Origin of the sequence: Serratia sp. T13T92 (genome assembly GCF_047530105.1) — a bacterium.
Lineage (GTDB): Bacteria > Pseudomonadota > Gammaproteobacteria > Enterobacterales > Enterobacteriaceae > Chania > Chania fonticola.
The window spans coordinates 1-115,343 of the sequence record NZ_JBLJAK010000014.1; the positions used below are offsets into that span (position 1 = coordinate 1).

The window sequence follows — 115,343 nt, forward strand, 5'->3', positions numbered from 1 at the left end:
CAAAATCAATGGCGGCATCGATTTTACGGACCAGATGGTCTTCGGGAACCAGTTCATCAAGGGTAATGGTTTCAAACTGGTACTGATGGGGAGAAGGTTCTTTGAGCATGGCAGTCAGTCCGTTTTTGCACTGACCTTATTAGATCAAAGTCCTGGCCTCACGGCCAGGACTTTGTCATCAATCTGAGGGCGCTTAGAAGCGCCCTGTTGACGAGATTAATGCTCGCGAGTTTTGCGGAACACCACTTCTGGGTAGCGTTCTTGCGTCAGATTGAGGTTAACCATGGTTGGTGCGATATACGACAGGTTGTTGCCGCCGTCCAGCGCCAGGTTCAGCTCGCTCTTACGCTTGAACTCTTCGAATTTCTTCACGTCGTCGCACTCTACCCAACGGGCAGTGGAGACGTTCACCGATTCATACAGCGCTTCCACGTTGTATTCGCTCTTCAGACGGGCAACCACTACGTCAAACTGCAGCACGCCCACCGCACCGACGATCAGATCGTTGTTGGCGATTGGGCGGAACACCTGCACCGCCCCCTCTTCCGACAGCTGGACCAGCCCCTTCAGCAGCTGTTTCTGCTTGAGCGGATCGCGCAGGCGAATACGGCGGAACAGTTCTGGCGCAAAGTTCGGAATACCGGTGAACTTCATATCCTCACCCTGGGTGAAGGTATCGCCGATCTGAATGGTACCGTGGTTATGCAAGCCAATGATGTCGCCCGGGTAGGCTTCTTCAACGTGCGAGCGGTCACCGGCCATAAAGGTCAGCGCATCGGAGATCACCACGTCTTTGCCGGTACGAACCTGGCGCAGTTTCATGCCTTTCTCATAGCGGCCAGACACCACGCGCATAAACGCCACACGGTCGCGGTGTTTAGGATCCATGTTCGCCTGGATCTTGAACACGAAGCCGGTGAATTTCTCTTCGGCGGCGACCACTTCACGGGTATCGGTTTTACGCGGCATTGGCGCAGGCGCCCAGGCCACCAGCCCATCAAGCATATGATCGACACCGAAGTTACCCAAAGCGGTACCGAAGAACACCGGAGTCAGCTCGCCTGCCAGGAAGGCTTCCTGCTCAAACTCATGGGAAGCTCCTTGCACCAGTTCCAGCTCATCACGTAACTGGGCGGCCAGATCTTCGCCTACGGCAGCATCGAGCTCCGGGTTGTTCAACCCTTTAACGATGCGCACTTCCTGAATGGTGTGGCCTTTACCGGTCTGGTACAGATAGGTTTCATCTTTATAGAGATGGTAAACCCCTTTGAACAGCTTGCCACAGCCGATCGGCCAGGTGATCGGCGAGCAGGCGATTTTCAGTTCGCGCTCAACTTCATCCATCACTTCCATCGGATCGCGGATGTCACGGTCAAGTTTGTTCATGAAGGTCAGGATCGGCGTATCACGCAGGCGGGTAACTTCCATCAGCTTGCGGGTACGATCTTCAACGCCTTTTGCGGCGTCGATTACCATTAGGCAGCAGTCCACCGCCGTCAGGGTACGGTAGGTATCTTCGGAGAAGTCTTCGTGCCCCGGGGTATCGAGCAGGTTAACCAGGCAGTCACGGTACGGGAACTGCATCACAGAGGTGGTGATCGAGATACCACGTTGTTTTTCCATCTCCATCCAGTCGGATTTGGCGTGCTGGCTCGAGCCACGGCCCTTTACCGTACCGGCGGTCTGGATAGCGTGTCCGAATAACAGCACCTTTTCGGTGATGGTGGTTTTACCCGCATCGGGGTGCGAGATAATGGCGAAAGTTCTTCTTTTCGCAACTTCGCGGGCGAATTCACTAGGAGACATGTTTTTCACGTTTCTATGGTTAGTCCGCCCTGCTCATCATCACAACGCGCCAATCGCGGCGCCAGGCAAAGCGGTAATAAAAAGATAGTAGCCGAGTATTTTCGCTGATTTACCAACCGGTGACAATCAATGGTTTCTTCGGCATAAGATAATGGCAGGCCAAATCGGCTGCACAAGGGAACTATAAGTCGCTACCCCAGCGGCAGCGCCATAACGATCGCGTCTTCGCGGCCACTGGCTGCGGGGTAATAATTGCGACGCACCGTGACTTCATTGAAGCCAAGGTCTTCGTAGAGTGCTATCGCACCGCTGTTGGAGGCTCGAACCTCCAGCCACAGAGTGACCACACCACGTGCTTCTAATTGCTCGATCACGGCAGTCAGCAAAGTGCGGCCAAAGCCTCGGCGCTGCCAGCTTGGATGGATGGCAATATTAAACAGCGTGGCTTCGTCCAGCACGATTTGGGTAATGGCAAAACCCGCCATTTGCCCTTCAGCTTCCAGTTTCAGGTTAAGGTAACGTTCGCCCTGATTGCTGGCTAGTGTCGCCTCGGTCCAGGGAAACGCATGGCTGGCTTGTTCAATCTTGAAGGCTGTGGCCAGATCGGCCGCTGTCAGGGTAGAAATGCTGTTCATGATGACAAATCTGCTGCCAGAGTGCGCGTTTCGCACTCGCATCTTGAGAAAGCTCGGCCAGCGCCGGGCTATGTAGCTGCGCGCCGGCCACCGCTAACGGTTCCGTGACGCCCAACCGCCAACTGTTGCACTCGGTATCTTGTGGCAGCATCGCTACCTGATCCGGTGTCAGGCCATAGGTTTGTGCCGCTGTCAGCCCCAGGCTGCGCAGAACGTCACAAAACAGCGGGTCGTTCTGGTCTGGCAATGCCTGCGCCACCACCAACAGGCGCACATTTGGGGGCACGCTTACCGCCACCTCCCCCTGCAACACTCCAGGGCGGCGTAATGTCCACTGCGTAATCCCCAGCTGTTGTAACAACCAGTCGCGTTTTGATGCCATGCCGATCCCCGTGTGTGACGCACCCTACCTGCCCTATGCCGCGCTATGCTAACAAACCCGCGCAGCCTGCGCTATTAACCGTTAACTATTCAAATTATCACCGCGGCCTATCCCCAATAGATTTCAAGCTGGCCGCTCTAAGTGCATCCATGCACTCTCGGCATTTGTACATCCCTGTACAGCACAGCCCGTCGACAAGCGCCCTTATCCCCAGGAGCTTAGATTAACTAAGTGACTGGGGTAAGGGCGCGCAGGTAACAACGCTGCAGCTTGAAAGATGAAGGGGATAAAACCCGTCGAACATCTGGCCACAAACCTCTATAATCCCCAGCTAAATCTTGAGGAGCCGAAAACTGATGTCTGCATTAACCCCCGCCAGTGAAGTCATGCTGCGCCACAGTGATGAATTTATGGAACGCCGCGTGCTGTTTGCTGGCGATCTGCAGGATACCCTGCCGGCCCAATTCGAGGCCGCGGATGTGCGTGTCCACACCCAGCAATACCATCACTGGCAGTTACTGAACCGGACGATGGGAGAGCATGCACAGTTCGGCCTGACGGTCGATCCTGCCTTCGTCGCCGAGTGCGATACGCTGGTGTATTACTGGCCAAAGAGCAAGCAGGAAGCACAGTTCCAACTGTGCAATATCCTGGCCCTGCTGCCGGTTGGCGCAGAAATTTTTGTGGTCGGTGAAAACCGCAGCGGCGTGCGCAGCGCGGAACAAACCCTGGAAGGCCACGCCACGCTTGCCAAAATCGACAGCGCTCGCCGCTGTGGGTTGTATCATGGCCGCATTGATGTGCAGACCCAGTTTGATCTGGCTGACTGGTGGGAAAGCTATCAACTGCACGATCTGGAAGTGAAGACGCTGCCAGGCGTGTTCAGCCGTGACGGCCTGGACGTTGGCAGTTCACTGCTGCTCTCCACGCTGGAAAAACACATGAAAGGCAAAGTGCTGGACGTGGGTTGTGGCGCTGGCGTAATGGCTTCGGTGCTGTCTAAACTGTCGCCGAAAATGAAGCTGACCCTCAGCGACGTCAACGCCGCTGCCGTAGAATCCAGCCGAGCAACACTGGCTGCCAACGGTATCGAAGGGGAAGTGATCGTCAGTAACGTCTACTCCGACATTACCGGCCGCTTTGACCTGATCATCTCCAACCCACCGTTCCATGACGGCCTGGCCACCAGCCTGACCGCCGCAGAAACGCTGATCCGCGGGGCGTTAAAACATCTGCCAATCGGGGGCCAACTGCGCATCGTCGCCAACGCCTTCCTGCCTTACCCGGATATTCTGGATGCCACCTTCGGTAGCCATGAAGTGTTGGCGCAGAATGGCCGCTTCAAAGTGTACAAAGCCACCGTGGCCCGCCAGCCACGCGAAGCAAAGAAGAAAAGGTAACAAGCCCCTCACCCTAACCCTCTCCCACAGGGAGAGGGGATCGATCGTGCCACCATTTGACTACAGCACCCTACCTATACAGCAATGCTACTGAATAACGTCTGTACCTGAACACAGCTCCGTACCCGCCCCCTCTCCCTCGCACAAGTGTTCCTGACACCTCCGATTTGTTCATCGGGAGAGGGTTGGGGTGAGGGGATATTGCTCGCCTTGACTGACAAACATTTCTCCCAAAGGTATGCCATCAGCCGTTAATCAACTCCATACCCACCGTTGTATAGCGTGCACCTGCCACGCCTGTCTGTGGGAATACCGCCTCGATCGCCGCCAGTTCCTGCTCGCTTAGCGTGATCTCCGCTGCCGCTACGTTTTCTTCCAGATAGCGCCGACGTTTGGTGCCAGGGATTGGGACAATGTTTTCCCCCTGCGCCATCACCCAGGCCAACGCCAGTTGCGACGGGGTCACGCCTTTCTGCCTGGCCAGTTCACTGACCTTGGTGACCAGCTCCAGATTGCGAGCAAAGTTTTCCCCCTGAAAACGTGGATTGTCGCGGCGGAAATCGTCTGCTGCCAAGTCCTCGATACTCTGGATCGCCCCGGTCAGGAAACCACGCCCAAGCGGGCTATAGGCGACAAAGCCAATGCCCAAACGTTGGCAAGCGGCCAGTTGCCCCTGCTCGGCATCCCTGCTCCACAAGGAATATTCAGTCTGCAACGCGGTGATCGGATGCACCTGGTGAGCGCGTTCCAACGTGGCAACCGAGGCTTCACTCAGCCCAATATGACGGATCTTACCTTCTTTGATCAGATCCGCCAGGGTGCCAACCACCTCTTCGATCGGTACCGTCGGGTCGACCCGATGCTGGTAGTAAAGATCGATGGTTTCTACCCCCAGCCGCTGCAAACTGCCTTCTACCGAGCGGCGGATATAGTCCGGTTTGCTGCTCACGCCCCGCGCAGTGGGATCGGCCGGATCGCGCACAATACCGAACTTGGTGGCCAGAAATACCTGGTCGCGTTTGCCTTTGATCGCCTTGCCTATCAGTTGTTCATTGGTGTGCGGGCCGTACATATCTGCGGTGTCCAGCAGAGTCACCCCCAGTTCCAGGGCCCGATGCAGCGTGGCGATCGCTTCCTGCTCGTCATAACCGGTGGAGTAGAAATCGCTCATCCCCATGCAACCTAAACCCAGGGCTGAGACGAGGGGGCCATTAGTACCTAATTTGCGCTGTTGCATTGTGTGGTCCTTGTTGAACATGGATGTCGGAGCAAAGTCTGGTTGTTTATGCCACAAAGATAAATAATGCAGATTGCACATCACTGTTCATAAATCACCAACAATGCGGGCGGCAAAATGGATCAGGTTCAGGCTATGCGCATCTTTACCCGGATCGTGGAACTAGGCAGCTTCAGCCGCGCGGCCGAACGGTTGCAGCTGCCGCGAGCCACGGTAAGCAACGTACTCAAACGCCTGGAACAGCGGCTTGGCGTCAGATTATTGGTGCGTACAACGCGCCAGGTACAGGTCACCGCCGAGGGGACGCTGTACTACCATCGTTGTCTGCACCTACTGGACGCCCTGGAAGAAGCAGATACCCTGTTCAGCCACCATAAGCTGCAACCCACCGGCAAGGTACGGATCGATATGCCCCATTCGCTGGCGCGGGAAATCGTCATCCCGGCGCTGGATGAGTTCTATCAACGCTATCCAGAGATAGAAATTGCTCTGGGGGCCAACGACACCCACGTCGATCTGCTGCGCGAAGGGGTAGATTGCGTGCTGCGGGCTTGGGAGACCGAAGACGATACGCTGGTTGCCCGGCGGATTGCCCAACTGCCACAGCTCACCTGCGCCTCCCCCGATTATCTAAAAGCGTTTGGTACCCCACAATCGATCGACGAGCTGCAACATCATCGGGCGGTGGGCTATTTCTCTTTGGTGAATAACCGCAACTACCCGCTGGAATTTTGCCGTGATGGCCGCCTTGAGCTGCGCGAATTGCCAAGCCGATTGAGCGTTAGCGGGGCCGATGCCTATACCAGTGCCTGTCGTTCCGGGTTGGGGCTGATCCAGGCGGCGCGTTATATCATCTCCCCCTGGTTGCAAAGTGGTGAACTGGTGGAAGTGCTGGCCGATACGCCACCACCGCCGATGCCGATCTACATCATGTATCCGCCTGGCCGTTTCCTCGCGCCGCGTGTCAGGGTATTGATTGATTGGCTGATTACGTTGTTCGAAGGCCATAAAAACCACTGATATGCCGTTTTTTACAGCAAACGCCGCTAATCCAGGAAATAACTATTGACGTACCCGCCAAAATCTCTAGAATTCGCCTCCGTGGTAGCGTTACTCCGGTAGCGTATCTGGTATGCGAAGGTGGCGGAATTGGTAGACGCGCTAGCTTCAGGTGTTAGTGTCCTTACGGACGTGAGGGTTCAAGTCCCTCTCTTCGCACCAAATAACCACATGATTTATATTGCACAGCATCGAATGCGAAGGTGGCGGAATTGGTAGACGCGCTAGCTTCAGGTGTTAGTGTTCTTACGGACGTGAGGGTTCAAGTCCCTCTCTTCGCACCAAGCTGGTGATATAAATCGACATCAAAGCAACACATCAGACTGTGCGAAGGTGGCGGAATTGGTAGACGCGCTAGCTTCAGGTGTTAGTGTTCTTACGGACGTGAGGGTTCAAGTCCCTCTCTTCGCACCACTTGATGGGTTCTCTTCTAGCTGTTCCTGCATTAAAACTCACTCAAAAAAAACCAACACGCTCAAGCGTGGTTTTGTCGTTTCAGTCAAAGCTGAAATGCAGGCTGATTGCGGCCAGCCCACCGGCTAAAGCCATGCAGGAAGGGAGCAGCAGGTAATGACGCCAGCGGCTGTTAAACAGCATCACCAGCGTGGCCAGCATGGCAACCACGATCAGAGTGCGCAGTTGCATCATATCCAGATCAATCAGCGCCAGAAATGGCATCAGGGCACAGGGCAGTAACACGCCCCAGGCGCTGGCAAGCCGATTCCCCAGGCACCAACTGATGCCCCACAATCCACAAGCGGTAACCATGGCAGCTAACATGATAACCCTACCTTTCAAGTGATAATGATAACCAATATCATATAACACTTTTTTTGGACCCGCACTCTTTTCAAGATCCAGCTGAACGCGGATGACAGCCTGCGCGAAAAATGTTAGTTTCATATAAGAAAATTCTTAACATTTATAGTCTGTTAATAATAACAAATTGGAATTATTCAGCAGGCATTGTCTAACATTTTTCCTTCGACCGGCCCCATTGGTAAAGAGTGATCCCCGTATGAACTCGCGTTCTTATCAGCAACTGCAAACCAGCAAACAGCGCTTATCCCTGTTTCTTTTCTTGTTGATGAATGCAGCCTCTGCCATTTTTACTTTATTCGTGCCCTTTAAAGAGACCCCGGCCTTAACGCTGCCGCTAATCTGCATTCCGGCGATTTGCCTGACGGCCATGCTATTTACGCTGTATTCGCCCCGCCACTACGTCCAAAGGCTCAACCTGCTCGCCATTATCCTTGGGCTGCTATGGGCGGCGCACATCTATTGTAAGAGCCAGCTTACCGCCAGTGACAACCACAGCTTCTTGCTGATCAGCCTATTCAGTATTTTCTTTATCAGCGCGATCTCGCTGACAGATAACCTGCTGGCCTTCTGCCTGCACGCCGTTCCCTCGGCGCTGATAATCCTGTGGCTGGACGGCATGCATAACACCATGCGTATTCTGTTCACCACTCTGCTGCCGATCGTCGCCTTCTCGGTGCATCATTTGCTGTTGAAGCGCAGCGAAATGTTTACCCAACATCTGGTGGCCAACCTGTATCACGAACGAGATAAGTTCAGCGATCTGAGCATGATCGATCCGCTAACCGGCCTGTATAACCGCCGTGGGCTGGAGAGCAAACTGGATCAGTTGCTCTCGCCAACCTCGGGCAACCACTTTGTGCTGCTACTCGATATCGACCACTTCAAGGTCTACAACGATCGCTACGGCCATACCCTGGGCGATCAAGCACTGGTCCAAGTGGCAACGGCCATCCGCGATGCGGTGCGCTCAAGGGATATCGTGGTACGTTACGGCGGAGAAGAGTTTTTGGTACTGCTGACCAACGTCGGTGAAGACTATGCGGCCTATCTGGCAGAAAAGGTGCGCCAATGTGTGCAGGAATTGACCATCACCCATCGTTTCCAAGCGCAGGAGACGACCAAGGTAACGTTAAGCGCCGGGATTTCTGCGCTGGATAAGCTGGATATCGACTCTGCGATCTGTGCCGCCGATGCCGCGCTGTACCGGGCCAAAAACAGTGGCCGCAATAATATTCAGCTAGCCCCCCACCCGCAGCCAGTCGCCTGATCCTTTCTCCTTCGCCGGAAGGGGAAAGGTGAAAAACTTTTACCTGTCGCCACTTTTACCACATGCCAATCGCTCCGTAGCGCATTACACTAGCGGACAACTTACGCCTTCCCTGCCACATTTTTATATGGAACACGACCGTTGAAGACCTCACTCTCCACGTTATTGCTGGCGCTTGGCCTGTGTGCCACGCCCTTGGCCAGCCAGGCGACCGACGCGCAGCTCACCTCACAGATTGTCGATCAGTATGCTGAACATATCTTCTACAACAGCGGCGCAACCGGCATGGCGCTAGTAGTTATCGATAATAATCAGGTGGTTAACCGCAGTTTTGGCGATACCAAACCGGGCAACGATCTGCGTCCACGGCCAGATTCCCTGATCCGCATCGCCTCCATCACCAAGCTGATGACCAGCGAAGTGATGGTCAAAATGGCGGCGGAAGGTAAGGTCAAACTCACCGATCCGCTGCGCAAATATGCACCCAAAGGGGCCGTCGTCCCTGCCTACAATTCACGCCAGCCGATTACCTTGCTGAACCTGGCAACGCACACCAGCGCCCTGCCGCGTGAGCAACCCGGCAAGAAACCGCCAAAAACGCCGGTGTTTACCTGGCCCACCAAGGCACAGCGCTGGCAGTGGTTGTCTCATGCCACCATTACCGTGCCACCGGGCGTGCGAGCGGCCTACTCCAACCTGGCCTACGATCTCTTGGCCGATGCGCTGTCACGCGCCGCTGGCAAGCCTTATAACGCCTTGTTGCGCGAGAAAGTCACTGGTCCACTGGGGATGGTTGATACCACACTGACGCCAAGCGCAGAGCAGTGCTCACGCCTGATGGTGGCAGCCTCTGGGCCAAGCGCCTGTCGCGATACTACAGCCGCCAGTGGCAGCGGTGGTGTTTACTCGACGCCGCGCGATATGCAGCGCTGGATGCAGCAGTTCCTCTCCTCCAACGTAAGCGGTTCGCGCAAGCCAACGGCCTTAACTGAACAAACCATGTATTTCCAGCGCAAAGATCTAACGTCACTGAAAGGCATGGATGTACCGGGTGAAGCCTCTGCTTTAGGGCTGGGCTGGGTCTATATGGCACCGAAAGATGGCCTACCAGGGATCATCCAGAAAACCGGCGGTGGCGGCGGCTTCATCACCTATATGGCGATGGTGCCGCAGCAAAATATCGGCGTGTTTGTGGTCGTTACCCGCTCGGAGTTGACCAAGTTCACCAATATGAGCGATCCGGTCAACCGGCTGGTCGCGGATTTGGTGGCCAACAAAGGCTGACCCGCTCCTGGTTACGATAGAACGTGTTGCGTTGCGCGATAGGCGGAAGGCGAACAGCCTTCCAGCCGATTGAAGAAGCGTGCGAAGTAGGCGGGATCTTTGAACCCCAGGCTGTAAGCCGTTTCATGCACCGTGCAGGCGCTGAACAGCAGCAGCCGTTTGGCTTCACGCAGCAGGCGATCGAAGATCAGCCGCTTAGGTGGCCGATTGGCAAAACGGCGGCACAAGTCGTTGAGGCGTGATTCCGTCACCCCCAGCGACTGGGCATATTCCGGCACCGACAGGTGATCGCGAAAACGCTCGTCCACCATCTTGTTAAAACGCTGGAACAGCTTCAGTTCGCCACGCACGCCGCTGGCGGCCTTGTCATCCAATGAGGTATTGCGCAGCATCAGCGTGAATACCGCCTGGGCCAGCAATGCCAACGTCTGCTCCCGCCCGGCCATCTTTTGGCTAAATTCGCGGGCGATCAGTTCCCAATAATGCCCAAGCGCCGCCAACTCCTGCGGCACTGCGGCCAGCGAAAGGCAAATCCCCGGCATATCCAGCGCCAGATTGCTGCCCGGATACAGGCGTTCCAGTAACGGCCAGATCAGTTCCTGGCGCACCGTTAACACGTGGCCGTCGCTGTCTGGTTCAGTGAAAAAGGCGTGTGGCACCGAAGGGGGCGTGAGGATAAACAGCGGGGCCTGCACCGAATAGTGCTGATCGTCCAGCTGCAGCTCTATCCTGCCGGTGGCCAGATAATGCAGTTGGAAGAAACGGTCGTGCCAGTGCACCTGCATATCCCGGCCAAAAAACGCTGCCAGCCCGGCAAAGGTTTCGTAGTGCACCTCATCAGCGGCGTAACGCGCGTCATACTCTTTGCCAATATCGATATTGGCGATAAAGCCGGTACTTTTCTGCACGTTGTCCTCCGGTGAAAATAAATTCCGATCCCCTACACCTAATTGTAGGGGCGCCGCATGCTGCGCCCGTTTAGCCGCATGCGGAACCCATCGCCAAGATTGTTTAAGGTGTGGCCCGTGGCCGCGAGTCCTTCATCGGGATACGCCATACCAGCACGGCCCCGATAATCAACAACGCCGAGACAAAATAGAGCCCGGAGTTAAAGCTGCCGGTCACGTCCTTGAACCAGCCGATCAGCAACGGACTGACCGCCGAGCCGATGTTACCGGTGGCATTGATCACCGCGATCCCCACCGCTCGAGCTTCGAAGCTGATTGACTGATCCGGCGTGGTCCAGAAGATCGCCATCGCGGTAAACGAGCCGACCGACGCCATCACGATCCCCAACAGTTGAACCATGCTGTGGTTGGTCGCCGAAGCCAACAACCAACCCGCCGCGGCAAACAGATAAGGCAGCGCGGTATGGAACTTACGCTCCTGCAGGCGATCCGAACGTTTACTCCACCAGATCATACCGGCGATGGTACAGATTTGTGGGATCGCCGCCAGAAAACCGATCATGATGTTACTGCTGCTCTGGTTGAAGCTCTGCAAGATTTGCGGCGTCCAGATATTGATGGCGCTCAGGGTATTGGTGAGGCAGAAATAGGCCAGCGTATACATCAGCACCACCGGCGTCAGCACTTCACGCCACAGGCTGCGCTGTTGCAACGCCCGGTGGCTGCTTGGCCCTTCCGGCTGCACCAGTTGCAGCTTATCGGCTTCCATCATCGCCTTCAGGCTGGCCTTCTCTTCTCTGGTCAGCCACTTGGCCTTGGCTGGCGTGTCGTCCAGATAGAACCACACCACCACGCCTAGGATCACCGAAGGGATCCCTTCCAGCATGAACAGCCATTGCCAGCCTTTCAGGTTCATCATGCCGTCCAGCGCCAGAATATAGCCGGACACCAACGAACCCACCGCCATCGTGACGGGCATGGCGATCATAAACAAAGCGTTGGCCCGGGCGCGGTAGAACGCCGGGAACCAGTAGGTGAGATACACCAGGATCCCTGGCAGGAAGCCCGCCTCGGTAATACCGACGATCATTCGCAGCACGTACAGGCTGGTTGGCCCAGTGGCGAACATGGTGCAGGTAGAGGCAATGCCCCATAGCACCATAATGGTAGCGATCCAACGCCGTGCTCCCACCCTGCTCAGCATCATGTTGCTGGGGATACCGAAGATCACATAGGTGACGTAAAACAGCGTTGCGGCCAGGCCGAACATGGTGGAGCTAAGACCAAGGTCCTGCTTCATGGTCAAACCGGCAAACCCGATGTTGATGCGGTCAAGGAACGAGAAAACAAACAACACAAATAAGAAAATAATCAGGCGCCGAAATAACTTTTTAATCACCGACTGCTCGGTGGCGGTTAACGCTTTATGTTGCTCTGCCGGGTTCAGCGGCTTGAGCGAATCGACGTTGCTCATGATGACTCCGATTAGTAAACGCCCTGGGATGATTGCTCCGCCGGTTTATCCTGTTTGAAACTGCTGAGCAGGGAGTCTGCCGCCCGCACCAGCAGGGTGGTATCCACGCCAACGGCAACAAACAACGCACCAGATGCCAGATAGTGCTGTGCCAGTTCCTGCTGTGCCATCAGGATGCCCGGTGCCTTGCCTGCGGCACGGATGCGGGCAATGGCATCGTCGATAGTGCGCTGCACTTCGGGATGCTGTGGATTACCGGCAAAGCCCATGTCGGCGCTCAGATCCGCCGGGCCGATAAAGACGCCGTCCACACCTTCCACTTCCAGAATGGCGTCCAGATTTTTCACCGCCTCGCGGGTTTCTATCTGCACCAGCACGCACATCTGGCTGTCGGCAAGCTGCAGGTAATTCGGCACCCGGTTCCAGCGCGAGGCACGGGCGAGCGCGCTGCCAACCCCGCGAATACCGTTTGGTGGATAACGGGTAGCCCGCACCGCTTCCTGCGCCTGCTCGGCGTTTTGGATCATCGGGATCAACAGGGTTTGCGCACCGACGTCCAGCAGCTGTTTGATCAGCACCGGATCGTTCCAGGCCGGGCGCACCACCGGATGGCTGGCATAAGGTGCGACTGCCTGCAACTGCCCCAATACCGTTTGCACATTGTTGGGCGCGTGTTCGCCGTCGATCAGCAGCCAGTCGAACCCGGCCCCGGCCAGCAGTTCCGCGCTGTAACTGCTGCACAGACCCAGCCACAGACCGATCTGCGGGCGTTTTTCCTGCAGGGCCTGTTTGAAATGATTAGTTAGCATGGTGTTTCTCCTTAGACAAACCGGCAACTGATGCAGCCCATCGGGCCATAATCGGCATGGAAGGTATCTCCGCGCCGTGCTGCCACCGGGCGGGTAAAGGAACCGCCAAGAATGATCTGCCCAGCCTCCAGCTCCACGTCATACGGGGAAAGCTTGTTAGCCAACCAGGCCACGCCGTTGGCCGGGTGATTGAGCACCGCCGCCGCCACGCCAGACTCTTCAATCACGCCATTGCGATACAGCAAGGCACTGATCCAGCGCAGATCCAGCGCGTCCGGCTTGATCGGTCTGCCGCCCATCACCACACCGGCGTTGGCCGCGTTATCGGAAATCGTGTCGAACACCTTACGTGGCCGCTGGGTTTGCGGATCGACGTTATGGCTGCGAGCGTCGATGATCTCCAGCGCCGGGATCACATAGTCGGTAGCGTTATAGACATCAAACAGGGTGCAGTTCGGCCCACGCAGCGGTTTCGCCAGCACAAACGCCAGCTCCACTTCGACGCGCGGCACGATAAAGCGATCGATCGGAATGTCGCTGCCATCGTTAAAGAACATGTCATCCAGCAGCGCACCGTAGTCCGGCTCGGTGATCTGCGAGCTGACCTGCATGGCGCGCGAGGTCAGCCCGATCTTATGCCCCTTCAGCGTGCGCCCTTCGGCGATCTTCAGCTCAACCCACTGGCGCTGGATAGCATAGGCATCTTCAATAGTGATCTCCGGATGATCCAGCGATAGCGCGCGGATCTGTTCCCGGCTCTGCTCGGCCTGATGCAGGCGCTGCACGGCTCGGCTCAGTACGTCTTTATCCAGCATTTACCACTCCTTGTTCAGTCCTTGCTAAACAGCGCATGGACATTGTTCTGCTTATAGTTGAGCACCGGATCCAGCTCTTCCATGGTGAAAGAGAGGGCCAGATAGCGCTTGGCCATCAGCGCGGCAAAGTGATCCTTAATCAGGATGAATAACATTTCGCCCACCTGTTGGCGGCTTTCCAGGCTGCGGCCGTGGCCAATCTTCAGCGTCATATGCACAAAGGCATAGTTCTGCTTGCCGTCGGCCATTTGCCAGGTATCCAACCAGATAGCGCGACTACGGATGCCCGCCAGCGGGAAGATGCCGGTTTCCGCCAGCGCGTGATTAACCTTGTCGAACAACCCGGGTAAATCCGCCTCCCGGCGGATGTTGTCGGTACATTCAGCGTAAAAATGGGGCATTGGGTATCCTCAGGCTTGAGCAGGAAGCGGGAATATGCCGTTGACCTGGCCGGTCCCGGAACTGGCAAACAGCGGGGTAACGAACTCCACCTTGCCCTGATACTTGTCCCAGCCCAACAGGCCCAGCAACATCACGGTGTCGTGCATATTGCCTTCGCCATAGCAGTAGTCAGCGTACTCCGGCAGCATTTCGCAGAACTCGCGGAAGCGCCCTTCTTCCCACAGTTTCACTACCCTTTCGTCCATCTGCTGGTCGAACTGGCGGGTGTAGCTGTTCATGCCCTGCTCGGCACGTTGATCGTCGATAAAGCGGTGTGACAGCGAGCCGCTGGCCAATACCGCCACGGTGCCGTCGTATTTCTCAATCGCGGTTTTGATCGCTTCACCCAGGCGGCGGCTATCGGCAAAATCATGCACGGTGCAGAAGGCAGAAATGGAGATCACCTTGAAGTGGCGGTCGCTGTTCATGTAGCGCATTGGCACCAGCGTGCCGTATTCCAGCTCCAGGCTTGGGATCTCGTGAGCCTTGGCACGTACGCCAAGCTTGCGAGCTTCCTCGGCAATCATCTGGCCCAACTCCGGGTTACCGTCATATTCATAAGTCATGTCACGAATGAAGTGCGGTAGCTCGTTGCTGGTATAAAGCCCTTTGAAATGCGAGTTGCAGTTGATGTGGTAGGCGCTGTTCACCAGCCAGTGGGTATCAAACACGATAATGGTGTCGACGCCCATTTCGCGACAGCGGGCACTGATTTCTTTGTGACCATCAATGGCGGCCTGACGGCAGCCGTGATGTTCACCGGGTAATTCAGACAGGTACATCGAAGGAACGTGTGTAATCTTTGCGGCTAATGCTAATTTACCCATATGTCCTCCTATTCCCTTTATCTTTCAGCCTGCGGCACAGCTGGCCGCAGGCTGATGTCTATCGGGTCTAGTCCTTGGTTGTTGTTTTAAAGGGCACGGAGCTATCTCACACTCCCCAACGTGGGATCGGATGATCCCCCATGGAGATACAAACGTTTTTCATCTCGGCAAACACTTCGAAGCTGTACTCACCGCCTTCACGGCCGGTGCCAGAGGATTTCACCCCGCCAAACGGCTGGCGCAGATCGCGTACGTTCTGGGTGTTGACGAAAACCATACCCGCTTCAATATTGCGGGCCAGACGCAGTACTTTGCTGACATCCTGCGTCCAGATGTACGACGCCAGGCCGTACTCCACATCGTTGGCCATGCGCAGGCCGTCTTCTTCTGATTTGAACGGCAGGAGGCAGGCCACCGGCCCGAAGATCTCTTCCTGCGCGACACGCATATTGTTGTTAACATCGGCCAGCACCGTTGGGCGCAGGAAGTTGCCGTGGGTCAAACCGGCCGGTTTATCCGGGCCGCCAGCCAGCAGGGTTGCCCCCTCTTCGATACCCAGGCGGATATAGCCAGAGACTTTTTCCCAGTGCTGCGGGCTGATTAAAGCGCCGACCTGGGTATTGGGATCCATCGGATCGCCTACGCGCAGACGGTTGGCACGCTCGGCAAAGCGTTTAACGAATTCCGGATAAATGCTTTCTTGAATGAAGATGCGTGAACCCGCAGTGCAACGTTCACCGTTGATCGAGAAGATGGTGAACAGCGCCGCATCCAGCGCCCGCTCGATATCAGCATCCTCAAAGATCAGCACCGGTGATTTGCCGCCCAGTTCCATCGAGAATTTCTTCAGCCCGGCGCTTTCAATAATGCGGCGGCCAGTTGAAGTACCGCCGGTGAAGGACACCGCACGCACGTCTTTATGACGTACCAGAGCATCACCCGCCGTCGCGCCATAACCTTGCACTACGTTCAGCACCCCGGCAGGAATACCGGCTTCCAGCGCCAGTTCACCCAGGCGATCCGCCGTCAGTGGCGAAAGCTCGGACATTTTCAGCACCGCAGTGTTACCCAGTGCCAGGCAAGGCGCGGTTTTCCAGGTGGCGGTCATAAACGGCACGTTCCACGGCGACACCAGCGCACAGACACCCACCGGCTGGATCAGCGTGTAGTTGAGCATCTTGTCGTCTACCGGGTAGGTGCGGCCATTCATCTGCTGGCAGATCTCGGCAAAGAACTCAAAGTTGTGCGAGGCGCGTGGGATCAGCACGTTTTTGGTCTGATGGATCGGTAACCCGGTGTCGGCGGTTTCCATCTCAGCAATCTGCGGCACGTTCTGGTCGATCAGCTCACCCAGGCGACGCATCAGGCGCGCCCGCTCCTTCATCGGCGTATTGGCCCATTTCGGGAAGGCTTCTTTGGCTGCCGCTACCGCCTGATCGATTTCGAGCTGGCCACCGGACGCCACTTCCGCCAGCACCTCGCCGTTAGCCGGGTTAGTAGTGGTGAAATACTCTTTGCTGGCGACGTTCTTGCCGTTGATCCAATGGTTGATGGTTTTCATCCCTTGCTCTCCTCATAATCTTTTTCACTGATGATGTGGTTAACCAAACGGCCAATGCCTTCGATCTCCACCACAATTTCATCCCCAGGCTGCACGTCGGCCAGCCCTTTCGGCGTGCCGGTGGCGATCATGTCGCCAGGCTGCAACGTCATAAATTCACTCAGGTATTCGATCAGGTACGGGATGTCGAAAATCATGTCGGCAGTAGTGCCGCGCTGGCGCAGTTCACCGTTAACGTAGGTACTGAGCGTCAGGTTATGCGGATCCGCGACATCGTCACGATCGACAATGTAGGGGCCGATAGGCGTCAAGGTGTCGCGGCTTTTCACCCGCAAGTTGGGGCGGTAGTAGTTTTCCAGGTAGTCGCGGATGGCGTAGTCGTTGCACAAGGTGTAACCGGCCACGTAATCCATCGCCTGCTCGCGGCTGACGTTACGCGCGGTTTTACCGATCACCGCCACCAGCTCGGCTTCGTAGTGCATGTATTCCACCTGCGCCGGTCGCACGGAAACCTGACGGTGGCCGGTCAGGCTGTTTGGCCCCTTGAGGAACACCAAAGGCTCTTCCGGTGCTTTAAACTCCAGCTCGCTGGCGTGATCGGCATAGTTCAGGCCGAGGGCAAATATCGTGCCCTGCGCCGGTGGCAGCCATTCCACATCGAACTCATCGAGTTTGCTGCCATCGGGCAGGGTAACGCTTAACTGGTCGTCTACGGTGACGTTAACAATCTGGCCATGATGGCGGATACGAGCGTGTCTCATGGTTATTCTCCTGCCTGCGTCACGTGGTTGGTAAGGGTTGGCAAACCAGAGGCCCGCACCGTCACTTGGTCACCCGGCTTGATCTCAACCCGCTGGTGTGGCGTGCCAATCAGCACCGCATCCCCCGGTTGCAGGGTAATAAAGTCGCTGATGGCGGCGATCAGTTCCGGCACCGAACGCACCAGATCGGCCGTTGACCAACGTTCCTGTTCCACGCCATTGATTTCGGTGATGATTTCCAGGTTGCTGGTGCTAGCCAGTGGAGCAACCTCTCCCAGCGGGCAGAAACCGTCGCGGCATTTGGCTTTGATCGCCGGACGATAGAAGCTGGTTTCCGGCAGGCTAACGTCATTTGCCAAGGCGTAACCGGCCACATAATCAGCCACCTTATCCGCTGCCACCTTGCGGGCGATGCTACCAATCACTACTGCCAGCGTTGCGCCACTTTGCACGGTTTCACCGGCCGGGAACGGAATGCTGCCACCGTTGGCAAGATAGGTATTGCGCGGTTTGATGAACCACACCGGCGTCTTGGGCGGCGTTTGATAAGGGGCGGCGCGAAACGCCTGATCCCAGGCATCAAGCTGGCTGCGGTGGTTAAGTGCTACGGAAAATACGGTGCCTTTCATGCAGACTCCTTCTACGGATCGCCAATCATTAATATGTTAATGAATACTTTTATACGCTGTTCAGCATTTACGCAACGTTGTTAATTTAATTTGTGATCGTGATAACGAAATATTCACAAATTATGTACATTAGCGTTATTAATCAGCAAATTAACCTTTTTTGCAGGATTTTTACGTGACGGATCGCGTTTTGCCGTTCTCCGCCGGTCAAAAATTGGCTACTATTAAGTTGTTAATAAAATTAAGCCAAGGCCATCGACATGCATGAATCGTTAACCATCGCCCTGTTGCAGGCGCGTGAAACCGCCATGGGGTTCTTCCGCCCGATCCTGAAAAGCCACAACCTGACGGAACAGCAATGGCGCATCATTCGCGTATTGGCCGATAGCCGTTCCATTGAGTTTCACGAGTTGGCCGCAGAGACCTGCATCCTGCGCCCCAGCCTGACCGGCATCCTGTCGCGCATGGAGCGGGATAAGCTGATCTTTCGCCTCAAGCCGGTTAACGATCAGCGTAAGCTGTACGTGTCCCTGACGCAGCAGGGCCAGGAGTTGTATGAACTGGCACGCCACCAGGTGGAACAGGGTTATGGGGAGATTGAAGCGGCATTCTCGAAGCAGAAGATGGACCAGTTGATGACGTTGCTCGATGAGCTCATCCGCTTAGGGGATCAACAGGCTAACAACGTGGTTGCTCATAAATAGGGGCGCTGCTCGCAGCCCCCATCTGCACCTCGAGGGTTCCTCAGTTAATGACAGGTTGGGCTTCCGGCAATAGCGCACCTCCATCCACCACCAGCGTCTGGCCGGTGATATAACTCGCAGCCGGTGAGGCCAAAAAGACCATTGCGGCAGCGATATCCTCCGGCTCCCCCAACCTGCCCAGCGGCACCGCAGCGGCTATCGCCTGATTCAGCGATTCCCCACCCAGATTAACCATCGCTGGCGTACGGATCATCCCCGGCTCCACGCCGTTCACCGTGATCCCGTCACAGGCCAGTTCCAATGCGGCGGCACGAATAAAGCCGTTAACCCCCGCCTTGGAAGCCGCATAGTGCGCCAACCCTGGGTAGGCAACCCTTGGCCCTGTGACCGACGAGGTCACCAGAATACGTCCGCCCCCCTGGCGCTTCATCCACGGCAACGCCGCCTGCGCCAAAAAGAAAGGGGCCATCAAATTGACGCTCAAGGTGCGTTGCAGCAGCTCGGCATCAATCTGGTTAAACGGCCTCAGCGGAAAATAAGCGGCGTTGTGGATCACCACGTCCAGCCGTTGATGTTGCTGCGTAGTCTGTTCTACCAGCTCGGCGATCTGCCCTGCATCGGCCATATCACAGACTGCGGCCTGCACTTGCCAACCCTGCTGGCACAGGCTTTCAGCCGCCTCCTGCGCCTTTTGCAGTTGTAGATCGGCCATCACCACCTTGGCCCCTAAACGAGCAAAGGCGCTGACGATCGCCAGCCCAATGCCCTGCGCACCGCCGGTCACCAGCACCACCTGCCCGGCAAACGCATCACTGGCATAAATCGCCATCATCGGCTCAGGCCTTAGGATAATGCGTGGTGTTAAGGATCTGCGCGTGAGCGCCCACGGCAAAATTGCTCAGGCTGCTGAAATCACTGCCCTGATAGCCGAGGATCTTGCCATCGGTGCGCATCTCTTGCAGATCGATCATCACTACACCTAACGTCGGAATGATCTTTTCGCGCCAGACGAACAGGTACAGCTTCTCCGCCACTTTGACATAATGGCAGCAATCAACATCCGCCAGCCCTTTCTCGACCCCGTCCAAACACTGCCAGGCGTAGAAATTATTGTTCAGATAAATATGCTCATAGCGCTCCGTCGGGCTGTAGGTATACATATTACGCATCCCAATCAGTTCGTCGGTAAACTGCGGCAACGGTGCATCGCTGTTATCCAGGCGGCCAAAGCGGAATTCGGCATTCACCGCCGTGAGCGGCAAACCCTGCTCCACCCGGCTAAAGGCGTCCAGCCGCGTCTGTGACTCATCCGGCAACTGACCATAAACGGCGGTAAAGTTGCCTTGCTGACGCTCGCACACCAGCGTAATGCTGCCGTTGGCCCGCTGCGGATCGAGGAAATCGATAAACAGGATCCCCGGGCGGATGCTGGTGGCCCGGTAATCAACTCGTTGATCTCCCCACTGCAGGGTTTGATCGTCGTTAAAGTGGCACTGCACCGTTTCCCCTTCTGCAAAATGGAACGCCAGCGTAGTACCGGCCAAATCCTGCTGCTCCAGCGTATGGCTGTGAGGAGCGAAACCTTCCGCCAGTGCGCCAACCTGAATAAATACCGCTTCTGAACTCATGACAATCTCCTTACAGGGAAGTGAAAGCTAAAGTCGGCACATCGACAATGGTGGAGCCGCCATCGGCCACCAGCGTCGCGCCGGTAATAATTGACGCCTGCGTTGAGCAGAGGAAACGACACACCTGGGCGATCTCCTGCGCACTGGCTGGGCGGCGCAGTGGCACATCGCGACAGACATGTTGATAGGCCTGCTCGAGCGTTAAGTTATGCGCCGCCATCAACGGCTGCATTTCTTCATCGGCCATTGGCGTAGTCACCCAGCCGGGACAAACAGCGTTGGCACGTACGCCCTGTGGGCCATAGTCGCGGGCGATGGAACGCATCAGACCGATCAGCGCATGTTTGGCGGTGACATAACCACACACCTCAGGCCCAGCGGCCAACGAGGCAATCGATGCGACAAACAGCAGATTGCCACCGCTTTTCACCAGTTCCGGCAAACAGGCCCGGGCGCTGGCAAACGCGCTATTGAGGTTACTGTCCAGCGCCTGCTGCCACTGGGCATCGGTGACTTCGGTGATACGGCCCAATCCCATTCCACCAGCGCTAGCGATCAGGCAGTCGATACGTCCGGCCTGCTGTAAAATCGCTGGCAGAATGTCGGTTTGCCAACTGGCTCCGCTGGCGGCGTCCCCAACTACGGCATGTGCCCCAATCTCTGAAGCCAAGGCGTTCAAGGGTTCGCGGCGACGGCCAACAATAAATACCCGGTCGCCCTCCTGCGTCAGCAAACGCGCGCAAGCAGCGCCAATGCCGGTGCCGCCGCCGGTGATCACCACCACTCTACTCATCACATTTCTCCATCAACTGGCTGACCATCAGGAAACTGCTCAGCAGCAAACGCCGCTGCTCGGCTTCCAACCGCAGATAGCGGCGGCTGGCAGGCAAGCGGCTGACCACTTCGGAAGCGGCAAAATGCTCAATATCCAACTGCCAGCGGCCTTCTGTTATCGTGAGCGTGGCGTGGCGGAAATCGAGCTTGGCCAACGTATCGCCGATTTGCGGGTATTGCTGCAACGTGGCGATCAACTGCCGAGCGCCCTCATGTTTGGCCTTGGTGCGATAAATCACGCCCTTACGGCGCAGCCAACCACCGGTGATGATGTTGAGCTCCAGCGGCTCGGTAAAACGTGCGTTGCCCTGCAAACGAAAACGATGGGTGACGATGTGCGCCAAAAACAGCGACTGCACCTGTTCGGCCACCTCTATCACTGGCCCTTGCGGCAACGTGAGCCGTAACTGATTAACGGCAACGTGTTCACAGGCGTAAGGCTGCAAGTTCGCCGTCAACCGGTTGAGCGTGGTCCCCACTTGATAACCGGGAGGGTCACGCCGCCAATAACGATTAAGTGAGGGAAGTAAGCCGATCAAATTCCACCTCCGCAGCTTCTGCCTTGTTGAAGGCGCTCTCCAGCACCTCTTCTACCGGTACCGGTTTAAACGGATTGACCTTCTGCACGCACAGGGTCCAGAACAACGCATAGGCGGAGGTCAGGCCGATCATGATGCCAAACGGGATGTAGACATCGCGTGGGTTCATGCCTGGTGGTGTGATGTAGAAAATCGCCAGCACGATACCGATACTGGAGAAAATCTGCGGCAGCGGGAACCAAGGCGATTTATAGGCGCGTGGCAGATCCGGGCGGCGGATACGCAGGATCACCACAGAACAGGTGACTAGCAGATAAGCCACACCCCAGGCACAGACGGCGGCCAACACCATCGGCATGATGCGGTCCAGATTGCCCTGAATGGCGAAAGCATGAACGCAGGGGATCAGCACCGCAGCGGCAATCGCGACTACCGGTGTTTTAAAGCGAGGATGCAGATAAGCGAAGATGCGTGGCATAGCACCATCCAGCACCATGCCGTAAATAATACGTGGTACCGCCGCCATCAGGGTGTTAATGGTAGCCGCCCCGGCTAACAGCAGCCCGACGCCTAGCCAGTATTTACCGAAGTTACCCATGATCTGGCCAGCAAATGCCGGGATTGCCATCGGCGTATCCAGCAGATGCACGTTATTGGCCGCGTCCACCACCACGTTTTCCACCTGGTGACTCAATGCCGCACCGTATAACGCCATGCACAGCGCCACACCGCATAATCCCAGGGACATAGCGCGCGGTATCACACGATGAGAACGCTTAATCTCCGGGGCCATCGGCGTCACCAACTCGCAGCCGACGAACATAAACATCGCCATACCCACCAGGCTGAACACCGCAAGGGGATCGCCGACATCCAGCGTGGTGCCAAACCAGCCTTCTAGCGGTACAGCATGCGGTAACAGCAACCCGGCGATCGAAAAGATCATCAAGGTGCTCCACATGCAGAACGTCAGCACGACCTCAGCCTTACCGAAGGCTTCGATGCCAAACGCATTCAGAATGCCGAAAATGATCACCAAGCCCACGCCGATCATCCACGAGCTGTTGTTGCTCTCCATCAGGGTGTTGAGATGTTCAAAGTTCACCAGCGCCATGATGCCGGAAAGAATGGTTTCGGCGGTGCCAGCAAAGATATGCACGATCAGGTAGGCAGACAGGGTGCCGGTAATGGCAAAAAAACGCCCCATGCCACAGGAGATATAGTCATACACCGAGCCGGTGGTGGGCAGGATCGCCGCCGCTTCGGAGAAGGTGGTGAGCTGGGCTTGCATCATGATAAAGGCGATCAGCATCGCCAGCGCGAAGGTGTCACCGCCGATACCAAAACCGCTGGTAACGGTGAGGATCACCGGGCTGGCCATGATCACCCCAACCGAACTGGCTAACGTGGTGGGGAACCCGACCTTGCCCCGTTCTAGCTGGGCACTGAGCCGCGACGACAGGTTCATGGTTATTTCCTCTTATAGTGGTTTTTACCCGGTGTTGTAGCCGCCAAGGGCGGTAATCTCACTATAGGAAGGAAAGCAAAAGGCTGGCTATCGTCCTTAAGGACGAGGTTGATTAACTTGCGGCAGAAATCACGCTGGAACGCCACATCATCGCCCCTTGCGAAGTTCTGGCAAAACTACGCAACGGTGCCAACACCTCAGAAAAAAAGCGAAGTATCCGGCACATAGCCGGTTGTAGCGGTCTTTTCCGATATGTGCCGGACAGCAGCCCTGGCACATGCTTTTCACACTACAACTCTGGCATTCGCGCCGCAGGCTCTTGGTTTTACCAAATCCATCCCGATGGCGGCATCGACGTAGCCGGCAAACTCAATGCCGTTATCAAAGCGGCCCAAACGATGCTTGGCATCGATCATGTCATAGCAGGCATATAGACTGCCGTCCGGCTCCATCACCAGATTGCCGCCGCAGCAGGCGGAGTGAACACAGTTGGGATTAACGTGGGTGAAATACTGGGCGTAGACATGCTCAATATTCATGAAAAAAGCCTGGCCAAGATGGCCCTGGCTGCGCCAACAGCGATAGATCGCTACCATAAAACGCCTCCAGTTGGCGGCACTCAAGCCATAACCTGCCGCAGGAGCATCGCCTCCCATCATCAGAGGCTGAAACTGTAGATAACATACGCCCAACGCGACAAAATGGTCGTCGCTTGATCCCGTTGAAGGTAATAACAGTAGTTGCAGGCCAGATTACAACCTGTACCGATCGGCTTGAATCAGCATATGAAAGTGTACGCTGCCGCGCGGCACAGTATTCATCGGGATCTGCGGAACAGTAGTTGTCCGAATATAACTGTGAGCGACCGCATGAATCACTGAACAATCTGCCACCGTGAGGAATACCAACTGAAATACCAGTTAGCCAGGCTTTCAAAAAGTGTGTGAAACCAAAATCGGTCTATTTATAATAGTGATTGTCGCTCCAATAAATTAATATTAAATAAATAATTCACCAAGGTAATTAAGTGTTATTTCTAAGTTATTGCTTAGAAATCTCATGTTTTCATCCTGTTTTTCAGTGTTCATGTAAAGAATTAGTGGGTCAATTGTTTTATTTAGGGTATTTATATAGACGCGGAACTCAACAAGCGAAATGATTTGTCGAATCCTGATTGATAATATAGTACTCACATCTGTTTCCTATCTATTTACATGAAATAATAGGAGTATTCATGAGTAACAAAAATGTGATTATTTGCTTTCCGTATGCCGGTGGTGGGAAATCATCATTCGATATACTTAAGAAACATTTGTCATGTGGGGCAAAAGTGCTTTCATTGACGTACTCTGGCAGAGAGAGCGAAAGCGATTCAGCGAAATCAGCCTCATGCTTTAACCGCATGCTGGAAGAACTGAAATCACAGCTTAGCCACATTGACGCACCTATTACTTTTTTTGGACACAGTATGGGAGCCATAGTCGCTTATGAGTTGACTGTGATACTCAGCAACCAACTCAACATCAGAAAGCTAGTTGTATCAGCCTGCAAGCCCCCGAAGCTTTTTGTTAACTCTAGGGTTTTCAGTGAGCACTCTGATGATGGGTTCAGGAAGATAGTGGATCTGGGGGGCATACCGCAGATTATTGCTGGAAATCCGACACGACTCAAAGAAGCGAAATCCAGGCTAGCAAACGATCTCCGACTGCTGGCTAACTACAAAAGACAAAACTACCCCAAAATACACTGCGCTATTCATGCGCTTGCTGCAACAGATGACTCACTTGCATCTGAAAATGAAATGCTGAGCTGGAAAAATTATACGCTTAATGAGTTTAAATCGACGACCTTTAAAGGTGATCACTTTTACTTCAGAAATAAATCAAAAGAAGTGGCTCATTTAATTTCGCAATTGATATAAAAGGACACTTAATCATGACAGTATTCACAGATGCTGACGCATATCTGGGGTCATCTGATTCTCGTTTTTTCAGTTCGGGATATAAAAAAGTAAGCTATGAATTAGCGGATGAAGCAGTCCTAAATAACAGTTATTCTGCAAACCTGAGACTAACTTATCCGGAGGACTGGTCTGTAAAAAAGAAAAATAGACTTCCTCCGCATCTGAGCAGCATTGACGTTATGCTTATGTCGGCAAGGTCCTGCGGTGAGATATTGGCATCGAGAAATAAAGAAAAATTTGAAATTTCTCAGATGACGATACGGGCCTCCAGAAAACCGCTAGAAGATCTCAATAGCGTTTGTGTTATTTTCGACGTCATGTCTGAAAGTGAGCTTACAGTAATGTTTGTCGGAAAGGTTGGGAACATGAATGTAGTTCTAGAAGTAACCAATAGAGAAAGTAACGATCTGCAATTATCCTCTAATTTCAGCATGGAAGGGTTCAAAAATTCAAAACAGTCCATTGAAAACATCAAGCTAAAGAATATATTAGAAAGCGAAGCGATAGTAATTAAAACCGTAAATGGCGAAAGATGTGAGCACATTGATTACATCGACGCTTTTGTTTCTGGCCTCCAGTTAGGTCAAATACTTCTATATGAGCTTGATGATGTAACCCGTGAAGAATCCAATAATCTTTGGATGAGAAATATTGATTTGAAATTATCCCAAAAGGAAAAAACACATCTAAATAACAACCTGGAGGTAGCTCTGGAAAATATATCCCTGATAAAAAAAGACGATACTGAATGGCGATGCGCAGACATCGTTGCTAAATTAAATAATATTCAGCTCAGATGTTCTATTACTCATCAATTGAATCGTTGAGGTCTTTATGGGCGTAAAAATAATCGGACTTGGTGCATCTATTCCTCTGAAATTAGTGACAAACGAAGAATTATCAAAGGTACTCGATACGAGCGATGAATGGATCACTACGAGAACAGGAATAAAAAGAAGGCACCATTCATCCTTGAATGAAACAACCAGCTATCTCTCGTACAAAGCCGGCATTGCGGCATTAAAGAGCGTCACCCAAGCCGATGATAGTGATATCGACACGCTGATTGTTGCCACGTCTACGCCTGACAGAAGGTGTCCCGCCACCGCACCAAAAGTTGCAACGATGTTGGGACTTGGGAAAATCCGAGCGTTCGATATTAATGCGGTATGCACAGGTTTTGTCTACGCCTTAGAGTTGGCCGATGCTTTGATCCGGTCAGGAAAATCCAGAAGGCTAATGCTACTTGGAGCAGATGTTTTTACTTCCATACTGGATAAGCAGGACAGAACGACATATCCATTATTTGGTGATGCTGCTGGTGCAATGATTTTAACCAACAGCGACGATGACAATATCCTTTCAACTTACACAGGCAGTGATGGTGAATATGAACATCTGATCACCATTCCCGATGGAGGCACTGAATCCGCACTCCGCCTGGATGGTGTCAGTAAAAATATATTCTTCAAAATGGCAGGTAAAGAAGTTTTCCTGAAAGCTATTTCGCATATGAAAGAATCTGTAAGTGAAGTATTGAACTTAAGTGGTCTGACTAAAGAAGACGTGGATTATCTTGTTCCCCATCAGGCCAATAAAAGAATCATTGACACCCTCACCCAGTTTCTTGATTTGAACGAAGACCAGGCACTGATGAGCCTTGAAGAATATGGAAATACTTCGGCAGCTTCAATTCCCATTACTCTAGCCAGGCATGTTAAAGCAGGCACGATAAATTCTGGAAACAAGATCGTGGTGACTGCGTTTGGAGGAGGGATTACTTGGGGAGCAGCTTTACTCCGGTGGCCCGATGAGAAAATAAATGCTGATTTAATCTAAAAATAGAGGTGAAATAATGGAAGAGAAAATTTTCAACCGTATTAAAGAACTTCTTGTGGATAAATATTATGTAACCGCAGAAAAAGTAACAGGTAGTGTGGTATATGACGATCTTGAGCTGGATTCTCTGGTGTTACTGGAGATTTCAGTCACTCTTGAAAAAGAGTTTGGTCTTAAAATATCGGACGGGCTTGTTTCATCCGAAATGACCATTGAGCACTCAGTGAAAACCATCCTTGAAAATAACGCGGATGCTGTATGATTTATCTGATGAGGCATGGCGATACGTTATTTAACGTAGAAGGTCGACTCTTAGGTCAGACAGATATTCCGTTATGCCCAATAGGGGTTGAGAATGTTAAGCTGACAGCCAGTTCCTTGAAAAAGATAAATATAGATTGTATTTTCAGCTCATCTTATCTGCGTGCGCTTCAAACTGCTGAAATCCTTGCATCTGCGACTGGCTCTGCAGTGAACGTAAATAAGGACTTCAGGGAGAGAAACCTTGGCGTCATGGACGGGCAGTTTAAAGATAGTTCGAAATGGTCCGATTTAGTCGCCCGATTAGGGGAAAAGGAATTTATTCCCCCTGAAGGCGAATCCGTGGATGCATGCACAGACCGATTTTCTCGTGCGCTTGAGTTTGTGACGAAGGGCGTATCGGGTAATGTCCTGATCGTTTCCCATGCCGGAGTTATCTCACTCTACATGAGATACGTACTAAAGGTTAAATCAAAACAATCATTCTTGGGTAACTGTGCTTTTCACACGCTTGCTGTTGGCGCAGATGAGCAATTATGTGTTGAACAGTTAAACACATCATTTTTGAGAGGTAATACATGAGCCTGAATATCGTAGTTTTCATTAAGCCTGAAGCGAGTTTTTTCAAAGAATTTGGTCTAAATCTCGCGACTCTGAAAGAACTAACTGTAAAAGAAAGTGGTTGTGACATCTGTGATTTTTACATTTTCGAAAATAAATTTGTCTTGATTGAGCGCTGGACCAATCAGGTAGCAATTGATGCGCATATGGAAGAAACGTACACAATAGAATTCATCAACCAGACGAAAGCACATATTGAAAGAACAGAAGTTTTCAGATTAGAAAACATTCAGTAATTAGATTAAGAGGTCAGTATGACGGAAACCCGGTTCAACAGAATGGAAATGCATGTTTTGCTAACAGTATGTCTGTCTATGTTCATTATTCCATTGACTATTACATCTTCGAGCATCCTGAATATTTCAATAATGAACAATTACTCGTTGAGCTATCAGGAGGCTCAATGGTTTATCAATATATTCATGGTCATGTACGCCGCATTCCTGCCAGTGACCGGCTCTTTATCTGACTATATTGGTAAAAAGAATGTGTTACTGTTCGGCCTCGCACTTTTCGCTATGGGGTTCATGCTAGGCGGGTTAGCTGATAACTATATGCTTCTACTGGCGTTCCGCGCCGTCAGCGGCATAGCTGCGGCGGCAGTAACCACGTCGGCAACGTCCCTTCTGGCATCGCACGTTGATGAAACGAAGCGAGCGCGGGCATTCTCAGTCTTCGGTGTATTTCTCGGTATTGGGATGATTAGCGGTCCGCTTCTCGCCTCGGGGCTAAACTATATTGAACACGGGTGGGTAATCTTCAGTGTAGGCATGGCCATTTTTTTGGTTATCCTATTAATTTCACTGACTTCAATTTCTGAAAAAACGCATCGAGCCAGCTATCCTTTTGACTGGCTCGGCGGGGCGTTACTAACTGTGTTTCTGCTTTCTTCCGTTACGATGGTCTCGTTCCTGCCGGTCTGGACATTCAACAATCCCCGGACGCTGGGTCTGCTGCTGGCATCAGTTCTTATCGGGTTTCTGCTTTATCGTGTTGAAAGAAAATCAGAATATCCGTTGATTGACATTCATATTTTCAGAAATCGTGACTTTTCAGCGATGAGCATCACGTCTTTACTCCTTGGGTTTGGATATATAAGCGTATTTTTTTATTTTCCATTCTATCTAAGTAAAGTAACGGGATTCTCAGCCTTACAGATTGGTTCAATTATGACGATTGCGACATTACCATCACTTTTTTTTCCGCCAATCATTGCGAGGTTCAGAAAAAAACTCAGTGATGCATTTTTGCTGAAGGCCACACTTTTTCCTCTGATTGCTTCTCCTCTTTTTTTATTAAAAGTCACAGGCAGTGAAAGCATTTTATTACATGAGATAGCGATGTTTCTACTTGGGATTTCTTTTGGTATATCGCTATCTTATATTGACGGACTGGCTGTTAACTCCATTTCTGCTCATCAGACAGGGTTGGCTGCTGGCACATTTAACACCTTCAGGATTGGCGGGGAAGCTATATTTATTCCTCTGACCTCTTCGGTGACTACATTATTAAATCCCACTCTAGGTGGCAGGTTTGCGGACGTATTCATTAGTAATATTCAATTCATTGATGATGCGCATAAAATTTTTATTGCATCTACATCACTACTGCTCATAGCGGTATCAGCTTTGTGCTTTATTTTTTCAGTAGTGATTCTGCATCTTTATCATGCCATTAAAAATCGGGGTCAAGTTCATGATATTTCCTGAAAAAGAAAACAGCGTCTTAATCGTTGGTGGTGGCCCTGTGGGTATGCTAGCCGCACTGGAGTTATCTCTGTTTGGTATAAAAGCAAGAATTATTTCCAAGCATAATCGCTACTCCCCGCATTCAAAAGCGACGATCATTTGGCCTAGGGTTCTGGAGCTGTTATCTCGCACTGGTGTCTCTGAGGGCATAATCCAATCCGGTCATTACTTTGATCAGATGAATTATTACTCAAATAAGAAAATGATCGGCAATATTTGCTTTGATCGTCTGAAGTACACCAACTACCGCTATGGTATTACGATCCCGCAGTGGAAAACGGAAAAGGTTTTGGAAGACCGGCTTAATGAAGAAGACATTCAGGTTGAGTATGGCTGCGAGTTCATTGACGGCCATAATGAACATGACCGGGTTAACGTAATCCTGCGCAATCAGGATGGGACAATGATTCACGAATCCTTTGCGTGGGTCATTGGCGCTGACGGCTATTCCAGTAAAGTCAGGGAGTGTTTGGGGTTCACTTTTGATGGCTTCCAGATGGCGACCAGACTTGCGATTACCGATGCAGAGCTGGTCGGTGAGTGTACCAGTCGTGAGGTGGGCTACTACTTGCACCGCAAAGGGAATATGGTTCTGGCCCCGATAGGGGATGGGCTCTTCCGTATCGGCGCAAGTGTGCGTACTGACTACGAGGGTGAAATCAACCGCGAGTTTTTCGAAACGATTTTAGGAGACCGTGTTCCGGGTAAAAAATCACTGGGGCATATGAACTTTTGCGGAATTTTTAACACCCATGTACGTTCAGCATCGTCCTACAGAAATGAAAATGTCTTTCTTGTGGGTGATGCGGCTCATGCAATGAGCCCTTCCGGTGCGCAGGGAATGAACAGTGGGTTCCAGGATGCGGTGAATCTCGCATGGAAACTGGCCGGTGTCATACGGGGGGAGTACAGACCATCGGTTCTCAACTCTTATTCAGAGGAGAGACTCAATGGTATTAAACGCACATCTAAACTTTCAACGTTTCTAGCTAATGTTAGTCTGTACAAAAACCGGCAGGCAATTTTTGCCAGAGATGTAGTATTCAGAATGGCATCTCGAACCGGACTGGTGGATAAATTCCTTTCGCCCCGCATTGCTCAAATAGATATTCCGCACGGTGAACTTCCTGAAGGAAAGAATTTACTGGAATCAGGGAGACGTATTCCTCTCGAATGGCGCAGTAGTTTTTTGTCTCCGCATCTCAGCTTGACAAAACACACTGTTCTCTTCTGGCCGGGTAACAGCTACATCTATTCGGACTGGTTAGCCTATTTCGAGAAAGCTTCAGGAGCCGTGAAAGGTGCTAGCCTTGTTAACTTGAGCGGTAAAGTCCTCGGGCTGTTAAAGGATCTTTTGCCCAACCAATCCGTATGCATTGTTATTCGTCCAGACGGATTTATCAGCGACTTAATCGATATCAACGGAAATTATTCTGACGAAGTCTTTGACATTCTTAACAATAAAATTAATCAACAACCTACATGAGGATAAATTATGAGTAAGCCACTTGTTCAACTGAAAGACGTTAAGGATTTTACTCCGGAGCAGCTCAGTATTTATGAGAAATTCCCATCAAACCTGACCCGCAGCCTGCTTCTGACAAAATGCTCAGCAGGCCCTCATCTGGCCTTAGGGGGCGCAATTACTAAGGGCTATCTCAATGATTATGAGCGTGAAATCATTGTGATGCGCGTGGCAAAACTCGTAGGCAGCGAATTCGAACGCCTGATCCACTATCCATTAGCGATTAAAGCTGGGTTATCGAAACAAGAGATCAGCGATATCGAAAACGGCAATTACTACGCTATGCCCCCCCGCCGTCAGGCAATGGTTCACTACATCACCGAATGTATTGACGATGGCAAAGCCTCGCCTGCTGCGTTCCGCAAGCTTAACGAATTCTATTCCCAAGGTGAGATTGCAGATGCAACACATCTGGCCGGACATTGCTGGATGACCGCAATGTACCTTTCAAGTCTCGATATCCCCCTGGATGAACAGGAAACTTCTTGGGTACGCCTTACCGAGTTAAACAATTAAGGAGGTTACGCTTGATCTATTCTCACCTTGGTAAATCTGGCCTGATCGTTTCGCGAATAACGCTCGGATGCATGTCATTTGGAGAATCATCCAGAGGGGCTCATCCTTGGACTCTCGACTTTACGAGCAGTGAAAAAATCATTGTTAAATCGTTAGGTTTGGGCATTAATTTTTTCGACACCGCAAATATCTATTCACTGGGATCGAGTGAAGAGATCATGGGAGAATGTCTGAAAAGGCATGCAAAGCGTGATGATGTCGTGATCGCAACCAAGGTCTATGAAAAGATGACTGACTCACCACAGTCAGGCGGGTTGTCACGTAAGGAAATATTTTCCCAGGTTGAAAAAAGCTTAAAGCGATTGCAAACAGACTATATTGACTTATATATTATTCATCGATGGGATCCGAATACGCCAATAGAAGAGACAATGTCAGCACTTAATGATTTGGTCCGCTCTGGTAAGGTTCGCTATATAGGCGCTTCCTCGATGAGAACCTGGCAATTTATTAAGGCGCAAAACGTTGCGCATAATAATGGCTGGACGCCGTTCATTAGCATGCAAAACCATTACAATCTCATTAACAGAGAAGAGGAGCGTGAAATGCTTCCTTACTGCTTCTCTGAAGGGGTTGGCGTCACGCCCTGGAGCCCGCTCGCGCGGGGCAGACTTGCCAAAAACGTGGAAACAATACGAACGCAGTCGGACAAGGTACAGTCATGGTTGTATGAGTCAGCCAAGGCTAGCGATGCAAAAGTCATTACCGTGGTCAACGAGATTGCCAGAAACAAAGGGTGCAAACCTGCGCACATAGCGCTCGCATGGCTGCTGTCCCGTCCCGGTGTGACATCTCCCATCATCGGGGTGACTTCGGTTGAACAACTCACCGATAACATCAGGAGCGTTGAAATCGCACTGGAAGAACATGAGATTTCTGCTCTGGAAGAGTTTTACACCCCTCACTCCACGGCTGAATTAGAGTAAAATCAGGAGGATAATATGACAGTTCAAAAACCGGTCAAGTCAAGATTTAATGCGTCTTCAACAGCATCTGATGTGCTCAGGGGTCTGGACCTGACGGGAAAAACTGCCTTTATAACGGGCGGGCACTCTGGTCTGGGGCTTGAGGCAACAAAAGCTCTCTCTACTGCGGGAGTACATGTTGTTGTAGGAGCAAGAGATGTGGAATCAGCTGCCCGCAACCTCAGTGAGCTGGATAATATCACTATCTTCCCGATGGATCTTTCTGACATTGCTTCAATCAGCAGCGTGGCCGCGCTTGTTTCTGCCAACCGTTATCAGTTCGATTACGTGCTGTGCAATGCCGGTATCATGGCATGCCCTGAGCGTAGAGTAGGATCGGGCTGGGAATCTCAGTTTGCAACCAACCACATAGGGCATTATGTGCTGGTAAACTTAATCTGGAATAACATTCGTTCCGGTGGAAGGGTGGTCTGCGTCTCATCAGCAGGACACCATAACTCGCCTATCCGGTGGGATGATATCCAGTTCAGCACCGGATATGACAAATGGCTTGCATACGGCCAGTCCAAAACTGCAAACGTTTTGTTTGCGCTTCAGTTGGACAACTACGGCAAAGACCGCGATATTCGTGCGTTCTCATTGCATCCGGGAAAAATTTTCACTCCGTTGCAGCGCCACCTGACGAATGAAGAGATGGCTGGCGAAGGATGGATAGACAAAGAGGGAAATCCAATCGACCCGACCTTCAAATCTACGGCTCAGGGAGCTGCAACCGAAGTTTGGGCGGCTACCAACCCTAAACTGAACGGCCTTGGCGGGCTCTATTGTGAGGATTGTGATGTAGCAGCACTTGCATCTGAGTATTCTGAGCCCTTCATTGGGGTCTGCGAATATGCCGTTGACCCGGCAGAAGCATTAAAGCTGTGGAAGTTCACGGCCAATCTTACCGGGATCAATGCATTTTCTGATAGGTAACCTTGAAATAATTACGGGTAACTATAGTTGCCCGTTCTCAAATTTATTAATTTGCAGATGAACCAATCACGATCCTCTCTTCATCAGGTGTGTCACGCCAAGTTTTGCAGTGAAGGAAGTAATCGAAAAATTTGGCTATCGTCCTTAAGAACTAACCCGAAGGAGAGATAAAACGTCAAGGACGTAGCGCGGAGCAGAAGAGGGAGAAACGAGAAATCACTTTAAATTCAGCAGCAACCACCAATATCATTCATTAATGTATTAATGAAATTACGACCCCACGCTGAAAAAATGCCCACTCAATCAGCATGGGGATGTTGTTATTAATGTATTTTATTGCAATCCGGCTCACGTTGTTAATATGTTTTCATTGTGTTGCATATTTGCTACGACTATGCTTGTATCGTTCACATATTGTCCAGATACCTTTGCAGGTGTCCTTCAGGGGACTGAGCGATCAACGGAGGAAAATGCATTTTGACAACCACATCATCCTTCATGCGTAACGACGCTTTTATCTCGAGCTGTCTGAATACCATTGCGCACCTGATCCCAGTTTCAGCCGGGGTTTTTTATCTGGTGGACCCGGACCTGCGGCCAGATCACTACATTCTTCATGGCATTAGCGATGATACCCATCAGCAATATCTGGATCATTTTCAACAGTTGGACCCGTTAAAACCGGCCAACTTCCACCAACAAGACATCCAGATGGTGAACATGACACCAGCGGCGATCGCCAATAACCGCCACTATTATCACGACTTTATGCTGCCCAATCGCATGCGTGACATGACGGAGATTTTTATCCGCCAGCGTAAGCGGATTATTGCCGGGGTTTCTCTGATCCGCGATACGCCGTTCACCGAATTGGAGCGCAGCCGCTTACGTGCGGTGCTGCCGTTGATCGAGTTGGCCACCCGCGATCTGCTGCCAGACAGTGAAGCCCAGTTGCTCACCGCCAAAGAGCAGGAGATCGTCAATATGGTGCGTGAAGGGGCCAGTAATAAGCGTATCGCCTTGAAGCTCGGTATCTCTCTATCGACGGTGAAAACCCATATGCGCAACATCTTTGCCAAAACCGCCGTGGTCAACCGCACCGAACTGGTCTCCAGCGGTTTTATTGCCTACGGCTGATCCTGACTAAAGCAGCAACAATCAACCATCCGCCAATGCTGACGCGGCCTCCCCATGCTTAAAAAGCGTGGAGGGTAACGATTGACGAAACTCAAGGATAACGACGATGTCCAGTGATGCAGTTTCTGTGCCTTCTGCCGGGGCCTTGCTCCCCTGCCCACCCAGGCTGTTAACGGCGATTATCGTGTTTGCCGCCATCGCGCCAGGGATCCTGATGACCGCTCCCGCCGTCGCTGCCCAGTTAGCTAGCCAGTGGCACCTCACGCCTGGCCAGATCGGCCATCTGTTTTCCACCGAACTGGGAGCCATGAGCATCGCCACGCTGCCAGCCTGGTGGTGGATCAGCCGGATCAACTGGCGCAAGATCGCCACGCTGGCGGCAGTGGTCTTCCTGATCGGCAATCTGACCTCTGCCATGGCTACTGATTTCAGCCTGCTATTGGTCTTGCGATTTATCGCTTCACTGGCCGGAGGCACACTGATGATCCTCTGCATCTCCTGCGCGGCGGGAACCGCCAACCCCAGCCGGGTCTATGCCTTTTGGGTACTGGGCCAACTGCTGCTAGGCGTGTTCGGCTTGCTGGCATTGCCCCCGCTGTTTGCTCATTTCGGCCTGATGGCGGTTTACCTGATCCTGGCGGCGATCATGCTGTGTTGCCTGCCGTTGCTGAGCGCGTTCCCCAGCGGTTTTTGCCATAGCTACAGCGCGGCCAGTCAGATGCCTCCAAGCCCCCCCATCTACAAACTGTTTGCCGTGCTGGCGGTATTGGCCTTTTACATCAGCCTGAGTGCGGTCTGGACTTTTATCGGCACTATCGCCGAAGCCGCGGGCCTTTCACCGGTGCACAGCGGGCAGGTGCTGGCCGCCGCCACCCTGTTTGGCATCATCGGGGCTGGCGGGGCGGCACTGGTTGGCGCAAGACGCAGCCACAAGCCGTTGTTGTGGATCGGCTACGGCCTGCTGATTGCCAGCGTCCTGCTGCTGAGCCGCAACCCGCTACTCATTCGCTTCACCCTCGCCGCTGTGATGTTCAAGTTCACCTGGACCTTTGTGCTGCCATTTATTCTGGCGCGCGTTTCGGTGCTGGATAACAACGGCAAGCTGATGAACAGCATCAATCTGGTTATTGGCGGCGGCATGGCCATTGGCCCTACGTTGGCGGGTTACCTGATCGAATCTTCCGGCGGGATCAACGCATTGCTGATCGGCGCATTGAGCTGTGCGCTGCTGTCACTGCTGCTGATCTCGCTGGCTTCACCGCGCGCGCCGCGCCGTTTAACAGGAGTCATAAGGTGAAAAGAACAACCGGCTTTTTCTTCGATGAACGCTGTTTCTGGCATAGCACCGGCTTACATGCCACCACGCTGCCGGTGGGCGGCTGGGTGCAACCGCCATCTGGAGCCGGGCATGCCGAGTCACCGGAAACCAAGCGGCGGATGAAAAACCTGATGGACGTCTCGGGCCTGTCGCGCCAGCTCAAGCTGCTGAGCGCCGAGCTGGCCGATGAGGAAGATCTGCTGCGTATCCATCCGGCACATTACCTGCAGCGTTTCAAACAATTGAGTGATAACGGCGGCGGTATGTTGGGGGAAGAGGCTCCTTTGGGGCCAGGCAGCTATGAGATTGCCAAACTTTCCGCAGGGCTGGCCTGCGCTGCTGTCGAGGCGGTATTAAAGGGCGAACTGGACAACGCCTATTCCCTGTCACGCCCGCCGGGCCATCACTGCCTGCCGGATCAATCGATGGGGTTCTGCTTCCTGGCTAATATTCCCATTGCCATCGAACGGGCCAAAGACCGCTTCGGGCTTGGCAAGGTGGCGGTGATCGACTGGGATGTGCATCACGGCAACGGTACCCAGCATATTTATTGGCAGCGTGATGACGTGCTGACCATCTCGTTGCATCAAGACGGCTGTTTCCCGGCGGGCTACGCTGGCGAACAAGATCGCGGTGAAAGGGCCGGGGCGGGTTACAACATCAATATTCCGCTGCTGGCCGGGGCCGGTGACGACGGTTATCAATACGCCATGCAACAGATCGTCATTCCGGCACTGGAGCAGTTCGAGCCAGAGATGATTATTATCGCCTGTGGTTACGATGCTAACGCCATCGATCCGCTGGCACGGATGCAGTTACACAGCGACAGCTTCCGCGCGATGACCGCCCAGGTGCAAAGCGCTGCGGACAGGCTCTGTGGTGGCAAGCTGGTGATGGTGCATGAAGGGGGTTATGCCGAAGCCTATGTGCCGTTCTGCGGCCTGGCGGTAATGGAAGAGTTGAGCGGCATACGCACCGAGGTGCAGGACCCGATGCTGGAATTTATTCAGCAACAGCAACCCCGCGAGGCCTTCAACCAGTTCCAGCGTGCCGCTATCGACCAACTGGCACGCCAATTCGATTTATAGCTGTGTTCAGAGGCGTGGCAACCCACGCCTCTGACCTGTACTTATCGGATAAAACGGAAGGTTTTCGACTGGCAAGGAGCCAAGGTAGTGAAATCCCCTTTTGCTATGCCTTGCTGTGGCAACGGTTGTTCATCCATCCCGGTTTCCAGCCATTCCTGCGCTGGAGCCGCCAACGTTAGTGCCCCACCGATCGACACCTGCTCTGAGGGGTTATACACGCGGATAATCAAAGCATCGGCATCCTCAGCCTTCTTCAACACGCTCAGCACCGGGCCTGACTCAGGCATCGAAAGCAGGCTAAAGTGCAGCGGCGTGCGGAAGGCTGCCAGATTGAGCTTCATCGCATCAAACGGGATTTTGTTGTAACAGCGCACCGGTGTGACGTACGCCCGCGCCTGCTGCATCACGCCCGCCTGATGTGGATCTCCTGCAAAACCGAACAGGCTGAACCGGCAATGCAATTTGCCACGCATCTGGGAATCTGGCGTTGGCAGCTTGATACCGGATGGGCGACCCGGCCGCAACAGCAATTCTTCTTTACCCAGCACGCCTACCGAACGGAACAGCGTCAGGGCAAAGGTATCGCGGCGCTCACCAACAATCTCGAACTCGCGCAGCCCCTCGGTAAACAACGCCAACCCATGCAGATCGTCATGCAGGGCGGCAAAATTCATCAGTTGCCACACTGGGATCGGCGCTTCTTTCCAGCCCTCTTGCTGCCAAACGGCCATCGCCGGATCGTCCACCGGACGAGTAATGCAGCCAAACTGGTTATCCGCCAGCACGCTTTCACTGGCGAACGGCGTTGGGATCAACACCCGTACGCGGTGGTCGTCGGCCTGGTTATCCAGCCACATCTCAATATCGATCCGGCGGCTGTTGTGGGCTAACGTCACTTGGCACAGCACATCCAGATAACCGTCACTACGGCGCTCCGCCCGCTGTTGCAGGTTGGCTGGCAATGCCATACGCAGTTCCAGTGTGGCGATACTCTGCCAAGCCTCATGTTTGATTGAGGTAGCCACTGCGCTTTGCGTGGAATAGATCAACCACTCTTCACGGGAAGGCGAATAGTCATACTCATCGCCATCGTCGGAGCCATCCTCCAGTTGCAGCACCTGCTGATAGAGATAGCCGCTTTGTTTATCGCTAATATCCAACGTACCGTTGGCATTCAGGGCAATGCGGTAATACTCGTTTTCCAGCAGTTCTGCCGGTTGCGACGCAGCTTGGCGTTGCTGGCCTGCCTGGTTGGCATGAATATGTAGGGTGCAATATCCCATCGCGGGCAATGGCTGACAGAGTTGAATGTCGTACTCCATAAAGGGATCGTAGTTGCCGTAATGCACAATCTGGCGATCCACCAGCCCAGGATCGATCTCCCGCGCGGCGCGGATAAAATACTCCACCGGCTGGCCCTGTTCGTCCACCAGCGAGAACTGCTGGGCACGAATACGAATGGTGGTGTTGATCACCTCTTCACGCGGGTAAGGCAGCAGGTTGAAGAACGTCAGTTTGTCGGCATCTACGTGCTGTACCGGCATATTGTCGACGATCTTGCGCATATAGAAGCGCACCAGGTTTTCCGCCATGTCGTCCGCCAGAATAAAGCGCGTCATGATCTCCTGATGTACCTTGTCGCTACAGCAACAACCGATGCTGTCGTGGGCGTGGTTTTTCAGGATCTCTTTCCACATTTTCTCCAGCAGGCCGTGATGGTATTCAAAACCCAGCGACCAGGCGATCGCCGCCAACGGCTCGAGGATATTGACGATCTTATTCTCGATCTCGGCGTGGGCGATCTTGATATCCATGCGGGTAGACGAGATAGTGCGGTGCACGCGCATGTATTTACCGTCGTTAAATTCCCCCTTCAGCGTCGCCAAACGTTCACGACTGGCCTCGATCCGCTCAAAGACCTCTTCAAACCGGCTCATGACAAACTCGCGCTGCGGGTAAATCTCGCGCAGTTTGGCCATCACCTGGAAGATATTCTGTTGCAGCGGCATCTGATCGTGGCCGTTCGGCAACAGGATATCCTTGGTAACCGAGGCGTTTTCCAGCACGGTGAAATAGCTGTCCAGCCGTTTGCGCAGCCCGGCTTCATCTTCGGGCAGGTATTTACCAATGGCGTAACCCAGCGGCAGCACCTGTGCCGCAACTTCGCTGCCGTCGTTGCTTTGCCACAGGAACTCGGTCTTGTCGGTGCCGTGGCGCTCGGAGCAGCCGCGCCAGAACATGGCGCGTGTGATACCGAACCCGTTGAAAATATGCGGTAACTGCGAAGACATGCTGAAAGAGTCCGGCAGATAGCCGATCTTCATCGGTTCGCCAAAGGAGAGGCAGTCGCGCATGCCATACATCAGGTTGCGAACGATCGATTCCCCTGACACCACCATGGTATCGGTTTGGGTATACCACGGGCCGACGATCAGCTTGCCAGCCTGCACCAACGCTTTCACCCGCTCGTGATTTTCTGGCTTGATGGCGAAGTAGTCTTCCAGCACCGCCGTTTGCCCATCCAGTACATAGAAGCGGTACTCGGGATCGGTTTCCAGCCGGGTCAGGATCTCTTCCATGTTGTTGATCAGCAGGATGCGTGACTCCTCGGTGGTGAAATACCACTCACGATCCCAATGCATATGCGGCGTAATGTGAACACGTGATACAACTTTCATAATCAATTCCTAAGATGACGTAACCAAGCCCCTCACCCCAACCCTCTCCCTGTGGGAGAGGGAGCTGATGGTTCCTGCTCTTTTGGCAGTAAAGCGGTAATTTCAGCAAACCCGATCGCCCCCCATCCAAGGTGCGTCACCGAATTTTCAGACCCACTCGATCAGTCCCCTCTCCCTGTGGGAGAGGGTTGGGGTGAGGGGAAATCAACTTACTGCGGCTGAACGAGGGTGTATTTGCCCTGCTTCATCGCCTGACGGCGCCAAAGGATCAGCACCAATGTGGAGATCGCCGTGCCAAGCAGCGCCGCACCCAGCCAAATGGCTGCCGACAACAAGCCACCGAGGCCATTATCATGCAGCAGGAACAGCGAGAAGATCCCCGCCCCCGGCGTCGATAAGCCAATCCCCATTCCACCGACGATCGCGCCGGTCACCAGCGATCCCACCAGGAAGGAGCCGATCACCCGTACGGGATCTTCAATCGCCATCGGGATCGCCCCTTCGGTAATGCCTGCCAGGCCAAGCAGCCAAGTGGATTTACCCGTCTCAATCTCGAACTGTTGGAACAGCCGTGGAGCCAGCAAAGTAGAAGCGGTGACCGTAAAGGCCGAGACCATTTTGACTGCGCCAAAGATCGCATAAGGGCCGAACACACCGTTGGCCATCGCCCCCAGGCAGAACGCATAGGCCGCCTTGTTCACCGGGCCGCCGAGATCGAACGAACACATAAAACCGAGGATCGCTCCCAGCACCAACGCGTTGGTACCAGACAGGCTGTTAAGCCAGGCGGTCAGGCTGTTGTTCAACCAGGCAACCGGCTCGCCGATCACAAACAGCATCAGGCTGCCCGCTACCAGCGTGCCAATCACCGGGTAAAGATAAAACGTCAGGAAGCCGTTGAAGTTGGGGCTGAGGCGCACATGCTTCTTCACCCAGCGCATCAGATATCCGGCGATCAGGCCGCCAACAATACCGCCAAGGAAGCCGGAGCCAATCATGTTTGCCGCCAGCCCGGCCGCAAAGCCAGGGCCAAGGGCCGGTTTATCCGCCAGCGAATACGCCGTGTAGGCCGCCAGCACCGGTACCATCAAGATACCCAGCATGCCGCCGCCCAGCTTGCGGTACATCCACAGCCAGGAGTTCTCTTGATCGAACAGATGCTGCAGACCAAAGATCTGTGCTAGCAGTACCGAAACAGCCAGGACCGTGCCACCCGCCACAATCAGTGGCACCGCAAAAGAGATCCCGCTGAGTAACGCCTGTTTGAGTTCGGTCTTCACGCTATTTTTCTGCACTGGCGCTTCGCTTTGCTGTACGCGCGCAGCCCCGTTGGCGGATTGGCCCACAGCCAATGCCTGCTGCAAAATGCGTTCGGCGTGTTTGATTGGCTCGGCGACCGGCGTTTCGATACGGGGAATACCGTTGAAGCGATCCACTTCTTTAATCGCGACTTCGGCGGCGAACACGCAGGCCGTCGCACTATTTAGCTGTTCCGCCGTCAGGCGACCTTCGATCCCGTTAGCCCCTTGTTTCTCCACATACACGTTGATGCCGAGCTTGCGACCCGCCTTTTCAAGATATTCCGCCGCCATATAGGTATGGGCGATACCGGCCGGGCAAGCGGTGACACACACCACCGTAGGCCGCGTATCATCCTGCGGTTTGGGTGCAGGTTCCGGCGTCCCTCCTGCCAACAGGGCCAACAACTGTTCCGGCGTACGAGCATTTAGAACTGCCGCACGGATATCGTCATCCACCAGCGCCGTCGTCAGGCTGGTCAGTAATTGCATATGCGTGGTACCGGCCTGCGCCTGTGGGATCGCCAGCAGGAAGATCAGGTTGACGCTTTCCGGGCCATCGATCCCTTCCCACTCCAACGGCGTGTTCAGCGTGGCAACGGCAAATGCGGCTTCCTTTACCGCATCACTTTTACCATGGGGCACCGCCAACCCTTCCCCCAACGCGGTAGGGCCTTGCGCTTCCCGGGCAAAGACCTCGCGGAGAAAAGCCGCTTTGTCATGCAATTTGCCTTGCACGTCTAGTTGGTCGGCAAGCTGATGAATGGCCTGATCGCGCCCCGCAAAGGCCACTTGCAGGTTTATCAGGCTGGGGTGGGTCAGGCTGCTCAGGTCCATCTTTATCCTCACGCTGAAGCCAGGGCGGCTCCGTCAATAAACAGGCGGCGATCATACCAAGACAAGCCACACCAATTTGTGATCAATTTCAAATCAATGCTATTTTTGTATTAAATTTGTATTAATTCAATTTAAGAACAACTTAACGAGATATGGCGTTATTGGTTTGTTTATCCCTGGCCTAAGGCTAGAATGCGGGCAACAGATCCAACAACCAGCCGGGGACACCAAAGCGTGAGCAAAAAGCCTATTTATCGCCAGATTGCGGATACCCTGCGCCAACAGGTTGCCGATGGTGAACTCAAGCCCGGCGATGCGTTACCGACCGAGGCTTTACTGCGCGAAGAGTACAACGTCAGCCGGGTAACGGTGCGTCAGGCGTTGAAATTACTGACCGAAGAACAAGTGATTGAGAGCATTCAGGGCAGCGGCTGGTACGTCAAAGAAGAGAAGGTGAATTACGATATCTATCAGCTCACCAGCTTTTATGAAAAGTTGGCGGATCGCAACGTGGAAACCCACAGCGACGTGCTGATCTTTGAAGTCGCCAAGGCCAGCCCAACCATTGCCGAAGCATTGCACCTGACCACCGAAGACAAAGTGTATTACGTCAAACGGGTGCGTTATATCAAGCAAAAGCCGGTCACCCTGGAAGAGACCTGGATGCCGTTGGCGCTGTTCCCCGACCTCAGCTATGAAGTGATGCAGAAATCCAAATATCACTACATCGAACAGGTTAAAAAGCGGGTGATTGATCGTAGCGAGCAGGAGATCATCCCGGTAATGCCGAGTGAAGATGTGGTGAAGGCGTTAGGGATCGATCCGCAGAAACCAATCCTGGAGAAGGTCTCCACCGGTTTTCTCAACGACGGCACGGTGTTTGAGTTCAGCCGCAACTTCTTTAAAAGCGAAGATTACAAGTTCACCCTGGTAGCCAAGCGAACACGCTGAGTTTTTCCCATAAAAAAAGACGCCCGCAGGCGTCTTCTGAAACTGCAGACATTCCCCACCAAACTCACAAGGGGGCCCGTACGGCCCCCCTACAAACTCCACAATATTGTCAAACTGAGATTGCCGCAGGCGTCTGTGCAATTTTTCTGTACAATAAACCATCAGAACTTGATTATCGTACTATGTACGAGTATTGTGAATGATATGGAGGCGTCGTAATGGAATACTTTGAGTTCATCGAAACCCCAGTTTTTAGCAGGCAACGCGAAACCCTATTAGACGATGATAGCTTTCGTGAGCTACAAACCCACCTGTTAAAATATCACGCAGACGGCGATACTATAAGTAAAACAGGCGGTTGCAAAAAAATCCGATGGAACCGTCCAGGCATGGGGAAACAAGGTGGTGTAAGAGTTATCTATTACGTCATCACCCGCAGCGGCAAGCTTTACCTGTTGATTGTTTATCCTAAAAACGCCAAAGACGACTTAACCGAAGCCGAGAAAGCGATACTTAAAGCGTTAACCGATAAACTGAATTAAACGGTGCCGCACAAGGCATAGCACTTGCTTAGAGGTTGCAAAGTGGACAAAGAACTTTTTAACGATCTGGTCGAAAGCATGGAACAGATGGTCGCGATTGAAAAAGGCGAAATGCAGCCTGCTCGTGTCCATCGCCATCATATCCCCAACGTGAAATCACTACGCGAAGCCAGCGGCATGAAGCAGGAAGAGTTTGCGCAGGCGGTTGGAGTTAGTCCTTCCCTGGTACAAAGTTGGGAACAAAATCGTCGAATACCCTCCGGCTCTTCACTCAAAATCTTGCTGATGATTGAGCGCCACCCCACCATTATTAACGATCTACTCGCCATCTAAATTCCATAAAAAAAGACGCCCGAGAGCGTCTTTTTTATCGCAATAGCAAAAATCAGTTCACTTTAACCGGCATACCGGAACGTGCCTTGATGGCCGCGTCCACAACGCTTTGGTCAACGGCTGGATCCATCAGCACTTTGCCAACCGGCGCGGTGATGGTGATTGGCACGGGTTCTTTCGACTTCAGCTCATCTTCGTTGGCAGACAGCGGGTTGTGCACTTCCAGGTAACGTGAACCGTCTGGCTCTACGGAAACCTTCACCGGCTCGTTGATGAACTGCACGCGAGTACCTACCGGTACGCTGTCGAACAGGTATTTGATGTCGTCAGCACGCAGACGCACACAGCCGTGGCTCACGCGCAGGCCGATACCAAAGTTGGCGTTGGTTCCGTGGACCGCATACAGACGGCCAACATAGAGCGCGTACAGCCCCATCGGGTTATCCGGGCCTGCCGGGAATACGGCTGGCAGGATTTCACCATCGGCAGCGTACTCTTCGCGCATTTTAGCGGTTGGCGTCCAAGTTGGGCCAGCCTTCTTACGCTGTACGGTGGTAACCCAGTCCAGCGGAGTATCTTTACCCAACTGGCCGATACCAATCGGCAGCACCACGACGGTCTTGGTGCCTTTCGGGTAGTAGTACAGACGCATTTCTGCGCTGTTGATGATGATGCCTTCACGCGGGGCGTCTGGCAGGATCAACTGCTGTGGAATGGTCAGCGTGCTGCCTGGCAGCGGCAGGAACGGGTCAACGCCAGGGTTAGCCTCCAGCATGTTGCTCAAGCCCATCTGGTATTGAGCCGCAAAGCTCTCCAGCGGCAGTTTGCTGTCTGCAGGCACGGTGATCTGAATATTTTCCCCAACCAGACGGCTGTCTTTGGCGGGCAAAGGGTATACAACGGCGAAGGCAGCCTGGCTGAATGCAACCAGAGCGGTAAACAGGGTTAATAACGCGCGAATGCTCATTTTCATCTTCGTAGTAAAGTGGTGGCCGCACTGGCTAAAAATGGTATGTGTTCTGCCCGGCCTGCTTTGACCGGATGCGCATTATATGTGCACTTGCCGCCAAGATGGAAACATTACTAACGCAAATACCTCACTTTTTTGTAGCCGGATATAGGGAATAGTGTCCTTTTGGTAAATTCCTACCCTAGCGTAGCCCACTGCCCTCTTCGCCACGGCGGATCGGGATAAGATATTCACAGCTGATCGCCGCCTGATCGTCACCGTAGCAAACGCCCAATGCCGGGGAAAAACGCTCAATATCCTGCCCTGGCCGCCGTACCGCATTCATCTGCGGAATAGCGGTGTCATACAACCGTGCGATAAAGTTCTGTAGCCCTGCAACCTGCCCCTGATAGGCAAAGCGGGCATACTCCCCGGGTTCGATCGTCACCGTTTCACCTGCCGCCTCTTCCTCTGGCAGTGCCGCCGTATACATCATCTGTTGACGATCCCGCTGCCGGGTGTCTGCCTTCAGGCTCATCAGGCCATAGGCGACGGCGGGTAACCCCTGTTTCGGATGCAGCAAATGCCGCCAGGCATGTTGGCGCAACAGCTTTTTCGAGGGCCCCAACTGCCCCAACGTGCAGCTACCCTGATGCGTATGGCCGACTAGTTTCATTGAAGGCAGCACAATAATCTCTGCTTCAGGCGTTGGCTCGTTGGCCATATTCAACGGCGGTTGCAAGCCATAACTAGGCCAGTCCAGGCTCCGGCGATAGGCCGCTGGCGGTAAACCAAACTGTTTTTTAAACCCACGGGTGAAGGTCTGCTGGGAATCAAACTGGTATTTATCTGCGATACAGGCCACCGTGGCGCTGGTCAGGCGCAACTCACGCGCCGCCGCCGTCAACCTTCTGCGCCGGACATAGGTCCCCAACACTTCACCCGTGTGCTGCTTGAACATCCGTTGCAGGTGCCATTTGGAATAACCGGATTTGGCCGCGATGCTGTCCAGCGTCAAGGGCTGATCCAGGCTTTGCTCAATCCAGGCCAGAAGTTGACTGATGACATTTTCCTGGTGCATGGCCTCTCCTCTGCGTTGTCGGTCATGAGCGTGTTACCACAAAACACGCCAGTGGCGCTTACTCTAACGACGTTGGCGCTAGACCACATTGCACAATCAAGACATAATATTGCTCAAACACGCCAATATGATAATTATTCTCATGAAAGCCACCTGCCAGGATCCCAGACCCGATATCGATAACGTGCCACGCGCCATCTTCGCGGTTCAGGCATCAAGCGTGCAGAAAGACTGGGAATGCACCCATCATCGCCACCGCAAGGCACAATTGATTTACACGGTGCGCGGCATGATCCGCTGCGAAGTGGAAAATGGCCTGTGGCTGGTGCCGCCACAATGTGCTTTGTGGATGCCCAGTAACGTCAGCCACAACGCGCGGGCCACCAGCCAAAGCGAGTGCTATTGCCTGTTCGTTGAGCAGGACGCCATCCCTGGTTTGCCGCAGAACTGTTGCACCTTGACGGTGTCACCATTGCTGCGAGAGTTACTGTTGCAGGCCAGCCAGTTCGATATTCTCTACCCGGAAGAGGGCCCGGAAGGGCGTATTGCGCAGGTTTTGTTGGACCAACTGGCCGCAGCGCCGCTGGAGAACCTGCACCTGCCGGTGTCCAATGATGCCCGCATCCGCCAATTGATCGAGCAACTGCTGGCCAACCCGGCCGATAAATCCACTCTGGGCCAGTGGGCGCAACGCATTGGCATGAGCGAACGTTCGCTCAGCCGCACGCTGCAACAACAGATGGGCATGAGCTTTGGCCACTGGCGGCGGCAATTACATGTGATGCTGGCTCTGCAACGCTTAACGCCGGGAGAAAGCGTCCAGACCGTGGCGTTAGATCTTGGCTACGAGAGCGCCAGTGGCTTTGTCACCATGTTCCGTAAAGCAGTTGGTAAGCCCCCGGCCCGTTATTTGGCGGAAAAAGCCGCAGCAGATCAGGCAATTGCTGGTGCGATAAGGCTGTGAGCCCTCACTTCGACTGATCATGTTGCCAGCATCTGTTCTGGTCAATTCTTACACAACCTGCTATAACTGAGGATAGTTTGGTTAGAATGGTTAAAACGGTTAGCTTTAGCTAACGGGAGAAAAGAATGCTGGCCCGAGAAATCGACATCAACAGAGATGGCCTCAGGATCAGGAAAGATGGGCTGCAGATGGTCATCAGTAAAAGGAAAATGAAGGCGCAGAAGCCTTTCTTTCAGCTGAAAGTTGATATAGACAACTCAACGTCTCTCGGTGTGGTTGAAGAGCACCTGAAAATCATGTTGCAAACTCTCCGCCAGGTTAGAGAAGCTGAGAATGATCATGGCGACGTCTGCCACATCGACGAAACACGTTTTGAAGCCATGTTTCATAGCCTGGAGCAACAGATCAATCCGGATGACACTGCCCGGATAATTCTTCCGCGGGATACGCAAGAGCCCATCAACCACAGCGGGCTGGTTGATATTTCCAAGGTAGAGCGCGGTCGTGAGCATATCCTGGCAGCCAGCGAATGGCTCACGGCGGAGCAGATTTCCCATCTGGCAGGCTTTGCTACCGAGAATCCCTCGGCCCAGCCAAGCAAATGGAAAAGCCATCAACGCATATTTTCTTTGAAGAAAGGGGCAACACAACTCTTTCCCCGTTATGCGCTGGATGATAACTATCGCCCGCTTCCCGTTATGGCAGTGTTACTCGCCAGCTTTAAAAACCTGAAACACGGCTGGGGGCTTGCCCAGTGGTTCGCGACGTCAAACAACCTGTTGGCTGGCCGCCGTCCCATGGAGATGTTGCAGTCATATCCTGCCAATGTGATTGCGGCGGCGGAATATGAAGCGAAAAGGATTGTCGATGGAGCAGAACAAAGTTAAACAGAAGGGTGAGCCCAAAAAGGGAGATTTTGGTTCACCCGTTTTTCTTGGCCGCAAGATAGCCGCCCCTGGCAAGACCCTGCGGGTAAGAATCGAAGTCATTCCCAAAGGCACGGTGTTACATCGCTGCCATGATGCGCAGTACCCCGGTGACAGTTTTAATCCCGGCAGAATATTGCTCCCCAATGAATATGGAGCCCGTTTCAGCCCTATCAGAGATGCGGCTTTGGATCTGATCCCCACCATGTACCTGGCCAGCAGTTGCGAAGCCGCTATCGCGGAATCGGTTTTTCACGATGTAGTCGCCACTGGCAAAACAGAATTTTTCGACTTACGCCCATTTACCAAAATGCATTACATCCAGTTAAAACTAGAGCGGGATCTGAACGTCGTCAGTTGCCGAGCACAAGATTGTATCTATATGGGCATCGATCGCGATGAATTGATCGGCAGTACCCAGCTCGAATATTCACAAACCCGAGCCTGGTCGCAGGCTATTTATCAACAGCATCATAACGTTGACGGAATGAAGTGGTACTCAAAAAGGGATGACGACCATTTTGCTTTGATCCTGTTTGGCGGCCAACGGGTCATGGATAGTGAACTCTCGATAACCGAGCCCTCAAGCCGCCTTCTCAGCCATAAAGCCATTGGCCAAATTATCCAAAAGACCGCCGAGCGTCTGGGTCTGATCCTGACCGAAGAGTAGACACTGGCCGGATATTCTCCTCCCTCGCTGATTGCCCTAAACGTGACAGTTATCGCCCCAAGCAACAAAAGTGCTCCCCTTCCGTAAGAATAATGATTATCATTCACAAATATAGTGAGCCGCATGCAATGACATGACCGGCCTGATTTTGCTTTCGATTCAATGTTGAGCCCAATTTAGCCGCCGAGCAGCAGCCCGGTGGTGACCTGTATTTTGATGAAATGGAGCTTTTATGAACGCTATGATGACCACCAGCCGTAAGTTTGGCGGACGTGCGGTTTACCCTCTGTTGCTTCTCAGCAGCCTGATGTTTTCCACCTCGGTGCTGGCACAGACAGAGACGGAACTGCTGCGTAAGCCGGTAGGTAAAGGCGCTTACGAGATGGTGTACAGCCAGGGCGAGAATGCGCTGTATCTGGCAACTTCACAGAGCCGCAAGCTGGATAAGGGCGGCATCGTCTATCGCCTCGACCCACAAACGCTGGATATCACGCAGATCATTCATAACGATATCAAGCCGTTCGGTGCCGCCATCAATACCAAGACCGACACTCTCTATTTTGGTAACACCACCAGTAACTCACTGACCGCGATCGACGGTAAAACCGGCGAAGTGAAAGGCCGCCTGGTGCTGGACGCTCGTAAACGCTCTGATACCGTGAAACCATTGGCCCCACGTGAACTGGTGGCAGATGCTACAACAGACACCGTCTATATCACCGGCCTGGGCGAGTCCAGCGTGGTTTGGGTTGTGGATGGCAAGGATCTGACCCTGCGCACCACCATCACCGAAACCGGTAAATACGGTACCGGTCTGGCGCTGGATGCAGCGGCAAGCCGCCTGTATGTGACCAATGCCGATGGCGAGTTGGTGACTATCGATACCAAAACCAACAAGGTGCTGTCACGTAAGAAACTGGATGAGTCTAAGGAACACTTCTTCCTGAATATCAGCCTGGATCCGGCAAACCACCGTGCGTTTATTACCGACTCCAAGCAGCCGCAGGTGCTGGTTGTTGATACCAACAACGGCAACATTCTGCAGAAGATCGACGTGCCGGAATCCCTGGCCGTGCTGTTTAACCCAGCGCGCAATGAAGTGTACGTCACTCATCGTAAAGAAGGCACCGTGAGCGTGATTGATGCCAAGAGCTACAAGCTGTTGGAAACCATCAAGACGCCAACGCATCCAAACAGCCTGGCACTGTCACCAGATGGTAAAACGCTGTACGTGAGCGTGAAACAGGCTTCAAGCCGTGAAAAAGAAGCGACCGATCCGGATGATGTGATCCGCATTGCGTTGAAGTAATAGCGTTATTCTCCCTCACCCTAACCCTCTCCCCAAGGAGAGGGAATCGAACGTGCTACAGTTTACGCTTGCGTTTGAACGCCACAGCGCTGGGGTGGGGGAAGAATAGTCTCAACCAGGCTTTTTACCCTTTGGCTCCCGCTTCTCTCCCGCTAATGTCAATCCACGTCAAGCTCCTTGACGAAGCTTATCACTTAATTTACCTGAGCTTATCTTGAGCCAGCGATCGCGATGTCCTACGGTATCGGTAGTTTGAATGGAAAGCTAACTGACCGTAAAAGGATCAATTATCATGGTTAAGTCTTTGAGAAATCCGCTGATTGGTTTGCTGTGTTTGTCGACGGTTGGCTGTGCCAATATGACCAACGATGAGGTCGCGATCACCGGTGTGGTGATCGGGCTAGGTGCACTGGTCGCGCTGGCACTACTAAGCGATGGTGACGACAAGGATCATAAAGAACCTCACCGTAAAGAGCATGGCGACAAAGGTGGCCACAAGGGCGGTAATAAGCATGGGTATGGGAAGGATCATGGGAAAGGTCATCCCGGACGCCGTTAATCCCTGGAAAAATCCGCAGTCTCCCGAGACTACAGACATTTATTCATCGGCTCGCCACCTAGGGGCGCTGCATATTATCGATGAGGGTAGGCAATAACCGATGTGCCTGGCATAGTAAGTGGTTCAACTAACGCAATTAAGTTATGCCACAACGAGGCCCTGATGGCTGCCGTCAATCTCTGGACACGGGAACAGTTGCTGGTAGCTTTTACGCTATACAGCCAAATCCCTTTTGGTAAGTTGCACGCCAAAAACCCCGACATTATCCACTATGCTGGGTTAATCGGCCGCTCACCTTCCGCATTGGCAATGAAGCTGGTGAACATCGCCAGTCTGGATCCGTTTATCGTTAACTCTGGCCGGCGTGGGCTGACGGGAGCCTCCAAAGCCGATCAGGCGCTGTGGCAGGAAATGAACTTCGACAGTGAAACCTTTGAACAGCAGTGCCAATTGGCGATGACACAATTGGAACCACCAGTTATGGCATTGCATGACAGCGGCATGGAAGACTTCAGTGGCAGAGAAAGAACCACCATCATCAATGCGCGTGTTGGTCAGCAGCTGTTCCGCAAACGGGTGCTGGATGCGTATGAAAATCGCTGTTGCCTGACCGAACTGGAAGAACCGATGCTGCTGGTCGCCAGCCATATCCGCCCGTGGAAACATACCGTTGAACATCGGCTCAACCCCAACAACGGCTTATGTCTGTCCAACCTGCATGATAAAGCGTTCGATCGCGGGTTAATCACCTTTAATGAACACCTTGAGCTGGTGCTTTCACCGCGCCTTAAAAAACTGAAAAGCGCCATCAGCGAAGAGAACTTTGCCAAATATGAAGGTCGCAGGCTAAGGCTGCCAATAGATTTCCCTCCAGATGCCCACCAGTTGGCCTATCATCGGCAGAACATTTTTATCGCTAAAAACTGAAGAATTAAACGGGCGCAACATGCAGCGCCCCTACGGTCGGACTGGGGGATACCTAGCCTGACAAATCCCAACCAACTCAACTCGTAGGGGCGCCGTATATATGCGCCCTTATATAATCAATGAGTTAACCATTTTTTTATATTCTCAGTGTTACCGGGGAGCCTTCCTTCTCCCCGGTTGATTACACCATCACCGTGCGATAAAGCAGTTCATCCAGCGATTTGTCGCTGCGGGCTTGGCTGTCGGGCAAGGCTTCCTGCCGGGCATCCGCCGTCAGTTCCTGCGCGATAAACGCGTGGATCCTTTCCCGACGCGGGCCGTACTCTGCCTCACCTGCGCGCCGTTTGGCCGCCAGTAATTCATGGATTTCCGCCAACAACAGCGGATCCTCTATCGTGCCAGCCAACAGTTGGTCAAAACGCATCGGTGGCACGCCCTTGCCCGCTTCTATCCAGCGCACCGCCAGCAGAGGGCGCAGCACGTAGAAGTATTTCTTCAGCCGTACCTGCTCACCCTGCAAATAGCCACGGAAGTTTTTCCTGGCCATCGACAGGTAGTGCCAGCGCGCCCGCTGCGCGGAGAACCACTCCGGCACTACATCTCGTAACGCTGCGACGCTATCAGGTGCTTCCTGATACACCACTGGTGAATCCAACCACTCGATCAGCGTCGGGTTAGCCCGTTTCAGCAGACCAAGCGCCTTGCGCCATTCCCAGCCACAGACATCCAGCTCATGATCGATTGGCAGCTCTATCACATCCCTCTGCGCTTCTACCCGCAGATACCATTCCGGCGGGTGAACATACAAAAAGCGTACGTCGTAATCGCTGTCCGGCGAGGCAAAGCCCCAACCACGGCTGCCAGACTCGCAGGCATAAAGCACCCGCACGTTGTAACGTTTTTCTACCTCACCCAACACTTGTCGGACTCTTTCCCGCATGGCGCTGTCCACGCCGTTTAATTGCTGTTCCATCACATTATCCTTTTACGCATACCACCTGCCGCAGGGTATGGACGATTTCTACCAGTGAGGACTGTGCCGCCATCACCGCATCGATATCTTTATAAGCCATTGGGATCTCATCGATCACCTCGCTGTCCTTACGGCATTCCACATGTTCGGTAGCCCGGATCTGGTCGGCCACGGTGAAGCGTTTTTTCGCCGCCGTACGGCTCATGGTACGACCTGCGCCATGGCTGCAAGAGCAGAAGCTCTCTTCGTTACCCAATCCACGCACGATGAAGCTTTTCGCCCCCATCGAACCGGGGATGATCCCCATCTGCCCTTTCTGCGCAGACACGGCCCCTTTACGCGTCACCAACACCGGCTCACCAAAGTGCGTCTCACGTTGCACATAGTTATGGTGGCAGTTCACGGCCTCTTGCTGGGTGGTGAACGGTTTGGTCACGATACGCGACAGCGCCGCCAGCACGTGCTCCATCATCACTTCCCGGTTATGACGGGCAAAGTCCTGCGCCCAACCCACAGCTTCCATGTAATCGTCAAAATGCTGGCTGCCTTCTTCGAAATAGGCCAGGTTACGATCCGGCAGGTTAGCGATATGCTGTTGCATATCCTGCTGCGCCAGAGCAATAAACAGCGAACCGATGGCATTCCCCACGCCGCGGGAACCGCTATGCAACATCACCCACACCTGCTGCGTTTCATCCAGGCAAACTTCGATAAAGTGGTTACCCGTTCCCAACGTTCCCAGATGCTGATAATTGTTGGTGTTGCGCAACCGCGGGTATTTATCGATCAGGCGGTTAAAGCGCGGAGCCAGTTCGGCCCAGTGGCGATCGACGGTTTGCGGCGGAGTGGTCCAACTCCCTTTATCTCTTTTTGAACGGGTTGAGCTACGCCCATGCGGCACCGCCTGTTCAATGGCGCTACGCAACCCAGCCAGGCTATCCGGCAGATCGGCGGCCACCAGCGAAGTACGCACCGCAATCATGCCGCAACCAATATCCACGCCAACGGCCGCCGGAATAATCGCGCCACGGGTAGGGATCACGCTACCAATGGTGGAGCCTTTACCCAAATGCACATCCGGCATCACCGCCAGATGTTTAAAAATAAACGGCATTTTTGCCGTATTCAGCAACTGCTCACGCGCTTCTGGCTCAACGGGCACGCCCTGTGTCCACATTTTGATTGGTGCGCTGTTAACCGGTGCCATCAACTCATAATTATTCTTCATTCTTTAGTCATCCTTTTTCTTTTGACGTAGTGGATATAGCGAAAGACGTGCCAACTCGGTAAAAAATCCTCATTAAAATCACAATGTATTGATTTTTAACTAATAAATAATTAATCACGGATAACTGGCGATGATGCCAATAAGACGGTATTTTATCTTTTAGGATAGTATTTTATCGCAAGGGATAATATGAAGCGCAGAGTCGTGATCGGAGTGCTGGGCACCACGCTGGATAAACGTGGCAAACGGGAAAACCGCTGGAGCAAGTGGCGGCCAACGGTAGGTCTGTGCCAGCAGCCCGAGCTGCCGATCGATCGCCTGGAGTTGCTGCATCAGCCACGCGATAAAGGCATGGCGCAGCAGGTGGCGGAAGATATCGTCGCGGTCTCGCCAGCCACTCAGGTGGTATTACAGGAAGTAGCACTCAAGGATCCCTGGGATTTGGAAGAGGTGTACAGCGCCTTTCTGGACTTCGCCAGCCGCTATCCGTTTGATACCGAGAACGAAGACTATCTGGTGCATATCACCACCGGCACGCACGTGGTACAGATCTGCTGGTTCCTGCTAACCGAGGCACGATACCTGCCTGCTCAACTACTGCAAACCGCCCCCGGTGACAAAAGCGATCGCCCATCCCCCCAAGGGATCTACTCGGTGATCGATCTGGATCTCAGCCGCTATACCGCCCTCACCAGCCGTTTTCTGCATGAACAACAGCGTTCGGTGTCGTTCCTCAAAGCCGGCATTGAAACGCGCAACGCCACCTTTAACACGCTGATCGACCAGATTGAACGCGTGGCCCTGCGCTCCAATGCGCCCATGTTGCTCACCGGCCCCACCGGAGCCGGGAAATCCTTTTTGGCGGAGCGTATCTACCAACTCCGGCATTCGCGCCATCTGGTGAAAGGCCGTTTTGTCGCGGTGAACTGTGCCACCCTACGCGGCGATAACGCCATGTCGACCCTATTCGGCCATGTGAAAGGGTCGTTCACCGGGGCGTTACAGGCACGGGCTGGCCTGCTGCGTGAAGCGGACGGCGGCGTGTTGTTCCTGGATGAAATTGCCGAACTGGGGTTAGACGAACAGGCGATGCTGCTGAAAGCCATCGAGGAGAAGACCTTCTTCCCCTTTGGGGCCGATAAAGAAGCCAGCAGCGACTTTCAACTGATTGCCGGTACCCACCGCGATATGCGCGACTGGATCGCCCAAGGCCGTTTCCGTGAAGATTTATACGCCCGTATCAATATGTGGACCTTCCCGCTGCCCGGCCTGGCTGAGCGCCGCGAGGATATCGAGCCGAACATCGATTACGAATTACAACGCTTTGCCCGCAGCAACCAGACGCAGGTCCGTTTCGACAAAGACGCCAGGCAGCGTTATCTGGCTTTTGCCCGTTCCCCGCAGGCGGTCTGGCGCGGTAACTTCCGCGAGTTGGGTTCTTCCATCGCACGCATGGCAACGTTGGCAGAGCAAGGGCGCATCAACCTGCCGTTGGTCGATGAAGAGATAGACCGGCTGAAATCCCATTGGCAGGGGAATACCAGCGTGCAATTACCTGTCGAGCTTGCCGATATCGATTTGTTTGAGCAAAGCCAGTTGGAGACAGTGCTTAAAGTATGCCGAGCTTCCACGTCACTTTCCGAAGCGGGTAGACAGCTGTTTGCCGTCTCGCGCCAGCAGAAAAAGCAGCCCAACGATGCCGACCGGCTGCGTAAGTACCTGGCGCGCTTTGGTTTGAGTTGGGAAGAGGTACGAAAATAGAAGGTGCATGGGCACAGCATGATGTGCCCCCCACATTGAGAGACGGGTGTTATAGTAATAGTTGTACATCGCGATTAAATTGGAATCTTCATGACCCAGCAGCATGTCGTTTTACTTGATGAACAAGGTCAACCCACCGGCGTGATGGAAAAATATGCGGCCCACCAGCGACAAACGCCCCTGCATCTGGCTTTCTCCTCCTGGATCTTCAACCCGCAGGGTGAGTTGCTGGTCACCCGCCGAGCACTAAGCAAAAAAGCCTGGCCCGGCGTTTGGACCAACTCAGTCTGTGGCCATCCGCAGTGGCAAGAGAGCGCCGAACACGCCATCGAGCAACGCTGTCTGTATGAAGTGGGCCTGAGCGTTGAACAGATCACCGCCGTCGCCCCCGACTTTCGCTACTGCGAGACCGACGCCTCCGGCATTATGGAAAACGAAATCTGTCCGGTTTACGCGGCATTGGCTACGGGTGCCGTTGCAGCCAGAGCAGATGAAGTGATGGACTTCCACTGGGTTGATTTACCCGCGTTGATCGCTGCAGTAACGGCAACCCCCTGGGCCTTCAGCCCTTGGATGGGACAGCAGTTGGCGAATACCAAAACGGAGCAAAACCTGATCGCCTTCGCCACTCGCACTTCCGCCTAAACCACTCACCCCGCCATTCCAACCGTTCACCAGCGTATAAAACCGCTGGCTGAAATTCAGATGTCTTTCCCTATCCAGCCTGGCAATGATGAGCTGTTCCTAAACCTGACCCTAACCAGGGGAAGACGCTACAGCTAAATGTCCGACATCTAAGAATCGGATTTATCACTCAATTTTTGCAGATAGGAAAAGGATACCTCATGAAACGCGAGGGAATTTTAAAACACCTCCCATGGATGCTGCTGGGGATACTCGGGGCTTCCTGCCTGGGTGTCATCGCATTGCGCCGTGGCGAAAGCATTAGTGCACTGTGGATCATCGTTGCTTCGGTAGCGGTCTATCTGGTGGCTTATCGCTACTACAGCCTCTACATCGCCACCAAGGTGATGCAGTTGGACGCCACCCGCGCCACACCGGCGGTGGTGAACAACGACGGCCTGAACTACGTCCCCACCAATAAAAACGTGCTGTTCGGCCACCACTTTGCGGCAATCGCCGGTGCGGGCCCGTTGGTTGGCCCAGTGTTGGCGGCACAGGTCGGCTATCTGCCCGGTACGCTGTGGCTGCTAGGCGGCGTGGTGTTGGCAGGGGCGGTACAGGACTTTATGGTGCTGTTTATCTCCTCACGCCGTAACGGTGCCTCGCTGGGTGAGATCATCAAAAAGGAAATGGGGCCAATCCCAGGCACTATCGCGCTGTTTGGCTGCTTCCTGATCATGATCATCATCCTGGCGGTGCTGGCGTTGATCGTAGTGAAAGCCTTGGCCGAAAGCCCATGGGGCGTGTTCACCGTCTGTTCCACCGTGCCAATCGCGCTGTTTATGGGCGTGTATATGCGCTTCCTGCGCCCTGGCAAGGTGGGCGAAGTGTCGATCATCGGTATCGTGCTGTTGATCGCCTCCATCTGGTTCGGCGGCGTGATTGCCCACGACCCATACTGGGGCCCGGCGCTGACCTTTAAAGACACCACCATCACCTATACGCTGATTGGTTACGCCTTCGTTTCTGCCCTGCTGCCGGTATGGTTGATCCTGGCTCCACGTGACTATCTGGCCACCTTCCTGAAAATCGGCGTGATCGTCGGGCTGGCGATCGGTATCGTGATCCTCAACCCAGAGCTGAAAATGCCTGCGGTAACGCAGTTTGTTGACGGCACCGGCCCGGTCTGGAAAGGCACCCTGTTCCCGTTCCTGTTTATTACCATTGCCTGTGGTGCCGTTTCCGGCTTCCATGCGCTGATCGCTTCAGGTACCACACCGAAACTGCTGGCCAACGAAATGGACTCCCGCTTTATCGGTTACGGCGCCATGCTGATGGAATCCTTCGTTGCCATCATGGCGCTGGTTGCGGCTTCCATCATCGAGCCTGGCCTGTACTTCGCCATGAACACCCCACCGGCAGCACTGGGCATTACCATGCCAGACCTGCACCGTCTGGGCACCGAAGATGCGCCGATGATCATGGCCTCTCTGCGTGATGTCTCCGCACATGCTGCCGCAACCGTCAGTTCCTGGGGCTTTGTGATTACCCCTGAGCAGATCCTGCAAACGGCCAAAGACATCGGCGAACCTTCGGTACTGAACCGTGCCGGTGGCGCACCAACTCTGGCAGTCGGTATCGCTCACGTGTTCCACCAGGTCATCCCTGGCGCAAACATGGGCTTCTGGTATCACTTCGGTATTCTGTTCGAAGCACTGTTCATCCTGACCGCACTGGATGCAGGTACCCGTTCCGGCCGCTTTATGCTGCAAGACTTGTTGGGTAACTTCGTGCCGTTCCTGAAGAAAACCGATTCGCTGGTGGCCGGTATTGCCGGTACTGCGGGCTGCGTTGGACTCTGGGGTTACCTGCTGTATCAAGGTGTGGTCGATCCGTTGGGCGGCGTTAAGAGCCTGTGGCCGCTGTTCGGTATCTCTAACCAGATGTTGGCTGCGGTAGCACTGGTACTGAGCACCGTAGTATTGATCAAGATGAAGCGCACCAAGTACATCTGGGTGACCGTGATCCCAGCCGTTTGGCTGCTGATCTGTACCACCTACGCGATTTGCCTGAAGCTGTTCAGCGACAATCCGCAGCTGGAAGGCTTCTTCTACCAGGCCAGCCTGTACAGAAACAAAATCGCCGAGGGCAGTGCTGAACTGACCGCACAGCAGGTTGCCAACATGAACCATATCGTGGTGAACAACTACACCAATGCCGGTTTGAGCATCCTGTTCCTGCTGGTGGTGTATAGCATCATCTTCTTCGGTATTAAAACCGCCATGGCGGCGCACAAAAACCCGAAACGCACCGATCAGGAGACGCCATACGTGCCGGTTCCTGAGGGTGGCGTCAAAGTTTCGTCGCACCACTGATGGTGATTTGATCGATACCCTGCATAATATAGATAGAGTAAGGGCACCCTAAACGGTGCCCGTTTTGCCATCGTAGGGGCGCTGCATGTGCGCCCGTTATGTAGGGTATTTTTTCTTTGGAGCAGACCCATGTTCGGAAACCTCGGCCAGGCGGGTAAATATCTCGGGCAAGCCGCACGCATGTTAGTGGGCGTGCCTGACTACGATACCTACGTCCACCATATGAAAGACAACCATCCGGACAAACCGGTGATGACCTATAAAGAATTTTTCCGCGAACGCCAGGATGCCCGCTACGGTGGCGATGGCAAAGGCGGTATGCGCTGTTGCTAGTTAAGTAAGAACAAGGACCAGGCATGAAACCCATTGCAGTCACCATCCTGACGGGCTTTTTGGGCGCAGGCAAAACCACCCTGCTGCGCCACATTCTGTATGAAAACCACGGTTACAAGATTGCCGTCATCGAGAACGAATTCGGTGAAGTGCCGATTGATAACGCGCTGATTGGCGACCGCGCCAGTCGTATCACCACCCTCAGCAACGGCTGCATCTGTTGCAGCAAATCCAACGAACTGGCAGACGCGCTGCTGGATCTGCTGGATGGCGTCGATCAGGGGCAACTTGAATTCGACCGGCTGATTATTGAATGCACCGGCATGGCCGATCCCGGCCCGATCACCCAGACCTTCTTCTCGCACGAAGTCATCGGCCAACGCTTCCTGCTGGACGGGATTATCACGTTGGTGGATGCGGTACATGCCGATCAGCAGTTGAACCAGTTCACTATCTCGCAGGCCCAGGTAGGCTATGCCGACCGCATCCTGCTGACCAAGACCGATGTGGCAACGGATAACGACGCGCTGATCCAGCGTTTACAACTGATGAACGCCCGCGCACCGGTATATAAAGTGACGCACGGCGATATCGATCTCAGCGTGCTGTTCGATATCGAAGGCTTTGTGCTTAACGATAAGCTCAACGTGGCAGCACCAACTCCGCTGTTCCGCCGCATCCCACAAGCACAGAACAACATCCAGTCGATCGTGGTGTATCACGACCAGCCGCTGGAGCTGATGCAGATTTCCGAGGTGATGGAAGGTTTGTTACTGAAGTTCGCCGATAACCTGCTGCGCTACAAAGGGATTCTGTCGATTAAGGATGAACCGCGCCGCCTGCTGTTCCAGGGCGTACAGCGTCTGTATAACGCCGACTGGGACCGTGAATGGTTGCCGGAAGAAGAGTGCAAAAGCACGATGGTGTTTATCGGCATCGATTTGCCGGAAGATGAGATCCGCGCGGGGTTTGCTGCGCTGGGTTAATAGGTTGGGGCCGCGTTGGTTGTTAAAAGCTACTAACGCTGTCTTTCTTACCATGGAGTTATTGCATAAACATAATAAAAGCACACCCAATATATTGTATAGATGCAATAAAGTAATATGGAGGAAAGTTAAAGACTCAACCAAAAGGAACTCAGCATGATCGCCAGGCTTCAACGCGCTAAAGCGCTCCGTGGTACAACATTGGCCAGCCATCCTTTATCGCGCTTGTTGCTCTGCCTATGCCTGGCGTTCGGGGCCAATACGACGGTGCAAGCCGCCTCTTTCGACTGTGCCAAAGCCACCAGCGATGTCGAACATAGCATCTGCAATAACCCAGACCTTAGCAGCCTCGACAGCCAACTAACCGAAAATTACCGGTTAGCAATGGCAAGCCTGCCAGGGGATCAGGCCGACGAGTTACGCACCGAGCAACGTAGCTGGTTGAAGCAGCGGGATGCCTGCAACGCTCAGGAAAGCTGCCTGAGCGATTTATTTAGCCAACGCGCCGCCCAGTTGCAGAACACCGCCAAGCAGGCCGCCTCGGCGCTAGATAACATCATCGCCAGCATTCCGGCAGACCCAGCCGCTGCGGCACAGCAGTTGCAGCAGTATCGCGGCCCGCTGGCCTCCGCCTGGCTGATTTACCTGCATCAGTTTGCCCCCACCAGCAAGGTCACGGATGCAGAGGTAGAAACCAGGCATCAAAGCGTGATCAAGGCGATGAACGACGACACATTCTCCCAGTCAGTGTTACGTGATATCGAGAACGATCCCAAGACCGGCCATGATGTTGCAGTTTTGACGCTATTGCGTATGACCATTGAGCGAGCCGGGTATGAAAACGCCGATGGCCGCCCCTATGTGCACTGTTTTATCTTCAAGCAGCAGGGCGCAGCGGCTTATGAAGCCTTTGGGGCATTATATGGATCGTCTCGTGATTCACAGGCTCCCATTTGCTCACCGCAGGGAGATCTGTTCGAACGGCCAGCCTGGCAGCAACTTACTAAGTTAATAGAACCGATGATTGGCAAGGCCAGTGAGAATTCCGGCACCATTCGCTTTGCCAGCTATGCCGATTGGGCGATGTTCCGCCTGCGCGCCACCGTCTCTCCCGAGGATTTCCTTAAACCAAGTCAGAACACGCCAGCCACGGGCGATCCTGCACAGATAATCCGCAGTTGGTCTGATGATAAGGTTTGGCCGAAAGAACAACGCGAGCAACTGCTTGTCGCCATCGAACCAGCACGTCTGGCGACCATGGGCTGGTTGCAAACCGAGAAGCATTTCTCGGCCAGCGATGCGGCCAAAGCCGCCGATGCGATAGTGAACACCTGGCTCAATGACAGAATGGACTTTATCGGCGAGATGAGCGGACCGGAGGACTGATAATTACAGTGATGCCCCTCACCCTAACCCTCTCCCAAAAGGGAGAGGGGACCGAATGTGCCACGGATTAACTCCCACATCTGACCTCAATACCGAGAATGCTAAACAGCGAAGCATGCTGTGCCACAGGTTAACTTCTGCACCTGACTACAGCTCCGGACAGCTCCCTCTCCCTGTGGGAGAGGGTTGGGGTGAGGGGTCGATCACCGCACTCAATGTTGCCCAATAAAGCTATCGGGCTTAAAACGCATCCTGCTGCAAGTAGCTCCAGGCATACTGCGCATACAGCTCCGCGCCGGTCGCCATCACGTCTTCATCGATATTGAAGCAGCCGTGGTGGTGCGCCCAGTCGGTGCCTTTCTCCGGGTTGCCGCAGCCTAACAGAGCAAAGCAACCGGGGATATTTTCAATAAAGAAGCTGAAATCCTCACCGCCGGTCGTCGGTTTTTCGGCAAACAGCACCTCGTCGCCGAAGGCCGAACGCACTACCGATTGTGCCAGCAACGCGCTGCGTTCCTCGTTGATCACCGGCAAGGTGCCGTAAGTGTATTCCACCTGCGCCGTCGCGCCGTAAATGGCCGCGGTATGTTCTGCGTAACGCTCAATCGCCGCCTTGATACGCTCACGAGCTTCGACGTTAAAGCAGCGCACCGTGCCGTCCAGCACCGCATTTTCAGCAATCACGTTAAACCGGGTGCCGACTTCCATTTTGCCGATGGTAACGACTGCCGACTCTAACGGCGAAGTTTCACGGGAAACGATCGCCTGCACGTTCATCACGAAGGCCGAAGCAACGACCGCTGCATCCACACAGGCCTCTGGCATTGAGCCGTGACCGCCTCGCCCTTTGAACTTCACCTTCAGCAAATCTGCAGAAGCAAAAGTGGAGCCGACATTACAAGACACCTTGCCAGATGGGCTGGTAGTCCAGATATGCATGCCAAACGCGTTATCCACGCCTTCGATCGCGCCCTGCTTCACCATTTCACGCGCGCCTTGAGCAATCTCTTCAGCAGGTTGGAAAATCAGCCGTACGTTGCCACGCAGGCTCTCACGGTTTTCATACAAGGCTTTCGCCGCCGTCAGTAGCATGGCGGTGTGAGCATCGTGCCCACAGGCATGCATCTTGCCGTCGGTTTGCGATTTATAACTTAATGAGTCGTTGAGTTCCTGTACCGGTAACGCATCCATATCGGCGCGTAGGGCCACGGTCTTGCCAGGCTGCCCACCGGTAATCTCGGCAATCACGCCCGTTGGCGTCGTCAGACGATAAGGAATACCGATCTCCTCCAGCGCTTGCGCCACCTTCTGGGTGGTGCGTACCTCTTCCCAAGGCAGTTCCGGGTGAGCATGCAGATCGCGACGGAACGCAATCATCGCCTCCACGTGGGCTTTAATGGATTGCGCGATAGCTTGATTAGTCATAACTGCTTGCCTCTGTGATCTCTTTTACCGTTTGAAAAATAACGTCGATGCCTTTCTGAATTTGCTCATAGTCGGTCCACTCGTCGGGATGATGGCTCAGGCCGTCCTTGCTAGGAACAAACACCAGTCCCACATCGGTGATCCCGGCAAAAATCATCGCATCATGCCCGGCTCCGCTGACCATGGTCCGGTGGCTCAGGCCCAGCGCTTCGCTGTGTTTTTGTAGCTGGCTGTGGATACCGCTGTGCAGACGCGTCGGCTCTACCAGCAACGGTTGTTCAATCTGGCAGGCGATCCCCGCCCCGGCCTGCTGTTGGATACAGGCTTTGGTTTGCTCAACCACCTGTTGCAGCTTATCCAACCGCTTGGAACGGATATCGACGGTGAAAATCACCTTGCTCGGTATCACGTTCGCCCCGTTAGGGAACACCTGAATTTTCCCCGTGGTGGCGACCGTTTCATCACCGGCCTCGCGGGCAAAATCGCCAACGCGAGAGATCACCTGGCTGGCGGCCACCAGCGCATCATGGCGGCGATCCATCGGCGTGGTGCCCGCATGCCCGGCCTTACCGGTGATGGTGACAACCAACTGAGTGATACCGACGATCACGTCTACCAGACCAACGTCTAACCCTTCCTGTTCCAGCACCGGCCCTTGCTCAATATGCAGTTCGATAAACGCCTTGAGGGTTTGCGGCTCCCTCACCACGCTGGCCACCCGATCGGCATCAAAACCGACCTGCGCCATGCACTGTGCCGCCGATTGCCCCTGGCTATCGCGCAGACGGTGCAGCTCTTCTGCATCCACCTTACCTGCAATCGCACAGGAAGCCAGCAGGCCACGGCCAAAGCTGGCCCCTTCCTCTTCCACCAGCGCCACCACTTCTAGCGGGTAACGCGGCAATAACCGATGTTCCTGGAACAGCTTGGCCACTTCCAACCCCATCACCACTCCGGCAGGGCCGTCGAAAGCACCACCGTTGGGCACCGAGTCAAAGTGGGAGCCGATCATCACGCTCGGCAATGCCGGGTCCTGCGCCTGACTCTTGCCGAAGATATTGCCGATGGCATCCTCACGTACGCTGAGGCCAGCCGCCTCCATCTGTGCCTTGATATAAGCCCGAGCCTGTTGGCCCTGCGGGCTGTAACTCATACGCGTCGTGCCTTCGCCCGGCGTAGCCGTAAACTCGGCCAGTTGTTTCAGGTGCTGCTGAATACGCAGCTGATTTGCATAGCTCATGACTTATCCTGCGATTGGGGTGATGTAACCGACCATAACGCCCGCCAACACCACGGAAACCATGGTCACGGAAATAAATCCGCCGACCAGCATCGGTGCCAGCATATGGTGCGTCAGGATCTCACGCTCTTTTTCGTCTTTGGTCAGCGCCGTTATCGCTTCGTTAGTGATGATGTAATCCGCCGGGAAGCCATACATCGCCGTAAGGGAGATCGCGAAGGCCATCTCCATGCTGACGCCAAGGAATTTACCCACGATCCACGAGACGATAAACATACCCACCACCGCCACGGCGATCAGCACCAGCATCGGGAATACCAGCCGCAGCAGCATTTCCGGGGTTGCTCTATTCAGGGTGTCAAAGATAAACAGCATCAGCCCCATCACCGCAAATCCGAAGCCGTTGGCTTTCTGCAGCGGTTGTTTTTCCAGGAAGCCGATCGTGGCGGCCACGACACCAAACAGCAAACACAGCACGAACGGACTGATGGCGACCACCGGGGCCAGCAGGTCTGATACCAGATAAGCCAGGTAGCCTACCAGCGCCAGGCGCAGGAACTTGAAGTAGCTGGTGTTGTAATGGGCCGGGATCAGGCCAAACATACGCGGCATTTTTTCTTCCGCGCTGACCGTGGTTGGCATTTTATCGGCTGGCAATTGCGCGGCAGATTCGTGCCATTCGCCATTGCGATACTTTTTCAGCACGCGTTTGCCTTCCCGCTGCAGCATGATGGCGGTTAACGGATAACCGGCAAACCCTTGCATTACGTAGATCAGGATAGCAAATACCGAGAGATCGACCAGGCCCGCGCTGGCTGCCCCCTTCGACATGATCAACGCCGAAACGATGCCTCCAACCAATGGCGGAATGGTCACGATGGCGGTATTCATATCAAACATCAGCATACAGGCCGCAAACACGGCGGCGATAATGCCAGCGATCCCCGCCAGCGAGATCACAATGGTTTTCCATTGCCGCATCAGCTCAGGTACCGAGAGCAGCGTCCCCATGTTGGTGATCAGCAGATACATCAGCATCACCGCTACCGCCGGTGTGATACCGGCCAGGCTGACGATATCCTTCGGGAAAAACGTCCAGTAGCCGAACAGGAACAGCACTGCACAGACAAATACAGAAGGGATCCAGGCTTTAGTACGCACGGATACCGCATCTCCCAGGTATAAAATCACCATTACAATCAAAAGCGCTAACATCTGTGACATAGAATATTTCCGTTCTTATATTTTTTAGAAATCCGTTTAGGATAGTTAAATCCACTAAGTTACAAGAATAATGCAGTTAACAACTCTACTATCTTGGGCGGGGATAGCCGATTTTCAGAAGAAAACCTCAGAAAATGGGTCATTCTCATCAATTCCGATACTAAACAGCTATGGCTGGGGAATAAAGGGAAAACAAGAAAAAATCAGAAATAAATCTGCTCAGTGATCTCAATTTCGGCCGCAGAGGATCGCCCCGCTTGCACTCCCCAGGCAATTGTCAAAATGCGGTAATCCAATGAGGCGCCTCAATGCTTAACGGTTGCTTATAAATAACTTACCGTCAATAAATTGAGGGGAATGATCAACGGCTGAATCTGCTGGTTCAGAGTGGTTAAATGTTTTATAACCCTATTTAGTGACCTTGAGTGGCAAACATTTTAAAAAGGACCTTGAGTTTGAAATATGCATCGGTGCCGTTAAATCAAAACCAAAATGGTTGGTTGAAACCTGACCTTCGCCCCACCGTTTACCCAACGCTGATCGGCGATACCGAGGCTGACTGGGTGGTCGTAGGCTGCGGCTTCGCCGGGATTTCCTTCGCAAGAAGGCTAGCCAGCCACGATCCTAAACTGAAGATCATCCTCGTTGATGCGGCCTGTGCGGCTGAGAGTTCTTCGGCCAGAAATTCAGGGTTTATTATCGGCTTACCTCATAATATTGGCAGCTCTACGGCGGAGTTGAAAAAAGCCCAGTCGTATCGTTCTTTATTACAAGAAGGGATCAATCAATTAACCCAGCAAATTGAGCAACAAGGGATCGAATGCGAATGGGAGAATGCCGGCAAATATCACTGCCAGGTTGACGCCGCTAATCAGCGGGTGCTCAAAGAATATACCGACAATCTCGATGCCATGAGCGAGCCTTATCAAATATTGGATAAGGAAGCGCTGTATCGAAAATTGGGCACTCGTTTTTATAATAAGGGCATCTATACCCCAAGCTCGATCCTGGTTAATCCTGCCAGCCTGATCGTCGGCCTGGCAAATAATCTGCCGGACAACGTGACGATGTATAACCATACCCCGGTGATGGCGATCCGGCACGGTAGCGTGACACAGGTGGTCACCTCCTTCGGCACGATTAGAGCGGCCAACGTGATGTTAGCCACCAACGCCCTCTCCAGGGAGCTGGCTCCGGTCACCAGCCAGCAGGCGGCAATGGCCACCTTCGCCAGCATCACCGCGCCATTAACCGCAGAGCAACGCCAAAAGCTGCCAGCTATGAGCAGTTGGGGCCTGACGCCAGTCAACGCGATCGCTGGAGCAACGGTGCGCTATACCCAGGATCACCGTTTCCTGATCCGCCAACATGTGACGCCAGCCTTGAACGGCCGGATCACCGCTGCGCAGACCTATCAGGCAACCCTGTTACATCAGCAGATTTTCAACAAGATTTACCCGCAGTTGCGGGATGTGCCACTGACCAGTACCTGGTCTGGCACCATCAGCGTCACCCGCAATGGTGCACCGGTTTGGGGCGAGTTGAAGAAAGGTATTTATACTGCCGGGGGCTGTAACGGCGCAGGCGTGTCCAAGCAAACTATTGCCGGGACGTTATTGGCGGACTATGCGCTGGGGATCGACCATCCGCTGATTGGCGCGATGCAGCAACTCGGTAAGGCAAATTACCTGCCGCCTTCGCCAGTGCTGGATATTGCGATTGGCGTTTCTTTGATGAAAGAGCGCTACCTGGGGCGTAAGGAAGTCTAGCTTTGGTGGTGAACTGGGGTGGGGATCCTACTCCTACCCCTGCTCGAAACACTGCTCCCCAAGACGCTGATACTTGTTGAAACCGATAATAAACTTGCGATTCTGCCCACGCAGATCGGCACCACGATAGCTTTCCCCCGGCAACAGATTGAACACTTTGGCGGTGTCATCCTGCCCGTCGCAGCCCTGGTGGATCATCACGCGGAAATAGGTATTGCCGGTGTTTTTCAACACCCCGGCCAGCGGATCATAGTGATAAGTGAAACGCATCTTGCGCGGGCGAACGACCATGATGGTATCTAGCGCCATGGTCGGGGATACCAGCGGTGTCTTGTCTTCCCCCTGCATCTCCATCAAGTTGGCCGGGATCTCTTGGATCACTATGCGATAATAGCGCTCGCGCTCGTCCGCCGGGCCGCGATAGAAGATCTTGAAATATTCCCACGCCCCCGGCTCCAGTATTTTGCGCAGTGGGGTATAGAGCAGTTCGCCCTGTTCTAGCGGCTGAGGTTGTTCATCAACCCCCGGTTTGGCAATCCGATAGGCACCGATCACATACAGATTGGTCTCTTTGGTGTTGTTAACAAACTGGCGCGAGAAGAAAGTGCGATCGCTCTCCAGAGTAAATACTCCGGACGAGAGATAAACCGCCTGAGCCGGAAACGCCAACATCAGCCCCGCCAGCCACCACCCTAGTCTTATCGTCATTTTCAATCCTAATGGATATCAGGGCCGGTCCAGACCGCCCTGACCCTTACCTCACCGGTGGCGCTGACAATCCCCATCCAATCCCGCCCATCCAGGGTCCACATCGAATTGCCCTCATTCATCGGGAAGCTGAGAGACAACTCGGTACGATAAAAGCTGCCGTCGTTTTGTGAGGGAACCGGCCAGGCGGTTCTTACCCAACGAGCCGCATTCAGGCTGATAGGTACATCATCACAGCTGGCACGCGTGCGAACCACTTGCCCAACGTTATCGGTATAAGCCAGATAGGCCGAGAACGGCACCCTAAGCTTACCGTCGGTGGAGGAAAAGACGCAGTACGGGCGCCCATTGACCTGCCCTGCCGGACCGTAAACCTGCGCGGTAATGCTATCAGCCTGCCTTGGGCCAGAGGTAGTCAAAATATAGTCGAACACGATCGGCGGTTCTGTACTGCCGACTTTGCCTTCACGCTTGGGATTAAGTACCAAGTCCTTGGAGATAATGCTAATCCCATAATCGCGCGGAACCAGCAAGATAGTGTTCGAAGGTGAAAATTCGTAATATCCGGACTGCGGCGCCACCGTACTGGTGAACAGGAAAGTGAAGAAGTCCTTGCTGTGGCTCAGATCCACCCCCCGATCGATCAGGTTCTTCAGGAAGGTCTGCGATAAAAAGACATAAATACCGCCGTTACCGGCTTTGATCAAATTCGCCGCGTTGGTCGTGGCGCTGTAGTTTACCCAACCACTGGCACCATCGGCACTCAGGCGAATGGTATTTGCCGCAGGCGTAAACCCAAGCGCAGCAGTGTTGAGCTTCATGTTCATGCGCATCGGCGAAAGGGTGCTCCCCTGCATCTGATAAGACACCAGCTTACAGATCGCGCCACTCAGTGAGCCAATGTAGCCCACAGAGCAGAACTGAGAACCCGTTCCCATCACCGGATTGCCATTGCTGTCGATAAAAATTTCCTGCAGTGCGTTGGTAGATTCCAACCGCAAATTACCCGCTTTGGTGATAGTGAATTCATGGCTGGTCTGCGAGCCGCCTACGCTGACACAGCTTTGCCCTGCTGCAGGGTTGTAGTCCGTGCGGGTAGAACAGAAACGGTATTTATAAATCTCCGTCAAGCCTACCGACACATTTTTAAAATACTCATAAGCCGAATCAGAAAAAATACCACGTCCATAACGCGCTTCGCCGTTGCTGGTGTTAACCTCCACGTGATAAACGCCATTATCGCCAATATAGCCCGGCAGATAACCGTTAGAGGGGCAAGCGCTACCATTATTCATACAGCGGTTACCGATAAATGGCCGAGCGATGGGAGAATCCTCCAGCCAGATATCGGCGAACGAATTGGTCTGGATCAGCCCGGTATAGCCCATATAGCCCAAACTGCGTTGATCGCCTGACGCATATTTGGTAAACGCGTTGGCACCGCTGAAACGGGGATCGGTGCTCTGTGGCGTGATGAAGTACTCTCCATCCACCTGATTTTCGATAAAGAAATAACTGTTGCTCACGTTGGCCGCCTGGCTAGAGAAGGAAACCAACATCAGCACCCCAGCCCACTGGCAAATATTACGCAGTTTCATGTCACACCCTTTGCTCATCGTTGTGCCAGAATGGTCTGCACGTTGCACACCACATCGCCGACCCACTTCACGCCCTTGGCCTTGGCCAAGTCCAGATCGACTTCGCAAATACCATGGTCTGGCATGGTCAATGACACGCTCGGGTAGCGTTTATCAACGTCCATCTGGAAGGCGCCCGTCGCATCCGTAATGGTTTTACCGATGTGGTTACGCACAGCGGCATTGGCGATCGCCCGGCCATTTTCCATGGTCATACGGCCGAACACCGTCACTAACTGTTTCACTTCCGGCTCATAAACGGCGACGTTGCCCGGATACAGCGTGACGTTGCGGGTGCGCCCCTTGACGATGTCAAAGCTGTCCATCGAGTTTTTATCGTTCATCAGTTCAACCTTGTAGCTCGAGTACGGCGGCAACGGGATAAAGTTATTCGTACCGCTCAGCGGATAGCTGCGGCCATCGATCTGAGCCGACAGCACCGCATCGTCGATGAAGCCGGTTTTTACCAACACCCCGGACTTCTCCTGAATACCGCTGGCGGCGAAGTTCTTATCGCTGTAGGCCACCGCACCGCGCGCAGTCAGGTTGCCATTGAGGCGATTGTTGTCCGGCCGTGAGAGCGACATCGTGCCCGCGCTGTATTTGGTATCGAAGGTGGCATAGCCAGAGGCCGAATAAGCGCTGTCACCGTTGTGCTTATCCTTGACCAGCTTGGCCAGGTTGAAACCGGCAGAGGTAAACGCCGAGTCATCGAAGCTCTTGTTGCCGGCCAGGTTGGCCCGCACGTTGCCATTGTTGGAAGACACACCGGTGCTTAACCAGGCGGCCAGCGGCAAAGAGAAGTCCAGCGAGATATAGCGCTGGTTGGTGCTATTGGACTGGTAATCATAGCGATAACGCTGGATACCGGCGCGTAGGTTGACCGTGCCATAACGCCCGGAGAATAGTGACGTTGAGTATTCCAGGTTGTTAGAGGTGCTGCGATCGCGCTTATCCACCGTACGGCTCAGCGTAAGCTGACCACCACGTTCAAAGAACCGGCTCAGGCTAAGGGTACCGCCATAGGAATAACTGTCAGACTCATAGACCGGCAACGCCTTACCGATATGGCTCTTCTCCCGGTTAGCCCACACGCTGCCGAAGCCTTTCGGTAGCATAAGGCTGGCGCTTAAAATATTGCGGTAACGCCCGCCCTGTGACAGCAACCCCTGCCAGCCCAAGCTCGCGAACTGGTTCACGTTGAGGTTGATCGAGGTTTCATTCACCACCTTCTTGTCGAAGGTATAGGTCGAGGTTTGCACCGCCAGGCCAAATATCGCCGGGACCGAGGCGATCTTGAGAATTTCCGGGATCGACATCGCCGCCGACGCCCCTGCCAGATAGGTTTCGTTGGTGGTACTGTCGTTGGTGCGGTTATTGCGGTTGTCGTAATTAACATATCCGCCATATAGCTGCCAGTTCAGTTCTTGCGCCACGCCATTACTGCCAGAGAAGGCTTTGTTGATCGTCTGGCGCATACGCGAATGGGTTTTGCCGTCGATCACCACTTCGACATCAACGTCATAAATCCCATACGGCAGGCGGCTGGTATCGACCTCAAAGCTGCCCATCGGGAAATTCTGGATGTTCAACAGACGTCCCTGCCGGTAGATATGGACTTCACCCGCGCTAGGTAAGAATACGGTAATTGGCGTTAGCGAATATTGGGTATTCTGGATCTTGGTTGCGGACTTATTGCCATAGGTGACGCCATACACCTTGCTGGAGTTAAGTGCCGACAGGCTCCCCAACGATTGCAGGTTCCAGGTGTCAACCAAGCCAAATGCCAGACGGCGTCCGCTCATGTCCCGTTCATACATGGCACGGTAAAGCTGAGAATCCTGCTGAGACTCCCCAATACCGTAAAACGAGCCGTTCACATTGAAATGATGCTCCGCGAAGCCGAAGGTGTTATCCAGGGTCAGATAGTTATTCGAGGTGTTCTCGCCCTTTTTTAACTGCGAGCGGTAAACACCGAGATCGTAATTCAGCACCGAACTGAAATTCGGCACCGAAGAGAGTCCCAGCAGGCTCGTTCGTGGGATAATTGCGGTCCCTAAGCTTTTTTCACTCACGTCCAGCGTCAGGACAAATGAACGGATATTCAGGTTCAGATCGGCATCGGATGAAACGGCAATATGGGTATTTTGATCAAAGAAACGATCTTTCAGACCGCGGATCAATGTCTGGGTCGTTTCCGCCAACGTTGCCCCTTCAGACTCTTCCGCCAGCGTAATATCTCTTATCATCAGGCGGTCTTTTTCCAGCACCACCAACGCATCCGCTACCTTTTGTTTTTCTTGTTGGTCGCCACCTTTGTAACGCAGCAGTACAGGAATGGTCATACCTTCGGTCAGCGCCTGACCAAATACCCCCGGGATAAGATAATTTCCTAAACGAACATCCTGTAGGTTTCTGGCGTTAGCCTGCATAGACATCAGAGCCGCAGCAATACATAGCGCTACAGCCTTGGTTCTTGTCCTTAAGATGAAATTATTACCCATTTGCTTCCCCAAATAGCCCCCTAATCCACACCTGGAAAAAATTCACGATGCAGGTAATGAGTAAAGAGGCTATTTCACGTTGATATAATCTTCGTTGTGCCAAATGCCAACGTTGAGTTTTTGATTATTGATATCAACAAATTTCAAATGCACGCCTAATCCCGGCATAACGTAATAACGCTCACGGCACCCTTTATTTTTCTCTTCACTGGTCTGTGGTTGCTTACAGGGGCCAAATGCCACCACGCGGAAAGAACTGTTTCCGGTGTTATAAACAACACCATCTCGGTATTGATAGTCGAACTTGTCCTTCCGTGGTGTGACGACCATAATGGTGCTTATGGTTGCCGAGGTGGTTGCCGAAGCGGCTTTTTTGGTCTTTGACAGCCCCTCTTCGGTAACCGGATTATCATTCCAGATTAAACGGTAATAACGTTCCTTATCATCCTTCGGCCCGGAATAGAAAACGCGGAAAACATCTTTACCCTTGCCGGGCAAAATCAGGTTGGATGGCGTGGCCATTATTTCCTGCTTGCTCTCCATTGGGATCACTTTGCCCCCTTCCATCGGGGAGGAAATACGCTCGACCCTCAGGCTGACCAGACGGGCATCATCCACAGTATTAATCACCTCCTTGGCGATAACGCTCTGGCCAGGGGAAATGATTGATGTAATCGCGCCAACGTTAATTGCACCGGCGTGAGTACAATAAAAGAGTGCTGAGCACATCAGCGTAGGAAACCATCTGTTCATCATGCGTTCCATAAGGATCGGGGCTATCCACCCCGATCCTGACTACGTTAAGACAACAAAATCACTTACAGCGTGGTGAAAGTACCGTCCCAAGTTGCTGTGAATTCGACGTTTACGTTGCCATCCCAGTAACCATCGGTCAGGTCTTTGAACGCAGTGTCAGTGCCGGCAACTGTTGCTTTAGCGATCTCAAAGGCGAACACGCCCTGAGTGCTGGTACGGTTAGCACCAGCATAAGCGCCTGGTACGGCCAGTGCAGACAGACCTGCGCTGATACCTGCAGAAGTATCGATCATCACCATCTCGCTGCTTTCAGACAGTGCTTTGCCGTTCCACTTAACGCCAACAGTCAGTGCAGAGTCATCGCTTGCGCGGCTCAGGGTGTTGGAGATGATTTTAGAGGTCAGTTTGAAATCACTCGCGCCAGACTGGCCAGCGATGGTGATATCGAACGCGCCGTCTTGAGAGTTAAAACGCTCCAGACCTTCTGCGTAATTAAAGGTCAGTGACTTTATCGGGGTAACAACCAGCATACTGCTGGTATCTTTAATAGCTTTTGCATCCCAAGACGCTGTCGCGTTCGCAGTACGAGTGTCCGCATTAGCCAGATTAATTGTTCCCAACGCTGAAGCTGCAATCAAAGCCAGAGCTAACTTCTTCATAAAATTTCTTCCTTTATTTATATCAATTAATTTCCCGCCAATATTTACTGGCGTGGCACAATAAATGCGACACAAGGGCGCATTCGAAAACTAAAATTTTCGAAAAGGTCCTACGGCAATTAAATAATAAAAACCCTGCGATATAAAGGCATCGCATATTTTATTTAGTTTCGATAACCATATGACAATAGGTAGTTATAGCTTATCTGACAGAAAGATAGGCCCGAGTGAAAATATCATTCATTTTAGTCAACCCCATCTTGCCCAAAATATTGTGGCGCAGGGCATAAACTGTTTTAGGACTAAGCCGCAACCTGTTGGCAAGATCACCCACGGTGACACCATGGATCAGAGTGCGTAATAAACATATCTCACGCGAAGACAGTCTGACTTCCGATGTTGAAGAAACCCGCTCCCCGGCAATAACATGATCTATTTTAGCAAAAATGTCACTGGATGTCCCCGTTCTCTGGATAACAGAATCAACCTGACGAAACATGCTTTTATAGTAATTTGCCAAGGGTAACAGGTAACTATCGGTTACCAGCACAACGCGATTACAAGCAGAATACATTAGCCAGTCCTGCTCCAGAAAAAGGCGCAGGTTAGCCAATTGAAAATCAATAAATACGACTTTGAGTTGCTCTGGGGAAGTATTAACTGAGTCACAGTAGCCGACGATACCTTCATGGAAATACTTATTGGTATCGGGCCAGGTTAAAGGTCTTTTTGAGCGAGCACCGCCCTGCGGTAGATACCCACAATCTACTATCTTTAGCATAAGACTCCCTTCCTTTCTTCATCATTTACCAACTCCATTACGCCGTTGGATGAGCAGAATACTATTTACCAAAACTAAGTTATTTCTTAATTTTCAAAACAATATTAATGGCTAAAAACAATTATTCAAAATCGGTTAAAACGATCGCACAAGCCCATATTCATCGCCAATACCTATCAAGTTGTTATTATCCATTCCGGAAGTAGCGAGGATTAATGGTATATATTTCAGTTCAAATAACAAATTAGGAAGCTTATAGTAAACTAAGAATATTCTCTATTTTTATCCTGATTTTAAAATAAGTCTTTTCTTATCACCTACTGACACAGCGGTAGATAAAGGGTATTAACAGGCAAATAACGCGGAAGGGTAATCAAGAATTTTTCCATACTGTGAACGGTAAAACCAGCTGCTTGACTCATTAGCCAGAAAAGTCTGTTCTCACCCTGTTTAACAGATACGGAAATGCAACATAATGGCAACGTAATGACTATTTAATGAACAATTCTAGTGTTGTTATTTGTGATTAACATCACTTTTTCATTGAAAATAAATCATTTCTATCTCAAGCAAGCCCGTTTGAGGGCCATTTCAAGGCCTCCAGCCGGATGTTGAGACCTCACTTTTTAGCTATCGGTGAAGCTCAAGCTTCGGGTCACCGTGACAACAATCTATGGGGCAACGCAATGAACTCCCTCGGCAAGAGGTGCCAGACGCCCAGCAGTATAAAGCTGTCTTGCCAGGCATCATGTTCAGTATGGGTTTCGCGCTGCTTGTTATTTTTTGTGGCATAAAGATGCCTAAGGCATATTCATCCCACATCGGCAAAGCCAATAGAGCAGGCTTGAGGTTACGCTTTAATTTTTTCTGCACGCCAGCATGGCAGACCTGTTCCACCCAATGATATCAACAGCACGATTAGCGTCTTATAGCTGGCTGTAAAACAGCAATAACGTGGACTCAATATGGTTATATTGAGGTCCTACAAGAGTTTTCCGTTAGAAAAACAGGCCCACAACTGATCAAATAATGATCAATTAATAGTGAATGACCAACGCAGCCCTGAGTAACTACCTCAGATAATGCCAAGAATTAGGAGCAAGAATATCAATGCAGATGCCGTGCCGCTGCAATGATCGACGTAAGGCAATACTAATCCTAGACCGAATAATGGTGATAGACAGCCAAAATCCAGCATAGAGCGCTTGCCTCAACCAAGAAAATAGCTTTAAGATAATGGCATTAAAAATTTCCCTGGTGTTGGCCAATGTGGCAACCTGACCCAACGAGGTCAGGTTTTTTTTGCTATTTTATCGAAAATCGCAGGCAAGCCAGTATATTATCTGGCGTTCAATAACGGTTAGGTTAGTAGTGTTATTATTTCATATTTAGGTAATTTGATGCCTACATTATTCTCTGCTAGCCACGATAAAAAAATGCATTTAAAAATCATCTAGATAAACAAATAACGGAATTTGGCGATGCTGGCGCTTAATGACAGCAAATCCATCGATATAGAGGGTCAAATACCCCCTAACAAAGCCCGTTTGCAGATGCTGTTGGCTAACATCCACGAAAGGATCACCACCCGGCACCGGGAAACCGCGCGAAATAATCGCTACAACTTCAGCGCAGAAAAATATCCCTTGTCAACGCGGGAGAACGAAGTGTTCTATTGGGCCAGCATGGGGAAAACCTACCAGGAAATTGCCATTATTTTAGACGTGAAGGCCCGTACTATAAAATTCCATATTGGCAATATTGTGAAAAAGATGGGCGTGACTAATGCCAAACATGCCATCAGGCTAGGGGCCGAGTGGCAGCTTGTCAAACCGATCACGCGTTTAAATCAAGACTCCCGCTGACCTTGTAAGAAAATCAGTAAGATGGAGGCTGAACGGTTGTACTGGGATTTTGCCGGCAAGGTGATTCGGTTGCCCAAGAGCGCTGAACATTATCCTTTGGATAAGTTTGTGGAGTGGCATCGGGGGCAGGTATTTAAGGGGTGAGGCACATATTTAATCACCCAGCACTCACTCCAAATACCGATACCCCATCCCATGCACGGTGCGAATCAATAACGGACTATTCGCATCAAGCTCGATAGTCTTGCGCAGCTTGGAGATATGCTGATCCAACGTGCGGCTGTTAGGCAGGAAGTCATAGCCCCAGGCGGCATCGAACAACATCTCGCGCGTGACGACCTTATTCTTGTGCTGATAGAGGCACTCCAGGATTTTCACCTCGCGCAGTGAAAGCTCCAACCTCGCCGTCTGCCGCAGAGCGCATAGCTCATTCGGGTACACGGTTAAATCACCAAAGCAAAAGCTGACATCTGGCTGCGCGGTTTTGCTACGCAGGCAACGCCTGGCGATAGTTTTGATCCTGGCGCGGATCTCGTGAATGCCAAACGGCTTGCTGATGTAATCATCCGCCCCTAGCTACAACCCGACCACCCGGTCGATCTCTTCATCCTTGGCAGATAGAAAGATAATCGGGATCTGCTCATCCTGTTTGCGGATCTCTCGGCATACCGCGTAACCATCCAGCTCCGGCATCATGATATCGAGGATGATAAAATCCGGTTTTTCCCGCTGATACATCTCCAGCGCCACTTTGCCATTCTCTGCGGCGATCAGGCTGTAGCCCTCACGGGAGAGAGCTTCTACCAATCCCTGGCGGATGTTCGTATCGTCTTCAACGACCAGTATTTTCATTACGACTTCCTGTAGTTAATGCGATTAGCGGTGGCGATTACCGCCTGACGCGGGCGATATCATCGGCTACAGCGCTGTGTTTTCCCCTCACCCCAACCCTCTCCCCAAAAAGGAGAGGGAGCTAGAGCGCGGTTGTTGTCAGGTATAGAAGTCACTCTGCGGCACTTATCCAAAAACAGCGGCTACGGTGCTGTAATCAAGTTACGTGCCAGCCGCAAGGTGAAGCGCACCCCAGGCGACTGCTGAGCCACCAGGATCTCCCCGCCCAGGCTGTGCGCCAACTGCTGGGCAATCGTCAGGCCAATGCCGGTGCCTGATACACCCTCTGTAATACCTGACTTCACCCGGTAAAAGGGCAGGAAAATCATCCTGAGCTCTTTCTCAGCGATACCGTCACCATAATCCCGCACGTGGATATCCACATTGTCCGCACTGCACTCCACCTGCACATCGACCTGTTTCCCGGCCGTGGCATACTTTTCCGCATTACTTAGCAGATTGTTGATAATCTGCGTCAGGCGATCGATATCACTCTGCACCACCACGTCTTCGCCTAACGAGAGGGAAATCGTCATCCCCTTGGCCTGATATGACAGAGTGAAAGTCTGAGTAATCTTCGCCAGCAGCGGGTTGAGGTCAATGGGCTGAATGTGCAGCTTCGGCTCGCGGGTAAAACTCAAAATGTTCTGGATCAGGCGCGATAGGCGCTGGCTCTCGCCGATAATCACGTCCAGGTAACGCAGTCCTTCATCATGCTGTTCGTCCAGCTCTTCTTTCAGCAACTCTGCATACAGCGTGATATTAGTCAGCGGCGTTTTCAGCTCGTGGGACACCTGGCTGACAAAACCCACCTGCTGGCGCGCCAGCCGTGCCGTCTGGGTGTATTCCCGATAGAGGCGGAAAATGATCAAGCCCATGATGGCCAGCATTAGCAGGATAAACGCCCCGCCCCACAGGTAGACCGCCGTAGTACTGGCCGCTTTGCCGTAATAGCTCACCTGCCAACCTGTAAGCGGATAAGGCAGGCTCTGTTCGGCCAACGGCTGCAGGTTTCCCAGCTCGACATACGGATTGCTTTGGTACAGCAGGCGTCCGTTCTCTACCAGCACCAGCGTGTCTTTGCCAAAATCGAAGTTAACCGCATTGATCACGTCCGATAGCAGTTTGATATAAGGAACCCGAAATCCGATGGTCTCGCTGCCGATAGTGCGCCAGTAGATCAACAGCGGCTCCTGCACCTCGCCGGTGATATACCAGCCGGATTGTGGGATAGCCATTTCGCTTTTTACGCTGTGGCCGTAAAGCAAGGTAGGATCGTTCACCAGCGGTGTAATGGCCTGAACCCAGGCGAGTTCTTTTTGGCTCAGCGGGCCGTTTTCGTTGGGGTACAACAACCGATTTTTCTGCAGGACAAACACGCCATCAATGTCGTGATCCTTCTCAACCAGCTCCTTGAGCGCCTGTTCGTTGGGTTGAATGTAGTCGGTGATCGCGTCCAGCCGCGTCGCTTTCTGCCGCAGAATATCCATAACGCTGTCGCTGGCTTGCGTAACGCGCGTTTGTGCCATGGTCTGGGATTGGTAATGGCGTAGCAACACTTCGTGCTCGAGGGTGCGCACTCCCAGATAGGCGATCAGGCTGAAGATCGCCACGGTGATGATGATAAAAACCGTCAAACTTCTGGAAGTACGCTGGCTCATTTGGCTCCTTGCTACTGGTTCTTCTGGGTTTTGATATTGTAGTTCTGTTCTTTCACTGCCTTACGGGTCGATTCCTTGCTGTCGCTCTCCATTTTACCCATCAGGTCTTTGTTCTTCTGCGCGCTGGCTTCGGCTTTTTGTCTGGCTGGAGCGGCACTGACGGGTAGGCTTTCCAAGGCTGCCGCATTAGCGCTAAACACCTGTTTGGCCTCTTCCATTTTGCCTTCATCCATCAGCTCTACCGCGCGCTCATTTTCAATTGCCGCCTTCTGAATGGCCGAGTCCACCAGCACTTCATCAACCTGCGCTGCGCTGACATCCTTAGCGGATTGGCTATAACGTACCGCCACCTTCTCATTGAAGGTATCCACCTGCTTGGTACTCAGGTTGGCGTAACGCACATTCACATCGGCCAGCGGTTTGCTCTGGGCGTTGCTGCCCTTGGCCGGTATCACTTCCAGCAGAACATATTTTTCCTGATTGGAATACAGCTGGTTCAGTTTTACGGTGACCGTATTGCCGCTGATGCTGCCATCACGCCCCAACAGACGAACCGGCGTAACCTTATCGGCGGTTTTGATCACCACCACCACATCCTGCGCCACCACGGACATGGCGTCGTTAAACTCGTGGGCGAAGGTCTTTTCCAGATCGCTGGATTGCTCAACAAAGGCATGGTTGCCATCGCTATAGCCAGCAATGGTGGTCATCAGATCTTCGTTATAACCATCACCAATGCCGATGGTGGTAATGGCGATACCTTTCTTGGCCGCCAGTTTAGCCAGCTCGGCCAGCTCACTGTTGGAGGTTGGCCCAACGTTGGCTTGCCCGTCAGAAAGTAGAACAATGCGGTTAACCTGCTCTTTATCCAGATGCTTGCTCACCTGATCGATACCCTTGCTCACCCCGGCAAACAGCGCCGTCATCCCACGCGGTTCAATACTTTTGTTAATTTTATTAATCAGTTCTTTTGTATCTTTGACCTTGGTCGCCGGGATCACCACTTCAACCCCGGAGTCATAGGCAACGACCGAAAGCGTGTCATTACCGTTGAGCATGTTAACAGCGGCGATCGCCGCCTTTCTGGCGTTTTCGATACGATCGCCACTCATTGAGGTGGAGCGGTCGATGACCAGCGCCAGATTGATCGGGCTGCGTTTTTCCTGCGGCAGCGGATAGCCCACCAACGAGATTTTCAGGTAGTTTTTATCCTGGGTATTTTCCAACACCACGGGCGAGGCAACTTCAGACTTTACGACGACCTTGGGGGCAGCCGGAGCGGCACTGGCACTCCAAGGCAGCACAGACAGGGTGAATAACGCAAAAATACATTTCAGATCCATGGTGAAGCTCCTTGTCAAAGAATCGAATCCATTCTTGCCCGTATCGGCCGGCGAGTTGTCTGTTATCTGTATAAAGATGTAAAAAATAGGTAAAAGTTGCCGTTGCCGCTCCCTCGGGTTCGCACTCGGTAAGAAACATATCACTTTTAAGCCCAGAGTGTCGCCTAAAACGCCCCACCCAACACCGGCTAAAACCAGTTTATTCCTATAATAAGGTTAGCGTAAATCTATTAAAAAGCATTATCATTCCTTTGTACCGGCATGCTCTTAATGAAACTTCACTGATGTTACCGGATGAACTTATCTCTATATATTCATTCACAGGTGACATTATGTTTAATATTTACAGCGTTAACTATGCTTCAATGAGCAATGAGAAATCTGAAGATCTCTTTATGTTAAGAAAAAATACTTTTAAAGACAGACTGCAATGGGCAGTCGACTGTTCGGACGGCAAGGAGGTCGATCAGTTTGATAATGACAAGACCAACTATATTTTTGGCGTGGAGAACGGCATGATTATATGCGGAACCAGGATGATAGACATGAAATACCAAAATATGTTGAACAGTACATTCTCCTCATTCTTTAACAATGTCAACATTCCAGAAGGTAACTACATTGAATCCACGCGTTTCTTCGTTGATAAAGAAAGAACTCACTCGCTGTTAGGCCGTAAGTTTCCCGTCACTATGGCTTTGTTTCTCTCACTGATTAACTATGCGCAACAACATCATTATGATGGCATTCTTGCCGTTGCCAGCCATGCGATGATGCACATCATCAGAACCTCAGGTTGGAATGTCACCGTGTTGGAAACCGGTGTTTCCGAGAAAGATGAGCCGGTCTATCTGTTGCTCGGCCATGTCGACTCAGAGAGCCAGAGGAAGCTAAAAGCCAAGATATTCAGCAAGTACAGCACAGCGGACGAAACCAGGCTGAACGACTGGCCGCTGGCGGCTGAGCCTTCTTTGTAATCAACTAACCGGTTTAATCAGTTGAAGTTCCACACCTAGACGTATTGCATGCCGGGCATTTGCGACTCCCAGCTTTTTGACGATGTTGGACATATGAAACTTGACCGTACGCGTAGTGATCCCCAGGATCATCCCCGTCTCCTGATAGGTTTTGCCCACGCTGGCCCAGTAGAGGATTTCGTTTTCCCGTTCGGTAAATTGGGCGCTCTTTTCCGAGCGAGAGGCGTTTTTTTCCGACAGCGAATTCAGGGTTAGATAGATCTCATGCACTGACGCCAGTAAAACAGAGATGTCACCTTTATTCTTGATCAGCGTTTGGGTTAATTCCGCTCTGGTTTCAGGGGCAAGAATAAAAGATAACGTGACCAGGTTATTATTATAATCATGCAATACAAACGTATAGCCATTATTCAGCCCAAATTTCCTGGCCCGCTCGAAGAGTTCGGAAAAATGAAACCCTCCGCCTGTCATTAGATTTTCATCCCAGGAAAAAGGCGTTAACCGGTTCAGCGCAGTGATCACCACCGGATCGGTATACTGTAAACCATTGGCTTTATAATGCTCTACCCATTCCCCCGGATAGTTGGTTACCCCAAAGATACAGGACATATCTTTTTTCGATAACACCACATACGCCCAGATGAACTCCCCGAGATCGTTTAATGTCGCTTCGAGGTGCGTTTTGATAATGTTACTAATATGTTCTTCGTTTTCCATTAACTGCTCGCCCCCGACAACATAAAATAATTCCACTAGGCCGAATATAGCAGATAAGGGCGCCAGGCAGAAGGCTCCGGGTTTTCTGCCCCCAATCCCTTTCAGGATCGGTGCCAATCATAGCCAGACAACACGTCCAGAGAGTCGCTGGCATGCTCAGCACGCCATCCACCACTGTGATAGCGCGCAGATAACATTAGCGATACGATGGGCGGGAAGGCGAACGAAGCGTAGGAGCATAGCCTAAGCGAGATGTATGAATAGGTCTGCCCCTAAAAAATGCACGCCGGAACGTGGATTCAATTTCCTAGCCAAGAACTAGAATCTTTTGGCTCGGAAGCTAGCGGATACTTACTGGATACCGGGTCCACTCATCCACGACAGGGGCAAACGGACGTGAACAGATTATCGCGTTGGGGTGGTTACACCAGATGAGTCAATCATGCCGCACATGCTGGCCCCGTAGTACCGCCTACACTCATGGAGTCATTAATCCCATTGTACGGTTAGAACCGTGGACCCAGTGTACGTCCCAGCCGTTTCAGCTAAGTCATCGATCGTACTCCAGATACTGACGTTGGCGACAGGGTCGGCAGTTGCCGTTGCGCGGGTACTCGTCTTTGTGCCAACATGAATTGTAGATCGGAGTTCCCCTCCGGCGTTACCACGGAGTTTCACGGACGAATCGTGTACGTCTACAGTTACGCTGGCTGTCCTGTTACATTGTACGGTCAATTCGCCCACAGATTCAGATTTGACCTTACCGATTGTGGATGGGTGGTGCGACAGGACCCCTGGCGCGGATACGGTGCAGTTAATAGGTGTGGATGCACCGCAGGATGCGCCTCGGACGGTGCTTGATAGGGCAGTCTTGTGATACACCCGAGTTATGACGAGCCGCCATTCGCAGTAACCAAATGGCATAAAATACGCGGGCTTGGTATTGTTCAGGGGTACAGGATAGTTCAAAACTTGCTGTGCCCCGCGACGCATCGTGTCTTCTGGAACATATTCATCCTTGTTGTCCAGTGGTATTCCAAAACAGTCGTCGAGTGTCTTTGAGGCTTTGTAGGTGATATGTTGACCCAATCCGCCCGTTCCGGGTGCATATAGACCATTACCTTCATAGATCCAAATTTCGCAACTTCCGGGAGACGGATAGTATTCTAGGGCAGTAAGGTACATTGCGGGGATCCCAGGAAGGTTCACGTATGGTGGGGGGTTGGTCCAGTCCCAGAAGGCAAAGGCGGTTACTGGTATTACAAGAAATATTGTTGGTATTAGTGTTTGGATATTCATGGTTCACGTCCTAGTTCGTTTCGAGTCGGCAATTGCAGCGTATGCTATGCGCCCATCTGTTCCACCGTACGTCATACGCCTGCACCCGCGCCTCGCAGTCTGCTGTTGACAGTCCCCGCCGCCGGGCCTGCTCGTAAAGCCGCAGGCGCTGTATACGATAATTTTCTAATGCGCGGGGCGCTATGGCGGTTCCCTCAGGGGTAAACCACACGCCCAGCCAGTCAAAGCCTTGTTCAATTCTTCCCAATTGGGTTTTATCCGGGTGAGTTTCAAAGCCCGCCAGATTGAAATAATGGTACAGTTGCTTAACACAGCGCCGCAGTTGCCAGCGCGTGCGTGTCAGCAATACAAAGTCATCCATGTAGCGCAGATAAAACGTCCCTGCCTGCGCGTCAAAATAGCTGTCCACGTGATGCAACAGGCTGGCGCCGATCAGCGGGCTGAGCGCGCAGCCGCGGCAGATGCCGTGCTGCGGGGTAAAAATCTCTCCCCCTTCTTCAACGCTGTAATGAACATACTGCTCAATCAGATCGGTTAGCACCGGATCCGCAACGTGCTGTTGCACCAGGCCCAGCACCTGCGCTTTGCGGATATGGCGGTAGTAACCGCGAATATCCGTCCGATAAACAAAGGCGTACCCACCCGATGTGAGCGCCTGCCAAACCTGAGCCACCGATTGCTGGCCGCCGCCACGCCCTTTCAGATGAACGCAGCGTTGATGAGTCGGCAGCAGATGTTCCACCTGCCAGGCCACCCATTTCAGCACCAGCGCATCCTGCGCACACCACTGCACCCAGCTGTTATCGTACCGGCGGTGAAGTTGCATCGGCTGTAGGCGGTAATTGCCACTGCATACCTGCCGGTATAGCGCTTCCCCGCGCTCTTGCCAATGAAACCGCAGATGCCAAATATCTGCATTGGGCGGCGCATGGCGTCGGCGCTTGTACAACCACAGATATGCTGCCAGCCAGTCGGATGCCGCCTTACTCATATTCCAGTCTAAAGGTGGCAATGGCGCTAAACGGCCCACGCACTATTCGCCGCTGGGCAATCGCCTCTGGCTCCCCCTGCACATAGGCCAGCACCGTCAGGGTGTTATTGCCAGCAACCAGCCGGTATCCCTCACCGGCCTTGTTCAACGGCAAAGGTTGACCGCCCTGGGTTTCCATACCGATCGCGATGCCGGAGGCCTTGCTGCCGCCGTCAATCGCCAGCAACCCCTTAAGGCTCGGGTTTTCCGTGCCGCTGAAGGTCACCTTGACCGTTTTCCCCAAGCTCAGATCGCACTCCCCCAGGCGAATATCGAACGCCTGCCCGTGGGTGCGTTCATTGGCGTACAGGTATTTGTCGATCACCGTGCCAAAATCCAGGCGCACGTTCTCGTCCCCCGGCGCAATCACGCAGGGTTCGGCGACCAGTGCACCATGCAGGCGAACGTTGTCGGCCTGCACCTGCCCGCTAAACGCCAGAACCCCGGCGATCAGCACTGCATTAAGCTGTTGCCCACATCCGTTCATTGGTAAACCGCCTTCAGGGTGGCAGTGGCCTCGAACGCCCCTTCTTTTAACGTCGATCCTGGCCGTTTTACCGGCACCGCTTCCAGTTGTGGCGGGTTAGTCGGGTTGATAGCTATCGGCTTGTTCAGCTCGAAGGGAACGCCGTTTTGCCTGATCTGGATCGCCAGATCGGTGATATTGGTGATGACGCCCGCCTTGTCGTAAGTCGCTGCTTTTCCGGCAATTTCCAGCGTCATCCGCCAGGCATTGGCATCGGGAACGCAGCTAATCTGGTAATTCATCGGCTGCAAATAGTTCACCCCATCCACCTTTTTAACCCCTACCCGGTTACCGAAATCGACATCAACATTCCCACCGTTATTAATGGTACAAGCCGGGGGTTCAACCAGCGTGCCGTAAAACTTCATGTTCTCCGCCGCCAGCCCCGGGGGGCTTAGTGCTCCGCAGGCCAGCAGTAATACCATGCCTGAATAACCTTTCATTGGTATTCCACCTTCATCGTCGCGCCAGCGGAAAACGCCCCGCCGCTTAGTTTGGCACCGCTGCGCTTCACCGGCACCGCCTCAAGCGTTGGCTGATTAGGATAGGTAAAATTCAACCAGCCGTTGATCGGCAGCCGCTTGCCATTGTTCAGCAGCGCAATGCCAAAATCCGTTTTGTTGGTTTTCAATACCCCGCCGTCAAACGCCGCCCCCTGACCATCAATCCGCATCCTCACCGCATTTGACGCGCCGCCCTGGCATTTCAGCGTGTAGTTGATCGGCATTTTTTTGTACTCGCCGTCCACGCGGGTGGTCATCACGTCGTTGCCGAAGTTCACTTCAATCAGTTTGTTGTCGTTGACGTCGCATGGCGGCGCCGTCAACGTGATTTTGACGGTCACTGTGGCGGTAGCCGTTTGCGCCATGGCAGGGAAACATCCGCCCCACACAATCAGCGCCAGACACGCCGCAGACAACGCCGGCCCCAGCCTGCATAATATCGTTGGCTCCACATCGCCCGCCTTAGTCATAATTGAGCCTGAAATCCACATGGGCCGAATAGGCCCCCGCCTGCAACGGCGCTCGGGTGCGCTCCAGCTTCACGACATAGTCCAGTTGATCCTGCCCTACAGCCAGCATCAACGGCGCACCTCGGCTCCCCAGGCGAATATCCCTGCCGAGCTGGTCCACCATGCGCAACGCCACGCCAGATGCCCCGCGCACCGCGATTAACTGCGGGTTATCCGCATCCGCCGGGGCGACAAAACTCAGCGACACCGCCGGTTGATGAGCACTCCACAACCGATTGCCGTTGCGCTCATCGCGGTTGTTCGCCGGGGTACGCAGGCAATCCTGCAAGCGCAACCGCACCGCCACCGGCGTGCCCTGCGCACCAATCTGCGCCAACCGGGCGGTGCCGGTTTCCCCCAACCACACATCCTGATAAGCCGAGGTCATCTCCAGGCGGCAGGCGCTTTCGGTCAGTGCACCATGGACATGCAACACCCCATTGGCGCCGTCAACATTCCAGTTATCCGCCGCGCCGGCCTCAGGTATCAGCGCCAACATACTGCCAATCACCACTGGTACCATCAGTGCCGCAGCCACCCTGGCCAACAGATATTGCCGCTCAGGGCAAGACAGGAAGCCGCTCCGTTGTTTTCGCTGCTGCATGTTCAGTTCCCTTTTTACGCCCAATTATCAGCTTGGTTTGACTGGCTTGGCCTTGCATTCGGCGCCACCGCAGTTGAACTGCAATTGCGGGCGGCCGCCGTAGTCATTGACATAGGTCAGCACCGGCGCATTACCCAGCGCTGGCACGCCGACGTTCAGCATCTCTTTGCCTTTTGGCGCCACCATCACCGGTTCAAAGCCCTTGGCGCTGGCGCTCCCTGGTTTGCTGCTGGCATCCACAATGGTGATGTAATACGGCGTTGGGTTGTTCACCTGGTATTTATCGCCCTGCCGGGTCAGCGTTAACTGCTCCTGCCAGGGGGCCGCACCTTCGGTATTGCTCAGTGCTTTTGGCCGGTAAAACAGTTTGATGCGTGTTTGCAACGCCAGTTGCAGCGTGTTGGGCTTTTCGCTCTTTGGCGGGATCTCACGCAGGTTGAAATAGAACAGCGTCTCGCGATCCTGCGCCAACAGGTTGGCGGCCGGTAAGGCCTGCACCTTGATCTGGCTTTTTGCCCCCGGCTCCAGGCGCTGCAATGGCGGCAGCACCGTCAACGGCGTGGTGATTTTGTTGCCCTGTGCATCTTCCACCCAACCTTGCGCCAGGTATGGCAACTGTTTGTTTTCGTTGCTGATGGTCAGGCTGGTCGATTTTTCACCACCGTTAAACACCACGCGGGTGCGATCCAGCGCTATCGCGGCCTGGGCCTGCTGAATAATCAGCACACTAGCCAGCAGGCCGCCTGCCAACGAAAAAAAGGATTGTTTCATTAGGTTCATCGTCAATTACTCACTTGCTTTAAATTCAATAAAAAAGCCGGGGGGTGGAGAAGCAATTCCGGCCTGCCAATATGGCTAAATACGTTTTCGTTGCCGCCGTTATTCCGCCGCTGCGTCCGCGGGTAACGGGCGGCACGGCAACAGCAGGTTCGCCAAATCGCCTTGCGGTATTTGCTCCGGCAATGTCAGCGCACACTGCGCCCGCCCGTTCCAGCGCACGGTCATCTCCTCATTCGGGTTAATGCCGCTCAGGTACACGCTGCCACCATCGTTAACAATGCCCACATCCTGCGCTTTGCGATTTTGCACCGTGGCACCAAACGGTGGGGTGCTGCCGTCAGCAAGTTTGATCACTGCCATCGCTTTCTCACCGGCGATCACTTCAAATCGGCGGTAGCCAATCGCCCCTTCGGTTAGGGTGGCCTGCACCACGGAGCGCGTCGCCTCGGCATTCTCCGGCAGCTTGTTAACATCGATGCTGATCCGGTTGCGGTAATAACTGCTGACATCCGTCACCACCGCCTTGCCGAAACGGTTGGTGCGCGTCACCGCGCCATAACCGCCAATGGGAATATCCGCCACCCCGCCTGTGTCCACCATCATGCGGGTGCCACCCATCATCCCTGACCTGTGCAGCGCCGCACCTTTCAGGGTGGCGGTCGCCCCCCCTTGCAGCGATAGCCCGGCTGACGAATAACGCCCTTCCTGGTAGCTGGCATTGGCGTTTACCTGCGCCATATCGCCCTGATGGGTGTAATAACCGCTCGCCATTGCACCGTTGCGGGAAATACCGCTGCTCAGCTGATAGCTGTCGCCGTTTTCCAGCCGATCGTAGTACCCCACCTGATGGGTGTTGTCGTTGCGGTCATAGCTGCCGCTGTAACTGACCGAGCCGTTGCCGCCCCACGGCATCGACAGCGAGAGGTACATGCCGTCGTCGTTAACGCCGTTATATTTATTGCGATACCCCGTCAGTGACAGGCTCAGGTTCCTGAACCGGCCAATATCAAAATTACGTGACAGCGTCAGGGTGTAACGATCGTTGGCCGCGCTGTCCCAGTAAGTCTGGTGGTTGTAGTTCAGGTAGGCACTTATCCCGAGATCGCGTAAGTGCTGGCTGAAGCTGACGGTGTACATCTCCTTGCTGTTCTGGTTGCGCGTGCCATAGGTGCGCGCATCCAGAAATTCACTCATCGACATATAATTCCGCTCCGAGAAGCGATAGCCGGCAAAGGTCACCTGGCTGTCGTACTCGTCGAAGTTTTTCGAGTAACTCAGCCGGTAAGAACCGCCGCTCAGGGTGCTGTCCTCAAGCTGCGGCAAGCGTGCCCGCGACTGGGTAGCATCAAACGATAAAGCACCAAACATCATCAAATCGCGACCGATCCCCACCGCCAGCGCGTTGTAATCACCGCCCGCTACGCCGCCGCCGTACAGCGACCAACCGTTGCTGACCCCCCAGGAAAACTCGCCGGTCGCAAACAGCGGCCCGTTGGTATTGTGTTTCCAGTCCGAGGGGCGGCCGCTCGCCAGTTTGTAGCGCACCGTCCCCGGCCGGGTCAGATACGGGATGCTGGCGGTATCGAGGCGGAATTCCTGTACGCTGCCGTCTTGTTCTTCAACCCGCACATCCAACTGCCCAGAGACCGCATCATTGATGTCCTGAATGCGGAACGGGCCGGACGCAACCTGGGTTTCATACAGCACACGCCCCTGCTGGCTGACCACCACCTTGGCGTTGGTGCGTGCTACCCCGGTGATCTCCGGGGCGTAACCGCGCAGGTTCGGCGGCAACATGCTGTCGTCGCTGATCAGGCTGGCACCGGTAAACCGGAAACTGTCAAAAATGTCGGAATACAGGAAGTTCTCCCCGACCGACAGCTTGGCCCCCAAACGCGGGAGCGCACGATAGGCGTAATAACGGCTCCAGTCCCAGCTCTGCTGCGTCGGCTGCCCGCGACCGGTTTGATGATCCAGCCGCGTTTGCCAGTCTGCCCGCAGCCGCCAGGCACCCAGGTTGGCCCCCACCGTGCCGTTGCCGCTGAGGTTATATCCCTGCTGCCCCCGCTGCTGTTGCCGTTGGGTCTGCGCGTTGAGGTAATAATCCAACAGCAACCCCGGCACGCCTTCATCCCAACGTGACGGCGGATCCCAGTTGTCGGCGGCGTACTCCAGATAAGCCTGAGGCACGCTCAGGGTCAGGCTGGCGGAGCCCAAATCGGCACGCGCCGACGTGCCCGGCAGGCTATCCACCGACAGACACTCACCTTGATGCCACCAGGTCAGTTTTTCTTTCACGTCCGGTTTTAAGCCGAACTGTTCTACCATTGCCGGGCTGATGCACGCGGCGCTATCGTCAGCGTCCTGCTCCGCCGGGTAAAAAGTAACGGTTTGCTCAGGCAGCTCCTGCTTATTAACGCGGACCAACATCATATAATCGCCCGGCATGATATATCCGCCACGCGAGAACTGGCCCAGATCAATATTTTCGCGATCTTTTACATCCAGAACGTCGGTATTGAACTGCACCTCTTCCGCACTGGCGTAATACCCAAAAAGACCCAACGCGCAGGCAATACAAATCCCTACTGCACGAGGGCGGAAGGGTAATAAATTCCAGCTCGGCATTATCATGCTCATCAATCCCTTTCTTCTTATTTTTACGCCCGCGCTATCAATGAAAAACTTTGTATTTCCACGAGCAGGAAATAAGTGACAGGCACATCTGGTGATCTAAAACCTAACGTTTTTCCACGTTATTATCATCCAATCAGTAATAGTCCATTTTAAACCTAATGGTTGAGGTGTATTCCCCACTGCGTAATCGCTGTTGATTGCTGACCAGCCGCAGCGAATAATTTAGTGCTCTGTCACCTTCGGTAATATCAAGTAACGGCGTTGGATTGCCAGGTGATACGATATTTCCCTCGCTGTCGCTAAGCTGTAACGCAACGCCGCGAGCTTGCCCATCGACACCGAATAATCCATTATCCACCCGCCCATCGAATGTCACCTGAAAGCGTTGCCACTTCGCTAAATTTTCATCAATGCGTCCCAAAACACAATTAACCAGGCGAATACTGAATGGGCGAATAGCACCTTGCCCATCGCGTATAATTTGGCTCAATGGTGCTACTGACATATCAATAGTCTGATCGCGGCTATTGGTATCAATGGCGCAGGCCGTTTCAATTACGGCGCCTTGCATGTTAACCCGCCCCCAACCCGCCGCAGCCACGCCGCTTTGCATTGGTAACAGCATTAACAGGCAAAACGCCGAATAAAGCATTCCTGGCTGTTTCATCTCATCATTCTCCCACGAGTCATTCTGGCAAGAATGTATGCGGGGCACGGCCCGCATACATGATTAATCCTGTCAACAAGCCAAATTATTTGTAGTTCAGAATGAAGTTGGCCACGCTCTGGAATTTACCCGGAACGATAGATTTATCATCGCCGCCGTCGCCTTTCAGATAAGCGCTGAAGGCCAGAGTCGCTTCAGAAGCACCGGCGCTGATCAGTTGGCCCGCGCTTGGTTTACCCAGTGCAATCAGGTTATTGCTGCCATCGGTAATTGCAATGCTGGCGCCTTTGGCATCACCGGTCATACCCAACAGGCCATTTTTGCCAGCAGCACCATCAAAAGTAGTGGTCACTGTTTTAGCGGTATCCAGGCTGCATTTTTCCAGGCGAATTTCAAACGGCTTCGGGTCAGAGTTACCACCATTCAGCAGGGAAACGTTCGACACTGCGCCCAGATCAACGGTCTGATCAACAGACTTAGGATCAATTGAGCAAGGTGCATCAATAATAGAGCCAGTGAAGGTAACTTTACCATGTCCTTCATCTGCAGCCTGTGCACCAGAAATAGTACCGAATGCCAAAACTGCGGCCATCATGATTTTATTCAATTTCATTTCAACTTTATCCTTTAAAGGGTCCATTCCCATTTGTGTGAAGTCGCCAATTATTCAGGTTCACACAACCGGCACGTGAAAGAGAGGTTTACGCCTCTCTTCTGCATGCCATGTCATAGCTACCGGCAACTGGAAATATGATATATCCCAAAAAATTAAAAAGCTAAAAAATCTAATTAATAGCAAAAAATTGGATGAAAATTCTGAAATTAAATGAAATAAACCAACATATCAGCATGTAAAACTAAGAAATGGCGACCCGTTAAAAACTAAAACTCCTTTAATTTCAACCCTGTTTCAGGCGGAAAATAATTTCCTCAAAAGGAGTTGACTGCCAGTGCTGACCTACCCTAGATTCTACTAATCTTGTTTCAAGACTAATCTTAGTATTGAATATTTTGATGTTTGCACACCAGAATAAAATAGGTATCCGCATGAAATACATAATAAATCTAACACTAATTTTCGATCCAGAAAGTCGATTATTAATGCTGAGGAATAATACCCAACTAACGGTAGGGTTATCTAACCCAGCGACAAGATTGTTAAGCGAGTTGATAAAGAATAATAAAACTGAATTGACGCGTGAAATTCTTCTCAAGCATGTCTGGGAGGATTTTGGGTTTTCTCCGTCCGGCGCCACGTTGAGCAACCATATCAGCGAGTTGAGAAAAGCCTTTGAGGCACTTGGGATGAGTAAAGACATTCTGATCACGGTGCCGCGCATAGGCTTTAAATTGGATGCGGAAATCCATCCAGAAACCAAGCCCCCCAAAGAATTAGCTTCTGCTGAACACATTGAACTTCAGCCGTCGAGTCAACCGGCAGCGGTGGATAACGTCGTAGCGGCCGGTGTGAACACAAGCTCAAAAAAGCCATTACGCAGAATGAAAATTCTGGCATTGTCTCTGCTCTTTGTTCTGTGCGTCACCGCGGCGGCGGCGGCATGGGTGACCCTAAGCAAGAATGAACAGCCTGCGCTCATCGGGATCCTGGATAAATGCCATATCTATACTTTGAATGAAGGTAAGCATGACCCCGTGCAATCTGAACATGCGCGAAAAATGCTGGCCAATGAAGGGATCGATTGTGCGCAGACCGATCTTGACATCTATTATATGGAAGCACGTCCTACCAACGAATTCCTTAAGGTTAATTTTATGTCGGTTTGCACCAAGAATAACGATATAAACTATAAAAACTGCAACAACTTCAAACAGGTTGAGTAGGCTCACATGAACAGAATTATTATCAGTCTGACCAGCCTTGTCATCGTTATTGTCATCCTGAGTGGCGTTTATCACTATTTCAACCGCTCGAACTGGAAACCGTTTCGCTGTGATACTCATTTGAGTTCGCACATAGCGACAAAGGAGGGCAAGAAACTTGAACTCAATCTTGATATTAGCATCATCACTGCCCATGAAGGCAGCAGTGAGGCGCTCACGGTGGGTTCCCTCAAAGGAGAAGGGAAAAATTATATATTTTCCAGGCGAGTTTTTGTCACCATGAAGCAATCCGACTTTAAAGGCTTTTCCAAAGCCATGATTATCCGGGAAGAGCGCCATCCCATAGATAATGTACCAGACGAAATCTGGCAAGAATACGTGCTGCCAGAAGCGCCAGGCGTCGCATTCTATATGGAGACAAAGCATTTAAATAATAATGCATATCTTATTAAAGGGTTAACCAACCCCCACTTTGTTTGTGCTAGAACATTGGATTAACTTAACCAAAAGGCTTAATCATCTTTCACTCACTGATTAAGCCTTTATTAATACCATCCCGCTAAAGTTAATTGAGGATCACCCCAGTTAACACCGCCTAATACGCTAGTCGCCAGCGCAAGTTACAGGATAAAAAACTGATAAATCACCACCAAGCAAATCATTTAACCAGATACAGCGATTAAAAGTCATTAACTTGAATGCAGAGCATCTTGTTGGTTAGCCTATTGCTGCCGCTACATAGCCGGCTTTTATCTGGTGATTAATATCGTAACCCGCACTGTAATACCGGAATCAGTCGATACGCGTGCAGATAAAAGCCAAGAGTCGTGACGCCAAAAAATTGATGACTCAAACCAAGAAGCGTAAACCAGGACGAAGAGAACATGAACAGCACGAACAATGCCATGATGATGGAAACATTGACCATCCGCATCATAGACGATGATAATTTTTTCATTGCAGGACTCGTTATGGCCCTATCCAGCTATTTTAAAAATAAAAAGATCCGCTTTTACACCGGCCCTTCGAATGGAATAACTGCTGATATTATCTTTCAGGCCATTCGCTGCGGCACATTCATTGCGCCAGCCTCCTCCTCTGGGGACAGTAGCCCGACGCTTTATTTTGCCATCGCGGATAGAAAAGATGCTCATCTACAGCACTTATACCGTGGTGTGGCAACCTCCAATATCTTATACCGGCACCAATCGGTGAGCACCGTTTTACAACTCATTGAGAACATCCTGCTTTCACAACAACCGCCGCCCGAAGACACGCAGCAAACCGTGAAAGTCTGTCTCCACGAGCCACTCACACCGCGTGAGCAAGAAGTGCTACATCATCTTAAGCAGGGTAAAGCGCATGCCAGCGTTGCAAGTTGCCTGGGTATCAAGGAGAAGACCATAAGCTCACATAAACGCGCGGCAATGAAAAAATTGAATTTCAGACGCACTAGCGAGTTATTCCATTGGATGCTGCAGGGCGGTTTAACCCGTCACTAGCCAAGAAAAGAAAATTGAATATGAGTTTTCCATCCCCTCTCCATATTACTGTCTCTTGTACCCATCTCAAATTGCGGTCAAATGGCCGTAATTTTAGAAACACAACAGGCTGATTTTAAAGAGAATTTTTCGGGCGGAAAATTGAGAAGTTTAAAGTAACGCCTATAAAAGATGCCGAGTTGTGTATAAGAAACAGCTACATATCGAGGAAGTCTGCTAAGGTTTTTAGTGAGCATCAAAAGCGAACATTATTAATTATATTCAACTAATTAGATCTAACCCTAAAAAAATCCACGTCGGAACGTGGATTCAGTTTCATAACCAAGGGCAAGCATCTTTTACTCGAAGTAGACCTCGGGGTTATCCGCCAGCGAAATGAAATTCTTGGTATTTTTGTCCAGCGTGCGGATCTCACCACTTTCGATGTCGTACACCCAGCCGTGCAGGCGTAGGGCGTTGTCGCGCAGACCAACGGCAACGGACGGGTGAGTCTTAATATTATTTAGCTGGGCTATCACGTTCTCTTCAACCATAGCGTTAACTTTGTCGATTTCGTTATCCCAGGTTTTCTTCTCTACCACCGCTTTTGCCGCGTCCGCATAGTGTAGCCAGTGAGCAACAGCAGGCATCGGGTCAAGGCACTGACAAGAAGCTATAGCCTTCATGGCGCCGCAGTTCGAGTGGCCGCAAATTACGATATCAGTAACGCCTAACGCCACAACCGCGTATTCGATGGTCGCCGACACCCCACCCGGCTCCGGGCCAAAGGAAGGGACAATGTTGCCTGCGTTACGGATAACGAAAAGCTGCCCCGGCTCTTGCTGGGTCACCAACTCGGGTACCAGGCGGCTGTCAGAACACGAAATAAAAAGCGCTTTAGGGTTCTGGCTGGAGGCAAGGCTGCGGAAGAGCTCCTTACGCTGCGGGAAAATCTCTTTCTGGAAACTGAGGAAACCTTCAATAATATGTTGCATAGCACACTCTCTAGATCTGTAGTCTCGATAGTATGATAATCCTTGCTGGCTGAGCTGGAAAGCGGGCCAAACCTTAAGCTAGACGCCCCAGAGGTTCAGCGGGGTGCTTTTAGTCTGAGTAGGCTATCTGCAAGGAACATAAGAGCCCAGGTAACACAGACGTTGCATAAATGGACGATGCAGATACGGGGGTAGTGAATACGTACAAATCCCCTTCCCTCCTTCGAAGCAATTTGAAAAGTGCTAATATTCTGGCGTTTTAAACCATTTTTAGTAAAAATATTAGTATCACATGTCATCCCCTTGCTGCTTCATGTCAAAATTATGCTAATATTATGGCGTAATCAGTACTGAAAATATAAAATATTGACATTATGGCGAAAAAAACAGCACCATTACTTCCTACAACTAACCAGTTGCTGACTGATTTTGGTGAGCGGCTGAAGCTTGCGCGTCTTCGGCGCAAGCTGACGGCTAAACAGGTGGCAGAACGGGCTGGTATGTCGCCAATGACGCTACGTTCGCTTGAAGCCGGGGGTGCAGGCGTGACGATAGGTGCATATCTATCAGTCATGCAGGTGTTAGGGCTTGAAAGCGACCTGAATAAGTTGGCCGCCGAAGATCAACTAGGCCGCCAACTTCAGGATTCCCGGCTGATAAAGAACGAGATCGTTTTCACTTCCAAGGCAAAACCGAGTAAAGCACCAGCAGACAAAAAGCCGCGCTCTGAGGCTGCCTACAGGTATGAAGGATCAGATAAGCAGGCAGCTACAACAACAAAAGCTGGCTCCTTAGCAAACAATACAGCCCACAAAGCGACAGGCACAACGTCGGCCGATCTGGCTGCCCTGCTGAAACCATTGAAGAAGTCAATCAAAGGGAGTTAACGATGGCGATGATTGGGGTATATGCAGACTGGGATGGAATGCACGGGCCAAAGCGAATTGGCTTCCTGTATAGCCGACAAACTCGTACACGAGAGTTATTTGAATTTCAGTATGATCCTCTAGCACTGGCCGATCCCGACCTCAATCGTTTGCAACTTGATCCAGAAATTCTTTTATTCGAAGGTGCCCAGTACCCCACTCTCCCACGGGATAAATTCGGCATATTTGGCGACTCCAGTCCCGATCGCTGGGGCCGAATACTGATGAAGCGTCGCCTTGAACGGGATATTCGTGCCGGTATCCAAGCTGAAGGAACCAGGCTATACGAATCAAATTATCTCTTGGGTGTACATGATCTTTATCGAGTAGGAGCTCTACGCTACAAGCTTAATGATGAAGGTGAATTTCTTGATAACCGAGCTGACGAAGCGGCTCCTCCCTTTACCGAAATTCACGCTTTAGAAAGGGCAAGCCGCGCACTGGAAGATGATCCAGACAATACATCCCTACAGGGTCAGGAATGGTTGCGGATGCTCATTGCGCCAGGTGGCTCTCTAGGTGGGGCAAGGCCCAAAGCAAGTGTCGTGGACAAGCATGGCCATCTCTATATCGCAAAATTTCCCAGCACCAAAGATGATTACGATGTTGGCGGCTGGGAGATGGTGGCCAATGCTCTCGCCGTTGGCTGCGGGCTGAACGTCGCAACAGCTGAAGCGCATAAATATGCCAGCGATTACCACTGTTTTATGGTCCGTCGGTTCGACCGTACAGGATCCGGCCAGCGCCTTCATTTTGCTTCTGCCATGACAATGACCAGACATTAAGATGGTGATGATGCCTCTAGCGGCGTCAGTTATCTTGAACTTGCAGACGTTCTGATAAGACATGGCACACAAACAAAAACCGACCTGCAAGAGCTCTGGTCAAGGATTGTTTTCAATATTCTTGTCTCTAACACCGATGATCACCTACGCAATCATGATATGAACCCCCGTTCCCTGGTCTGACGGCCTAAAGCTTAATATCACCGAAGCAGATAATGCACTCGATCTCGAACTGGCACGTGAAGTCGCTGAATATTTCCGTTTGAGCTTGGCGCAGGCCGATGAAATTATTGAAAACTTTATGGGGATCGTGGCTCAATGGAGGACAATTGCTGATGGTTTGGGACTACCTCTTCGGGAGCAGGAACGAATGTCTGAAGCATTTAGAGTTGCGAATGGATAACCCTAGAAAACATACGACACCCAGCCTACTGTTCTACTAGAGTACTGAGCACTGGTTAGCAATGAAATCACTGAGTTTTTCCGTTCAATCAATCCGGTGGCAAAGCAAATTGCAGACGTTCGTACGTAAACCCTAAGTTGATGTTGATTGAATCAGGTTGACTAAAAAAATGCAGAAGTCTTGCGGGGACCGGACTTGCACATAATGATTAACCACCTGATTTTAAATAAATAAAAAATTAATTTTGTATATTATACCAACATTGATACCAACATATTAAATCATTGATTTTGGGACTAGAATCGGGGGAAACACTACTGGGGAAGATACCGATACTCGATCCTTCAACTCAGCCCCTCGACGCGCTAATAACCCGGTTTCATGCTGCTTTACTCCAGCGTACCAACATATTTATCGACAGTCGCCAAGCAGCAGGTAGACCAGCACCGCCGACACAAATCAGCCTGTTGTGGGGTGTTGAGAGCGATAGCGTTATCCCGATACTGTTGTTGTTGAACCAAGATACATTCTACAGCGTCCGCCATGATGCAACGTTACAGACGCAAGTTGGTGCTGTTGACGCCCTCATCAGCAACGCCTAGTCATCAGCCATCGGCCCGTCTAACGAGTGGGTGTAGGCTCTGCTGTTGGAAACCATTTGCATCCAGGTTTCCCGTGGTGAACCCAATACTTATCCGTCCCAGTATGCTGTGCTTAGCTACAACGCGATGCAGTTATCTTCAGTTGTACGCACTATCCAATAAACCACCGAGTATTAACCCGTTGCGTCACCCCGCTCGTTGACCTGTTTTCACTCATTTCCCTTCAATAGCACGACTTTATGCCCATACAGGGACGGATGTCCCCTGCGCGTAAAGTCGTGCGGAGAACCAACATGATGTACGCAAAATCCTTTATGGCATTGGACGGCAATGATCGCTTGACCAGGGCTAGAACTGCACAAACGGCACCTTACGACCGCTACCGTTGCCATCTTTGCGGCAGCGCTATGACGTTCCATCCGGAATATCACACGGAACGCCCCTGGTTTGAACATCTGCAGAACGCGCTAACCGCACGAGGCCGACACTGCCTCTACGTCAAGCCGGAGCGTGTAGAAATGCGGCGTATCAAGATGGTGCGTCGCCATATGCCGGATGCTCGACCGCTCGACCGCTGGTTCGAAAAGCCGACTGGTTCTGTGTGGGTTGTAACAACCTAGCGACGCTGATGAAATGTGCAAATCTGGATCCCCAGGTGAAAGCCGATGCGAGGCACAGTCAGTTACGAAGAACGGTTGGAGGACTGGCAGCACCTGTCGCGGTACGGTCCTGGTACTGCGTCAGGTGCCAGAGCCATTATCAGGGGGAAAAACACTGCATTACGTGTAACACCGGGATATACAGCATCAAAGAAACACGCTGGCAGGAAAATTATACCTGAATCTGTTTTTGTCAGTGGCATATCGATGACTTTGCGTAAACTAAAGCCATACTTGTTCAGGCATAAAGTTTCCGACAATACCTCGTCAGGTTTCAAGGCTGCTCCCAAAACAGCCATCTTCTCAACGTAGTGTACCAAGTTTCAATCGCTACAGGGAGCTACCTCCTGCAAATTGACTTCCGGATATCGTAGACCATTGATAAAGTCACCGATGGGTAGGTTAAGGGAAACCAGCATGGTCGAACGTATTGATTACCCGATTGAAATTACAAATTCGTGGAACTTAATGAAACGCCGCGTCTTGCGCTGCAATGGACTGAGGTCTTAGAGGGATGCCGTCAGGTGCATGCAGCAAGTGCGGAGCGCCTGCGTATTGCTTTACTGAATGTGGACTATGCCACCAGTTTTGAGCTGCCCTTTCGTCGTTCACCATGTCCTTGAACACCTGTCTACAATGTCCCCGGTCTGTACACCCGATAGGCTGAGGGTTGATGATCTAAATTGGCATTATCTCACTGATTTTAGGAATTTTATTTCAGTACTGTAAGGTGTTTTTTAGGTTGGAGTAAATTCAATTACATCTGAGACTTTCAAATAATCTCGTAATGTTCGATGTGATATGTAATAACTCTCACGGGACTGATTTATGGACAAACACATTATATCAACATAGTTCTTTATCTGTTAATATTTTTAGCTCGATTTGTAATGCACATGAGCATTACTATTTTTTCATGCTATTGAATCAAGGAATTGATATGAGCTTACGTGAAATGAACCAAGCCGAAATTAAATGTGTATCTGGTGCTAATCGACTGGATTATACATCACCTGATGTAGAAAAAATTGTTATTGCGGGTTTCGATAAGCTGAAAGACTTAGCAATTGCATTAGATACTAGCCGTGACTGGCGTTACGTTGTTGCAACAGCGCCTTCTTTGCAAGAATCGTTTTATACTTGGATTGAGTATATTGGTGGTAGTGGTCAGGGAACGGCTGTGTCTTGGGCAAAAAAGTACGCCTAACTATTGTTAGTGTTTTAACTATATAATTTTAATGGTGAACTTGTTCGCCATTTCTGCATTGTACGAGTCGTGAAGCAGATTTATTACACGATCAGCAAGCCTGCGTCACGACACGTGATTGGTACTCAGCATATGACCGGTGAAGAGGCAATGATGTGGCGCTAATGCCACTTTCTTCGGTTGGACATTGTACGACCTCGTTTCTCTTCGTTTCAAAATAGTTTAAAAGCAGGTGTGGGATTTGATAACAAAGGGTCAGATGAGGTTTATCAACCATCAACTGGGTACTTCGGTGCCCATTTACTAACTTAAATCGAACCATTACTGGCGATCACCTTCAGATACCAGTAAAGCGATCTCTTTGTAGCTCTGGCTAAAGTGCCAATCCCCTGATCATTACGATCCATATAGACGAAACTATAGTGTCCATTTATTTACGCTGCGCAAGCAAAGCCCCCTACTAGGGCAGTTACACCATCAAATCAGCACAACTATCCTAGTCTGAATAACGAGATTTATAGGTTGGTGAATCTCGGAATAGTCGCTTTCCATATTTGTAAAATCAACAAGAATGGTCATACACATCGAAATCAATTGTGAAACAAGAATCATTATCTTCAGAAATATATAAATCAATCTTAGACGACACAGAACAAAAAAGAACAAAAACCTTCTTATCGTTAATTTTTAAGAACATAATTCTATATTCATGGAGATATGGCTATATATTGATTTGAGCTGTCGGGGCTGTATCATTCCTCTCGCCAAGCAAGCACCTCTAGTTATCAGTGAGCCAGGCATGCAGACATTTTTGGTGTGATTAAAAAAACCACTTATTTAAGGGTTAAACTAAAGGACTATGAAATGAAAATTATCCCATCCGCAGCATTGGCAATTTCTCTGAGCTTATTCTCTGGTTATCCCATGGCAATCGATGACACTATCGAATTCATCGGGGATATTAACAACAACATCTGTGCTGTAAGTGTTAATGATGACAACAGTAAATGTGATTTCCGTACAGGTATCCAGCATGAAAAAAATGATATAGCCGGTGGTGCTTCATTTTTCCTTAGTATTACACAAGATGAAAACTGCAATTTAACTGGGAAAACAGGTAGCGTTCGACTCACAACCATGAGAGGTACTTTTCAACTGGAGTAGCAAGTACAGGTAAAGATGATACCAAAGCAAGCTTTATTATAAGTTACAAGTAGTTGATAAAGGCCACAAAATAAATCATAACTTTACCGACACTATAAAAATAGTATAACTGGTTGAATAACAACTCTCAAACTTAATGAGACAAGATAAAGCCTAAAGTGGAAAGCGCCCTTCCTCTTAATAGCATTATGAAAAACTGAAACTAGTTAATCTCATTTCAAATTAACTAGAAAATCGCGTGAAACCAAACAAAATAACATAATATACCATAAGTACGAAAATGAAAAAATAATAAAAATTCAAAATCAATGAAATTATACTATGCCTTTTTATTCGCAAACCAAAGAAAAACACCATCTGTAATGTTAGTATTATTGCCAGAGAATAAAAACTCTACCTAAAGGAACGTAGGAGAATCATGATGCCAACTATTTACATCATAAATAATGCTGTAGAATTCAATGCCAAAGAAAGAACGTTAACCTCACTTGATGATTCGAGTAATAAAGTACTTCTGTATGTCCCTGCAGCACGCTGTTTGATGCTACTACTCAAAAACAGAGACATAATATTAGATAAAGACATCTTTTTTAACGAGGTATGGAACAAAAATGGTGTACATGTCACCGCAAACACTTTTTACCAAAATATATCTATACTCCGTAGGGGTTTTATAAAATTAGGCTTGGGAAATGAAGTTGTTAATACAATCCCCAGAAAAGGATTGCAACTGAGCAAGTTTCTAGATATTAAAGAAATAACTGAAGGAGATAAGGAAGATAACAACCAAAAACAACCACCTGAAATAAAAATTAAAAATCAGGTATCAATACAGAGGACTAATAAAACAAACAGATTAACATTTATGTTTATATTATTGACGGCTATTATTACGATATATTTCATAATTGAAGGCAACATGAAAAATCAAAGTGATTTCTTCATGAAGTATAAGTATGCGAAAAATATAGGAGAATGCAGGATTTATACTGATAACGTGATGACAAAGGTCGATGAGTCAGAGAAATACATAAGAATCAATGATAAATCTTGCAAAGAATACAAATTTAATTACTTAACAAGACACCAATTCTCGCAAAGAGTATCAATAATAAGATGTAACAAAGAAATTAGGGACGAAGACACTGATTGCATATCTGAATACCACATTATTACAACCCCAGACTAATAAACACCTGGGGTTCCTATAAGCCCGATTGAGATTGATATGAAGCACACCTTAAAATGACTACTAAAATATGAGGTTAGATAATGGTACATGTTTTGAATACGCCTATCGCCGCAACTGTACCAAATAAAAACTCAAAAAGCAACCAAGTTACAATCTAACTATCTTGGAGAAAAGCTGAGTCACATTATCTACGCCTAGCTTTCTCATGATTTTTATTTTATGAGCACTGATTGTTTTTACGCTCTTAGAACAATCTATAGCAATTTGCGAAATACTTCTACCACTCAACAAGTGGAATAATGTTTCTCTCTCCTTGATGGTAAGCAAGTTAAGATCATCAAGTTCCATCTTATTCTTTGAATTTAATATAGTTAGTATCTTCGGACTTAGTGTTTCATATCCTCTTAATGCCTTATCTAATTGCAATTCAATAATACCACACTCCTCTTGAGAGGAGATTATTGAACAACTATACTCACGAATAATTGGTGATATTTCATTTCGGTCAGTACATGAAGTAAAAATTATCACATCTGAAATTAACTCATTAACTTCAGATAAGAAATCACTTGTTGTATTAGTTGCTGAATTATCAACAACAGGAATATCACAAATGACCGAGCTAACGGTATTTTTTTTAAGAAAAGCTAACAGCTCCACAGTGGTACTTGTAGAGTAATTAACACTCGCACCCAACCCAGCGAGAACCGATTTAATTCCTAACACTGTTATTGGACAATTATTCATTAAAGCTATACTAGTCATGCTTCGCACCGAGGCCTTATTTATATAATTACGTATAAAATGAAAATCTGTTTAACACACCGCCAAGAACAGAAAACTCACTATTATTATTTATATTAAGTCGTTTCATTATACTTGTTTTTTGAGTAGATATGGTCTTTATGTTACGTCCATTTTTTTTAGCTATATCTGTAACTCTTTTACCTTCGAGCAAGTCAAAAACCAAGTTGGTTTCAGCCGGAGTCAATAACGCAGGTACCTTCCAGTCCATTTGCTCCAAAACATAAGGACCGAATCTTCTTTCTTTATTCATAATAGAAAAGAAAATATCAAGAAAAACGCTACTACTCTCTTTATAGAACATAACTCCATTGATGCCCAACGAGGCAATAAGCGCGTATAACTTTGCATTTAAAACATCAGAGAATAATAAAACAGGTATACCTGAGCTCGATATTTTCCATGCCTTCTTTATAGAGTCCAACGTGTTGCCACACTCTTTCGAAATGGATAGAATAACTAATGCAATCGTTCTGTCAGTTTCATTGCCAATATCCCATACGTTATTAATATTAACTACCGTATAATCCCCCCCATTAACCGACTCGAGTGAACTACGCACACCAAATGCATTGACTGGCGTCAAGTCAGTTAAAATAATATTTTTTTTAGATAAATTAAAAGCATTCATAAAACCACCAAGCAAGAATATAGAAATGCGTATCAAATACGCACCTAAATGTATGATATCGTATAGACCATCGTGCTATTGGCCGTGCCTGGAGTAACATTACCTTGCGTTTGATAATATCTTACTGAAAAAGGGATGCTTATTTCTGATCCACTTACTGGGAATGAACCAATCTGCCAGGGAGTCCCAAGCTTAACTGGATTTTCGGTGCCGCCAAATAGTATTTGCAATGCCACACCTTGTGCATTATCGGTATTTGGAGACAATGACAACAATCCCGAAACTCCCCCACCCTGAGGGCTTGCACCATCCAATTGTAACATAATTTTAAAAGCACTCATTATTTCCGTATCACAGAGCAAACTAATATTAAACCCCTTAGATTTACTATTAGAACCGACACCAGAACCAAAACCACTCTTTTTATTTATGGTTGTTTTATCCAAAGTAACAGTGAAAGATGCAGTACCTTTGATCTTACAGGTTTCAGTTGTATAAACTACACTGTTAGGATTTTGCATTGTAAATGTAGCACTGTCTACAGCGTATGCCGAGGCTCCACCCATAGTAAAAAGCTCTACACTATTCGCAATAGCAGATGCTTGCGTACTGTTAGACGTTTTAACAATTTGCACATCAACACTGAACGTACTTTTTGGCCAGTATGATGATGTAGATCCTCCTCCAATAGCTGCGTAGTCTTGAATCGATTGACCTGATGAAATAGATTGAACTGAATTACCATTATTATTTTTAAAACTTATGTTTAAGGTAAGACCATAACCCAAAGATTTAGTAAGATCTTTGCGTTTAAAGTATATCAACGTCGCTTTATCCGTAGCCTTATTTAAACTACAAGAAGTAGTGAAATCATAACTTTTACTAAACAGAACTGTTCCTATTGGAATGCCAGGAGTAACCTTTATTGCTGGAGTGTCAACACCAAGAGAAAGTAAAACACTTCTTCCATCTGCAGCTTTGCAAATTAACCCTGCATAAACATTCGAATTAAATCCAAATAAAAAAATAAACATCAGTAAAACTCTGAAAGATGACCTGTTGCAACTTACATTTCTCATTACTATATTCTCGTTGTTTTTTATTGAAAATAACCACTAGTATTTATATGAAAAGTGGTTGCCAAAAGGTATTTCTCACAAGCATTTAGTATGAATATTTAAAAAATTAGTGGTTTGTAGTTTATTAGTTTTAGTATTTTCCGGAACACTAACCTTAAATGTACAACGTTCTTGTTTTCCTTCTCCCCACAGAACGTTCAATTGAGAGGTTGCTACTGGTAAGCGAGCATAAATCATGCCACCCTGGGCAACGGTTCCAACAGTATTCCCTTTCTCATCCCTTACCGCCGCCCCAAGAGGAAGTTCTTTCCCATTTGTGTCAACATTTATCAGTACAGGACGACCAACCGATGTACGATATCTCAACCGGACAACTGCACCGGAACGTGGTATCACCTGTTGCCGTGTGTTTTGTAATTCAACATCCACAGGTAAGCCTTTTGGATCCAGAGATATTTCATTCAAGCGATAAGAATTCAAATAAGGTACGATAGCATTACCTCTATTATTGATAACAACACCCGAATACCCCTCAACTTTGGCACCTTCGGCATTAGGCGCGCTAATAACGGCTAATGTATCAGAGCTGTATGGGCTTGCAGTGATACTATCGGAAAGTACAACGACAGACCCTGTCGCCCCGGTTGAGACTGAGCGATAATTTTTACCCTGACCATAGGAACCTTGCAAGGAACTATAAGGCGAACGGTAAACCCCTGAAACACTCCCGGCGCTATTATTATTTTCGTCTCTGCCGGCGGCCAGATTATAGTTAAACTGGTCATCACTCCCCAACATGCCATTAACACTTGCCTGGCTATTTAATCCGTTAGATGTACGGCCAAGATTCATATTCAGGTTTGGTGAGTTTCCTCCTGAACCTAATGGAGCAGTGAAAGTGACTAAATACTGAGTTTCTTGATCGCCACCAACGTTTCTTAAGCGGTTTGCTGAGATTGAATAAGATAACCGCCCAAAATTATTGCTGTAACCAATTTGGTACTGCTTATCATTACCACTTTGATTCCAATAGTTCTGACTAAAACCACTGACATATAACTGCCCCAGACCTTCAGAGAAAGACTGACTTGCAGTTAGCGATAGTCTATTACGCGGGCGCTGAAGGGTTAAAGCCGTGTGATCACTATTATAACGATAATGGTCGCTAAACAGCATCGCATTTTTTAGATCCAAATAGCCAGATGATGAGAAACGATACGCAGCAATGGATACGCTACTGCCGGTTTCCGCAAACATCTTACTGAAAGTCGCTCTATAACTGCTACCCTGGTTTGTATTACCTCCTGCTGAAGCCTTGGCATGAGTAACATCTAGGGCTAACGCACCAAACTGGGTACCTATCGCTGCGCCTACTAAACCAGCACTATAATCTCCGGTTCCTAAAAATCCCGTATAACCTGTTAGGCTATTTGTCAGCCCATGTTGGAGTGTCACTTGTGCAACTCTTGGAGTATAAGAGATATTTAAATCCCTGATAGTACCTATAGCAGCGTTGTATTGTGTCATTCCAGGACGAAGTAGCTGCGGTACAGAAGCATAAGGAACGCTGAACGTAGTTTGACGCCCATCGGCTTCTGTGACTTTAACCTTTAAATCCCCACCATAGCCCGTTGGGTATAAATCATTAATTACGAAAGCCCCAGGCGGCACGGTCGTTTCATAAAGGAGTGCCCCACTTTGTTCGATAGTGACGCGTGCAATGGTCTGTGCAATTCCACGCACCGCGGGTGCATAGCCTCGCTGAGAGTCAGGCAACATTTTATCGATGGTGTTAAGTGCAACACCGCGAAAACCAAATGTGTCGAACAACTCACCTGAAGTGAATGCATCACCAACGGTTAATCTGGCTTTGAGCGGGGTTATATCATGCTCAACATAATTTCGTATGCTGTTGTAGTCCCTACGATCATTTTTCTGCCAGGTTAAGGACCCGGTGTGACGAAACATCCAACCAGCCATATTATAACCGACGTTAGTGCCACCATAAAATGATTGAAACTCTTTACCATTGGCTACTGATTCATAATAGTTCGTATTGTAGCCTAATAATAGTGCATTAGCTCCGTCTTCCCACATTGCAGGATCAACAGAGCCGCGAGCCGTTTGCAGCAAGTCGGCCTGAGGTATTTGTATATCAAGACGCATTTCTGAACTGTCAAAATGAACTTTGGCCGCGGAAGTTAGCTTTCCCAGCTCATAATAGTCATCCGAAGGATTCAACTCATCGAAAGCCTTAGTGTTTAATGCACTCGATTTGATCCCAATTTTATTAAACAAACCTTTATTGATAAGTACCTTGGGTTTCCCTTCAATTAAAATAACGGGGACTGATTCCAGACCAATGAATTTCTCATTAAGATATGTCTCAGCTCGATATTCTCCAGGCTCTAACTGGTTACCATACTCAAAGCGCGCCACATCAATTTCATTACCAGCTGCCTGCATAAGGAAACCAGGGTCAAACACAGCCTTCTCAGAACTACTCCCATCCTGAATCTCTTGGGCGATAACATTATGGGATTGAAGAGAAATCGCCGAAGTGATAGCAACCTTCCAAAAGTTGCCATTTACTTTTTTCAATCTTAAACAATCACTTATTATTATAAATAGATTTCTCATAATTATCACCCGGTCAAAATCCCTATTTCCATGGTAAAGAAATTAAAAATAAAGTTATCAATTTAAATATTTAATGGCTACTAAAGTACATTAATATAAGAATCGGATACCGCTACCCCACCAAAATCGGTTATCGCCTTATAGGTTAGTTTACTACCAGCTAAAACCCCGGTAAGTGGAGCGCTTTTAAATACTTTGCTTTCCCTTGGGGCTAGCATTTCACCTTCAGTAGTATTGATTTTTTTTCCATTAACTGAAATTTCTACGCCTGCAATATTGACATAGTAGGCCGACGGGTTTTCACCCTGTAATTGCCTATCTTTAGTCAATGACCATTGTACATTCTTCAAGGCTTCACTGGCTCCGTCAGCATCAAGAGAGCCAGGTCTGAAGAATATTTTTATACGTGAACGTATGGCCATCTGAAGCGTATTTTGGCCTGAATTTGCACTCTTAGGTGGTATGTCTAGTATATTCAGAAAATAAACCGACTCTTTATCCTCTGGTAAAGTGCCTCCAGTATAGCTGATGCGTAGGGTTTGTCCTTTATTGGGTTCAACCCTGAAAACAGGGGGTACCAAAACAAAAGGCACCTTGATTTTATTTATTGGTATATTAGTATTTCCATCATCAATCCAGGCCTGTATTAAAGAAGGAAGTTCACCATCATTTTTCAACTGAACTGTTACTTCCCGGTCACCCTGAGGATAAATAACTCTGGTACCAAGCGCAACTACGTTTGCAAAGACAGGATTACATAGGAAAAAAATCGTTATAAGCAACAATATATTAGTTCGAGAGAACATTTTACTCATAGAATCCACCGAGGAAACTCACTTTACTATTTTCACATTTTATTAAATAGAAACACAAGAAGTATAAGACCCCTTGTGTTTCTAAAATATCAAAAAGTAATTACAGGTAGTTGATAGAATAGGTTACTGAAGTATCAACATCACCAGCTTCAACTTTACCGGTAGCAAAGTATTGAGCAGCATAAGTCAATGCGCCATTACCACCAGTCAGAGTTACAGTTTTACCTGTAGTCTGGGATGTGTCACCCGCTTTCAATACCTTGCCATCAACATCCATCAGCTGAACCTGAACGTTGGTTGCTGTACCGTTGTTTTTCAGGTTACCGGTAACAGAATCCACGTTAGCACCAGCTTCGAAGAAGGCCAGAACAGAGTTGGCAGTACCGCTACAGTTACTCAGAATCATATTGAAGTTAGTTGCACCAGCAACCTTGTTTTTCTCTGCAAGCAGGTTAGCAGAGACTTTTGGCAGGTTTACGGTTGCATCTTTATTTCCACCATTAATGCTCACATTACAGGTTGAGCTATCAATCGCGCCTTTAAAGGTGATGGTGCCGTCAGCTGCGTTTGCGGTAGAAGCAAAGATAGTCATAGCAGCGGTCAATGATGCAGCGATAATTGTTTTGTTCATAATTAATACCTTTTCCTTAAAGTTTTAATATAGATTGGAATATGATAATTCCGGTATTTAAGTGTAAGACACGTTTATTACTTGAGGTTCTTTGCTACTGTTGCAACACCAAAAATACCAGCCAGCCCAACTGACGCAGCGCTAATTAAAGTGGCAACTGCAACAAGACTTGCAACTGCAAAAATACCTACACCGATAGCATTTCCAATATGAGAGCTAGATGGCCCTTCACTTGGTAATGATCCCGTTCCAGGATTATTTGGTGTGTGTGTTAACCCATTTATAAAATCTAAGATATTTGATGGTGACCACCATGCAGCACCACTAACCTCACGGATTTCAGTGTATCCCAGAACTCGCATTTTTCATCCTTAGACAATAAGTATCAAGAGCGATATTACTTTTTAATCCATCGCGAGGTTAAAGTATAAAGGAATGGATACATAATATTGCCAATTAATGAAGCAATCGCGCCTCCGATGACTACCCCATTAAGAGGGTTTTTAGTACTACGCAGGAAATTATATATATCTGCAGCTGTTTTAGGGAAACTAAAGGCACCACCAGACACAGCCTTTACTTCTTTACTATCTAACTGTCGCATAGCAACTCTCTATAAAACCTCAGGAGGAGTTTCCCCTGAGGTTTATTAAAAAACTCGAATTAAACTTTAGGGAATGGGCCTTCAGGATCCATAGCCTTTAGTGAATAATCGTTCACTGCAGCAATAGTTTTATCCCAATCTGAAGTAAAACCGAATAATGCCCCTTGAATAACACCAAAGACGCCTCCAAGAACAACACCTACCAAGGCGGTAACAGCACCAACGCCCAAGATCCCACCAGTACTGCCACCTGCAACACCAACTTTCAGCATACCAGCCGTTGCAACGCCTAAAGCACCTACTGCTGCGGCTGCGATACGAGAGAAGAAGCCAGCACCAGAAACCATTTCGACTTCCATGATGTTAAGTTCACGCATTTTTAAATCTCCATATTTAAGTTATTTTAGTTACAATTTTGATACTACACGATGTCGCTTTATGAAAAAGCCATAATAGATTAAAACCTGAAGCAGTTGTAATCCATGACTGCCATTATATGTGTATTTCCCATGAGATATATCAGTAAAAATCCATACTGCCTGTTATTTAGCTAGAGAATCATCCATAAATGACTCATGGTTTTTATCATAGAATAACTCACTAACCTTCCCCTTATTTAATAGAAAAACGCGATCCGCACTGCGAATGGTTTCTGGCCTATGCGCAATGATCACTCGCGTTATCGGCATTGCTTTAATTTCCTGATTTATTAACCTTTCACGCTCGACATCAAGATGGCTTGAAGCTTCGTCTAGCACTAACAAATCAGGTTGCCTATAAAGAGCCCTGGCTAGCAACACCCGCTGATTCTGGCCACCAGATAAGGATGAGCCCATATCACCGACAAGACTCTGATATGCCATCGGCATAGCCATAATATCCTCATGAATTTGAGCTAATTGTGCAACTTTTTCAATCAAGGCCTGATCTGGTTTAGTATCAAAGAAACAAATATTGTCAGCAATAGAACCCGCAAAAAGTATGTCATCTTGCATAACGCAACCAATACGCTCTCTGTGCAGTTGCATACCTTGTTTACGAATATCAATGCCGTCGACCTCGATACTACCAGCCTCGGGTTTCAATAAACCAAGCAACAACTTGGCCAACGTGGTTTTACCTTGCCCTGATGGCCCAATGATGGCGACCGACTCCCCCGGATTTATAGTGAAGGAACACTCATCAATCACCAGAGGTTCAGTCTCTGCATAACGGAAGCTCAATGCTTTAATATCAAGCCCAGGTCCAGGTGATTCACCATCTCGTGCTGGTACCGCAATTGTCGCTTCCATATCCTCTTCTTTATCGGTTAGTACAATGTCAGCCAATCGCTCACCATGTAGACGAAGCATTCTAAAGTCGATGAGAGCATCGATTAACCCTGATGCGCGCCCGATGAATTGATCGGCAAAACTGACAAATGCGGTTAACATCCCTACAGAGAAATTGCCATCAAGAACTTCTCTGGCGGCTAGCCAGATTAAAACAACCCTTCCGATCCCACTGATAACCCCCTGAAGGGCACTGAAACCAATAGATAAACGTTGAATTACAATCCCTTTGTTGGTTGTTTCAACGACGGCGTTTGCATAGGATGTTAAACGGACCTCTTGCTTATTATTAAGTTTTACAGCTTGTACACCACGAATAGATTCAAGCAATATTGATTGTGCACGTGCACCGGTAATAATTTGATCTTCATTTGCCTGTCGGAACGGACGAAATGACACTAGGCGAATGATTGCATAAGCCACAAAAAGGCCTATAACAATCCACGTTAATGTGGTGTTATAAACAAACAGCAGTGCTAGCGTGGCGAAAGCCATGATGCCATCAAGTATGGTACTGATAAATCGACTCGTTAAAGTGCTTTGAATTGTACCAATTGACCCAAACCTGGAAACGATGTCTCCCACATGCCGTGTTTCGAAATACGCCATCGGCAAACCTAATAAACGAGAGAAAACGTTAGCAGTCCATTGAACACTGAGTAAACTCGAAAACCATGTCGTCACCCAAGAGCGTATGACAGAGATTGCGGTCTGCATAACAACTACGCATATGAATCCGATTCCCAGCAGAGTCAGTAAATCACGGTCTGCTGAAACCAGGACCTGATCCATGACCCATTGCATATAGAATGGCCCAAGGATTGCGAAGAGTTCCATCGCCACAGATAAAATAAATATTTGGGCAAAAGCAGAACGGATGCCAATTACGCTACCAATCAGCGTAAGCATGGATACCGTCTGTTTTTCTTCGATTTTCTTAAAGTTTGCGGTAGGCATTAACTCAAGTGCGACCCCGGTGAAGCATCGGGATACTTCATCCATTGGTACATCACGGATCCCGCGAGCAGGGTCATGAATAGTGATCTTATTTTTGGATACACTTTTTAACACCACAAAGTGGTTTAACTCCCAGTGTAAGATACAAGGGCGGCGTAATTTGACTAATTCATCCATCTCAAGTCGTAATGCGCGTCCCGCCAGGCCTAGTTGATGTGCTACCAACATCACGTCAGCCAACGTTGCGCCTTTTAATGACGTTGAAAAACGTCTACGCAGAGTGACCAAATCAATCGAATGTCCGAAGTAGTTGGAAATCATCCCTATGCAGGCCAGCCCACACTCTGTGGCCTGGGTCTGTTGCATCATAGGTAAACGCCTGCCCCAGCCAAAATTTAGCGCATTTAAAAAACTCATTCCTAGTGTTCCTTTAAAAACTGAAAGTAATACTTATTTCTTCAACTCTATGAAGCAGAGCGTCGCCCTAATGCGTAAAGGGGTTCCAGAACCCATTCAATTAATCGACGGTTATCAATCAGGAAGTCAGCCTCAAGTGCAATACCTGGTTTAAGATGCTCTATTTTTCCGTAGACAAGAATATCTTGCTTATCCAATTCGACGACTACGCGATAATGTTGTTCACGAACCTCATTATTCCCAGTCAAAGTAGCCACCTCCTGAGGAGACAGGGCCGTACGGGATACCTCAGCCACACGACCATACTGTTGGCCGAATTTTTGATAGGGATATGCCTGATAACGCAACACAACCCTCTGACCTGCTTGGATAAATCCAATTGAACGGCTACTAACCATCATTCTCGCCTGTAACTTGCCATTTTCTGGCAATAGGGAAACGACAGATTGCCCGGCATTGACAATTTGCCCTTGTTTGGTAAGAACTGCGCCAACAACACTATCTTGCGGGGCCTGTAAAACAACGGAGCGACGCGATTCGTTTTCTGCCAGTTGCTGATCTATGTTTGATAACTTGCTTTGCATATCATGCCGCTGATTCAATGCATTAAGCGGTTGTTCGCGTAACTGTTGATATGTCTGAGCAATCTGTTGCTGCAAATCCAACTGCTGCCGAGTGGTCTCCTGAAGACGAGTGTCCGTATCCAACAAATTGGTTTCCTGCTGCTCCACTTGAGTATTAGAGGCGTAACCTTCCTTTTGCATCTGTTGGATTTTATCGAGCTGAACGCGGGCAAGTTCTATCTGCCTTATACGCTGTTTTCGTTGCATCTCGGTTTGCTTAAGTTGAGATTGCAAAAGTGCCAAGCGCTCTTTAAGGCCGAGTATCGCCTCCTTATTGAGCGTATCCAATGCGGCTAGATCGGCTTGCAATCGGCTTCGCTGCATTTCCAATTGGTCCGCAACCATGTGGCGTGTCCGTCCAAGGGAAGTGGCAACTTCGGAGGATATCTCCATTAAAGGCTGCCCTTTATGAACGCTCTCCCCTTCAGTGACAGATAAGTTAACAACCGTTCCCGATACTGGGGGGGAGACAGTAAGTATTCCGCCTATCGGGAGTAACTCCCCCACGGCAGTTTCTCTTTTTGTATAACTTCCAAAAACGAAAAAAAGTGCAATTGAAACGGTAATCAAAGCCACAATACTAATGACAAGCCAGCGATACGGCGGGCAATAGAGAGCCACCGACCCAATCATTTTTGTTCGGTTAGATTCCAGTGCTTCCTTTCTGAATAGTGACTCACTCATTACAATTCATCCATTTTTTGTTTGTTGCCAGTATCTTTGCTATAATCTGAACAATTAAATTCAGACAGTTGTTCATAATTGAGCCTTCCGGAAACATGGGACAACTCCAGTATAGATGTTAAGTATTTAAATCTAGCCTCTGATATAGCCCGAAGTGATTCATAATAATTTTGTTGAGCAGTTAGTTCATCTACAATAGTGCGCAGACCTAATTCGTGGCCATACTGTGTAGAGTTAACTTTATTCTTGGCAGAAATAGCGGCTTTTTGCTGCGCTCGCAATAATGCTAAGCCATTAGTGATCCCTAAATATGCCGACCGTGCATCTTGCTTTACCTTTCGTTGGGTATCTTGCAGGTTATTTTTGGCTTGTTCTCGTCGATATAATGCCTCCCTAGATTGAGATAATTGTCCTCCCCCCTGGAAAATTGGCATGGATACATTGATACCTACCATAGTGTTACGTGTCTTAGAGGTTGTGCCAAAAACCTCATCTAACGCATTTTCCCCTTCACCACGACTCCAGTTCCCTCCATATGAGCCCTGCAAGGAGACAACAGGCAGATGGGCACTCGTTGCCGCGAGTACATCGGTATCGGCCTTTTTTAGCTGAAACTGAGCAGTCCGCACGTCTAAGTTATTTTTTACTGCCTCATCCATCACAACTTTAAGATCGGTTGGAATGTTCGAACTAACGCACGAGGAATTAATCGGCCTAATTTCATCTGCACTAAGGCCAGTCAAACGCTGATAGAGACCATTTGCAACTTCAAGGTCGTTACGATTAGCAATTTCTTTTGCCGAGGCTGCATCATAATTTGCCTGTGCTTCATCGACATCAGTACGTGTACTGTCACCTAGGCGCAGGGCTGCTTTAGCTTGTCCTAACTGCTTTCCAAAAGCCTGTGAGGCAGCACGCGTTGCTTGGAGCACTTCTCGCTGATATAGAACCTGGAAAAAAGCATCTGAAACATCGACAATCAGCTTTTGTTGTGCGGCATAAAACTCCACGTCAGCCATATCAGCAATCACCATTCCTTGCTTTAGTGCCGCAATTCTAGACATGTCAAATAAAGGTTGCGTAATGTTAAGTCCATAACTATGACGTTTGACTTCCGCACCATATGAAGCATGGGGTTGATCTTGTTTCGTATAACTTGATTCTACTCCAATACTGGGTAATAACCCTGCAACGCCTTGGTCAAACTTTTCATTACCTGCTTCTTTTGAGAAACGGGCTGCATTAATCCCTGCATCGTAAGTGGATGCCGCATTTACAGCCTCTTGCAAGGTTGTAGCATAAGCATGGCCTACAGATGAAAAAAGAAATAACGCAATGATAGATTTATAATAATTTTCAAACATCTTCACACTCAATAATAATTAATAAATATTAAATCAAACCGTTTTCATACGCATATCGAATGAGATCGGTATTGGTAGATATACCCAACCGACGCATCGCGTTGTATTTTTGGGTTGAAATAGTGCTTATACTTCTATTCTGACGATCGGCAATTGATGCGAGCGTATAACCAGAAGAGAATAGTCGAATAACCTCAAGCTCTCTAGGTGTTAGCACCGGGCTTTTTTTAAGAAAGTAATCTTTCGGTCGAAGTATCTCATAAGCACTCGATGATAAAAATTTTTCATTATATTTCATCACATGATCGCATGCCCTGATAATTTCTTCTACGCTATCAGCTTTACTGACAATAGCATCAACGCCATAATCCAAAGTTTTGCTAAGGATTGCGGAGTTCCTTTGAGAGGTCAAAAGGATTAATTTTACCCTTGGTGCCTCAGCATGGAGCATCTTTATTTTTGAGAATCCATCTAACATCGCTTCATTGTGATCGGATGCAAAATCAGTGATCGCGATATCAGTCGGGGCTTCTGACAACCTGGCTAACAAATCTTTCCCAGCATTTGATTTATACAGTAATTCATATGCATCCTGCTGTGAAAATATTGCCGACAAGGAGTTCAATACATGGGGGTGATCGTCGGATACGGCAACAGTTTTTTTTCTCATATACATCAAACTCTCATTATGAAAAAATGATTATTAACATACAAATGAGTAGTTAATTTCCCTAAATTACATACTGTCAAACTCTTCTCGATATAGTTGCAAACAAACGAAAATACCAGGAATTATCTTACTAACCAAAATCTACAGCATTAACACCAAGTTAAAAAAATGATTTCTCGCATTAAGTGATAGTTAAGATTGTTAAGATTGTTAAAACTGAGGGTTTCGTTCAAATTATGAGTCATAGCTGCTTTCCTGCATTGATTTTTGCACGCCTGTGCTTATGCGCTCCGCGGTTAATCGCCCATATAGCCCCTAGTTACTACAAAATAAAAAAAACTAACCAACTGATTATATTAGTTATTTGACAATTTCTATTGAGAGATGAGTTAATAGATACAATGGATAGGCGCATACTTTTCTATGAGGGCCACGGAGACTTTTCATACAACCCAATATTTTTGCGAGCAAAACGCATAATTCGAGTTCTTTATGTCAGTTTGTTACATGCAATACGCTTAGTGAAAGTTAAATGCTTAACCCTTAGCACTTCCGAGCTATAGCTGTTTCAGTCGTCGCAAGATATCATCCCGACTGTGAAAAGGCTTGACATCGCCAACAAACTCGCGGCAGACTCATAACGAATAGATAGGCCAAATACACCACCGGTTTTGCTGTTGTCTGTTTACCAAAGTCTGTGCTCAGGAGCCTTGTTGCCGACAAAGTTCCACGGTTAATCTACTTCGCAGATAACCACCACATCTGCATGAGCGACTGAGCGGCATGTTGTAGCGAAGATGCACATGTTATGAACACTCTCAGCAAAACTTTGGCTATCTGCGTCAAGAGTGAATCGCCAACGATTTCAGCGAGCATAATTAATCTCAAAGTCAACAATTCATAATTTCACAAGGATAATGCAGTTGTCGCATATAATAATAAATTGACAATGGTTGGCTAAAAAGGTACGGGACAAGAATACAATCGCAAAAATTATTAAAAGTGAAAGTTATTTCCAGCAGAGCCCTTCATGTTGCGGTAGATGAAGTGTAATACTTCAGTAAAAAGACACCATACCTATATTTATCAGTAAGTTAAAAACACAACAATGCGTGTTCTTTTGGTATGGATTTATATGACTTATTATGGATTTTTTATGATTTTAAAC

General features: G+C 50.7%; 107 protein-coding genes, 3 tRNA genes and 4 pseudogenes. 52 read left to right on the forward strand and 62 right to left on the reverse strand.

Annotated features, from left to right (window positions below):
* Positions 1-216: 216 nt before the first annotated feature.
* The 3 genes from prfC to ACMV5I_RS14680 all read right to left on the reverse strand — a co-directional run bounded on the left by prfC (position 217) and on the right by ACMV5I_RS14680 (position 2,823).
* Positions 217-1,806 carry a peptide chain release factor 3 gene (gene prfC / locus ACMV5I_RS14670; protein ID WP_021808015.1) on the reverse strand — a complete coding sequence of 530 codons (1,590 nt, stop codon included), beginning with the start codon at positions 1,804-1,806 and terminating at the stop codon, positions 217-219.
* A gap of 191 nt (positions 1,807-1,997) precedes the next feature.
* Positions 1,998-2,441, reverse strand: a complete 444-nt coding sequence (rimI, locus tag ACMV5I_RS14675) for a ribosomal protein S18-alanine N-acetyltransferase (protein WP_121608648.1) — start codon at positions 2,439-2,441, stop codon at positions 1,998-2,000.
* On the reverse strand, positions 2,386-2,823 hold the full coding sequence (locus ACMV5I_RS14680; protein ID WP_024485500.1) for a DNA polymerase III subunit psi: 438 nt from the start codon (positions 2,821-2,823) through the stop codon (positions 2,386-2,388). The genes rimI and ACMV5I_RS14680 overlap by 56 nt, the downstream gene beginning before the upstream one ends.
* A gap of 356 nt (positions 2,824-3,179) precedes the next feature.
* On the opposite strand from ACMV5I_RS14680, the gene rsmC reads away from it, so the two are divergent.
* Complete coding sequence (gene rsmC, locus ACMV5I_RS14685) at positions 3,180-4,223, forward strand: 16S rRNA (guanine(1207)-N(2))-methyltransferase RsmC (RefSeq protein ID WP_414824657.1); 1,044 nt, start codon at positions 3,180-3,182, stop codon at positions 4,221-4,223.
* Positions 4,224-4,467: 244 nt separating this feature from the next.
* On the opposite strand, the gene ACMV5I_RS14690 is transcribed toward rsmC, so the two are convergent.
* Positions 4,468-5,460, reverse strand: a complete 993-nt coding sequence (locus tag ACMV5I_RS14690) for an aldo/keto reductase (RefSeq protein WP_202672753.1) — start codon at positions 5,458-5,460, stop codon at positions 4,468-4,470.
* A gap of 117 nt (positions 5,461-5,577) precedes the next feature.
* On the opposite strand from ACMV5I_RS14690, the gene ACMV5I_RS14695 reads away from it, so the two are divergent.
* The 4 genes from ACMV5I_RS14695 (at position 5,578) to ACMV5I_RS14710 (ending at position 6,933) form a co-directional block, all read left to right on the forward strand.
* Entirely contained in the window at positions 5,578-6,480 is a 903-nt protein-coding gene (locus ACMV5I_RS14695) for a LysR family transcriptional regulator (RefSeq protein ID WP_414824659.1), read from the forward strand.
* Between the two features lie 114 nt (positions 6,481-6,594).
* Positions 6,595-6,681 (forward strand) — tRNA-Leu (locus ACMV5I_RS14700).
* A 35-nt stretch (positions 6,682-6,716) separates the two neighbouring features.
* Positions 6,717-6,803, forward strand: a tRNA-Leu gene (locus ACMV5I_RS14705).
* A gap of 43 nt (positions 6,804-6,846) precedes the next feature.
* Positions 6,847-6,933 (forward strand) — tRNA-Leu (locus tag ACMV5I_RS14710).
* Between the two features lie 81 nt (positions 6,934-7,014).
* On the opposite strand, the gene ACMV5I_RS14715 is transcribed toward ACMV5I_RS14710, so the two are convergent.
* Positions 7,015-7,299, reverse strand: coding sequence for a DUF1435 domain-containing protein (locus ACMV5I_RS14715; protein ID WP_121609080.1), 285 nt, complete (start codon positions 7,297-7,299; stop codon positions 7,015-7,017).
* A 238-nt stretch (positions 7,300-7,537) separates the two neighbouring features.
* Here ACMV5I_RS14715 and ACMV5I_RS14720 point away from each other — a divergent pair, with 238 nt between their 5' ends.
* Together ACMV5I_RS14720 and ampH are read left to right on the forward strand one after the other, a co-directional pair.
* Positions 7,538-8,608 (forward strand): GGDEF domain-containing protein, encoded by a 1,071-nt coding sequence (locus ACMV5I_RS14720; protein WP_414824660.1) that lies wholly within the window; start codon positions 7,538-7,540, stop codon positions 8,606-8,608.
* 141 nt (positions 8,609-8,749) lie between these two features.
* Complete coding sequence (gene ampH, locus ACMV5I_RS14725; RefSeq protein ID WP_121608644.1) at positions 8,750-9,892, forward strand: D-alanyl-D-alanine-carboxypeptidase/endopeptidase AmpH; 1,143 nt, start codon at positions 8,750-8,752, stop codon at positions 9,890-9,892.
* Between the two features lie 11 nt (positions 9,893-9,903).
* Here ampH and hpaA read toward each other — a convergent pair whose 3' ends face one another.
* From hpaA to ACMV5I_RS14770, 9 genes are all read right to left on the reverse strand, one after another.
* Entirely contained in the window at positions 9,904-10,800 is an 897-nt protein-coding gene (gene hpaA / locus ACMV5I_RS14730; protein WP_024485495.1) for a 4-hydroxyphenylacetate catabolism regulatory protein HpaA, read from the reverse strand.
* A gap of 103 nt (positions 10,801-10,903) precedes the next feature.
* Complete coding sequence (hpaX, locus tag ACMV5I_RS14735; RefSeq protein WP_414824661.1) at positions 10,904-12,274, reverse strand: 4-hydroxyphenylacetate permease; 1,371 nt, start codon at positions 12,272-12,274, stop codon at positions 10,904-10,906.
* An 11-nt stretch (positions 12,275-12,285) separates the two neighbouring features.
* Positions 12,286-13,083, reverse strand: coding sequence for a 4-hydroxy-2-oxoheptanedioate aldolase (hpaI, locus tag ACMV5I_RS14740; RefSeq protein WP_202672757.1), 798 nt, complete (start codon positions 13,081-13,083; stop codon positions 12,286-12,288).
* 11 nt (positions 13,084-13,094) lie between these two features.
* Positions 13,095-13,898, reverse strand: coding sequence for a 2-oxo-hept-4-ene-1,7-dioate hydratase (gene hpaH, locus ACMV5I_RS14745; RefSeq protein ID WP_021808005.1), 804 nt, complete (start codon positions 13,896-13,898; stop codon positions 13,095-13,097).
* 14 nt (positions 13,899-13,912) lie between these two features.
* Positions 13,913-14,299 carry a 5-carboxymethyl-2-hydroxymuconate Delta-isomerase gene (locus ACMV5I_RS14750; protein ID WP_024485492.1) on the reverse strand — a complete coding sequence of 129 codons (387 nt, stop codon included), beginning with the start codon at positions 14,297-14,299 and terminating at the stop codon, positions 13,913-13,915.
* 9 nt (positions 14,300-14,308) lie between these two features.
* A complete protein-coding gene (gene hpaD / locus ACMV5I_RS14755) occupies positions 14,309-15,166 on the reverse strand; it encodes a 3,4-dihydroxyphenylacetate 2,3-dioxygenase (protein WP_414824662.1) in 858 nt (285 codons plus the stop codon).
* A 106-nt stretch (positions 15,167-15,272) separates the two neighbouring features.
* Entirely contained in the window at positions 15,273-16,727 is a 1,455-nt protein-coding gene (hpaE, locus tag ACMV5I_RS14760) for a 5-carboxymethyl-2-hydroxymuconate semialdehyde dehydrogenase (protein WP_024485490.1), read from the reverse strand.
* Positions 16,724-17,488: a fumarylacetoacetate hydrolase family protein gene (locus ACMV5I_RS14765; RefSeq protein WP_141131089.1), complete on the reverse strand. Its 765-nt coding sequence runs from the start codon at positions 17,486-17,488 to the stop codon at positions 16,724-16,726. The genes hpaE and ACMV5I_RS14765 overlap by 4 nt, the downstream gene beginning before the upstream one ends.
* Before the next feature lie 2 nt (positions 17,489-17,490).
* Positions 17,491-18,117 (reverse strand): fumarylacetoacetate hydrolase family protein, encoded by a 627-nt coding sequence (locus tag ACMV5I_RS14770; protein ID WP_414824663.1) that lies wholly within the window; start codon positions 18,115-18,117, stop codon positions 17,491-17,493.
* Between the two features lie 260 nt (positions 18,118-18,377).
* Here ACMV5I_RS14770 and hpaR point away from each other — a divergent pair, with 260 nt between their 5' ends.
* On the forward strand, positions 18,378-18,821 hold the full coding sequence (hpaR, locus tag ACMV5I_RS14775; RefSeq protein WP_141131087.1) for a homoprotocatechuate degradation operon regulator HpaR: 444 nt from the start codon (positions 18,378-18,380) through the stop codon (positions 18,819-18,821).
* Between the two features lie 40 nt (positions 18,822-18,861).
* On the opposite strand, the gene ACMV5I_RS14780 is transcribed toward hpaR, so the two are convergent.
* The 6 genes from ACMV5I_RS14780 to ACMV5I_RS14805 all read right to left on the reverse strand — a co-directional run bounded on the left by ACMV5I_RS14780 (position 18,862) and on the right by ACMV5I_RS14805 (position 23,886).
* Entirely contained in the window at positions 18,862-19,653 is a 792-nt protein-coding gene (locus ACMV5I_RS14780) for an SDR family oxidoreductase (protein ID WP_414824664.1), read from the reverse strand.
* A gap of 4 nt (positions 19,654-19,657) precedes the next feature.
* Complete coding sequence (locus tag ACMV5I_RS14785) at positions 19,658-20,449, reverse strand: MoaF C-terminal domain-containing protein (RefSeq protein ID WP_414824665.1); 792 nt, start codon at positions 20,447-20,449, stop codon at positions 19,658-19,660.
* 10 nt (positions 20,450-20,459) lie between these two features.
* A complete protein-coding gene (locus tag ACMV5I_RS14790; RefSeq protein ID WP_414824666.1) occupies positions 20,460-21,242 on the reverse strand; it encodes an SDR family NAD(P)-dependent oxidoreductase in 783 nt (260 codons plus the stop codon).
* Positions 21,235-21,822 carry a DUF3156 family protein gene (locus ACMV5I_RS14795; RefSeq protein WP_414824667.1) on the reverse strand — a complete coding sequence of 196 codons (588 nt, stop codon included), beginning with the start codon at positions 21,820-21,822 and terminating at the stop codon, positions 21,235-21,237. The genes ACMV5I_RS14790 and ACMV5I_RS14795 overlap by 8 nt, the downstream gene beginning before the upstream one ends.
* Positions 21,797-23,290, reverse strand: coding sequence for an APC family permease (locus ACMV5I_RS14800; protein WP_414824668.1), 1,494 nt, complete (start codon positions 23,288-23,290; stop codon positions 21,797-21,799). The genes ACMV5I_RS14795 and ACMV5I_RS14800 overlap by 26 nt, the downstream gene beginning before the upstream one ends.
* Positions 23,291-23,574: 284 nt before the next feature.
* A complete protein-coding gene (locus ACMV5I_RS14805) occupies positions 23,575-23,886 on the reverse strand; it encodes a hypothetical protein (protein WP_414824669.1) in 312 nt (103 codons plus the stop codon).
* A gap of 638 nt (positions 23,887-24,524) precedes the next feature.
* On the opposite strand from ACMV5I_RS14805, the gene ACMV5I_RS14810 reads away from it, so the two are divergent.
* From ACMV5I_RS14810 to ACMV5I_RS14875, 14 genes are all read left to right on the forward strand, one after another.
* Complete coding sequence (locus tag ACMV5I_RS14810; protein ID WP_414824670.1) at positions 24,525-25,211, forward strand: thioesterase II family protein; 687 nt, start codon at positions 24,525-24,527, stop codon at positions 25,209-25,211.
* Between the two features lie 14 nt (positions 25,212-25,225).
* On the forward strand, positions 25,226-26,080 hold the full coding sequence (locus tag ACMV5I_RS14815; RefSeq protein WP_414824671.1) for an AvrD family protein: 855 nt from the start codon (positions 25,226-25,228) through the stop codon (positions 26,078-26,080).
* Between the two features lie 7 nt (positions 26,081-26,087).
* Positions 26,088-27,092: a beta-ketoacyl-ACP synthase III gene (locus ACMV5I_RS14820; protein ID WP_414824672.1), complete on the forward strand. Its 1,005-nt coding sequence runs from the start codon at positions 26,088-26,090 to the stop codon at positions 27,090-27,092.
* A 16-nt stretch (positions 27,093-27,108) separates the two neighbouring features.
* The gene (locus ACMV5I_RS14825) at positions 27,109-27,354 is read left to right on the forward strand and encodes an acyl carrier protein (protein WP_414824674.1); all 246 of its coding nucleotides are present in this window, start codon (positions 27,109-27,111) and stop codon (positions 27,352-27,354) included.
* Complete coding sequence (locus ACMV5I_RS14830; protein ID WP_414824675.1) at positions 27,351-27,935, forward strand: histidine phosphatase family protein; 585 nt, start codon at positions 27,351-27,353, stop codon at positions 27,933-27,935. Before ACMV5I_RS14825 ends, ACMV5I_RS14830 begins: the two co-directional genes overlap by 4 nt.
* A complete protein-coding gene (locus ACMV5I_RS14835; protein WP_414824676.1) occupies positions 27,932-28,210 on the forward strand; it encodes a putative quinol monooxygenase in 279 nt (92 codons plus the stop codon). Before ACMV5I_RS14830 ends, ACMV5I_RS14835 begins: the two co-directional genes overlap by 4 nt.
* 78 nt (positions 28,211-28,288) lie before the next feature.
* Complete coding sequence (locus ACMV5I_RS14840) at positions 28,289-29,683, forward strand: MFS transporter (protein WP_414824746.1); 1,395 nt, start codon at positions 28,289-28,291, stop codon at positions 29,681-29,683.
* Positions 29,643-31,208, forward strand: coding sequence for an FAD-dependent oxidoreductase (locus ACMV5I_RS14845; RefSeq protein WP_414824677.1), 1,566 nt, complete (start codon positions 29,643-29,645; stop codon positions 31,206-31,208). The genes ACMV5I_RS14840 and ACMV5I_RS14845 overlap by 41 nt, the downstream gene beginning before the upstream one ends.
* A gap of 9 nt (positions 31,209-31,217) precedes the next feature.
* Entirely contained in the window at positions 31,218-31,763 is a 546-nt protein-coding gene (locus tag ACMV5I_RS14850; RefSeq protein WP_414824678.1) for a carboxymuconolactone decarboxylase family protein, read from the forward strand.
* A gap of 11 nt (positions 31,764-31,774) precedes the next feature.
* On the forward strand, positions 31,775-32,749 hold the full coding sequence (locus ACMV5I_RS14855) for an aldo/keto reductase (RefSeq protein ID WP_414824679.1): 975 nt from the start codon (positions 31,775-31,777) through the stop codon (positions 32,747-32,749).
* 15 nt (positions 32,750-32,764) lie between these two features.
* Positions 32,765-33,724: an SDR family NAD(P)-dependent oxidoreductase gene (locus ACMV5I_RS14860; RefSeq protein WP_414824680.1), complete on the forward strand. Its 960-nt coding sequence runs from the start codon at positions 32,765-32,767 to the stop codon at positions 33,722-33,724.
* Between the two features lie 477 nt (positions 33,725-34,201).
* The gene (locus tag ACMV5I_RS14865; RefSeq protein WP_024485482.1) at positions 34,202-34,861 is read left to right on the forward strand and encodes a helix-turn-helix transcriptional regulator; all 660 of its coding nucleotides are present in this window, start codon (positions 34,202-34,204) and stop codon (positions 34,859-34,861) included.
* 106 nt (positions 34,862-34,967) lie between these two features.
* On the forward strand, positions 34,968-36,158 hold the full coding sequence (locus tag ACMV5I_RS14870) for an MFS transporter (protein WP_414824681.1): 1,191 nt from the start codon (positions 34,968-34,970) through the stop codon (positions 36,156-36,158).
* On the forward strand, positions 36,155-37,267 hold the full coding sequence (locus tag ACMV5I_RS14875; RefSeq protein WP_414824682.1) for a class II histone deacetylase: 1,113 nt from the start codon (positions 36,155-36,157) through the stop codon (positions 37,265-37,267). The genes ACMV5I_RS14870 and ACMV5I_RS14875 overlap by 4 nt, the downstream gene beginning before the upstream one ends.
* A 41-nt stretch (positions 37,268-37,308) precedes the next feature.
* Here the strand turns inward: ACMV5I_RS14875 and mngB are convergent, their stop codons facing one another.
* Entirely contained in the window at positions 37,309-39,945 is a 2,637-nt protein-coding gene (mngB, locus tag ACMV5I_RS14880; protein ID WP_414824683.1) for a mannosylglycerate hydrolase, read from the reverse strand.
* Positions 39,946-40,154: 209 nt separating this feature from the next.
* On the reverse strand, positions 40,155-42,080 hold the full coding sequence (gene mngA, locus ACMV5I_RS14885) for a PTS 2-O-a-mannosyl-D-glycerate transporter subunit IIABC (protein ID WP_260515200.1): 1,926 nt from the start codon (positions 42,078-42,080) through the stop codon (positions 40,155-40,157).
* A gap of 234 nt (positions 42,081-42,314) precedes the next feature.
* Between mngA and ACMV5I_RS14890 the strand changes: the two genes are divergently transcribed.
* From ACMV5I_RS14890 to nadS, 3 genes are all read left to right on the forward strand, one after another.
* Positions 42,315-43,031 (forward strand): GntR family transcriptional regulator, encoded by a 717-nt coding sequence (locus ACMV5I_RS14890; protein ID WP_071682471.1) that lies wholly within the window; start codon positions 42,315-42,317, stop codon positions 43,029-43,031.
* 218 nt (positions 43,032-43,249) lie between these two features.
* Entirely contained in the window at positions 43,250-43,573 is a 324-nt protein-coding gene (locus ACMV5I_RS14895) for a type II toxin-antitoxin system RelE/ParE family toxin (RefSeq protein WP_141131080.1), read from the forward strand.
* Between the two features lie 42 nt (positions 43,574-43,615).
* The gene (nadS, locus tag ACMV5I_RS14900; RefSeq protein WP_121608628.1) at positions 43,616-43,906 is read left to right on the forward strand and encodes a NadS family protein; all 291 of its coding nucleotides are present in this window, start codon (positions 43,616-43,618) and stop codon (positions 43,904-43,906) included.
* 52 nt (positions 43,907-43,958) lie between these two features.
* On the opposite strand, the gene ACMV5I_RS14905 is transcribed toward nadS, so the two are convergent.
* Together ACMV5I_RS14905 and ACMV5I_RS14910 are read right to left on the reverse strand one after the other, a co-directional pair.
* On the reverse strand, positions 43,959-44,879 hold the full coding sequence (locus tag ACMV5I_RS14905) for a L,D-transpeptidase family protein (RefSeq protein WP_024485479.1): 921 nt from the start codon (positions 44,877-44,879) through the stop codon (positions 43,959-43,961).
* 178 nt (positions 44,880-45,057) lie between these two features.
* Entirely contained in the window at positions 45,058-45,936 is an 879-nt protein-coding gene (locus ACMV5I_RS14910; protein ID WP_414824684.1) for a helix-turn-helix domain-containing protein, read from the reverse strand.
* Between the two features lie 142 nt (positions 45,937-46,078).
* Between ACMV5I_RS14910 and ACMV5I_RS14915 the strand changes: the two genes are divergently transcribed.
* The 6 genes from ACMV5I_RS14915 (at position 46,079) to ACMV5I_RS14940 (ending at position 51,291) form a co-directional block, all read left to right on the forward strand.
* Positions 46,079-46,900 (forward strand): AraC family transcriptional regulator, encoded by an 822-nt coding sequence (locus tag ACMV5I_RS14915; RefSeq protein ID WP_414824685.1) that lies wholly within the window; start codon positions 46,079-46,081, stop codon positions 46,898-46,900.
* Positions 46,901-47,025: 125 nt separating this feature from the next.
* A complete protein-coding gene (locus tag ACMV5I_RS14920) occupies positions 47,026-47,787 on the forward strand; it encodes a hypothetical protein (protein ID WP_202672769.1) in 762 nt (253 codons plus the stop codon).
* Complete coding sequence (locus tag ACMV5I_RS14925; RefSeq protein ID WP_414824686.1) at positions 47,768-48,496, forward strand: RES family NAD+ phosphorylase; 729 nt, start codon at positions 47,768-47,770, stop codon at positions 48,494-48,496. Before ACMV5I_RS14920 ends, ACMV5I_RS14925 begins: the two co-directional genes overlap by 20 nt.
* A gap of 307 nt (positions 48,497-48,803) precedes the next feature.
* A complete protein-coding gene (locus ACMV5I_RS14930; protein ID WP_371822171.1) occupies positions 48,804-49,805 on the forward strand; it encodes a PQQ-binding-like beta-propeller repeat protein in 1,002 nt (333 codons plus the stop codon).
* A 292-nt stretch (positions 49,806-50,097) separates the two neighbouring features.
* Positions 50,098-50,364 (forward strand): hypothetical protein, encoded by a 267-nt coding sequence (locus tag ACMV5I_RS14935; RefSeq protein WP_141131075.1) that lies wholly within the window; start codon positions 50,098-50,100, stop codon positions 50,362-50,364.
* 162 nt (positions 50,365-50,526) lie between these two features.
* Positions 50,527-51,291, forward strand: coding sequence for an HNH endonuclease (locus ACMV5I_RS14940; protein ID WP_414824687.1), 765 nt, complete (start codon positions 50,527-50,529; stop codon positions 51,289-51,291).
* A 181-nt stretch (positions 51,292-51,472) separates the two neighbouring features.
* On the opposite strand, the gene ACMV5I_RS14945 is transcribed toward ACMV5I_RS14940, so the two are convergent.
* Together ACMV5I_RS14945 and ACMV5I_RS14950 are read right to left on the reverse strand one after the other, a co-directional pair.
* Positions 51,473-52,264, reverse strand: coding sequence for a DNA polymerase beta superfamily protein (locus tag ACMV5I_RS14945; protein WP_414824689.1), 792 nt, complete (start codon positions 52,262-52,264; stop codon positions 51,473-51,475).
* 4 nt (positions 52,265-52,268) lie between these two features.
* Entirely contained in the window at positions 52,269-53,492 is a 1,224-nt protein-coding gene (locus ACMV5I_RS14950) for an RtcB family protein (RefSeq protein WP_121608620.1), read from the reverse strand.
* Positions 53,493-53,681: 189 nt separating this feature from the next.
* Between ACMV5I_RS14950 and rtcR the strand changes: the two genes are divergently transcribed.
* The 6 genes from rtcR to ACMV5I_RS14980 all read left to right on the forward strand — a co-directional run bounded on the left by rtcR (position 53,682) and on the right by ACMV5I_RS14980 (position 60,957).
* Complete coding sequence (gene rtcR, locus ACMV5I_RS14955) at positions 53,682-55,253, forward strand: RNA repair transcriptional activator RtcR (protein ID WP_414824690.1); 1,572 nt, start codon at positions 53,682-53,684, stop codon at positions 55,251-55,253.
* A 90-nt stretch (positions 55,254-55,343) separates the two neighbouring features.
* Positions 55,344-55,898, forward strand: coding sequence for an isopentenyl-diphosphate Delta-isomerase (gene idi / locus ACMV5I_RS14960; RefSeq protein WP_414824691.1), 555 nt, complete (start codon positions 55,344-55,346; stop codon positions 55,896-55,898).
* 200 nt (positions 55,899-56,098) lie between these two features.
* On the forward strand, positions 56,099-58,252 hold the full coding sequence (locus ACMV5I_RS14965; protein ID WP_414824693.1) for a carbon starvation CstA family protein: 2,154 nt from the start codon (positions 56,099-56,101) through the stop codon (positions 58,250-58,252).
* A 129-nt stretch (positions 58,253-58,381) separates the two neighbouring features.
* Positions 58,382-58,585 (forward strand): YbdD/YjiX family protein, encoded by a 204-nt coding sequence (locus ACMV5I_RS14970; RefSeq protein WP_414824694.1) that lies wholly within the window; start codon positions 58,382-58,384, stop codon positions 58,583-58,585.
* A 23-nt stretch (positions 58,586-58,608) separates the two neighbouring features.
* Complete coding sequence (yjiA, locus tag ACMV5I_RS14975; RefSeq protein WP_414824695.1) at positions 58,609-59,571, forward strand: GTPase; 963 nt, start codon at positions 58,609-58,611, stop codon at positions 59,569-59,571.
* Positions 59,572-59,727: 156 nt separating this feature from the next.
* Positions 59,728-60,957 carry a lysozyme inhibitor LprI family protein gene (locus tag ACMV5I_RS14980; protein WP_414824696.1) on the forward strand — a complete coding sequence of 410 codons (1,230 nt, stop codon included), beginning with the start codon at positions 59,728-59,730 and terminating at the stop codon, positions 60,955-60,957.
* Positions 60,958-61,197: 240 nt separating this feature from the next.
* On the opposite strand, the gene ACMV5I_RS14985 is transcribed toward ACMV5I_RS14980, so the two are convergent.
* From ACMV5I_RS14985 to ACMV5I_RS14995, 3 genes are read right to left on the reverse strand one after another with little or no spacing between them, the layout of a single operon-like run.
* Positions 61,198-62,382 carry a M20 family metallopeptidase gene (locus tag ACMV5I_RS14985; protein WP_021807871.1) on the reverse strand — a complete coding sequence of 395 codons (1,185 nt, stop codon included), beginning with the start codon at positions 62,380-62,382 and terminating at the stop codon, positions 61,198-61,200.
* Positions 62,375-63,622: a Zn-dependent hydrolase gene (locus ACMV5I_RS14990; RefSeq protein WP_414824697.1), complete on the reverse strand. Its 1,248-nt coding sequence runs from the start codon at positions 63,620-63,622 to the stop codon at positions 62,375-62,377. Before ACMV5I_RS14990 ends, ACMV5I_RS14985 begins: the two co-directional genes overlap by 8 nt.
* A gap of 3 nt (positions 63,623-63,625) precedes the next feature.
* Complete coding sequence (locus ACMV5I_RS14995; protein ID WP_024484744.1) at positions 63,626-64,846, reverse strand: hypothetical protein; 1,221 nt, start codon at positions 64,844-64,846, stop codon at positions 63,626-63,628.
* Between the two features lie 455 nt (positions 64,847-65,301).
* Between ACMV5I_RS14995 and ACMV5I_RS15000 the strand changes: the two genes are divergently transcribed.
* Positions 65,302-66,615 (forward strand): NAD(P)/FAD-dependent oxidoreductase, encoded by a 1,314-nt coding sequence (locus ACMV5I_RS15000; RefSeq protein WP_414824699.1) that lies wholly within the window; start codon positions 65,302-65,304, stop codon positions 66,613-66,615.
* Positions 66,616-66,648: 33 nt separating this feature from the next.
* Here ACMV5I_RS15000 and ACMV5I_RS15005 read toward each other — a convergent pair whose 3' ends face one another.
* The 6 genes from ACMV5I_RS15005 to ACMV5I_RS15030 all read right to left on the reverse strand — a co-directional run bounded on the left by ACMV5I_RS15005 (position 66,649) and on the right by ACMV5I_RS15030 (position 73,660).
* Entirely contained in the window at positions 66,649-67,323 is a 675-nt protein-coding gene (locus ACMV5I_RS15005) for a hypothetical protein (protein ID WP_414824700.1), read from the reverse strand.
* Positions 67,324-67,331: 8 nt separating this feature from the next.
* Positions 67,332-68,921, reverse strand: coding sequence for a fimbrial protein (locus ACMV5I_RS15010; RefSeq protein WP_121609078.1), 1,590 nt, complete (start codon positions 68,919-68,921; stop codon positions 67,332-67,334).
* 14 nt (positions 68,922-68,935) lie between these two features.
* Entirely contained in the window at positions 68,936-71,398 is a 2,463-nt protein-coding gene (locus ACMV5I_RS15015) for a CS1-pili formation C-terminal domain-containing protein (RefSeq protein WP_414824701.1), read from the reverse strand.
* A 135-nt stretch (positions 71,399-71,533) separates the two neighbouring features.
* Positions 71,534-72,217: a hypothetical protein gene (locus tag ACMV5I_RS15020; RefSeq protein WP_121609077.1), complete on the reverse strand. Its 684-nt coding sequence runs from the start codon at positions 72,215-72,217 to the stop codon at positions 71,534-71,536.
* A 65-nt stretch (positions 72,218-72,282) separates the two neighbouring features.
* A complete protein-coding gene (ecpA, locus tag ACMV5I_RS15025) occupies positions 72,283-72,879 on the reverse strand; it encodes a common pilus major fimbrillin subunit EcpA (RefSeq protein WP_121608608.1) in 597 nt (198 codons plus the stop codon).
* A gap of 202 nt (positions 72,880-73,081) precedes the next feature.
* Entirely contained in the window at positions 73,082-73,660 is a 579-nt protein-coding gene (locus ACMV5I_RS15030; protein ID WP_202811148.1) for a LuxR C-terminal-related transcriptional regulator, read from the reverse strand.
* Positions 73,661-75,141: 1,481 nt separating this feature from the next.
* On the opposite strand from ACMV5I_RS15030, the gene ACMV5I_RS15035 reads away from it, so the two are divergent.
* The gene (locus tag ACMV5I_RS15035) at positions 75,142-75,525 is read left to right on the forward strand and encodes a helix-turn-helix domain-containing protein (RefSeq protein ID WP_414824702.1); all 384 of its coding nucleotides are present in this window, start codon (positions 75,142-75,144) and stop codon (positions 75,523-75,525) included.
* A 30-nt stretch (positions 75,526-75,555) separates the two neighbouring features.
* Positions 75,556-75,669 (forward strand): annotated as a pseudogene (locus ACMV5I_RS15040) (restriction endonuclease); the annotation flags it as partial.
* A gap of 24 nt (positions 75,670-75,693) precedes the next feature.
* Here the strand turns inward: ACMV5I_RS15040 and ACMV5I_RS15045 are convergent.
* From ACMV5I_RS15045 to ACMV5I_RS15055, 3 genes and pseudogenes are all read right to left on the reverse strand, one after another.
* Positions 75,694-76,377 (reverse strand): annotated as a pseudogene (locus ACMV5I_RS15045) (response regulator transcription factor).
* A gap of 182 nt (positions 76,378-76,559) precedes the next feature.
* On the reverse strand, positions 76,560-78,077 hold the full coding sequence (locus tag ACMV5I_RS15050; protein ID WP_414824703.1) for a sensor histidine kinase: 1,518 nt from the start codon (positions 78,075-78,077) through the stop codon (positions 76,560-76,562).
* Positions 78,078-78,088: 11 nt separating this feature from the next.
* The gene (locus tag ACMV5I_RS15055; protein WP_414824704.1) at positions 78,089-79,420 is read right to left on the reverse strand and encodes a vWA domain-containing protein; all 1,332 of its coding nucleotides are present in this window, start codon (positions 79,418-79,420) and stop codon (positions 78,089-78,091) included.
* A 332-nt stretch (positions 79,421-79,752) separates the two neighbouring features.
* Between ACMV5I_RS15055 and ACMV5I_RS15060 the strand changes: the two genes are divergently transcribed.
* On the forward strand, positions 79,753-80,397 hold the full coding sequence (locus ACMV5I_RS15060; protein WP_021807856.1) for an acyl-homoserine-lactone synthase: 645 nt from the start codon (positions 79,753-79,755) through the stop codon (positions 80,395-80,397).
* Here ACMV5I_RS15060 and ACMV5I_RS15065 read toward each other — a convergent pair whose 3' ends face one another.
* The 10 genes from ACMV5I_RS15065 to ACMV5I_RS15110 form a co-directional block, all read right to left on the reverse strand.
* Entirely contained in the window at positions 80,398-81,114 is a 717-nt protein-coding gene (locus ACMV5I_RS15065; protein ID WP_021179139.1) for a helix-turn-helix transcriptional regulator, read from the reverse strand.
* A gap of 1,309 nt (positions 81,115-82,423) precedes the next feature.
* The gene (locus ACMV5I_RS15070) at positions 82,424-83,404 is read right to left on the reverse strand and encodes a reverse transcriptase domain-containing protein (RefSeq protein ID WP_414824706.1); all 981 of its coding nucleotides are present in this window, start codon (positions 83,402-83,404) and stop codon (positions 82,424-82,426) included.
* Positions 83,397-83,930, reverse strand: a complete 534-nt coding sequence (locus ACMV5I_RS15075; protein WP_074028404.1) for a fimbrial protein — start codon at positions 83,928-83,930, stop codon at positions 83,397-83,399. Before ACMV5I_RS15075 ends, ACMV5I_RS15070 begins: the two co-directional genes overlap by 8 nt.
* Complete coding sequence (locus tag ACMV5I_RS15080; RefSeq protein ID WP_414824707.1) at positions 83,927-84,412, reverse strand: fimbrial protein; 486 nt, start codon at positions 84,410-84,412, stop codon at positions 83,927-83,929. The genes ACMV5I_RS15075 and ACMV5I_RS15080 overlap by 4 nt, the downstream gene beginning before the upstream one ends.
* The gene (locus ACMV5I_RS15085) at positions 84,409-84,942 is read right to left on the reverse strand and encodes a fimbrial protein (RefSeq protein ID WP_414824708.1); all 534 of its coding nucleotides are present in this window, start codon (positions 84,940-84,942) and stop codon (positions 84,409-84,411) included. Before ACMV5I_RS15085 ends, ACMV5I_RS15080 begins: the two co-directional genes overlap by 4 nt.
* Positions 84,935-85,585: a fimbrial protein gene (locus ACMV5I_RS15090; protein ID WP_414824709.1), complete on the reverse strand. Its 651-nt coding sequence runs from the start codon at positions 85,583-85,585 to the stop codon at positions 84,935-84,937. The genes ACMV5I_RS15085 and ACMV5I_RS15090 overlap by 8 nt, the downstream gene beginning before the upstream one ends.
* 27 nt (positions 85,586-85,612) lie before the next feature.
* A complete protein-coding gene (locus ACMV5I_RS15095; RefSeq protein ID WP_414824710.1) occupies positions 85,613-86,356 on the reverse strand; it encodes a fimbria/pilus periplasmic chaperone in 744 nt (247 codons plus the stop codon).
* A 108-nt stretch (positions 86,357-86,464) separates the two neighbouring features.
* Positions 86,465-88,999 (reverse strand): outer membrane usher protein, encoded by a 2,535-nt coding sequence (locus ACMV5I_RS15100; RefSeq protein WP_414824748.1) that lies wholly within the window; start codon positions 88,997-88,999, stop codon positions 86,465-86,467.
* Between the two features lie 136 nt (positions 89,000-89,135).
* Positions 89,136-89,573 carry a fimbrial protein gene (locus ACMV5I_RS15105; RefSeq protein ID WP_414824711.1) on the reverse strand — a complete coding sequence of 146 codons (438 nt, stop codon included), beginning with the start codon at positions 89,571-89,573 and terminating at the stop codon, positions 89,136-89,138.
* 181 nt (positions 89,574-89,754) lie between these two features.
* A complete protein-coding gene (locus tag ACMV5I_RS15110) occupies positions 89,755-90,282 on the reverse strand; it encodes a fimbrial protein (RefSeq protein ID WP_074028399.1) in 528 nt (175 codons plus the stop codon).
* A gap of 434 nt (positions 90,283-90,716) precedes the next feature.
* Here ACMV5I_RS15110 and ACMV5I_RS15115 point away from each other — a divergent pair, with 434 nt between their 5' ends.
* The 3 genes from ACMV5I_RS15115 to ACMV5I_RS15125 all read left to right on the forward strand — a co-directional run bounded on the left by ACMV5I_RS15115 (position 90,717) and on the right by ACMV5I_RS15125 (position 93,013).
* Positions 90,717-91,511 (forward strand): winged helix-turn-helix domain-containing protein, encoded by a 795-nt coding sequence (locus ACMV5I_RS15115; protein ID WP_414824713.1) that lies wholly within the window; start codon positions 90,717-90,719, stop codon positions 91,509-91,511.
* Positions 91,512-91,517: 6 nt separating this feature from the next.
* Entirely contained in the window at positions 91,518-92,009 is a 492-nt protein-coding gene (locus ACMV5I_RS15120) for a FidL-like protein (protein WP_414824714.1), read from the forward strand.
* Between the two features lie 386 nt (positions 92,010-92,395).
* Positions 92,396-93,013, forward strand: a complete 618-nt coding sequence (locus ACMV5I_RS15125; RefSeq protein WP_414824715.1) for a response regulator transcription factor — start codon at positions 92,396-92,398, stop codon at positions 93,011-93,013.
* A gap of 338 nt (positions 93,014-93,351) precedes the next feature.
* On the opposite strand, the gene ACMV5I_RS15130 is transcribed toward ACMV5I_RS15125, so the two are convergent.
* A complete protein-coding gene (locus ACMV5I_RS15130) occupies positions 93,352-93,987 on the reverse strand; it encodes a carbonic anhydrase (protein WP_414824716.1) in 636 nt (211 codons plus the stop codon).
* A gap of 374 nt (positions 93,988-94,361) precedes the next feature.
* On the opposite strand from ACMV5I_RS15130, the gene ACMV5I_RS15135 reads away from it, so the two are divergent.
* From ACMV5I_RS15135 to ACMV5I_RS15170, 8 genes and pseudogenes are all read left to right on the forward strand, one after another.
* Positions 94,362-94,874, forward strand: coding sequence for a helix-turn-helix domain-containing protein (locus tag ACMV5I_RS15135; protein WP_414824717.1), 513 nt, complete (start codon positions 94,362-94,364; stop codon positions 94,872-94,874).
* Positions 94,875-95,137: 263 nt separating this feature from the next.
* Positions 95,138-95,881, forward strand: a pseudogene (locus tag ACMV5I_RS15140) (type II toxin-antitoxin system HipA family toxin).
* 1,115 nt (positions 95,882-96,996) lie between these two features.
* A complete protein-coding gene (locus ACMV5I_RS15145) occupies positions 96,997-97,323 on the forward strand; it encodes a putative zinc ribbon protein (RefSeq protein ID WP_414824718.1) in 327 nt (108 codons plus the stop codon).
* Positions 97,324-97,331: 8 nt separating this feature from the next.
* Complete coding sequence (locus ACMV5I_RS15150; protein ID WP_414824719.1) at positions 97,332-97,544, forward strand: putative zinc ribbon protein; 213 nt, start codon at positions 97,332-97,334, stop codon at positions 97,542-97,544.
* Positions 97,545-97,779: 235 nt separating this feature from the next.
* Positions 97,780-97,967: pseudogene (locus ACMV5I_RS15155) on the forward strand (DNA-binding protein); the annotation flags it as partial.
* Positions 97,968-98,302: 335 nt separating this feature from the next.
* On the forward strand, positions 98,303-98,569 hold the full coding sequence (locus tag ACMV5I_RS15160; protein WP_414824720.1) for a hypothetical protein: 267 nt from the start codon (positions 98,303-98,305) through the stop codon (positions 98,567-98,569).
* 864 nt (positions 98,570-99,433) lie between these two features.
* Positions 99,434-99,733 carry a hypothetical protein gene (locus ACMV5I_RS15165; RefSeq protein WP_414824721.1) on the forward strand — a complete coding sequence of 100 codons (300 nt, stop codon included), beginning with the start codon at positions 99,434-99,436 and terminating at the stop codon, positions 99,731-99,733.
* A gap of 418 nt (positions 99,734-100,151) precedes the next feature.
* Positions 100,152-100,922, forward strand: coding sequence for a winged helix-turn-helix domain-containing protein (locus tag ACMV5I_RS15170; protein ID WP_414824722.1), 771 nt, complete (start codon positions 100,152-100,154; stop codon positions 100,920-100,922).
* A 150-nt stretch (positions 100,923-101,072) separates the two neighbouring features.
* Here ACMV5I_RS15170 and ACMV5I_RS15175 read toward each other — a convergent pair whose 3' ends face one another.
* From ACMV5I_RS15175 to ACMV5I_RS15235, 13 genes are all read right to left on the reverse strand, one after another.
* Positions 101,073-101,690 (reverse strand): LuxR C-terminal-related transcriptional regulator, encoded by a 618-nt coding sequence (locus ACMV5I_RS15175; protein WP_284122127.1) that lies wholly within the window; start codon positions 101,688-101,690, stop codon positions 101,073-101,075.
* Between the two features lie 28 nt (positions 101,691-101,718).
* Complete coding sequence (locus ACMV5I_RS15180) at positions 101,719-102,360, reverse strand: hypothetical protein (protein WP_414824723.1); 642 nt, start codon at positions 102,358-102,360, stop codon at positions 101,719-101,721.
* Between the two features lie 44 nt (positions 102,361-102,404).
* Positions 102,405-103,394 (reverse strand): fimbrial protein, encoded by a 990-nt coding sequence (locus ACMV5I_RS15185; RefSeq protein ID WP_414824724.1) that lies wholly within the window; start codon positions 103,392-103,394, stop codon positions 102,405-102,407.
* 120 nt (positions 103,395-103,514) lie between these two features.
* Positions 103,515-106,079 (reverse strand): fimbria/pilus outer membrane usher protein, encoded by a 2,565-nt coding sequence (locus tag ACMV5I_RS15190; RefSeq protein ID WP_414824725.1) that lies wholly within the window; start codon positions 106,077-106,079, stop codon positions 103,515-103,517.
* A gap of 80 nt (positions 106,080-106,159) precedes the next feature.
* Positions 106,160-106,894, reverse strand: coding sequence for a molecular chaperone (locus ACMV5I_RS15195; RefSeq protein ID WP_414824726.1), 735 nt, complete (start codon positions 106,892-106,894; stop codon positions 106,160-106,162).
* Between the two features lie 100 nt (positions 106,895-106,994).
* Complete coding sequence (locus ACMV5I_RS15200) at positions 106,995-107,525, reverse strand: fimbrial protein (protein WP_414824728.1); 531 nt, start codon at positions 107,523-107,525, stop codon at positions 106,995-106,997.
* Positions 107,526-107,602: 77 nt separating this feature from the next.
* The gene (locus tag ACMV5I_RS15205) at positions 107,603-107,887 is read right to left on the reverse strand and encodes a hypothetical protein (RefSeq protein ID WP_414824729.1); all 285 of its coding nucleotides are present in this window, start codon (positions 107,885-107,887) and stop codon (positions 107,603-107,605) included.
* Between the two features lie 35 nt (positions 107,888-107,922).
* The gene (locus tag ACMV5I_RS15210) at positions 107,923-108,129 is read right to left on the reverse strand and encodes a hypothetical protein (RefSeq protein WP_414824730.1); all 207 of its coding nucleotides are present in this window, start codon (positions 108,127-108,129) and stop codon (positions 107,923-107,925) included.
* 59 nt (positions 108,130-108,188) lie between these two features.
* Positions 108,189-108,506: a hypothetical protein gene (locus ACMV5I_RS15215; RefSeq protein ID WP_414824731.1), complete on the reverse strand. Its 318-nt coding sequence runs from the start codon at positions 108,504-108,506 to the stop codon at positions 108,189-108,191.
* Positions 108,507-108,671: 165 nt separating this feature from the next.
* On the reverse strand, positions 108,672-110,834 hold the full coding sequence (locus ACMV5I_RS15220) for a peptidase domain-containing ABC transporter (protein WP_284122126.1): 2,163 nt from the start codon (positions 110,832-110,834) through the stop codon (positions 108,672-108,674).
* Between the two features lie 47 nt (positions 110,835-110,881).
* Entirely contained in the window at positions 110,882-112,141 is a 1,260-nt protein-coding gene (locus tag ACMV5I_RS15225) for an HlyD family secretion protein (RefSeq protein ID WP_414824732.1), read from the reverse strand.
* Positions 112,141-113,505, reverse strand: coding sequence for a TolC family outer membrane protein (locus ACMV5I_RS15230; protein ID WP_414824733.1), 1,365 nt, complete (start codon positions 113,503-113,505; stop codon positions 112,141-112,143). Before ACMV5I_RS15230 ends, ACMV5I_RS15225 begins: the two co-directional genes overlap by 1 nt.
* A 28-nt stretch (positions 113,506-113,533) precedes the next feature.
* Complete coding sequence (locus ACMV5I_RS15235; protein WP_414824735.1) at positions 113,534-114,175, reverse strand: response regulator; 642 nt, start codon at positions 114,173-114,175, stop codon at positions 113,534-113,536.
* Between the last annotated feature and the right edge of the window lie 1,168 nt (positions 114,176-115,343).

Bases quoted from the DNA above. Each gene is read 5' to 3' on its own strand.
- prfC (WP_021808015.1), bottom strand. From the start codon at position 1,806: ATGTCTCCTAGTGAATTCGCCCGCGAAGTTGCGAAAAGAAGAACTTTC.
- rimI (WP_121608648.1), bottom strand. From the start codon at position 2,441: ATGAACAGCATTTCTACCCTGACAGCGGCCGATCTGGCCACAGCCTTC.
- ACMV5I_RS14680 (WP_024485500.1), bottom strand. From the start codon at position 2,823: ATGGCATCAAAACGCGACTGGTTGTTACAACAGCTGGGGATTACGCAG.
- rsmC (WP_414824657.1), top strand. From the start codon at position 3,180: ATGTCTGCATTAACCCCCGCCAGTGAAGTCATGCTGCGCCACAGTGAT.
- ACMV5I_RS14690 (WP_202672753.1), bottom strand. From the start codon at position 5,460: ATGCAACAGCGCAAATTAGGTACTAATGGCCCCCTCGTCTCAGCCCTG.
- ACMV5I_RS14695 (WP_414824659.1), top strand. From the start codon at position 5,578: ATGGATCAGGTTCAGGCTATGCGCATCTTTACCCGGATCGTGGAACTA.
- ACMV5I_RS14715 (WP_121609080.1), bottom strand. From the start codon at position 7,299: ATGTTAGCTGCCATGGTTACCGCTTGTGGATTGTGGGGCATCAGTTGG.
- ACMV5I_RS14720 (WP_414824660.1), top strand. From the start codon at position 7,538: ATGAACTCGCGTTCTTATCAGCAACTGCAAACCAGCAAACAGCGCTTA.
- hpaX (WP_414824661.1), bottom strand. From the start codon at position 12,274: ATGAGCAACGTCGATTCGCTCAAGCCGCTGAACCCGGCAGAGCAACAT.
- hpaI (WP_202672757.1), bottom strand. From the start codon at position 13,083: ATGCTAACTAATCATTTCAAACAGGCCCTGCAGGAAAAACGCCCGCAG.
- hpaH (WP_021808005.1), bottom strand. From the start codon at position 13,898: ATGCTGGATAAAGACGTACTGAGCCGAGCCGTGCAGCGCCTGCATCAG.
- ACMV5I_RS14750 (WP_024485492.1), bottom strand. From the start codon at position 14,299: ATGCCCCATTTTTACGCTGAATGTACCGACAACATCCGCCGGGAGGCG.
- hpaD (WP_414824662.1), bottom strand. From the start codon at position 15,166: ATGGGTAAATTAGCATTAGCCGCAAAGATTACACACGTTCCTTCGATG.
- hpaE (WP_024485490.1), bottom strand. From the start codon at position 16,727: ATGAAAACCATCAACCATTGGATCAACGGCAAGAACGTCGCCAGCAAA.
- ACMV5I_RS14765 (WP_141131089.1), bottom strand. From the start codon at position 17,488: ATGAGACACGCTCGTATCCGCCATCATGGCCAGATTGTTAACGTCACC.
- ACMV5I_RS14770 (WP_414824663.1), bottom strand. From the start codon at position 18,117: ATGAAAGGCACCGTATTTTCCGTAGCACTTAACCACCGCAGCCAGCTT.
- hpaR (WP_141131087.1), top strand. From the start codon at position 18,378: ATGCATGAATCGTTAACCATCGCCCTGTTGCAGGCGCGTGAAACCGCC.
- ACMV5I_RS14780 (WP_414824664.1), bottom strand. From the start codon at position 19,653: ATGATGGCGATTTATGCCAGTGATGCGTTTGCCGGGCAGGTGGTGCTG.
- ACMV5I_RS14785 (WP_414824665.1), bottom strand. From the start codon at position 20,449: ATGAGTTCAGAAGCGGTATTTATTCAGGTTGGCGCACTGGCGGAAGGT.
- ACMV5I_RS14790 (WP_414824666.1), bottom strand. From the start codon at position 21,242: ATGAGTAGAGTGGTGGTGATCACCGGCGGCGGCACCGGCATTGGCGCT.
- ACMV5I_RS14800 (WP_414824668.1), bottom strand. From the start codon at position 23,290: ATGAACCTGTCGTCGCGGCTCAGTGCCCAGCTAGAACGGGGCAAGGTC.
- ACMV5I_RS14805 (WP_414824669.1), bottom strand. From the start codon at position 23,886: ATGGTAGCGATCTATCGCTGTTGGCGCAGCCAGGGCCATCTTGGCCAG.
- ACMV5I_RS14810 (WP_414824670.1), top strand. From the start codon at position 24,525: ATGAGTAACAAAAATGTGATTATTTGCTTTCCGTATGCCGGTGGTGGG.
- ACMV5I_RS14815 (WP_414824671.1), top strand. From the start codon at position 25,226: ATGACAGTATTCACAGATGCTGACGCATATCTGGGGTCATCTGATTCT.
- ACMV5I_RS14820 (WP_414824672.1), top strand. From the start codon at position 26,088: ATGGGCGTAAAAATAATCGGACTTGGTGCATCTATTCCTCTGAAATTA.
- ACMV5I_RS14825 (WP_414824674.1), top strand. From the start codon at position 27,109: ATGGAAGAGAAAATTTTCAACCGTATTAAAGAACTTCTTGTGGATAAA.
- ACMV5I_RS14830 (WP_414824675.1), top strand. From the start codon at position 27,351: ATGATTTATCTGATGAGGCATGGCGATACGTTATTTAACGTAGAAGGT.
- ACMV5I_RS14835 (WP_414824676.1), top strand. From the start codon at position 27,932: ATGAGCCTGAATATCGTAGTTTTCATTAAGCCTGAAGCGAGTTTTTTC.
- ACMV5I_RS14840 (WP_414824746.1), top strand. From the start codon at position 28,289: ATGTTCATTATTCCATTGACTATTACATCTTCGAGCATCCTGAATATT.
- ACMV5I_RS14845 (WP_414824677.1), top strand. From the start codon at position 29,643: ATGCCATTAAAAATCGGGGTCAAGTTCATGATATTTCCTGAAAAAGAA.
- ACMV5I_RS14850 (WP_414824678.1), top strand. From the start codon at position 31,218: ATGAGTAAGCCACTTGTTCAACTGAAAGACGTTAAGGATTTTACTCCG.
- ACMV5I_RS14860 (WP_414824680.1), top strand. From the start codon at position 32,765: ATGACAGTTCAAAAACCGGTCAAGTCAAGATTTAATGCGTCTTCAACA.
- ACMV5I_RS14870 (WP_414824681.1), top strand. From the start codon at position 34,968: ATGTCCAGTGATGCAGTTTCTGTGCCTTCTGCCGGGGCCTTGCTCCCC.
- mngB (WP_414824683.1), bottom strand. From the start codon at position 39,945: ATGAAAGTTGTATCACGTGTTCACATTACGCCGCATATGCATTGGGAT.
- mngA (WP_260515200.1), bottom strand. From the start codon at position 42,080: ATGGACCTGAGCAGCCTGACCCACCCCAGCCTGATAAACCTGCAAGTG.
- ACMV5I_RS14895 (WP_141131080.1), top strand. From the start codon at position 43,250: ATGGAATACTTTGAGTTCATCGAAACCCCAGTTTTTAGCAGGCAACGC.
- ACMV5I_RS14905 (WP_024485479.1), bottom strand. From the start codon at position 44,879: ATGAAAATGAGCATTCGCGCGTTATTAACCCTGTTTACCGCTCTGGTT.
- ACMV5I_RS14910 (WP_414824684.1), bottom strand. From the start codon at position 45,936: ATGCACCAGGAAAATGTCATCAGTCAACTTCTGGCCTGGATTGAGCAA.
- ACMV5I_RS14915 (WP_414824685.1), top strand. From the start codon at position 46,079: ATGAAAGCCACCTGCCAGGATCCCAGACCCGATATCGATAACGTGCCA.
- ACMV5I_RS14920 (WP_202672769.1), top strand. From the start codon at position 47,026: ATGCTGGCCCGAGAAATCGACATCAACAGAGATGGCCTCAGGATCAGG.
- ACMV5I_RS14925 (WP_414824686.1), top strand. From the start codon at position 47,768: ATGGAGCAGAACAAAGTTAAACAGAAGGGTGAGCCCAAAAAGGGAGAT.
- ACMV5I_RS14930 (WP_371822171.1), top strand. From the start codon at position 48,804: ATGTTTTCCACCTCGGTGCTGGCACAGACAGAGACGGAACTGCTGCGT.
- ACMV5I_RS14935 (WP_141131075.1), top strand. From the start codon at position 50,098: ATGGTTAAGTCTTTGAGAAATCCGCTGATTGGTTTGCTGTGTTTGTCG.
- ACMV5I_RS14940 (WP_414824687.1), top strand. From the start codon at position 50,527: ATGGCTGCCGTCAATCTCTGGACACGGGAACAGTTGCTGGTAGCTTTT.
- ACMV5I_RS14945 (WP_414824689.1), bottom strand. From the start codon at position 52,264: ATGGAACAGCAATTAAACGGCGTGGACAGCGCCATGCGGGAAAGAGTC.
- ACMV5I_RS14950 (WP_121608620.1), bottom strand. From the start codon at position 53,492: ATGAAGAATAATTATGAGTTGATGGCACCGGTTAACAGCGCACCAATC.
- rtcR (WP_414824690.1), top strand. From the start codon at position 53,682: ATGAAGCGCAGAGTCGTGATCGGAGTGCTGGGCACCACGCTGGATAAA.
- idi (WP_414824691.1), top strand. From the start codon at position 55,344: ATGACCCAGCAGCATGTCGTTTTACTTGATGAACAAGGTCAACCCACC.
- ACMV5I_RS14965 (WP_414824693.1), top strand. From the start codon at position 56,099: ATGAAACGCGAGGGAATTTTAAAACACCTCCCATGGATGCTGCTGGGG.
- ACMV5I_RS14970 (WP_414824694.1), top strand. From the start codon at position 58,382: ATGTTCGGAAACCTCGGCCAGGCGGGTAAATATCTCGGGCAAGCCGCA.
- yjiA (WP_414824695.1), top strand. From the start codon at position 58,609: ATGAAACCCATTGCAGTCACCATCCTGACGGGCTTTTTGGGCGCAGGC.
- ACMV5I_RS14980 (WP_414824696.1), top strand. From the start codon at position 59,728: ATGATCGCCAGGCTTCAACGCGCTAAAGCGCTCCGTGGTACAACATTG.
- ACMV5I_RS14985 (WP_021807871.1), bottom strand. From the start codon at position 62,382: ATGACTAATCAAGCTATCGCGCAATCCATTAAAGCCCACGTGGAGGCG.
- ACMV5I_RS14990 (WP_414824697.1), bottom strand. From the start codon at position 63,622: ATGAGCTATGCAAATCAGCTGCGTATTCAGCAGCACCTGAAACAACTG.
- ACMV5I_RS14995 (WP_024484744.1), bottom strand. From the start codon at position 64,846: ATGTCACAGATGTTAGCGCTTTTGATTGTAATGGTGATTTTATACCTG.
- ACMV5I_RS15005 (WP_414824700.1), bottom strand. From the start codon at position 67,323: ATGACGATAAGACTAGGGTGGTGGCTGGCGGGGCTGATGTTGGCGTTT.
- ACMV5I_RS15010 (WP_121609078.1), bottom strand. From the start codon at position 68,921: ATGAAACTGCGTAATATTTGCCAGTGGGCTGGGGTGCTGATGTTGGTT.
- ACMV5I_RS15015 (WP_414824701.1), bottom strand. From the start codon at position 71,398: ATGTCTATGCAGGCTAACGCCAGAAACCTACAGGATGTTCGTTTAGGA.
- ACMV5I_RS15020 (WP_121609077.1), bottom strand. From the start codon at position 72,217: ATGAACAGATGGTTTCCTACGCTGATGTGCTCAGCACTCTTTTATTGT.
- ecpA (WP_121608608.1), bottom strand. From the start codon at position 72,879: ATGAAGAAGTTAGCTCTGGCTTTGATTGCAGCTTCAGCGTTGGGAACA.
- ACMV5I_RS15030 (WP_202811148.1), bottom strand. From the start codon at position 73,660: ATGCTAAAGATAGTAGATTGTGGGTATCTACCGCAGGGCGGTGCTCGC.
- ACMV5I_RS15035 (WP_414824702.1), top strand. From the start codon at position 75,142: ATGCTGGCGCTTAATGACAGCAAATCCATCGATATAGAGGGTCAAATA.
- ACMV5I_RS15050 (WP_414824703.1), bottom strand. From the start codon at position 78,077: ATGAGCCAGCGTACTTCCAGAAGTTTGACGGTTTTTATCATCATCACC.
- ACMV5I_RS15055 (WP_414824704.1), bottom strand. From the start codon at position 79,420: ATGGATCTGAAATGTATTTTTGCGTTATTCACCCTGTCTGTGCTGCCT.
- ACMV5I_RS15060 (WP_021807856.1), top strand. From the start codon at position 79,753: ATGTTTAATATTTACAGCGTTAACTATGCTTCAATGAGCAATGAGAAA.
- ACMV5I_RS15065 (WP_021179139.1), bottom strand. From the start codon at position 81,114: ATGGAAAACGAAGAACATATTAGTAACATTATCAAAACGCACCTCGAA.
- ACMV5I_RS15070 (WP_414824706.1), bottom strand. From the start codon at position 83,404: ATGAGTAAGGCGGCATCCGACTGGCTGGCAGCATATCTGTGGTTGTAC.
- ACMV5I_RS15075 (WP_074028404.1), bottom strand. From the start codon at position 83,930: ATGAACGGATGTGGGCAACAGCTTAATGCAGTGCTGATCGCCGGGGTT.
- ACMV5I_RS15080 (WP_414824707.1), bottom strand. From the start codon at position 84,412: ATGAAAGGTTATTCAGGCATGGTATTACTGCTGGCCTGCGGAGCACTA.
- ACMV5I_RS15085 (WP_414824708.1), bottom strand. From the start codon at position 84,942: ATGACTAAGGCGGGCGATGTGGAGCCAACGATATTATGCAGGCTGGGG.
- ACMV5I_RS15090 (WP_414824709.1), bottom strand. From the start codon at position 85,585: ATGCAGCAGCGAAAACAACGGAGCGGCTTCCTGTCTTGCCCTGAGCGG.
- ACMV5I_RS15095 (WP_414824710.1), bottom strand. From the start codon at position 86,356: ATGAAACAATCCTTTTTTTCGTTGGCAGGCGGCCTGCTGGCTAGTGTG.
- ACMV5I_RS15100 (WP_414824748.1), bottom strand. From the start codon at position 88,999: ATGATAATGCCGAGCTGGAATTTATTACCCTTCCGCCCTCGTGCAGTA.
- ACMV5I_RS15105 (WP_414824711.1), bottom strand. From the start codon at position 89,573: ATGCAAGGCGCCGTAATTGAAACGGCCTGCGCCATTGATACCAATAGC.
- ACMV5I_RS15110 (WP_074028399.1), bottom strand. From the start codon at position 90,282: ATGAAATTGAATAAAATCATGATGGCCGCAGTTTTGGCATTCGGTACT.
- ACMV5I_RS15115 (WP_414824713.1), top strand. From the start codon at position 90,717: ATGAAATACATAATAAATCTAACACTAATTTTCGATCCAGAAAGTCGA.
- ACMV5I_RS15120 (WP_414824714.1), top strand. From the start codon at position 91,518: ATGAACAGAATTATTATCAGTCTGACCAGCCTTGTCATCGTTATTGTC.
- ACMV5I_RS15125 (WP_414824715.1), top strand. From the start codon at position 92,396: ATGAACAGCACGAACAATGCCATGATGATGGAAACATTGACCATCCGC.
- ACMV5I_RS15130 (WP_414824716.1), bottom strand. From the start codon at position 93,987: ATGCAACATATTATTGAAGGTTTCCTCAGTTTCCAGAAAGAGATTTTC.
- ACMV5I_RS15135 (WP_414824717.1), top strand. From the start codon at position 94,362: ATGGCGAAAAAAACAGCACCATTACTTCCTACAACTAACCAGTTGCTG.
- ACMV5I_RS15145 (WP_414824718.1), top strand. From the start codon at position 96,997: ATGATGTACGCAAAATCCTTTATGGCATTGGACGGCAATGATCGCTTG.
- ACMV5I_RS15150 (WP_414824719.1), top strand. From the start codon at position 97,332: ATGAAATGTGCAAATCTGGATCCCCAGGTGAAAGCCGATGCGAGGCAC.
- ACMV5I_RS15160 (WP_414824720.1), top strand. From the start codon at position 98,303: ATGAGCTTACGTGAAATGAACCAAGCCGAAATTAAATGTGTATCTGGT.
- ACMV5I_RS15165 (WP_414824721.1), top strand. From the start codon at position 99,434: ATGAAAATTATCCCATCCGCAGCATTGGCAATTTCTCTGAGCTTATTC.
- ACMV5I_RS15170 (WP_414824722.1), top strand. From the start codon at position 100,152: ATGATGCCAACTATTTACATCATAAATAATGCTGTAGAATTCAATGCC.
- ACMV5I_RS15175 (WP_284122127.1), bottom strand. From the start codon at position 101,690: ATGACTAGTATAGCTTTAATGAATAATTGTCCAATAACAGTGTTAGGA.
- ACMV5I_RS15180 (WP_414824723.1), bottom strand. From the start codon at position 102,360: ATGAATGCTTTTAATTTATCTAAAAAAAATATTATTTTAACTGACTTG.
- ACMV5I_RS15185 (WP_414824724.1), bottom strand. From the start codon at position 103,394: ATGTTTATTTTTTTATTTGGATTTAATTCGAATGTTTATGCAGGGTTA.
- ACMV5I_RS15190 (WP_414824725.1), bottom strand. From the start codon at position 106,079: ATGAGAAATCTATTTATAATAATAAGTGATTGTTTAAGATTGAAAAAA.
- ACMV5I_RS15195 (WP_414824726.1), bottom strand. From the start codon at position 106,894: ATGAGTAAAATGTTCTCTCGAACTAATATATTGTTGCTTATAACGATT.
- ACMV5I_RS15200 (WP_414824728.1), bottom strand. From the start codon at position 107,525: ATGAACAAAACAATTATCGCTGCATCATTGACCGCTGCTATGACTATC.
- ACMV5I_RS15205 (WP_414824729.1), bottom strand. From the start codon at position 107,887: ATGCGAGTTCTGGGATACACTGAAATCCGTGAGGTTAGTGGTGCTGCA.
- ACMV5I_RS15210 (WP_414824730.1), bottom strand. From the start codon at position 108,129: ATGCGACAGTTAGATAGTAAAGAAGTAAAGGCTGTGTCTGGTGGTGCC.
- ACMV5I_RS15215 (WP_414824731.1), bottom strand. From the start codon at position 108,506: ATGCGTGAACTTAACATCATGGAAGTCGAAATGGTTTCTGGTGCTGGC.
- ACMV5I_RS15220 (WP_284122126.1), bottom strand. From the start codon at position 110,834: ATGAGTTTTTTAAATGCGCTAAATTTTGGCTGGGGCAGGCGTTTACCT.
- ACMV5I_RS15225 (WP_414824732.1), bottom strand. From the start codon at position 112,141: ATGAGTGAGTCACTATTCAGAAAGGAAGCACTGGAATCTAACCGAACA.
- ACMV5I_RS15230 (WP_414824733.1), bottom strand. From the start codon at position 113,505: ATGTTTGAAAATTATTATAAATCTATCATTGCGTTATTTCTTTTTTCA.
- ACMV5I_RS15235 (WP_414824735.1), bottom strand. From the start codon at position 114,175: ATGAGAAAAAAAACTGTTGCCGTATCCGACGATCACCCCCATGTATTG.